113 protein-coding genes and 3 tRNA genes (1 of these 116 running past the window's edge) are annotated in these 115,343 nt (G+C 31.5%); 64 read left to right on the top strand and 52 right to left on the bottom strand.

Annotated elements, in window-relative coordinates:
* Both Q0873_RS14900 and murB read left to right on the top strand, forming a co-directional pair.
* Window positions 1-283: the 3' portion of a pyridoxal phosphate-dependent aminotransferase gene (locus Q0873_RS14900; protein WP_299108729.1), read on the top strand. 908 nt of this gene lie to the left of the window's left edge; only the last 283 of its 1,191 coding nucleotides appear in the window; its start codon lies off the left edge, out of view; the stop codon is at window positions 281-283.
* Window positions 284-1,291, top strand: a complete 1,008-nt coding sequence (gene murB / locus Q0873_RS14895; protein ID WP_299108727.1) for a UDP-N-acetylmuramate dehydrogenase — start codon at window positions 284-286, stop codon at window positions 1,289-1,291. It abuts the gene before it with no gap.
* Here murB and Q0873_RS14890 read toward each other — a convergent pair.
* Window positions 1,284-1,922, bottom strand: a complete 639-nt coding sequence (locus tag Q0873_RS14890; RefSeq protein WP_299108725.1) for a hypothetical protein — start codon at window positions 1,920-1,922, stop codon at window positions 1,284-1,286. The two genes, murB and Q0873_RS14890, sit on opposite strands and share 8 nt — an antisense overlap.
* A gap of 299 nt (window positions 1,923-2,221) precedes the next feature.
* Here Q0873_RS14890 and Q0873_RS14885 point away from each other — a divergent pair, with 299 nt between their 5' ends.
* Window positions 2,222-3,076 (top strand): hypothetical protein, encoded by an 855-nt coding sequence (locus Q0873_RS14885; protein ID WP_299108723.1) that lies wholly within the window; start codon window positions 2,222-2,224, stop codon window positions 3,074-3,076.
* Window positions 3,077-3,313: 237 nt separating this feature from the next.
* Here Q0873_RS14885 and Q0873_RS14880 read toward each other — a convergent pair whose 3' ends face one another.
* The 5 genes from Q0873_RS14880 to aqpZ all read right to left on the bottom strand — a co-directional run bounded on the left by Q0873_RS14880 (window position 3,314) and on the right by aqpZ (window position 7,413).
* Complete coding sequence (locus Q0873_RS14880; protein WP_299108717.1) at window positions 3,314-3,964, bottom strand: SCO family protein; 651 nt, start codon at window positions 3,962-3,964, stop codon at window positions 3,314-3,316.
* Window positions 3,948-4,541 (bottom strand): hypothetical protein, encoded by a 594-nt coding sequence (locus Q0873_RS14875; protein ID WP_299108713.1) that lies wholly within the window; start codon window positions 4,539-4,541, stop codon window positions 3,948-3,950. Before Q0873_RS14875 ends, Q0873_RS14880 begins: the two co-directional genes overlap by 17 nt.
* Window positions 4,541-5,302, bottom strand: a complete 762-nt coding sequence (locus Q0873_RS14870; protein WP_299108708.1) for a YHYH protein — start codon at window positions 5,300-5,302, stop codon at window positions 4,541-4,543. The genes Q0873_RS14875 and Q0873_RS14870 overlap by 1 nt, the downstream gene beginning before the upstream one ends.
* Window positions 5,303-5,307: 5 nt before the next feature.
* Complete coding sequence (locus Q0873_RS14865) at window positions 5,308-6,627, bottom strand: sulfatase-like hydrolase/transferase (protein ID WP_299108706.1); 1,320 nt, start codon at window positions 6,625-6,627, stop codon at window positions 5,308-5,310.
* Window positions 6,628-6,726: 99 nt separating this feature from the next.
* Window positions 6,727-7,413: an aquaporin Z gene (aqpZ, locus tag Q0873_RS14860; RefSeq protein WP_299108703.1), complete on the bottom strand. Its 687-nt coding sequence runs from the start codon at window positions 7,411-7,413 to the stop codon at window positions 6,727-6,729.
* A gap of 109 nt (window positions 7,414-7,522) precedes the next feature.
* Here aqpZ and Q0873_RS14855 point away from each other — a divergent pair, with 109 nt between their 5' ends.
* The 5 genes from Q0873_RS14855 to lipA are packed head-to-tail and all read left to right on the top strand — an operon-like array spanning window position 7,523 to window position 11,590.
* Window positions 7,523-7,729: a membrane or secreted protein gene (locus tag Q0873_RS14855; protein WP_299108701.1), complete on the top strand. Its 207-nt coding sequence runs from the start codon at window positions 7,523-7,525 to the stop codon at window positions 7,727-7,729.
* An 8-nt stretch (window positions 7,730-7,737) separates the two neighbouring features.
* Window positions 7,738-8,838: a glycosyltransferase gene (locus Q0873_RS14850; protein ID WP_299108700.1), complete on the top strand. Its 1,101-nt coding sequence runs from the start codon at window positions 7,738-7,740 to the stop codon at window positions 8,836-8,838.
* Entirely contained in the window at window positions 8,835-9,398 is a 564-nt protein-coding gene (locus tag Q0873_RS14845) for a sigma-70 family RNA polymerase sigma factor (protein WP_299108699.1), read from the top strand. Before Q0873_RS14850 ends, Q0873_RS14845 begins: the two co-directional genes overlap by 4 nt.
* A 59-nt stretch (window positions 9,399-9,457) precedes the next feature.
* Window positions 9,458-10,681: an Nramp family divalent metal transporter gene (locus Q0873_RS14840; protein ID WP_299108698.1), complete on the top strand. Its 1,224-nt coding sequence runs from the start codon at window positions 9,458-9,460 to the stop codon at window positions 10,679-10,681.
* A 39-nt stretch (window positions 10,682-10,720) separates the two neighbouring features.
* Window positions 10,721-11,590: a lipoyl synthase gene (gene lipA / locus Q0873_RS14835; RefSeq protein ID WP_299108696.1), complete on the top strand. Its 870-nt coding sequence runs from the start codon at window positions 10,721-10,723 to the stop codon at window positions 11,588-11,590.
* A gap of 276 nt (window positions 11,591-11,866) precedes the next feature.
* Here lipA and Q0873_RS14830 read toward each other — a convergent pair whose 3' ends face one another.
* Both Q0873_RS14830 and Q0873_RS14825 read right to left on the bottom strand, forming a co-directional pair.
* A complete protein-coding gene (locus tag Q0873_RS14830; protein ID WP_299108860.1) occupies window positions 11,867-13,225 on the bottom strand; it encodes a pyridoxal-phosphate dependent enzyme in 1,359 nt (452 codons plus the stop codon).
* A 22-nt stretch (window positions 13,226-13,247) separates the two neighbouring features.
* Entirely contained in the window at window positions 13,248-14,483 is a 1,236-nt protein-coding gene (locus tag Q0873_RS14825) for an FtsX-like permease family protein (protein WP_299108695.1), read from the bottom strand.
* Between the two features lie 59 nt (window positions 14,484-14,542).
* Between Q0873_RS14825 and Q0873_RS14820 the strand changes: the two genes are divergently transcribed.
* The 4 genes from Q0873_RS14820 to Q0873_RS14805 all read left to right on the top strand — a co-directional run bounded on the left by Q0873_RS14820 (window position 14,543) and on the right by Q0873_RS14805 (window position 17,533).
* Window positions 14,543-15,142 (top strand): GNAT family N-acetyltransferase, encoded by a 600-nt coding sequence (locus tag Q0873_RS14820; RefSeq protein ID WP_299108694.1) that lies wholly within the window; start codon window positions 14,543-14,545, stop codon window positions 15,140-15,142.
* Window positions 15,129-16,367 (top strand): DUF1343 domain-containing protein, encoded by a 1,239-nt coding sequence (locus Q0873_RS14815; protein ID WP_299108693.1) that lies wholly within the window; start codon window positions 15,129-15,131, stop codon window positions 16,365-16,367. Before Q0873_RS14820 ends, Q0873_RS14815 begins: the two co-directional genes overlap by 14 nt.
* Before the next feature lie 81 nt (window positions 16,368-16,448).
* On the top strand, window positions 16,449-17,000 hold the full coding sequence (locus Q0873_RS14810) for a TetR/AcrR family transcriptional regulator (RefSeq protein ID WP_299108692.1): 552 nt from the start codon (window positions 16,449-16,451) through the stop codon (window positions 16,998-17,000).
* A gap of 53 nt (window positions 17,001-17,053) precedes the next feature.
* Complete coding sequence (locus tag Q0873_RS14805; RefSeq protein WP_299108691.1) at window positions 17,054-17,533, top strand: SRPBCC family protein; 480 nt, start codon at window positions 17,054-17,056, stop codon at window positions 17,531-17,533.
* An 84-nt stretch (window positions 17,534-17,617) separates the two neighbouring features.
* Here Q0873_RS14805 and Q0873_RS14800 read toward each other — a convergent pair whose 3' ends face one another.
* Window positions 17,618-18,007, bottom strand: a complete 390-nt coding sequence (locus tag Q0873_RS14800; RefSeq protein ID WP_299108689.1) for a hypothetical protein — start codon at window positions 18,005-18,007, stop codon at window positions 17,618-17,620.
* 120 nt (window positions 18,008-18,127) lie between these two features.
* Between Q0873_RS14800 and Q0873_RS14795 the strand changes: the two genes are divergently transcribed.
* From Q0873_RS14795 to Q0873_RS14785, 3 genes are read left to right on the top strand one after another with little or no spacing between them, the layout of a single operon-like run.
* The gene (locus Q0873_RS14795) at window positions 18,128-18,976 is read left to right on the top strand and encodes a universal stress protein (protein ID WP_299108688.1); all 849 of its coding nucleotides are present in this window, start codon (window positions 18,128-18,130) and stop codon (window positions 18,974-18,976) included.
* Between the two features lie 5 nt (window positions 18,977-18,981).
* On the top strand, window positions 18,982-19,836 hold the full coding sequence (locus Q0873_RS14790) for a universal stress protein (protein ID WP_299108687.1): 855 nt from the start codon (window positions 18,982-18,984) through the stop codon (window positions 19,834-19,836).
* Between the two features lie 11 nt (window positions 19,837-19,847).
* The gene (locus Q0873_RS14785) at window positions 19,848-20,261 is read left to right on the top strand and encodes a hypothetical protein (RefSeq protein WP_299108685.1); all 414 of its coding nucleotides are present in this window, start codon (window positions 19,848-19,850) and stop codon (window positions 20,259-20,261) included.
* 12 nt (window positions 20,262-20,273) lie between these two features.
* On the opposite strand, the gene Q0873_RS14780 is transcribed toward Q0873_RS14785, so the two are convergent.
* From Q0873_RS14780 to Q0873_RS14760, 5 genes are all read right to left on the bottom strand, one after another.
* Window positions 20,274-20,909 carry an aquaporin gene (locus tag Q0873_RS14780; protein ID WP_299108683.1) on the bottom strand — a complete coding sequence of 212 codons (636 nt, stop codon included), beginning with the start codon at window positions 20,907-20,909 and terminating at the stop codon, window positions 20,274-20,276.
* Between the two features lie 102 nt (window positions 20,910-21,011).
* Window positions 21,012-21,410 carry a heme-binding protein gene (locus Q0873_RS14775; protein ID WP_299108682.1) on the bottom strand — a complete coding sequence of 133 codons (399 nt, stop codon included), beginning with the start codon at window positions 21,408-21,410 and terminating at the stop codon, window positions 21,012-21,014.
* Window positions 21,411-21,509: 99 nt separating this feature from the next.
* Window positions 21,510-22,343, bottom strand: a complete 834-nt coding sequence (locus tag Q0873_RS14770) for an AraC family transcriptional regulator (RefSeq protein WP_299108681.1) — start codon at window positions 22,341-22,343, stop codon at window positions 21,510-21,512.
* Window positions 22,344-22,371: 28 nt separating this feature from the next.
* Window positions 22,372-23,370 (bottom strand): cysteine synthase family protein, encoded by a 999-nt coding sequence (locus Q0873_RS14765; protein WP_299108680.1) that lies wholly within the window; start codon window positions 23,368-23,370, stop codon window positions 22,372-22,374.
* Window positions 23,371-23,488: 118 nt separating this feature from the next.
* Window positions 23,489-25,657, bottom strand: a complete 2,169-nt coding sequence (locus Q0873_RS14760; RefSeq protein ID WP_299108679.1) for a S9 family peptidase — start codon at window positions 25,655-25,657, stop codon at window positions 23,489-23,491.
* A gap of 66 nt (window positions 25,658-25,723) precedes the next feature.
* Here Q0873_RS14760 and Q0873_RS14755 point away from each other — a divergent pair, with 66 nt between their 5' ends.
* From Q0873_RS14755 to Q0873_RS14745, 3 genes are read left to right on the top strand one after another with little or no spacing between them, the layout of a single operon-like run.
* Window positions 25,724-26,047, top strand: a complete 324-nt coding sequence (locus tag Q0873_RS14755; protein ID WP_299108678.1) for a YbaB/EbfC family nucleoid-associated protein — start codon at window positions 25,724-25,726, stop codon at window positions 26,045-26,047.
* Between the two features lie 14 nt (window positions 26,048-26,061).
* Complete coding sequence (locus Q0873_RS14750; RefSeq protein WP_363322560.1) at window positions 26,062-26,358, top strand: DUF2752 domain-containing protein; 297 nt, start codon at window positions 26,062-26,064, stop codon at window positions 26,356-26,358.
* 8 nt (window positions 26,359-26,366) lie between these two features.
* Complete coding sequence (locus tag Q0873_RS14745) at window positions 26,367-26,681, top strand: CCC motif membrane protein (RefSeq protein WP_299108677.1); 315 nt, start codon at window positions 26,367-26,369, stop codon at window positions 26,679-26,681.
* A gap of 2,123 nt (window positions 26,682-28,804) precedes the next feature.
* Here the strand turns inward: Q0873_RS14745 and Q0873_RS14740 are convergent.
* Together Q0873_RS14740 and Q0873_RS14735 are read right to left on the bottom strand one after the other, a co-directional pair.
* The gene (locus tag Q0873_RS14740; RefSeq protein ID WP_299108676.1) at window positions 28,805-29,536 is read right to left on the bottom strand and encodes a hypothetical protein; all 732 of its coding nucleotides are present in this window, start codon (window positions 29,534-29,536) and stop codon (window positions 28,805-28,807) included.
* An 833-nt stretch (window positions 29,537-30,369) separates the two neighbouring features.
* A complete protein-coding gene (locus Q0873_RS14735; RefSeq protein ID WP_299108674.1) occupies window positions 30,370-31,050 on the bottom strand; it encodes an SMI1/KNR4 family protein in 681 nt (226 codons plus the stop codon).
* A 283-nt stretch (window positions 31,051-31,333) separates the two neighbouring features.
* Here Q0873_RS14735 and Q0873_RS14730 point away from each other — a divergent pair, with 283 nt between their 5' ends.
* The gene (locus tag Q0873_RS14730; protein ID WP_299108672.1) at window positions 31,334-32,305 is read left to right on the top strand and encodes an HNH endonuclease signature motif containing protein; all 972 of its coding nucleotides are present in this window, start codon (window positions 31,334-31,336) and stop codon (window positions 32,303-32,305) included.
* Here Q0873_RS14730 and Q0873_RS14725 read toward each other — a convergent pair.
* The 6 genes from Q0873_RS14725 to Q0873_RS14700 all read right to left on the bottom strand — a co-directional run bounded on the left by Q0873_RS14725 (window position 32,271) and on the right by Q0873_RS14700 (window position 43,604).
* On the bottom strand, window positions 32,271-34,100 hold the full coding sequence (locus tag Q0873_RS14725; protein WP_299108670.1) for a response regulator receiver domain: 1,830 nt from the start codon (window positions 34,098-34,100) through the stop codon (window positions 32,271-32,273). The two genes, Q0873_RS14730 and Q0873_RS14725, sit on opposite strands and share 35 nt — an antisense overlap.
* A 10-nt stretch (window positions 34,101-34,110) precedes the next feature.
* Window positions 34,111-36,981: an ATP-binding protein gene (locus Q0873_RS14720; RefSeq protein WP_299108666.1), complete on the bottom strand. Its 2,871-nt coding sequence runs from the start codon at window positions 36,979-36,981 to the stop codon at window positions 34,111-34,113.
* Window positions 36,974-38,053, bottom strand: coding sequence for a DNA cytosine methyltransferase (locus Q0873_RS14715; protein ID WP_299108665.1), 1,080 nt, complete (start codon window positions 38,051-38,053; stop codon window positions 36,974-36,976). Before Q0873_RS14715 ends, Q0873_RS14720 begins: the two co-directional genes overlap by 8 nt.
* Window positions 38,054-38,259: 206 nt before the next feature.
* Complete coding sequence (locus Q0873_RS14710; protein WP_299108664.1) at window positions 38,260-39,114, bottom strand: VOC family protein; 855 nt, start codon at window positions 39,112-39,114, stop codon at window positions 38,260-38,262.
* 45 nt (window positions 39,115-39,159) lie between these two features.
* The gene (locus Q0873_RS14705) at window positions 39,160-42,714 is read right to left on the bottom strand and encodes a M1 family aminopeptidase (RefSeq protein ID WP_299108663.1); all 3,555 of its coding nucleotides are present in this window, start codon (window positions 42,712-42,714) and stop codon (window positions 39,160-39,162) included.
* An 11-nt stretch (window positions 42,715-42,725) separates the two neighbouring features.
* Entirely contained in the window at window positions 42,726-43,604 is an 879-nt protein-coding gene (locus Q0873_RS14700) for an ABC transporter ATP-binding protein (RefSeq protein WP_299108658.1), read from the bottom strand.
* 229 nt (window positions 43,605-43,833) lie between these two features.
* Here Q0873_RS14700 and Q0873_RS14695 point away from each other — a divergent pair, with 229 nt between their 5' ends.
* From Q0873_RS14695 to Q0873_RS14620, 16 genes are all read left to right on the top strand, one after another.
* Window positions 43,834-44,955 carry a sensor histidine kinase gene (locus Q0873_RS14695; RefSeq protein WP_299108656.1) on the top strand — a complete coding sequence of 374 codons (1,122 nt, stop codon included), beginning with the start codon at window positions 43,834-43,836 and terminating at the stop codon, window positions 44,953-44,955.
* A gap of 4 nt (window positions 44,956-44,959) precedes the next feature.
* Complete coding sequence (locus tag Q0873_RS14690) at window positions 44,960-45,661, top strand: response regulator transcription factor (RefSeq protein ID WP_299108654.1); 702 nt, start codon at window positions 44,960-44,962, stop codon at window positions 45,659-45,661.
* A gap of 135 nt (window positions 45,662-45,796) precedes the next feature.
* Window positions 45,797-46,543: a hypothetical protein gene (locus Q0873_RS14685; protein ID WP_299108652.1), complete on the top strand. Its 747-nt coding sequence runs from the start codon at window positions 45,797-45,799 to the stop codon at window positions 46,541-46,543.
* 70 nt (window positions 46,544-46,613) lie between these two features.
* A complete protein-coding gene (locus Q0873_RS14680) occupies window positions 46,614-47,654 on the top strand; it encodes a histidine kinase (RefSeq protein WP_299108650.1) in 1,041 nt (346 codons plus the stop codon).
* Window positions 47,654-48,430 (top strand): LytTR family DNA-binding domain-containing protein, encoded by a 777-nt coding sequence (locus Q0873_RS14675; protein ID WP_299108648.1) that lies wholly within the window; start codon window positions 47,654-47,656, stop codon window positions 48,428-48,430. Before Q0873_RS14680 ends, Q0873_RS14675 begins: the two co-directional genes overlap by 1 nt.
* 167 nt (window positions 48,431-48,597) lie before the next feature.
* Window positions 48,598-49,020 carry a response regulator gene (locus Q0873_RS14670; protein WP_299108645.1) on the top strand — a complete coding sequence of 141 codons (423 nt, stop codon included), beginning with the start codon at window positions 48,598-48,600 and terminating at the stop codon, window positions 49,018-49,020.
* A 7-nt stretch (window positions 49,021-49,027) separates the two neighbouring features.
* Entirely contained in the window at window positions 49,028-49,567 is a 540-nt protein-coding gene (locus Q0873_RS14665) for a heme NO-binding domain-containing protein (protein ID WP_299108643.1), read from the top strand.
* Complete coding sequence (locus Q0873_RS14660) at window positions 49,564-50,757, top strand: ATP-binding protein (RefSeq protein ID WP_299108641.1); 1,194 nt, start codon at window positions 49,564-49,566, stop codon at window positions 50,755-50,757. Before Q0873_RS14665 ends, Q0873_RS14660 begins: the two co-directional genes overlap by 4 nt.
* Before the next feature lie 2 nt (window positions 50,758-50,759).
* The gene (locus Q0873_RS14655; protein ID WP_299108639.1) at window positions 50,760-51,080 is read left to right on the top strand and encodes an Hpt domain-containing protein; all 321 of its coding nucleotides are present in this window, start codon (window positions 50,760-50,762) and stop codon (window positions 51,078-51,080) included.
* 12 nt (window positions 51,081-51,092) lie between these two features.
* Window positions 51,093-51,806, top strand: coding sequence for a LytTR family DNA-binding domain-containing protein (locus Q0873_RS14650; protein ID WP_299108637.1), 714 nt, complete (start codon window positions 51,093-51,095; stop codon window positions 51,804-51,806).
* A gap of 87 nt (window positions 51,807-51,893) precedes the next feature.
* The gene (locus Q0873_RS14645; RefSeq protein ID WP_299108635.1) at window positions 51,894-53,420 is read left to right on the top strand and encodes a hypothetical protein; all 1,527 of its coding nucleotides are present in this window, start codon (window positions 51,894-51,896) and stop codon (window positions 53,418-53,420) included.
* On the top strand, window positions 53,417-54,436 hold the full coding sequence (locus Q0873_RS14640) for a hypothetical protein (RefSeq protein WP_299108633.1): 1,020 nt from the start codon (window positions 53,417-53,419) through the stop codon (window positions 54,434-54,436). The genes Q0873_RS14645 and Q0873_RS14640 overlap by 4 nt, the downstream gene beginning before the upstream one ends.
* A gap of 192 nt (window positions 54,437-54,628) precedes the next feature.
* A complete protein-coding gene (locus tag Q0873_RS14635) occupies window positions 54,629-55,996 on the top strand; it encodes a nucleotide sugar dehydrogenase (protein ID WP_299108631.1) in 1,368 nt (455 codons plus the stop codon).
* A gap of 18 nt (window positions 55,997-56,014) precedes the next feature.
* The gene (locus Q0873_RS14630; protein ID WP_299108629.1) at window positions 56,015-57,391 is read left to right on the top strand and encodes a hypothetical protein; all 1,377 of its coding nucleotides are present in this window, start codon (window positions 56,015-56,017) and stop codon (window positions 57,389-57,391) included.
* Window positions 57,388-58,707: a glycosyltransferase gene (locus tag Q0873_RS14625; RefSeq protein WP_299108627.1), complete on the top strand. Its 1,320-nt coding sequence runs from the start codon at window positions 57,388-57,390 to the stop codon at window positions 58,705-58,707. The genes Q0873_RS14630 and Q0873_RS14625 overlap by 4 nt, the downstream gene beginning before the upstream one ends.
* Before the next feature lie 180 nt (window positions 58,708-58,887).
* The gene (locus Q0873_RS14620) at window positions 58,888-60,966 is read left to right on the top strand and encodes a DUF4114 domain-containing protein (protein ID WP_299108625.1); all 2,079 of its coding nucleotides are present in this window, start codon (window positions 58,888-58,890) and stop codon (window positions 60,964-60,966) included.
* A 99-nt stretch (window positions 60,967-61,065) separates the two neighbouring features.
* Here Q0873_RS14620 and Q0873_RS14615 read toward each other — a convergent pair whose 3' ends face one another.
* Both Q0873_RS14615 and Q0873_RS14610 read right to left on the bottom strand, forming a co-directional pair.
* Window positions 61,066-61,593, bottom strand: coding sequence for a hypothetical protein (locus Q0873_RS14615; RefSeq protein WP_299108623.1), 528 nt, complete (start codon window positions 61,591-61,593; stop codon window positions 61,066-61,068).
* 93 nt (window positions 61,594-61,686) lie between these two features.
* Window positions 61,687-62,565, bottom strand: coding sequence for an AraC family transcriptional regulator (locus Q0873_RS14610; RefSeq protein WP_299108621.1), 879 nt, complete (start codon window positions 62,563-62,565; stop codon window positions 61,687-61,689).
* Between the two features lie 577 nt (window positions 62,566-63,142).
* Between Q0873_RS14610 and Q0873_RS14605 the strand changes: the two genes are divergently transcribed.
* From Q0873_RS14605 to Q0873_RS14590, 4 genes are all read left to right on the top strand, one after another.
* The gene (locus Q0873_RS14605; protein ID WP_299108619.1) at window positions 63,143-63,904 is read left to right on the top strand and encodes an abortive infection system antitoxin AbiGi family protein; all 762 of its coding nucleotides are present in this window, start codon (window positions 63,143-63,145) and stop codon (window positions 63,902-63,904) included.
* 33 nt (window positions 63,905-63,937) lie between these two features.
* A complete protein-coding gene (locus Q0873_RS14600) occupies window positions 63,938-64,408 on the top strand; it encodes a hypothetical protein (protein ID WP_299108617.1) in 471 nt (156 codons plus the stop codon).
* Window positions 64,408-64,752, top strand: coding sequence for a hypothetical protein (locus Q0873_RS14595; protein WP_299108615.1), 345 nt, complete (start codon window positions 64,408-64,410; stop codon window positions 64,750-64,752). The genes Q0873_RS14600 and Q0873_RS14595 overlap by 1 nt, the downstream gene beginning before the upstream one ends.
* A 74-nt stretch (window positions 64,753-64,826) precedes the next feature.
* Window positions 64,827-65,600 carry a hypothetical protein gene (locus tag Q0873_RS14590; protein WP_299108613.1) on the top strand — a complete coding sequence of 258 codons (774 nt, stop codon included), beginning with the start codon at window positions 64,827-64,829 and terminating at the stop codon, window positions 65,598-65,600.
* Between the two features lie 366 nt (window positions 65,601-65,966).
* Here the strand turns inward: Q0873_RS14590 and Q0873_RS14585 are convergent.
* From Q0873_RS14585 to Q0873_RS14570, 4 genes are all read right to left on the bottom strand, one after another.
* Window positions 65,967-66,040 (bottom strand) — tRNA-Arg (locus Q0873_RS14585).
* 14 nt (window positions 66,041-66,054) lie between these two features.
* Window positions 66,055-66,129 (bottom strand) — tRNA-Pro (locus Q0873_RS14580).
* A 24-nt stretch (window positions 66,130-66,153) separates the two neighbouring features.
* Window positions 66,154-66,235 (bottom strand) — tRNA-Ser (locus tag Q0873_RS14575).
* A gap of 99 nt (window positions 66,236-66,334) precedes the next feature.
* Window positions 66,335-68,398, bottom strand: a complete 2,064-nt coding sequence (locus Q0873_RS14570; protein ID WP_299108611.1) for an HDIG domain-containing metalloprotein — start codon at window positions 68,396-68,398, stop codon at window positions 66,335-66,337.
* A 108-nt stretch (window positions 68,399-68,506) separates the two neighbouring features.
* Here Q0873_RS14570 and Q0873_RS14565 point away from each other — a divergent pair, with 108 nt between their 5' ends.
* Window positions 68,507-69,682, top strand: a complete 1,176-nt coding sequence (locus Q0873_RS14565; protein WP_299108609.1) for an acetyl-CoA C-acyltransferase — start codon at window positions 68,507-68,509, stop codon at window positions 69,680-69,682.
* A gap of 76 nt (window positions 69,683-69,758) precedes the next feature.
* Window positions 69,759-70,529, top strand: a complete 771-nt coding sequence (locus Q0873_RS14560) for a C40 family peptidase (protein ID WP_299108607.1) — start codon at window positions 69,759-69,761, stop codon at window positions 70,527-70,529.
* Here Q0873_RS14560 and Q0873_RS14555 read toward each other — a convergent pair.
* Entirely contained in the window at window positions 70,526-71,308 is a 783-nt protein-coding gene (locus Q0873_RS14555) for an MBL fold metallo-hydrolase (protein ID WP_299108605.1), read from the bottom strand. The two genes, Q0873_RS14560 and Q0873_RS14555, sit on opposite strands and share 4 nt — an antisense overlap.
* 82 nt (window positions 71,309-71,390) lie before the next feature.
* On the opposite strand from Q0873_RS14555, the gene Q0873_RS14550 reads away from it, so the two are divergent.
* The 4 genes from Q0873_RS14550 (at window position 71,391) to Q0873_RS14535 (ending at window position 74,524) form a co-directional block, all read left to right on the top strand.
* Entirely contained in the window at window positions 71,391-72,836 is a 1,446-nt protein-coding gene (locus Q0873_RS14550; protein WP_299108603.1) for a TonB-dependent receptor, read from the top strand.
* 113 nt (window positions 72,837-72,949) lie between these two features.
* The gene (locus tag Q0873_RS14545) at window positions 72,950-73,498 is read left to right on the top strand and encodes an RNA polymerase sigma factor (RefSeq protein WP_299108601.1); all 549 of its coding nucleotides are present in this window, start codon (window positions 72,950-72,952) and stop codon (window positions 73,496-73,498) included.
* 32 nt (window positions 73,499-73,530) lie between these two features.
* Window positions 73,531-74,061, top strand: a complete 531-nt coding sequence (locus tag Q0873_RS14540; RefSeq protein WP_299108599.1) for a hypothetical protein — start codon at window positions 73,531-73,533, stop codon at window positions 74,059-74,061.
* Window position 74,062: 1 nt separating this feature from the next.
* Complete coding sequence (locus Q0873_RS14535; RefSeq protein ID WP_299108597.1) at window positions 74,063-74,524, top strand: sensor of ECF-type sigma factor; 462 nt, start codon at window positions 74,063-74,065, stop codon at window positions 74,522-74,524.
* Window positions 74,525-74,548: 24 nt separating this feature from the next.
* On the opposite strand, the gene Q0873_RS14530 is transcribed toward Q0873_RS14535, so the two are convergent.
* From Q0873_RS14530 to idi, 8 genes are all read right to left on the bottom strand, one after another.
* Window positions 74,549-74,746, bottom strand: a complete 198-nt coding sequence (locus Q0873_RS14530) for a hypothetical protein (protein ID WP_299108857.1) — start codon at window positions 74,744-74,746, stop codon at window positions 74,549-74,551.
* A 136-nt stretch (window positions 74,747-74,882) separates the two neighbouring features.
* The gene (locus Q0873_RS14525; RefSeq protein WP_299108595.1) at window positions 74,883-75,149 is read right to left on the bottom strand and encodes a hypothetical protein; all 267 of its coding nucleotides are present in this window, start codon (window positions 75,147-75,149) and stop codon (window positions 74,883-74,885) included.
* Between the two features lie 22 nt (window positions 75,150-75,171).
* On the bottom strand, window positions 75,172-75,798 hold the full coding sequence (locus tag Q0873_RS14520) for a chloramphenicol acetyltransferase (RefSeq protein ID WP_299108593.1): 627 nt from the start codon (window positions 75,796-75,798) through the stop codon (window positions 75,172-75,174).
* On the bottom strand, window positions 75,799-76,485 hold the full coding sequence (locus tag Q0873_RS14515) for an HAD family hydrolase (RefSeq protein WP_299108591.1): 687 nt from the start codon (window positions 76,483-76,485) through the stop codon (window positions 75,799-75,801). It abuts the gene before it with no gap.
* The gene (kdsB, locus tag Q0873_RS14510) at window positions 76,478-77,212 is read right to left on the bottom strand and encodes a 3-deoxy-manno-octulosonate cytidylyltransferase (RefSeq protein ID WP_299108589.1); all 735 of its coding nucleotides are present in this window, start codon (window positions 77,210-77,212) and stop codon (window positions 76,478-76,480) included. Before kdsB ends, Q0873_RS14515 begins: the two co-directional genes overlap by 8 nt.
* 926 nt (window positions 77,213-78,138) lie before the next feature.
* Complete coding sequence (locus tag Q0873_RS14505; protein ID WP_299108587.1) at window positions 78,139-79,113, bottom strand: type I phosphomannose isomerase catalytic subunit; 975 nt, start codon at window positions 79,111-79,113, stop codon at window positions 78,139-78,141.
* Window positions 79,114-79,118: 5 nt separating this feature from the next.
* Entirely contained in the window at window positions 79,119-79,529 is a 411-nt protein-coding gene (locus Q0873_RS14500) for a 6-carboxytetrahydropterin synthase (protein ID WP_299108585.1), read from the bottom strand.
* Between the two features lies 1 nt (window position 79,530).
* Complete coding sequence (idi, locus tag Q0873_RS14495) at window positions 79,531-80,052, bottom strand: isopentenyl-diphosphate Delta-isomerase (RefSeq protein ID WP_299108583.1); 522 nt, start codon at window positions 80,050-80,052, stop codon at window positions 79,531-79,533.
* 107 nt (window positions 80,053-80,159) lie between these two features.
* On the opposite strand from idi, the gene Q0873_RS14490 reads away from it, so the two are divergent.
* From Q0873_RS14490 to Q0873_RS14465, 6 genes are all read left to right on the top strand, one after another.
* A complete protein-coding gene (locus tag Q0873_RS14490) occupies window positions 80,160-81,749 on the top strand; it encodes a peptide chain release factor 3 (protein WP_299108581.1) in 1,590 nt (529 codons plus the stop codon).
* A complete protein-coding gene (locus Q0873_RS14485) occupies window positions 81,742-83,292 on the top strand; it encodes a hypothetical protein (RefSeq protein ID WP_299108579.1) in 1,551 nt (516 codons plus the stop codon). The genes Q0873_RS14490 and Q0873_RS14485 overlap by 8 nt, the downstream gene beginning before the upstream one ends.
* Before the next feature lie 27 nt (window positions 83,293-83,319).
* Window positions 83,320-84,249, top strand: coding sequence for a peptidylprolyl isomerase (locus Q0873_RS14480; protein WP_299108576.1), 930 nt, complete (start codon window positions 83,320-83,322; stop codon window positions 84,247-84,249).
* Window positions 84,250-84,426: 177 nt separating this feature from the next.
* Window positions 84,427-85,095, top strand: coding sequence for an energy transducer TonB (locus Q0873_RS14475; protein WP_299108574.1), 669 nt, complete (start codon window positions 84,427-84,429; stop codon window positions 85,093-85,095).
* Window positions 85,096-85,170: 75 nt separating this feature from the next.
* Entirely contained in the window at window positions 85,171-85,839 is a 669-nt protein-coding gene (locus Q0873_RS14470; protein ID WP_299108571.1) for an energy transducer TonB, read from the top strand.
* A gap of 170 nt (window positions 85,840-86,009) precedes the next feature.
* Window positions 86,010-87,149: an energy transducer TonB gene (locus tag Q0873_RS14465; protein ID WP_299108568.1), complete on the top strand. Its 1,140-nt coding sequence runs from the start codon at window positions 86,010-86,012 to the stop codon at window positions 87,147-87,149.
* 86 nt (window positions 87,150-87,235) lie between these two features.
* On the opposite strand, the gene Q0873_RS14460 is transcribed toward Q0873_RS14465, so the two are convergent.
* Window positions 87,236-88,036: a TIGR00266 family protein gene (locus tag Q0873_RS14460; protein WP_299108566.1), complete on the bottom strand. Its 801-nt coding sequence runs from the start codon at window positions 88,034-88,036 to the stop codon at window positions 87,236-87,238.
* A gap of 43 nt (window positions 88,037-88,079) precedes the next feature.
* Window positions 88,080-88,535, bottom strand: a complete 456-nt coding sequence (locus Q0873_RS14455) for a DUF4442 domain-containing protein (protein WP_299108564.1) — start codon at window positions 88,533-88,535, stop codon at window positions 88,080-88,082.
* Between the two features lie 155 nt (window positions 88,536-88,690).
* Between Q0873_RS14455 and Q0873_RS14450 the strand changes: the two genes are divergently transcribed.
* From Q0873_RS14450 to Q0873_RS14435, 4 genes are read left to right on the top strand one after another with little or no spacing between them, the layout of a single operon-like run.
* Entirely contained in the window at window positions 88,691-89,119 is a 429-nt protein-coding gene (locus tag Q0873_RS14450; protein ID WP_299108562.1) for a DUF4870 domain-containing protein, read from the top strand.
* Window positions 89,120-89,137: 18 nt separating this feature from the next.
* Window positions 89,138-89,482: a PadR family transcriptional regulator gene (locus Q0873_RS14445; protein ID WP_299108560.1), complete on the top strand. Its 345-nt coding sequence runs from the start codon at window positions 89,138-89,140 to the stop codon at window positions 89,480-89,482.
* Complete coding sequence (locus Q0873_RS14440) at window positions 89,475-91,469, top strand: PspC domain-containing protein (protein WP_299108558.1); 1,995 nt, start codon at window positions 89,475-89,477, stop codon at window positions 91,467-91,469. Before Q0873_RS14445 ends, Q0873_RS14440 begins: the two co-directional genes overlap by 8 nt.
* Window positions 91,470-91,486: 17 nt before the next feature.
* Entirely contained in the window at window positions 91,487-91,993 is a 507-nt protein-coding gene (locus tag Q0873_RS14435) for a nuclear transport factor 2 family protein (protein WP_299108556.1), read from the top strand.
* Window positions 91,994-92,129: 136 nt separating this feature from the next.
* Here Q0873_RS14435 and Q0873_RS14430 read toward each other — a convergent pair whose 3' ends face one another.
* The gene (locus Q0873_RS14430; protein WP_299108553.1) at window positions 92,130-93,302 is read right to left on the bottom strand and encodes a THUMP domain-containing protein; all 1,173 of its coding nucleotides are present in this window, start codon (window positions 93,300-93,302) and stop codon (window positions 92,130-92,132) included.
* Between the two features lie 104 nt (window positions 93,303-93,406).
* Between Q0873_RS14430 and Q0873_RS14425 the strand changes: the two genes are divergently transcribed.
* The 7 genes from Q0873_RS14425 (at window position 93,407) to Q0873_RS14395 (ending at window position 99,910) form a co-directional block, all read left to right on the top strand.
* The gene (locus tag Q0873_RS14425; protein ID WP_299108551.1) at window positions 93,407-94,132 is read left to right on the top strand and encodes a class I SAM-dependent methyltransferase; all 726 of its coding nucleotides are present in this window, start codon (window positions 93,407-93,409) and stop codon (window positions 94,130-94,132) included.
* A complete protein-coding gene (locus Q0873_RS14420) occupies window positions 94,129-94,815 on the top strand; it encodes a ZIP family metal transporter (RefSeq protein ID WP_299108549.1) in 687 nt (228 codons plus the stop codon). Before Q0873_RS14425 ends, Q0873_RS14420 begins: the two co-directional genes overlap by 4 nt.
* A 94-nt stretch (window positions 94,816-94,909) precedes the next feature.
* The gene (locus Q0873_RS14415) at window positions 94,910-96,091 is read left to right on the top strand and encodes a hypothetical protein (protein WP_299108547.1); all 1,182 of its coding nucleotides are present in this window, start codon (window positions 94,910-94,912) and stop codon (window positions 96,089-96,091) included.
* A gap of 22 nt (window positions 96,092-96,113) precedes the next feature.
* Window positions 96,114-96,743 carry a hypothetical protein gene (locus Q0873_RS14410; RefSeq protein WP_299108544.1) on the top strand — a complete coding sequence of 210 codons (630 nt, stop codon included), beginning with the start codon at window positions 96,114-96,116 and terminating at the stop codon, window positions 96,741-96,743.
* Between the two features lie 128 nt (window positions 96,744-96,871).
* Window positions 96,872-98,614: a sensor histidine kinase gene (locus tag Q0873_RS14405; RefSeq protein WP_299108541.1), complete on the top strand. Its 1,743-nt coding sequence runs from the start codon at window positions 96,872-96,874 to the stop codon at window positions 98,612-98,614.
* Window positions 98,615-98,675: 61 nt separating this feature from the next.
* A complete protein-coding gene (locus Q0873_RS14400; protein ID WP_299108538.1) occupies window positions 98,676-99,266 on the top strand; it encodes a hypothetical protein in 591 nt (196 codons plus the stop codon).
* Between the two features lie 2 nt (window positions 99,267-99,268).
* Window positions 99,269-99,910, top strand: coding sequence for a response regulator transcription factor (locus tag Q0873_RS14395; RefSeq protein WP_299108535.1), 642 nt, complete (start codon window positions 99,269-99,271; stop codon window positions 99,908-99,910).
* Window position 99,911: 1 nt separating this feature from the next.
* Here Q0873_RS14395 and Q0873_RS14390 read toward each other — a convergent pair whose 3' ends face one another.
* Genes Q0873_RS14390 through Q0873_RS14380 form a run of 3 tightly spaced genes read right to left on the bottom strand, consistent with a single transcriptional unit; the run spans window position 99,912 to window position 102,454 of the window.
* Window positions 99,912-100,280: a cupin domain-containing protein gene (locus tag Q0873_RS14390; RefSeq protein ID WP_299108532.1), complete on the bottom strand. Its 369-nt coding sequence runs from the start codon at window positions 100,278-100,280 to the stop codon at window positions 99,912-99,914.
* 48 nt (window positions 100,281-100,328) lie between these two features.
* Window positions 100,329-100,889 (bottom strand): hypothetical protein, encoded by a 561-nt coding sequence (locus Q0873_RS14385; protein ID WP_299108529.1) that lies wholly within the window; start codon window positions 100,887-100,889, stop codon window positions 100,329-100,331.
* Window positions 100,890-100,930: 41 nt separating this feature from the next.
* Entirely contained in the window at window positions 100,931-102,454 is a 1,524-nt protein-coding gene (locus tag Q0873_RS14380; RefSeq protein ID WP_299108527.1) for a helicase HerA-like domain-containing protein, read from the bottom strand.
* 128 nt (window positions 102,455-102,582) lie between these two features.
* On the opposite strand from Q0873_RS14380, the gene Q0873_RS14375 reads away from it, so the two are divergent.
* Window positions 102,583-103,059: a RidA family protein gene (locus Q0873_RS14375; protein ID WP_299108525.1), complete on the top strand. Its 477-nt coding sequence runs from the start codon at window positions 102,583-102,585 to the stop codon at window positions 103,057-103,059.
* On the top strand, window positions 103,031-103,660 hold the full coding sequence (locus tag Q0873_RS14370) for a 7-carboxy-7-deazaguanine synthase QueE (RefSeq protein WP_299108523.1): 630 nt from the start codon (window positions 103,031-103,033) through the stop codon (window positions 103,658-103,660). The genes Q0873_RS14375 and Q0873_RS14370 overlap by 29 nt, the downstream gene beginning before the upstream one ends.
* A gap of 52 nt (window positions 103,661-103,712) precedes the next feature.
* Here the strand turns inward: Q0873_RS14370 and Q0873_RS14365 are convergent, their stop codons facing one another.
* The 9 genes from Q0873_RS14365 to Q0873_RS14325 all read right to left on the bottom strand — a co-directional run.
* Window positions 103,713-104,099 (bottom strand): DUF4345 domain-containing protein, encoded by a 387-nt coding sequence (locus tag Q0873_RS14365; protein WP_299108520.1) that lies wholly within the window; start codon window positions 104,097-104,099, stop codon window positions 103,713-103,715.
* A gap of 44 nt (window positions 104,100-104,143) precedes the next feature.
* Window positions 104,144-104,869 carry a YafY family protein gene (locus Q0873_RS14360; protein ID WP_299108518.1) on the bottom strand — a complete coding sequence of 242 codons (726 nt, stop codon included), beginning with the start codon at window positions 104,867-104,869 and terminating at the stop codon, window positions 104,144-104,146.
* Between the two features lie 98 nt (window positions 104,870-104,967).
* Window positions 104,968-105,921: an acetyl-CoA carboxylase carboxyltransferase subunit alpha gene (locus Q0873_RS14355; RefSeq protein WP_299108517.1), complete on the bottom strand. Its 954-nt coding sequence runs from the start codon at window positions 105,919-105,921 to the stop codon at window positions 104,968-104,970.
* Between the two features lie 89 nt (window positions 105,922-106,010).
* Window positions 106,011-106,910, bottom strand: a complete 900-nt coding sequence (locus tag Q0873_RS14350) for an EamA family transporter (RefSeq protein ID WP_299108516.1) — start codon at window positions 106,908-106,910, stop codon at window positions 106,011-106,013.
* Window positions 106,897-107,982, bottom strand: coding sequence for an LptF/LptG family permease (locus Q0873_RS14345; protein WP_299108513.1), 1,086 nt, complete (start codon window positions 107,980-107,982; stop codon window positions 106,897-106,899). Before Q0873_RS14345 ends, Q0873_RS14350 begins: the two co-directional genes overlap by 14 nt.
* Window positions 107,983-107,992: 10 nt before the next feature.
* Entirely contained in the window at window positions 107,993-109,123 is a 1,131-nt protein-coding gene (gene tgt, locus Q0873_RS14340; protein WP_299108511.1) for a tRNA guanosine(34) transglycosylase Tgt, read from the bottom strand.
* 54 nt (window positions 109,124-109,177) lie between these two features.
* Window positions 109,178-110,017, bottom strand: coding sequence for a 23S rRNA pseudouridine(2604) synthase RluF (gene rluF, locus Q0873_RS14335; RefSeq protein WP_299108509.1), 840 nt, complete (start codon window positions 110,015-110,017; stop codon window positions 109,178-109,180).
* A 67-nt stretch (window positions 110,018-110,084) separates the two neighbouring features.
* The gene (locus Q0873_RS14330) at window positions 110,085-111,038 is read right to left on the bottom strand and encodes a type IX secretion system membrane protein PorP/SprF (protein WP_299108507.1); all 954 of its coding nucleotides are present in this window, start codon (window positions 111,036-111,038) and stop codon (window positions 110,085-110,087) included.
* Window positions 111,039-111,049: 11 nt separating this feature from the next.
* A partial coding sequence (locus Q0873_RS14325; RefSeq protein ID WP_299108505.1) for a T9SS type B sorting domain-containing protein occupies window positions 111,050-115,343 on the bottom strand: 4,294 nt, incomplete at its 5' end.

Genomic DNA, 115,343 nt, shown 5'->3' with positions numbered 1-115,343 from the left:
TTCTGAGTTACAGAAAATTGATGGTGTTAAAGTAGCAAATCCAAAAGGTGCTTTTTATTGTATCGCAGAGTTACCAGTAGATAATTCGGAAGATTTTGCTCAATGGATTTTAGAAAAATTCAACCATAATAATGAAACGGTAATGGTTGCTCCTGCTGGAGGATTCTACTCTACTCAAGGAGAAGGTAAAAATCAAGTTCGTATTGCGTACGTTTTAAATAAAGCAGATTTAAAACGTTGTGTTGAAATTTTAAAAGTAGCTTTACAACAATACAATAGTTAATTGAATATTCAAGAAAACATATCTTTAAAAGAATACAATACGTTTGGCATCAATGTAATTGCTAAACGTTTTGTTTCTATTGATTCTTTATACAGCTTACAACAACTTTTAAAAGAAGAACAAGACCTTTTTTTAATAAGTGGTGGTAGTAACATGCTACTTACTGCTGATATTGATAAACTAGTAGTACACCTTAATTTAAAAGGTATTTCTATTGATAGGGAAAACCATAACGATATTTACCTAACCGTAAATGCTGGTGAAAATTGGCATGAATTTGTACTTTGGTGTATTTCTCAAGGTTATGGTGGTATAGAAAACCTTTCTTTAATTCCAGGTAACGTAGGTACTTGTCCTATTCAAAATATTGGAGCTTATGGTGTAGAAGTTAAAGATGTAATTACCAAAGTAGAAGCTGTTGAAAAAGCGACGGGTAAATTAGTTGAATTTTCTAATGAAGCTTGTGAGTTTGGTTATCGAAATTCAATTTTCAAAAACGCTGTAAAGGGAAAATATATTATAACTTCTGTTAGTTTTCAATTAACAAAAGTTGAACATCATTTAAACACTTCTTACGGAGCTATTAATACTGAATTAGCGCAAAAAGGAATAGACAAACCAACCATAAAAGATATTTCTGACGCTGTAATTTCTATTAGACAATCTAAATTACCAGATCCAAAAGAGATCGGTAATAGCGGTAGTTTTTTTAAGAACCCTGTTATTTCTAAAAAACACTTCGAAAAACTTCAAAAAGAACATCCTAGCATTCCTAGTTATCCAGTTTCTGAAACCGAAATCAAAGTACCTGCTGGTTGGCTAATTGAACAAAGCGGATTTAAAGGCAAACGTTTTGGAGCCTATGGAGTACATGAAAAACAAGCACTTGTTTTAGTGAATTATGGAGAAGCAAGTGGTAAAGATATTTATGAACTTGCTCAAACAATTCAAAAGGCGATAAAAAACAACTTTGCTATTGATTTAGAAATTGAAGTGAACATTATTTAAACGTCAATGTACTTTTCTTTGTAGTAGTAAATGTTTCTATAAGTTTATCCTTATAATAGATTGAGAAAGTTCCTATCTTTTTAACTTTTGTATAAAAATATAGCTTTACCTTCTTAGTTCTCAACAACATTTTATTTGGCACTACCCTACCAAATAAATACTTATAAGATTTAGATTTATTGGTGACCATCGCTAATGCATTTGCTTCTAACCTATATTTGTCATAATCCTTAATTCCTTCTTGTGAATAGAGTGAAAAAGTGTCTATCAAATCAGGATATTCCGTTGTTTTTAACTTCTCTACATAATACGAGCCACCAAATGTAGCACTTATCATAACCCAAGATACCGGATGTCTAGATTTATTGGTATGATCTACTATAGAAAAATAATTAAAATCTAAAACTTTTTCTTTTTCTAAACCTTGTATTTTTAAATCTACTTCCATTCTATACAAAACTTCTGATTCTTTTTTACTAGGCCCAAATTTATCTTTATGGCCTCCAAAAGCAATCTTTCCGTTAAATACTCTTGTCAATTTAAACGAATACCCTTCATTATCTTTTGTTTGACTAAAAGACAATTGTACCACACCCATTAAAAAACTTAAAAATAGAAATTTGTAATTCATAGCTTCAATAAAACAACAAGTATAGCAGTTTTTTCAAGAACTCTTTAAATAATCCTTCTTTTTTTAAAAATTTCAATTTGTCTTATTAAATGTCCGATATCTACTACAATAATTCAGTAATTAACCTTTATTTTACCTTCTTATTAATAAAACGAAGTTTTCAGTATAACTACATCTTATTGTCTTAAAATTTTAACAAATACTTAATAATTGTTTAATTTTAATATATTTTTCTTAAAAATTTAATATTTCTTTAACATTACAGTGTTATTAAATATAATAATAAACTAAATTTTATTATGAAAAATCCAAAAACAATTTTATTACTTTTTGCCCTTTCTTTTTCATTAATATTTCAAAATTGTACTTCTGATGAAAATCAAGTATCCAATTTAGATTTCCCCGAAACCTCTCCATCGAATTTAAACATGGATGATGCTGACCATGCAACCGTTCAAGGTTTTGGTCCTAACTCTTATTGGGCTAATTATCTTATCAATCAATCAGTAACCAATTTTTTAAAAGGACAACACGATAGTGCTGCAGATTTATTTGGTATGGGAAATGTACCATTATACTATGCTGCAGGTCCTCAAACATTTAATGCACTTTCGTTTAGTGCAGGATATGTAGTTTGGGGAGAAGAGCTTTTACAAAGTGCAAATAACTATGGAAATGCAGCAATTGCTTATGTTGCCGCTCATGAAATTGCACATCAAGTGCAATTTAGAACAAGTGGTATTCCAAGTAGAAGCCATGTAAGTGCAACAGAATTAGAAGCTGACGGCTTTGGAGGTTATTATATCAGAAAAAGATATACTAGTAACTGGACTACAGCTGCCCAAGGATATACTTTTTCACAAACTTTGGCTGGTCCTGTAAACTCTAGTCATGGTTCATCTGCTCAAAGAAGGTCTGCTTATAGATTAGGGTATCTTATCGCTGAAAACGGTAACTATTCAAATAGGAATTTCGATAGCACATTCTTCTACTATTACGATCAATACGTTTTAGGAGGACTTCTTAAATCCGAAGTTAAAAAACCTAAATATGTATCTGCAAAGGTTCATGAATATATTTCTTCTTTTAGTGAAGAACTTCAAAAAATCGCTTCAGGTGAAATATCTGAAGAAGAATTTATCAATTTAAAATAACAATTAACTTAATTATAAATTATATTTAATAACGAAAAACTGTTTCTTTAAAAGGAAACAGTTTTGTTTTTTATATTTTATTCAACTCTTGTAATATTTTCCATTTTTAAGATACTTATAAATAAATAACCATTTAAAACTATTTAATTATGAATACATTTTGGATCAATTTCAAGAAGTTTTATCAATGTGAAGTCAGAATATTTAATAAAATATTAGGCATTAAAAATTAAGAAACTAGCCTTCTTTTTTTAAAATTTCAATATGTCTTATTAAGCGTTCGGTATCGAGCGCTATAGTTCCGTTATACACTCCTCTTATTCTTCCCTTTTTATCTACAAGAACAAAGTTTTCTGTATGTACGAAAGCTTCTTCATCTTGAGTTTTAACAAAGTCTTCATCAGCAAAATATGACTTTCGGGCTAAATCATAAATTTGCTTTTTATCACCTGTTACCAAATTCCATTTTTTAGAATCTATATCATTCTCTATAGCATATTGCTTTAAAACAGGAACAGAATCTTTTGTTGGCATTACTGTATGAGAAAGTAACAACACATCCTTATCATCTTTAAACTTCTCTTGAATTTTACTCATGTTCTTTTCAAGAATTGGACATATCCCTGGACAGCTTACAAAGAAAAAATCTGCCACATAAATTTTACCTGCAAATGTTTCTTTTGTTATTTTTTTCCCCTCTTGATTTGTTAATGAAAAATCTGGTATTTGATGAATACGATTATAATTTGCATCTTCTTGATGAATCCACTCTGGAGTAAACTCTGCCGAATTGAAAAATGGCAAGGTCAACTCTTTATCAACTGTTTTTTTTGTCTTGCAAGAAACAAGTACTGCTATTATGATAAGTAGTTTACTGAATAACTTCATTTTCTGTATTGATTGTATAACACTTCTTTAATCCTATTAAGCCAAATCGTTCTCCGTTTTTGGTTACATAATTTGCTCTAATTTTACCATTAGACTGCCACATTTTTTGACTTCCTTCTTCCCTTCCTTTGACATAATTAAATGCTCTTAATAACTGCCCATTTTCATACCATTCTTTTATCTCCCCATTATACTCCCCTACTTCATTAAAATAGTACACAAAACTTAACTGTCCGTTTTTATACCATCCTTTATGTTCCCCATACTTAAATCCATTTTTATAAAAACGTTCAAAAAACACATCTCCATTTTCATACCAGCCATTGTAAAAACCATTTCTTTTTCCTTTAAAATAGACTGACTTTGCTTTTAGCTCTCCTGTTTTATAAAATGATTTTACAATTCCTGAATAGGGTTCTTCCTTATAAAATAGTACTCCATTATCTAAGTTAAACTGACTATCTGATCTATTTCTTTCCTGTACATTCGTATCTACAGTATTTCTAGTTTCTTTTTGATTACAAGAAACTAGAAACACCAAGATGTATAGCAAATATTTGATTTTTAATTTTAACATTATCCACCTACTGAACCAGGAGTTCCAAAAAATCCGTTACCATTTAAATATGGATCTTCGTTGGTAATATGATAATGATAGATTCCTTCAGGAAAATCTGCCGTTGGACCAACATGTCCATGGTACTCATCTAAATCATCATTTGTAATTGTACTCCCATTTTCAAGAGGTCCGTATACTGGAAAACCATCAGAAAGTAACCCTAAAAAAGCATCCTCTCCAAAAGTATCTGTTAAAAACTTTGGTTTTATATGATAATGATATCTTGTATTTGCTGGATGTCCTAAATATTGATCAAATGAGTTTATCTCATTTGTTAAAGGAGCTCCTCCTGCTGCATACTGATTAAAAAACACCACTCCATTCCTTGCAATTCCAATTGGTCCCATTGGTGTTAAAGATTTTGTATCTGCTTCTGATGGATTCAAAGGGATTCTAAAGGTCATATTTTGTTCTCCAATTGATCCTGGATTTTGATTCCAATTAGGATTGGTTCCATTATAAGCTTCATACATTGCATGTCCAACTCCCCAGTAAGGACTTTTATGATTGGGTAAGTTAGTTGTTTGAATTGTTAAGGTATTTCCAGACACAGAATATGTAATTGCGTCAATATTATCTAGTTTCGAAAGAATTGGTGTAATGTCATACACTTTTTCATCAACAGTTCCTTCATCCGTTCCTTCCGAATCACTTGATCCACATGAATATGTTATGGCCATCAATGCCAATAATAAAGTTGTTATTTTAAAGTTCTTCATAATAGTTACTGCTTTAAATTATTAAGGGTTTCTTTAAGGCTATTTAATTGTTCTTGTTCTTCTGCAGATAATGTTCCGCTTAACAGGTTTGTGTTTTCGAAAAAATCATTTGTTAAATCGTAAAAAGCTTCGCTTCCGTCTGTAAACATTATATACTTATAATTTGCATTTCTAATGGTATATTCATCATCACCAATAGATTGTCCGTGTTCTGTATAAGCAAAATCTCTACTTAAAGAATTACTTGGAGAAGTCAACAATTCTTTAAAACTTCTACTGTCATTAATTTCATTTACTCCTGCTCCAGCAATCTCTGATATTGTTGCAAACAAATCAACAGTATTTAACAATTGATCTTCTGTTTGATTGAACCTTTCTACATTTTTTCCTGAAACAACCATAGGTACATTTACTCCTCCTTGATATAAACTTCCTTTAGCTCTTCTTGTTCTATAATCTTGAATTACCTGTCCAGGTGTTCCATTGTCTCCTATAAATATAATAATTGTATTGTCTTTTTCTTCTTGTGTCATTGAAGCAAGCAATCGACCAATTTCCGAATCCATAGCTTCAATCATGGCTAAATAATACGGTAATGGATTTGCACTAATACTAGCGTCATCTGAAGGTAAATTTCCTTGAGAATGTAAATTCGTTGGAGGCAAGTGAAATGGTGTATGCGGAGCATTATAAGCCAACCATAAGAACCAAGGCTGATCTTGACCTTGTATCCAGTCAATTGCTAAATCAGTAAATTTTGTAGTTGTGTATTCATTCGATCCTGAAGTACTTTGGTTTTGGGTAAAATTCCATTCCCAATAACTTCTTACTCCACCACTTAACAAACCTGCATAATAATCAACTCCCATTTGTGTTGGGTGTGATGGACTTGTTGATAGGTGCCATTTTCCAATAACGGCATTGCTATATCCTGTATTTTTATCTTCTAAAAATTGTTGTAAAGAAGTTTCTGTTGTAGGTAAAGGATCATCTACTTTCATAACTCCGGTTCTAAATCCATACTTACCTGTTAAAATACTTGATCTGGTTGGTGTACAAGTTGGATACGACCATAAATTCGTAAAACGAACTCCAGAGTTAATCATGTTTTGAAGATTCGGCATATTAGGTTTTACAGAGCCTACATTGAAGCCCGGGGTAGCATCTAAGCCCATATCATCTGCGATGATTAATAATACATTGGGTTTGGTACTTTGTCCTGGTGTTGAAGTGTCTTCTTCTGTTAACCCAGCGCTATCACTCCCACATGAAGCAAACAACAGAACTACTAACGAAAGAATAAGAGGTTTAAATGTTAGTTTCATATAAATAGTTTTTTCTTTGACCCGAGTTTTTACAAAAGGTTTAAAATAAAAAAGACATTTCTTAAAAGAAATGCCTTTTTACAGAATTAAAACTGCTATTTATTTTTTATCAAAAAAGGTTTTATGTAATAAACCTGCAACTATTGCTCCTGCTATTGGAGCAATCCAAAACAACCATGATTGTGTTAAGTATTCTCCTCCTGCAAACAATGCCTGACTCATAGATCTTGCAGGGTTTACCGAAGTATTTGTAACTGGTATACTTATTAGATGTATCAAAGTTAATCCTAATCCAATAGCTATTGGCGCAAACCCTTTTGGTGCTCTTTCATTGGTACTTCCTAAAATAATAATTAAGAAAAATAATGTTAGCAAAAACTCAACAATAAAAGCTGCCATTAAACCGTATCCTCCAGGAGATAGCTCTCCATATCCATTCGCTGCAAACCCTCCAATAGATTCAAATCCAACTTTATCTGTTACAATAATAAACAACATAGCTGCCGCTAATATTGCTCCCATTAATTGTGAAATAATGTAGGGAACCAACTCTTTAGCTGAGAATTTACCCCCTGCCCATAATCCTAAAGACACTGCAGGATTAAAATGTCCACCTGAAATATGTCCTACCGCATATGCCATTGTCAAAACGGTTAAACCAAATGCTAATGCTACTCCTGTGAATCCAATACCCAATTCAGGAAAAGCTGCTGCAAAAATCGCGCTTCCACATCCTCCAAAAACAAGCCAAAATGTTCCAAATAATTCCGCTACATATTTTTTCATAATATAAATTTTAAATTAGTTAACAATAATTAAGACACCTTGTTTTTTAAAATGTCACATTCTTCCTTTTTCAAATAATAGCGTATCTTTGCAACTCAATATTACTTTTATGAAATTACTTTTTGTTACAATCGGGTTATTAGCTATTGCTTTTGCTGGAATAGCGATTAAAATTTGGGCTAAAAAAGATGGAGAATTTGCAGGTACTTGTGCAAGTCAAAACCCGATGTTAAACAAAGAAGGAGAAGCATGTGGTTTTTGTGGAAAAACCCCAGATCAATTCGATACTTGTTCTGATTCACAGCATGCTAGTTAATTAATTCTATGACATTAACAACTGTACTTTTCTACATTTTAGTAGCTGTATTTGCTGTACAGATTATTTATCATTTGTATTTCCTTGCTTTTTGTTTTAGTAAAGAAAAAGTATCAAACGCACCTGCAAACAAGCCAATTTCTATTATTGTTTATACGAAGAACAATGATGCAGAGTTAAAGAAGAACCTTATAAAAATACTGAATCAGAACTATCCTAATTTTGAAGTAGTAGTGGTTAACAATGCTTCTTTTGACGATACTACTTTTACTTTAGAAGATTTACAAAAAGAATACACCTACCTAAAGGTTGTAAATGTTGAAAATACGGAGGCCTTTTGGGGAAACAAAAAATATGCTCTAACCTTAGGTGTTAAAGCAGCAACTCATGAACATTTGGTATTTACAGAAGTTAATTCTAGACCTATTTCTGACAATTGGCTTGCCACAATGGCTTCTAAATTTAGTGATACTAAAGACATTGTTATTGGCTACACGAAGTTTCATACGTCTAAATTATCTTTTTTAGGTTTATTAGTACGTTTTGAACACCTACTTAAACATGTGGTTTCTCTTTCTTTTGCTAAATATGGAAGTCCATATTATACTAGTGAGCAAAACTTTGCCTATAAAAAAAGTAGCTTTTTTGCTGTAAAAGGATATATAAATCACTTGAAAATAAATGCTAAGCATAGCGACTTGTTTGTGAAAGAAGCAGGTACTAAGAAAAATACAGTTATTACTACTATTCCTAACAGTTTTGTTTCGTCTGAACTTCCTTCTTCTTTTTTAAGTTGGTTTAAAACCTTAGAGTTAGAAACTTTTAATAGTAAATATTATAAATTCAAACATCGATTTTTATTAAATATTCTATTCTTTTCTAAAATCGTTTTTTATGGAGTTTCAACTACACTCCTTTTTCTTAACTGGCAATTTTCATTACCTTTTATTCTTGTATACTTATTATTTAGATTTATTGTGGTTGGTAAGTCATCAATAAAACTAAAAGAGAAAAACCTAATATACTTTTTACCTCTTTTAGAAGCTTTCTTATTGTTATTACAAATTAGTATATTTATAAAAAATAGAATTTCGAAACCTTCGCTTTGAAAATAGACCAAGAAAAATTACGCACTCAAATCAAACTTGCCAAACAAGGCAATCAAATTGCTTTTAATTTTTTATTAGATTCATTTTGGGGAAGCGTGTATGCTTTTTTGCTTCAAAAGACACAAAATGAAAATGATGCTGAGGATATTACTATTCAAACTTTTTCCAAGGCTTTTGATAAGATTAAAACCTTTAATGAAGAATATCAGTTTAAAACTTGGTTACTTACCATAGCGAAAAATATTCATATTGATTTTTTACGTAAAAAGAAATCTTCTATTACAATTGAGACTTCAAAAGATCAAGAGAAAGAAGCTTATAAGGTAATTGATGACGCTCCATCTCCAGAAGATAAAATTATTACCGAACAAAACTTAGCAAAGCTTCTTCGTGATATCAAACAATTAAAACCAAAGTATCAAGAAGTAATAAATTTGAGGTTTTTTCAGGAATTAAGTTATAAGGAAATTGCTGAGAAAATTGACGAACCTATTAATAATGTTAAGGTTAAATTACTGAGAGCTAAAAAATTATTAGCAGAGATTATTAAAAAATCATAAATTGCGGAATTGATTCGCAAAAGGAATCTTGTTTATAAATTTCTCTTATATCCCCTTTCATGAAGAAAAGCTTATTAACATTATTAGGTCCTGGATTGTTGTTTGCTGGTGCAGCAATTGGAGTTTCTCATTTAGTCCAGTCTACACGAGCTGGTGCCGATTATGGTTTTGGTCTTCTTTGGGCTTTATTAATCGTACATATTTTTAAATATCCCTTTTTTCAATACGGTCCTCGCTACGCAGCTGCTACAGGTGAAACTTTACTAGATGGATATAAAAAATTAGGCAAGCACTTTTTAACCATATACTACTTGCTCAATTTTGCCACTATGTTTACCATACAAGCTGCGGTTACTATTGTTACTGCGAGCTTAGCTTCTTATTTATTTAATATTACAAATGACTTAGTACAGTGGTCATTAATAATTACGGTAATTAGCATTCTTATTTTAGGAATTGGAAAATACAAACTGTTAGATAATGTAATGAAGTATATTATCATTGCATTAACCATTAGTACCTTAGTTGCTGTTAATATCGCCCTTTTTACAACTGACAAAGGTTTTAGCTATCAACAAATTTTACCTTCTGGTACTGCGCAAATTACGTTTCTAATTGCGTTTTTAGGTTGGATGCCTGCTCCTTTAGATATTTCTATATGGCATTCATTATGGTCGGTAGAAAAGAACAAAGCTACTTTAGAAAATATTAAACCGAAACAAGCTGTTTTTGATTTTAATGTAGGGTATTTAGGGACACTTTTTTTAGGGGTTTGTTTTGTTATGTTAGGAGCTTTAGTAATGTATCAATCTGGAGAGTCCTTTTCTAATAAAGGATCTATTTTCGCTTCTCAACTTATTAAACTATACACTAAAAACTTAGGAGATTTTTCGCACATTGTTATTGGAATAGCTGCCTTTACTACTATGTTTAGTACTACTTTAACTACTCTAGATGCTTCTCCAAGAGCTATGACCAAAGCCTCTGAATTATTATTTAAACGAGGTAAATTTAAATTAGGATATTGGTTTTGGATTTTATTTTTAGCTATAGGAACTTATGTCATTTTAAAATACTTCTTAGCTGATATGGGATTCTTAGTAAGAGTTGCTACTATATTATCTTTTTTAACAGCTCCTTTTTATGCCATTTTAAACTATATGCTAATTTCAGGAAAGCATACTCCCGAGAAATACAGACCTTCTATGCCACTTAAGGTTTTAAGTATTACCGGAATTATTTTTCTAATTGGTTTTAGTATTTGGTTTTTAATCAATTTGTAAATCTTTTCTTCGTAAATTTGCAGTTCAATTTTGAAACAAATGACTAAACAACCTGTTACATTACCTGAAAGAACTAAAAAACCTAAATGGCTTAGGGTGAAGTTACCTGTAGGTAAAAAATATACTGAACTTAGAGGTTTAGTAGATAAATACAAATTAAATACTATTTGTACTAGTGGTAGTTGTCCGAATATGGGAGAATGCTGGGGAGAAGGAACAGCTACTTTTATGATTTTAGGAAACATTTGTACACGTTCTTGTGGTTTCTGTGGAGTAAAAACAGGAAGACCTGAAACAGTAGAATGGGATGAGCCTGAAAAAGTGGCACGTTCTATTAAGTTAATGAATATTAAACATGCTGTTTTAACTTCTGTAGATAGAGACGATTTAAAAGATGGTGGATCTATTATATGGGCAGAAACGGTAAACGCAGTTAGAAGAGCAAACCCTAATACTACTTTAGAAACATTAATTCCAGATTTTCAAGGAAACGAAAAATTAATAGATCGAATTATAGAGGTAGCTCCTGAAGTTGTTTCTCACAATATGGAAACGGTTCGTCGTTTAACTCGTGAAGTTCGTATACAAGCAAAGTACGATAGAAGTTTAGGTGTTTTAAAATACTTAAAAGATAATGGTATGAGAACCAAATCAGGAATTATGCTTGGTTTAGGTGAAACAGAAGATGAAGTTATACAAACGATGAAAGACTTACGAAATGTAGGTTTGGATGTTATTACTATTGGTCAATATCTTCAACCAACTAAAAAACATTTACCGGTAAAAGAGTTTATCACGCCAGAACAGTTCAAAAAATATGAAACTTTAGGACTTGAAATGGGCTTTATGTATGTTGAAAGTGGGGCATTAGTTCGTTCTTCATACAAAGCACATAAGCACGCTAGTTAAAAATTTAACTTTTTTATTAATTTTTTCTTAATAAAAGGCAGTTTTGTTATATTTTCTTTAACCTAACTCCTTTATACTGTTAAAAAATTGTAAATTCTTAAACACTAGTATACAATATATTAGGTTAATTCGTAATTTTGGCACAGAATTTGAAATTAACAATACCGTAAACAAGTATTGTTTTCATTGTGTAAATTATTTGAATTAGTTGATTAACAAAAGCCCACTCAATTTGAGTGGGCTTTTGACTTTTATATATGTATGTGCGATTTCTAATTAAATAGCACTAATGATATCATATTTTGTAACGATATGGTGCTTTCCATTTTCTAAATCAACCAATACTGCTTGATTATCTTTAGTTATTAATTTAGAAACTTCCTCTATAGAAGCTGTTTTACTCACCATAGGATATGCAGCCCCCATAACATCTTTAATTGGTTTATCTGCAATATTTTTATCCTCTAAAAAGCTTCTTAATAAAGCTGCTTCATCAACAGAACCTACAAACCCATTAATATCTTTTACTGGAATTTGAGAAATTTTAAACGCTCTCATACGCTCAATTGCATGTGATACTAATTCTTCTGTTTGAACTGATACTAATGGCTTATCTATATGGTCTTTGATTAAATCTTCTGCAGTCGTAACCTCTTCTTCTAAGAAACCTCTATCACGCATCCAATCATCATTAAACATCTTTCCAACATATCTACTTCCATGATCATGGAAAAGAACTACAACAACATCATCTTTCTTAAATTCGTTCTTTAATTGTAACAAACCTTTAATTGCAGATCCGGCAGAGTTTCCTACAAAAATTCCCTCTTCCTTTGCAATTTTACGAGTATATACTGCAGCATCCTTATCCGTTACTTTTGTAAACCCATCAATTAAAGAAAAGTCTACATTCTTAGGTAAGATATCTTCTCCAATACCTTCTGTTATATATGGATAGATTTCGTTCTCGTCGAAAATTCCTGTTTCATGGTATTTTTTAAAGACAGAACCATAGGTATCTACTCCCCAAATTTTAATATTTGGATTCTTTTCTTTTAAATATTTAGCAGTACCAGAGATCGTTCCTCCTGTACCTACTCCAACTACAAAATGTGTAATCTTACCTTCAGTTTGCTCCCAAATTTCTGGTCCTGTTTGCTCATAATGTGCAACTGCATTCGACGGATTATCATATTGGTTTACATACCAAGAGTTTGGTGTTTCTTCTCCTAAACGTTTAGATACAGAATAATAAGAACGTGGATCATCTGGTTCTACATTCGTAGGACAAACAACTACCTCTGCTCCTACTGCACGAAGGATATCCATTTTCTCTTTAGACTGCTTATCAGAAATAACAAAAATACACTTGTATCCTTTTACAATCGCTGCTAACGCTAATCCCATTCCTGTATTTCCAGAAGTACCTTCAATAATAGTTCCTCCTGGCTTTAAACGACCATCTGCTTCTGCATCTTCTATCATTTTTAAGGCCATTCTGTCTTTTACAGAGTTTCCTGGGTTAAACGTTTCTACTTTTGCTAATACTAAAGCATCAACTTCTTTAGTAACCGAATTTAATTGAACTAAAGGTGTATTACCAATAGTTTCTAATATATTTTTTGCGTATTTCATCATCTTATTTTGAGCTGCAAATTTAAGCAAATCTGATAGACTTGGAAGGGTGAATTTTAGTTATGATATAGGAAGGGATTATCAGCATTAAAAAACACAAAACTAAGGTCCCTAAATTTAGGAATAGAATCATCCAAATATTAAGTTCTACAGGTACCGTAGACACATAATAAGTCTCAGGATTTAATTGTATTATTTTAAAATATTTTTGAATCAACACAATACTTATTCCTATTAGATTCCCCCATAAAAGTCCTTTTAATATTAAGTAAGAAGCATTGAATAAAAATATCTTTCTTATCCCCCAATTATTACTTCCTAATGCTTTTAATATACCCACCATTTGCACTCTTTCTAGAATAAGTACTAACAAGGCGGTAATCATATTTATTCCAGCTATTAAAATCATTATTGCTATAATAAACCAAACATTGTTATTAATAAGTTCAAACCATTCAAAAATTAACGGATAATTATCAACAATAGTAATACTATTTAAAGTCGCTCCTATACTACTATAAATTTCATTTCCTTTATCTTTTAGTTGATCAAAATCATCTATCAGCACTTCAAACCCGCCTATTTGATCTTCGCTCCAACGTTTTATTCTTTGAACTTCTCTAATATCTCCAATGAGTATCGATTTATCAAACTGTTCAAAACCGGTATCATAGATACCTACAATTACAGGTTTACGTGTTTTGAATTTAGTTTTACTATTTTCGGCATAAAATAATGCCTGAATGGTATCATTGAGGTTTAAATGTAGACGATTGGCAATGGTCTTAGAAATAAGTATTTCTCTATTTCTTTTTTCTTCAAAGTTTGGAAGTCTTCCTTCCTTTAAATATTCATTAAAAAAAGAAAAATCATAATCTGTAGAAACCCCTTTTAAAACAATTCCTTCAAAATCTGTCTGTGTTCTTATAATTCCAGCTACATTGGCAAAAACCTGTACACTTTTTATGCCTTCAATGTTTTTAAACTCTGGATAAAATTCTTGTGTTTTACTTATGGGAACTGTTGATAAATCAGAATTGTTATTGTCATAATTCAATATTTGAATATGACCTTTAAACCCCGACATTTTATCTCTAATCTTTTTCTGAAACCCTGTACCAATAGACACCGCTACTAACATAATGGCAATACCCAATGTTATAGCCGTAATAGCAATTTTTATTATTGGTGATGATATACTATTTTTATATTCTTTGCCAGCAATAATACGCTTGGCGATAAATAACTCGTAATTCAAAAGTTATAGTTTTATACAGTATCAAAAGTATTAATTCTATCTTAAACATATGCTAATAAATGATTAAAGCTTCAATTAAAGAGAAAGAACTCGTTGTTGATATCTTATACAATGCTTTTGTTGACATTAATTTTCCGAATTCGATTAATTTTGTTGTAAAACAAGACATCCATAGAAATAAACGTTTACGGTTTCTAATGGAATATTTATTCCTAAAAACTATTAATTCAGGAGAAATCTATATTTCCAACAATAAAAAGGCTTGTATCCTTTTACATTATCCTCATAAGGAAAAAGTAACTTTTAAAAGTATTCTTAGAGATTTTAAACTTGCTTATAAAACAATTGGCCTAATTCGTGTATATAAAGTTTTGAAAAGAGAGCATCAATTGAAAAAACACCATCTCAAACAAGATCATATACATCCCTTAATTATGGGGGTACAGAAAGATTATCAAGGAAAAGGAGCTGGGGTTCGGTTAATTTATGAGGTTTTCAATAAGCATAGCACTAATAAATTACCTTGTATTTTAGAAACCACTACAAAATCGAATTTAAAGCTTTATAAGAAATTTGGTTTTTATATTTTTAGCGAGACAATAGATTTAGGGTATCCATTATATTTTTTAAGAAAAGATTTTACCAATGAAATTATTTAAAATAGCATTCTTACTTTTTTGTTTTCAACTAACTGCATGTGCACAATCACAAAAATCAACCATTAAAAAAGTTGAAAAGCAACCAACTACATTTAAAGTTGGAGCAGATAGAACCAATTTATATTTAAATAAACTTAAAGGTAAAAACATTGCTATCGTTGCCAATCAAACTTCTATTATTCATGTATTACAACGTGCAGAAGTGAGTCCGAATGTAATGGGATCTAAACTAGTAGCACATCATTTGGTAGATTATTTACATAACTATGGAAATATAAACGTACAAAAAGTATTTGCTCCTGAACATGGTTTTCGTGGAAAAGCAGATGCCGGTGAAGTTGTGGTAGATGGAATTGACACCAAAACCAAACTTCCTATTGTTTCTTTATATGGAAAAAATAAGAAACCTTCTCAAGCACAATTAGAAGGAATTGATGTGGTAGTTTTTGATATTCAAGATGTAGGAGCTCGTTTTTACACCTATATTTCTACCTTACATTATGTGATGGAAGCTTGTGCAGAAGCGAATATTCCGGTAATTGTTTTAGATCGCCCAAATCCGAATGGACATTATATTGACGGACCCGTTTTAGAAACTGAACATACTAGCTTTGTTGGAATGCACCCAGTTCCTGTGGTCTATGGAATGACCATTGGTGAATACGGACAAATGATTAATGGAGAACAATGGTTAAAAGATAAAGCACAATGTGATTTAACCATAGTTCCTATTGAGGGCTACACACATGAGTATCAATATAGCTTGCCTATAAAACCTTCCCCTAACCTACCAAACGATGCTTCTATCAACTTGTATCCAAGTCTTTGCTTTTTTGAGGGGACTAATGTTTCCGCAGGAAGAGGAACAAATACACAATTTCAAATTTACGGATCACCTTTCTTAAAAGATTTTGATTATAGCTTTACACCTCAACCAAATGAAGGTGCTAAATACCCGAAGCATAAGAATGAAGTTTGCTATGGAGAAAATTTAACAGAAACAGATGAATTAGCCCATTTGAATTTAGGTTGGTTATTGAAGGCTTATCAGCAAACATCAGCAAAAGAAAAATTCTTTAATGCTTTTTTCACCAAACTGGCTGGAACCAAAAAACTACAGCAACAAATAGAGCAAGGATTGAGCGAAAAAGAAATCAAAAACTCTTGGAAGTCAGACTTAGAAGCGTTTAAAAAAACACGCGCAAAATATTTGATTTATAAGTAGACTTTACTTCGTTTTCTATTCTAAATAAAAAATCACCCTTTCTTTTCGGAATAATCATTCCAAAACTTCTATATTTGCCTCATGAACAAAAAAGAATCCATACTTACTGCTGCTTTAGAACTACTTATTTCAAAAGGAGTTCATAATACACCTATGTCTGCTATAGCAAAGGCTGCAGGTACTGGTATGGGTACCATTTATAATTACTTCCCTAATAAAGATGTGCTGATTAATGAAATTTATATCCGCATCAAAGAAAAGGAAGAATCGTTATTTTTAGAAGTAGATACCAATGGACCAATTAAAACACAGTTTGAAAACTACATTACTGTATTGATCAACTTTTTTATTGAGCGCCCTTCTTACTTTATGTTTTTAGAACAATTACAGGCCTCTCCTATCATTACAGAGGAAAATAAACAAAAAGGAGGAACATCAGTAGCAATGGTAGCTACCTTATTAAAAAGTGGGCAACAAAGTCGTATTATTAAAAACATTCCAATAGACGAACTACTTATGTTTATTGGTGGTACGGTTTCTTCGTATTTAAGATGGTATCATCTTAAATCAACAAATAAACGAACGTCTTTTACAAACCAAATTCAAATGGTTTGGGACGCTATTAAAGAGTAATTTTTTTTAACCATAAATTGGAATGAACATTCACTCCATAAAAATATATACATATGATTGATTTAAAATTTAAGCGAGAAATTAACAAACCTATTGACGAAGTATGGAGCTTTGTAATTGATGATTTTTACTCAGGTCATAAATGGGCTTATGGAACAACGCATTGTAGAAAAAGAACTCTAACCGAGGATTTTGATCGAGTGTGTCAAACAGAAAGCGGAAGATTAATGGATAAAATTACCAAAATTGATAATGACAACTATATACTTGAATTTTCAGTAAAAGGTCTACCCTTTTTTGTAAAGTCAGTAACTAGTACTTGGCAATTAAAGAAGGTTTCAGAAACCAAAACACTAATAAGTTTGGGACCTTGTATACATGTAATGCCCGTTATAGGAACGCTTTTACAAATTCCTATGAAAGCTCAACTAAAGAAAATATATCCAGGAATACTTGATGACCTTGTTACTTTTGTAGAAACAGGCAAGCCTTCCGCAAGGAAACAAAAAGAACTTGATGCTTTACTGCAATAGTTCTTCAAATAATACCATCTTTTAGCTATCAGAGAATGACTTTACTTATCAACCTTATTCTCTGATAGTCTCAAGCAATCAATACTATTTCTTCAACTCCCGTTCTAACTTTACCAAAAAGATTAATTCAGATTTATTTTTATTGTTCACTTCTGAAGTAACAACACAAGCTGTTTCCCAAAGTATACTTTTAATTTCGTCAGAAAACAGACTTTCATTGTTGTTCTTAAACTCAATAAAATTCTCAAAACACAATTCTGTAGAGCTCTCTTCCTTTTTAAATTGAAGGTACATCCTAATAATATGTTCAATTTCTGAATCGGTAAAGATTTTTGGAGCTTTCCATATTGTATCAAACAACTCCAACAGCTTTCGCTCTTCTTCTTCCCTAACAGTGCCGTCAACGGCTATTACTACATATACAAATTGAGCAATACTACTTAAAAAGTTTAAAGAATGATTTTGAGTTGCCATAACGAATAGTTTTAACCTCCACTAACAAATTTACAACAAACTCTTCTTCTGTAACATGACAAAAATCATGAAAATAAACAAGTTATCTATCTAACTTTAAACTAGTTAAAATCAATAATTATGAAGACGGTTTTATTACCTACCGATTTTTCAGAAAACTCTTGGAATGCAATTCAGTATGCATTGAACCTATTTAAGAATCAAGAATGTACTTTTTATATCTTAAATACTTATATGCCTAGTATATACCATATGAATTATATGCCTTCAAGTGTTCCGTATACAGGTGTAACAGATGCATTAAAAGAGTCTTCGCTTAAAAACTTAGCATACATAGCACGTAAAATATCTCAAGATTTTTCAAATGAGAAACATCATATAGAAACTATTAGTTCCTTAAACATGTTAATTTCTGAAATAAGAAACATCGTTTCAGAAAAGCCCATTGATTTAATTGTCATGGGTACTCAAGGTGCTACAGGAGCTATTGAGACCATGCTAGGAACCAATACCATGAGGGTGATTAATGATATTGAATGTCCTACAATAGCCGTTCCTGAAAACTTTAAATTTTCCAAATTTCAAAAAATACTGTTTCCTACAGATTATCAATTATTTTACTTACCCTACCATATAGATCCAATAATCAATTTGGTTAAGTTATACAATGCTGAAATAAATGTATTACATGTTTTAGCAAAGAACTTTAAAGAATTGACAGATGCTGAAGATAAAAACAGACTTCGATTAAAGTCATTTATAAAAGATATAGACAGTACTTTTTTATATACCCCTAATGAAGAAATTCCAAAAGCTGTTGATACTTTCTTAAGCAAAAACCCAACCGATTTAATTGCAATGATGAATAACAAAAATTCGTTTTTCGATAATGTGTTTTTCAAACCTATCATTAACAAAATTGGCTTTCATTTAAAATTACCCTTCCTAGTAATTCCAAGTAAAAAATAAAAGTCATGAAAAAAAAGATATTATTATTAACCGATTTTTCTAAAACCTCGCTCAATGCCATCATGTATGCTTTAGAGCTTTATAAGACCGACCGATGCGATTTTTTCGTACTCAATGTTTTTAAAACAACTTATAATATCATTGAGGATATTATTCCCCCTAAATCTGGGGAAAAGGGGTATGATATCCCTTATCAAAAGTCTACTGATGGTTTAGAGCGTATTGCTAAAATTATTCAATTTAAAGAAGATGAAAACCCTTACCATAGTTTTCAATACATCACTTTAAATAAGCCGCTCTTAAAAGGAGTTTTAGAAATTGTTGAAGAGAAGGATATTGAATTGGTTATCATGGGAACCAAAGGGGTTACCGACAGTCAAACTTCTGTTTTTGGAAGCTGTGCTGTTGAAATTATGGAAAAGGTTCGTAATTGTCCTGTATTAGTAGTTCCCAATGAAGCCAAACAAGAACTTCCTAAGGAAATTGTATTTCCAACCGATTACAAAACACAATACAAACGAAAAGAGCTTACATATTTAATTGACATTGTACGAAAGTGTAATGCTTCTTTAAAAATTTTACATGCTACCGAGGAAGAAAAACTAGAGCCCAACCAGGAAGAGCACAAAAAGATGCTACGAGAGTATTTTGACAGTATTCATCATACGTTTCACACACTCTCTTCTGCTACTATAGCTACGGCATTAAAATGTTTTGTAGAAAGTAGAGACAGTGATATGATTGCTTTTATAAATAGAAAGCATGCTTTTTTTGGAAGTGTTTTTTCACAACCATTGGTAAAAAAGATAGGGTACAAACTTAAAGTACCTGTGTTAGTATTACATGATTTAAAAAATTAAAACTTACAAAGATGAAAAATATAGGCATTTGGTTAGACAAGGAAAAGGCATTCATTGTAACCTTAGAAAACAACAACGAACATATGGAAAAAGTACTTTCTAATATTGAAAACTTTCATGTACGTGGTGGTTCTGGAACTCGCTTTAAAGGCGGACCTCAAGATGTAGTACAAGACAGTAAATATTTAGAAAGAGAAAAAAATCAAACTAAAAACTTCTTTAAAGATTTAGCCCTTAAAGTAAAAGATGCCAATGCATTGGCCATTTTTGGTCCTGCTGAAACTTTTGAAAAGTTTAAAAAAGAACTAGAAGTTTCATATAAAGACATAGACGCCAAAGTAAAAGGAGTTCGAAATGTAGACAGTATGACCAACAATCAAGTAAAAGCTTTGGTTAGAGATTTTTTTAAAAATGAATTCAACTAATCTAAGTAAGATTTAAGTTTTTAAAAAGTTCCATAAAACAATAGCCAAAGAGCTTCCCGTTATGGGAGCTAGTATATATAGCCACAATCCACTTAAATCTCCACTAATTAATGCAGGGGCTATGCTTCGTGCTGGATTAAAAGAACCACCCGATATAGGCCCTGCAATCAAAATAATTCCTACTACCAACATTCCTATAATTGCACCAGCCAAATGAGCTTGTTCTTTATTATTTGAAAAACTTAAAATAGTTAACATTAAAAAGAAAGTTAATATCATCTCCAATACCATTGAAGGAACAATTCCACCATTAGGCAAGGTTTCTCCCAATGTGTTTGATCCAGGAAACATTATAGATAACAACCCACTTGCCAAAATAGCTCCTCCTATTTGAGCCAAAACATATCTGAAGGCTTCTTTTCTAGGCATTAAATTACCTACAAACAAACCAATAGTTACCGCTGGATTTATATGTGCTCCTGAACTAGAACCAAAAGCATATATCATTGCTGCAACCATAATTCCAAATACTGCAGATATTCCTAATAAACCAAGACTTCCGTTTGATAATGAATTAACCACAACCGCTCCTGTTCCACAAAAAACTAGCGCAAAAGTTCCTATAAATTCCGATATATATTTTTTCATTAATTAGTTTTAATAAAAAAGGTAGTCTTTCAACTACCTTTTATAAATTATAGATCAATTGCATTCTCCCCCCCAGAAGAATAACTTCTATAAAGTTTATTCTTAAATTGCGTTTGCTCCAGCTTCAGCTACTGTATGGTCATTTTCTACCGTACTTCCACTTACTCCTACTGCTCCAATAACATTTCCTTCTGCATCTTTTACAGGTACTCCTCCAGGAAAGGTAATTAATCCGTTATTAGAATGTTCAATGTTGTATAAAGAACCTCCTGGCTGTGATAATTCACCAATTACTCCTGTATTCATATCAAAATAACGTGCAGTTTTTGCCTTCTTGATTGAAATATCTAACGACCCTAACCATGCTCCGTCCATACGTGCAAATGCAACTAAGTTTGCTCCTGCATCAACTACGGCAATGTTCATTTTTGTATCAATTGCAACCGATTTTTCTTTAGCTGCTATAATAATCTTCTCTGCTTGTTCTAATGTAATATTCATAATTCTTTTATTTTATTTCTAATTATGATGCAAATGTACAGTAGTAATCAAGCTGATTGATTACCAGAAAAGTTCAATTAGTTATGAAAAAAGGTCAAATTAAATTTCTGAAGGACTTACCTTAAATTTCTTTTTAAAAGCAGCGCTAAAATTAGATAGATTGTTATATCCTAATTCTAAATAAATATCAGAAGGTTTGGTGTGTTGATCTTCTAATAATTCTTTGGCTTTCGATAAACGTTGGTCTCTAAACCATTTACCAGGTGAAGTTTGATATTCTTTTATAAAGTTTCTTTTAAAAGTAGATAAACTCATATTACACAAAAAAGCAATCTCTTCTAAAGCTAAAGATGATAATACATTACTTTCTACTACTTTTTTAAAAGGAGAAGATTCTTTTTCTATTAGAGAGTATAAGTAGTTTTCAAATTGTTGTCCGTATTTGTTGGTTAAATACAATAACAACTCATCAAATTTTACAGACAATAAATTCTCCATAAATACTTTCGGAGCTTCTTTAATGGTATTTAATGAATTCAAATAAGAATCTATATAAGCATCGTTTTCAATCACAAAACAAGAACTTGTAGTAACAACATTGTTTTGATCTTTATGCTTCTTCAAAAAGGTTTTTAAGCGTTCTTCTGAAAAGAATAACAACTTACAGTAGTACGTTTCTTCAGTATCTAACAATTCGCTCCACAAACAATTTCCTTTGGCAATTAAAATAGATTGTGAATTATCTACTACATAAGATCCTTCTGCAAAATGAACTTGTTTAGTACCCTTTTGTAAAAAGCTAAACATGTGCATGTTTAAATTAACCTTGGTTTTAATGGCTTCTTCTTCCATTTTAAGGTCATACACAAAAAGCTCTGGATAAACAGATTCGTTTACATATGCATTTGGAATGTTATCTATAACAGGCTTCAATAGAATAGATTGAATAGGTTTCTTGTGGTTAATTTAAGAATCCTTGTTCCTTCATCCAAGCGTCTGAGTAAATTTTATCTGTATAACGAATTCCGTGGTCTGGTAACACCACAACTACAAAGCTATCTTCAGTAAAAGTACCTTTGTTTGCATATTGTTTTACCGCTTGAATGACAGCTCCAGAAGTATATCCACAAAATAACCCTTCATCTTTAATTAATTGACGGGCAGTTAAAGCGGCTTCTTTATCAGAAACCTTCTCGTATACATCTACCACATCAAAATCAGTTGCTGTAGGAATTAAGTTCTTCCCTAAACCTTCAATTTTATAAGGAGCAATTTCTTCTGTATCTAATTCTCCCGTTTCATGGAATTTTTTAATTACGGAACCAATAGCATCCACTCCTAAAACTTTAATATTCGGATTTTGTTCTTTTAAGTATCTACCCGTTCCCGAAATGGTTCCTCCTGTTCCACTAGCTATAACTACATGTGAAACTTTTCCTTGCGTTTGTTCCCAAATTTCTGGTCCGGTTGTATGGTAATGCGCTTCAATATTTAATTCGTTAAAATATTGATTGATATAGATAGATTTTGGTGTTTCTTTATGAATACGTTTTGCTGTTTCATAATATGAACGTGGATCATCTGCCGGCACGTTTGCCGGACATATATGTACCTCAGCCCCCATGGTTTTTAGTACTTCTATTTTGTGTTGTGAAGATTTATCACTTACGGCCAAAATACATTTATAGCCTTTTACCATGGCAATCATTGCCAAGCTAAACCCTGTATTTCCAGAAGTGGTTTCAACAATGGTATCTCCAGGTTTTAACAACCCTTTTTTCTCTGCATTTTCAACAATATGCAATGCAATTCTATCTTTAGCAGAGTGTCCTGGATTAAACGCCTCTATTTTAGCGTAGAAGTTACCCGGTAAATCGCTCGTGATTCGCTGTAACTTTACAATTGGTGTTTGCCCTACGAGTTCTAAAATTGAATTGTTTATTCCTTTGTTTCTATCCATTGTTTTCTATAAAAAAAGCGTCATTACGAGTTAAATGACGAAGTAATCAATTAAAATTGAGAATGCTTCGTTGCTCTCGCAATGACGCTTTTACACTCAATCGAGCGCAAAAATATAATTATTTTTCTAACTTATCCTCTAACATTAACAAGAACGTGTATTCTTCTGCAGTTTCTTTTAATGCATCGAAACGTCCAGAAGCACCTCCGTGACCTGCTTCCATGTTTGTATGTAAGAATAATAACTTATCATCTGTCTTTAATTCACGTAGTTTAGCAACCCATTTTGCAGGCTCCCAATATTGAACTTGACTATCGTGTAAACCTGTTGTTACTAACATGTTCGGATAGTTTTTAGCTTCTACCTGATCGTATGGAGAGTATGTTTTAATATAATCATAATACTCTTTATCATTTGGGTTCCCCCATTCGTCATATTCACCAGTAGTTAAAGGAATACTATCATCTAACATGGTAGAAATTACATCAACAAAAGGTACTGCTGCAATGATTCCGTTGTATAACTCTGGATTCATGTTTACAATTGCTCCCATTAATAATCCACCAGCAGATCCTCCCATAGCATATAAATGCTCTGGAGATGTGTATCCATTATCAATTAAATACTTAGAACAGTCGATAAAATCAGTAAATGTATTTTTCTTGTTTAACATTTTTCCGTCTTCATACCACTCACGTCCTAAATACTGACTTCCTCTAATATGTGCTAATGCGAAAATAAATCCACGATCTAATAAACTTAAACGTGTAGTTGAGAATCCATCGCTAATAGTATATCCGTAAGAACCATACGCATATTGTAATACTGGTGTGTTCTTATCAATCTTAGTATCCTTATGGTGTACAATAGATAAAGCTACTTTCTTACCATCACGTGCTGGTACCCAAATACGCTTGCTTACATAGTTTGCTTTGTCAAACTTCCCTCCTAATACCTCTTGTTCTTTTTTGATTTCTTTTGATTTGTCTTTCATATTGAAATCAATCACAGAACTTGGCGTTGTCATTGAGTTGTAGGTATAACGAATGATGTCTGTATCAAATTCTGGATTTGAATATACTCCAGCTGAATACGTTTCTTCATCAAATGGTAAATAGTAGTCATCAGCTCCATCCCAACGTTTGATACGAATCTTGTTTAATCCTTCGTTTCTTTCTTCTAAAACTAAATAGTCTTTAAAGATTGAAAAGTCTTCAAACAATGTATCTTCTCTATGAGGAATTACATCTACCCAGTTTTCTTTGCTAGTCTTATCCTCTGGAGTCTTCATTAACTTAAAGTTCGTAGCTCCATCTTTGTTGGTTTTGATATAGAAATGATCTCCATAGTGTGCAATATCATACTCTAAGTTACGCTCACGTGGTTGAATAATTCTAAACTCTCCATCAGGATTGTTAGCATCTAACACTTGGTATTCAGAAGATACGGTGTTATATGAACCAATTACAATGTATTTTTTCGATTTTGTTTTGGTAACAAACGTTCCGAAAGTATCATCTTTTTCTTCAAAAACTAATACATCTTCTGAAGCATCAGTTCCTAAAGTATGCTTGTAAATTTGAGAACTACGTAATGTTACCGGATCTTTCTTTGTATAGTATAATGTTTTGTTGTCATTAGCCCATACAGAACCTCCTGTAGTATTGTCGATCTTGTCTGAAAGAATCTCACCAGTTTCTAAATTCTTAACTTGAATGGTGTATTGACGACGACTAACGGTATCTGTTGCAAAAGCCACTAATTTGTTATCAGGAGTTACATTTAAACCTCCTAACTGAAAATAATCGTGTCCTTTAGCATTGTCATTTACATTAAAAATGATTTCTTCTTTAGCCTCTAAGTTTTCCTTTTTACGGCTATAGATAGGGTATTGTTGTCCTTTTTCGTAACGAGTAATATAGAAATACCCATTTCTTTTATAAGGAACAGACTCATCGTCTTCTTTAATACGTCCTTTCATTTCTTGAAATAACGACTCTTGGAAATCTTTTGTTTTTCCAGTTATTTCATCATAATATGCATTTTCAGCATTTAAATAGTCGTACACTTTTTGCGTTTGCTCGTCTTTCTGTTCAGCATTTTTTTGCTCATCAGATAAACGCATCCAGAAATAATTATCTGTTCTAACGTCTCCGTGTTTCTCTAATTTTGTCGGTTGTTTTTCTGCAACAGGGGCTTTTATCATCGTGTCTTTCATCTTTTTGTCTTTACAAGCGGATGCAAAAATAAGACTAAAAACTGAAGCAGATAGCAGTATTTTTTTCATTTTTATGTTTAGTTAATATTTAAAGGTGAAAATACTAAATTTGCTGTTAATAAAATCTTAAGATTTATGTTTGGAGACATTTCTGGAATGATGGGTAAATTACAAGAAGCCCAACAAAAAGTAGAAGAAACTAAAAAGCGTTTAGATACGGTATTGATAGATGAGGCTTCTTCTGATGGTAATATTAAAGTTACCGTAACGGCAAATAGAGAAATCAAAGCTATTTCTGTAAATGAAAATTTATTAGCAGATGCTGAAGAGTTAGAAGATTATTTAGTCTTAACTTTAAACAAAGCTTTAAAAAGAGCAGGTGAAATTAACGAACAAGAATTGGCTATTGCAGCAAAAGCTGGAATGCCAAACATTCCTGGAATGGACATGTTCAAATAAACCTTATCTATCTGATGTTATTTTTACAACTTGAAGATTATATGCTGCCTTGTCTAAACAAAAAAATGTTTGGAGTAGATTGCTTGGGCTGTGGTATGCAACGTGCTTTTAATTTGCTTATACATGGCGAATTTGTAGCTGCATTTAAGATGTATCCGGCTATATATACTTTGATTGTTTTATTTGGATATATTCTTTTAAATATAAAATTCAAGTTTCCGAATGCACAGAAAATTATTAGTATATTGGCTGTACTAAACATACTTATAATTATTATAAGTTATATTTTAAAAATGAATCAATTAATTTAAACACAACTATGAAAAAAAGGCTAAATCCAACTATTGTTTACGTTTTATCAATTGTTAGTTTTTTATGCTGTTGTTTTGCAGGATTAGGAATTTTCCTTGCTTTACCAGCGTTTTTAATGGCTAATAATGGTATAAAAGGTGCTGAAGCAAATCCTGAAGATTACGAAGGTGACTTACAGGCAATGAAAACTGCAAAAATAGTAGCTACGATTGCTTTGGCAATTAACGCACTATACTTGTTATACAACATCTATTACTTTGCTACTACTGACTGGGATGTTATTATGGAGCAATACAATAAAGCAATGGAACAATACCAATAAGAATTTTAAAATGACCCAATCGGGTCATTTTTTTTGTCTTAATACCAAGCAACACTTGTCATTACGAAAGAAGCGTAGCAGAATGAAGTAATCTGTCAAACTATAACGTACATATTAAACAGATTGCTTCGTTTCACTCGCAATGACGTTAGAGAATGTCCTTCAGAAAGTAATCCGAAAATTACACCACAAGAAACGACACAAATGAAAAGCTGTTTGACTCCGATAATATCGGAGGAGTTCTTTTCATTTCGTTTCGAGGATGATAATTTTCGAGTGAAACTTTCGACAGACTAGATTTTTTGGTTCTTTTTCATCAATGGAAAAAGAACAAGACATAAACAAATAATCAACTGTCACTTCGAGTGGAATTCTTGAAACGAAGTGAAGAGAATTTTGTATCGAGAAGGATTTACTACCAACCAATATTCTCGATACTATTTTATTTCGTTACACTACATAAAATCACTCGAACTGACATTTGAAAACATAAGAATCGTCATTACGAACGAAGCATATGCGTAGTAAAGTAATCTGTCAAAACATAACGTACACATTAAACAGATTGCTTCGTCGTACCTCCTCGCAATGAGGTCCTAAGAAAGTAATCCGAAAATTACACCGCAAGAAACGGTACAAATGAAAAGCTGTTTGACTCCGATAGCATCGGAGGAGTTCTTTTCATTTCGTTTCGAGGATTATAATTTTCGAGTGAAACTTTCGATAGACTAGATTTTTTGGTTCTTTTTCATCAATGGAAAAAGAACATGATAAAAACATAACGCACTGTCACTTCGAGTGAAATTCTCGAAACAAAGTGAAGAGAATTTTGTATCGAGAAGGATTTACTACTAATCAATGTTCTCGATACTATTTTATTTCGTTACACTTCATAAAATCACTCGAACTGACATTTGAAAACATAACAACCGTCATTACGAATGAAGTATATGCGGAATGAAGTAATCTGTCAAAAACATAACGTACAAACTCAACATCTTTCTTACTCTTTCATTTTGTCTTGATACAAAACGAAACAAAAAATCAAGACTGATTTTTCTTTGTTTGAATTCTACGTTTTATTCCATATTCGAATCCAGACCGTAAACTCTTTGGATTCTCTCATATTTCATAACCTTGAATTCTACTCAAATAAAAATAGGTCGGTTATTACGAACGTAATAAACAGATTGCTTCGTCGTACCTCCTCGCAATGACGTTAGAGAATGTCCTTAGAAAGTAATCCGAAAATTACACCACAAGAAACGGTACAAATGAAAAGCTGTGTGACTCCGATAGCATCGGAGGAGTTCTTTTCATTTCGTTTCGAGGATGATAATTTTCGAGTGCAGCTTTCGACAGACTAGATTTTTTGGTTCTTTTTCATCAATGGAAAAAGAACATAACATAAACAAATAATCTACTGTCACTTCGAGTGAAATTATCGAAACGAAGTGAAGAGAATTTTGTATCGAGAAGCGTTACTACCAACCAATGTTCTCGATACTATTTTGATCCGATTCTCTACTCAAAATCACTCGAACTGACATTTGAGAACATAACAACCGTCATTACGAATGAAGCGTATGCGGAATGAAGTAATCTGTCAAAAACATAACGTACACATTAAACAGATTGCTTCGTCGTACCTCCTCGCAATGACGTTAGAGAATGTCCTTCAGAAAGTAATCCGAAAATTACACCGTAAGAAACGACACAAATGAAAAGCTGTTTGACTCAGATAGCATCGAAGGAGTTCTTTTCATTTCGTTTCGAGGATGATAATTTTCAAGTGAAACTTTCGACAGACTAGATTTTTTGATTCTTTTTCATCAATGGAAAAAGAACATAACATAAACAAATAATCTACTGTCACTTCGAGTGAAATTATCGAAACGAAGTGAAGAGAATTTTGTATCGAGAAGCGTTACTACCAACCAATGTTCTCGATACTATTTTGATCCGATTCTCTACTCAAAATCACTCGAACTGACATTTAAAAACATAACAACCGTTATTACTAAAGAAGCGTATGCGGAATGAAGTAATCTGTCAAAAACATAACGTACACATTAAACAGATTGCTTCGTCGTACCTCCTCGCAATGACGTTAGAGAATGTCATTAATTTCTTAAAAGGTAAACACAAAATCTTTTTCCTGATAGGCGATCAACTAAGTAAATAAACTGGCTTTGTTCTTCATCTATCATTTTAAGAACGATCAATTCTTCTTTATACAATGCTATTTGAACCTCTGGAAGCCTCGCTTTCTGCTCTTTTTTCCGAAACATAAAACGATCTATGGAAACCTGATACTTCTTATTATCAACTTCGAATAGAATCTCTTTTTCTTTTAACTTGTATTGTAAAGCATTTCCAGAAGTTTTAACAATCTCATTGGCTTCTTTAGGTGTTGGATAAAACCCTGTGTACACCCCTTTTTGATACCCAAATAGAGTTGTACATAATTTAACCATAAAATTGTTTGGTGCATGGGTAAAAAACTCATTTCCTATAAAAATACAGCCAGATGTGGAACGATAGACACGATATTCTTTGTCTAAATTAGAAAAACCAAATCCTGGATATCCCACACCTTTTAAACGAGCATTCCCATCCAGATAATTGCCAATTCCTCCCACCAAACTGAATAACGGAAGTAATGACCAAGACGAAAACAGCAATAATTTCCATGTTAAGTCTGATTTTCTAATAAGTAAAACTATCAAAAAAAGCACCCAGAACGCAAATGGTAATAACCAAATCAATGGAAATACGAAAAATATCCATGAGCTTATTACCGCTACCCAAAACAATGGTTTTATATAGTTTTTTTTCTTTTCTTTATTTTCCATAACAATAAGCATTCTTCTTTTGCAAGCTAGCTATTTTCCATGAGTTATATCTAATAATACAATCATAAAATTCTTCTTGCTCCTACGCTAACAGATTGCTTCGTTTCACTCGCAATGACGGTAAGAAACGTCCTTAGAAAGTAATCCGAAAACTACACCGCAAGAAACGGTACAAATGAAAAGCTGTTTGACTCCGATAGCATCGGAGGAGTTTTTTTCATTTCGTTTCGAGGATGATAATTTTCGAGTGCAGCTTTCGACAGACTAGATTTTTTGGTTCTTTTTCATCAATGGAAAAAGAACAAGACATAAGCAAATAACCTACTGTCACTTCGAGTGGAATTCTCGAAACAAAGTGAAGAGAGTTTTGTATCGAGAAGGATTTACTACTAACCAATGTTCTCGATACTATTTTGATTCGATTCTCTACTCAAAATCACTCGAACTGACATTTGAGAACATAAGAACCGTCATTACGAATGAAGCGTATGCGGAATGAAGTAATCTGTCAAAAACATAACGTACAAACTCAATAACTTTCTTACCATTTCATTTTGTCTTGATACAAAACGAAACAAAAAATCAAGACTGATTTTTCTTTGTTTGAATTCTACGTTTTATTCCATATTCGAATCCAGACCGTAAACTCTTTGGATTCTCTCAAATTTCATAACCTTGAATTCTACTAAAAGCAAAATAGGTCGGTTATTGCTCAAAAAACGTCATTACGAAAGAAGCGTAGCGGAATGAAGTAATCTGTCAAACTATAACGTACATATTAAACAGATTGCTTCGTCCTACCTCCTCGCAATGACAGTTATTAATGACGAAAATTAAATTCCCTTTTTGGCATTGTATTTATCAGCAATATCTGTCCAATCACATCTTCGATGATGTTCAAAATTGATTTCTACTTTGCTATAATCGCTTTGATCATTTGTTCTCCATTCCTCCCACTCTTCTTCGTCCCATTCGGTTCTTTCATCATCGATATAAAATTGATCGTTTTTATATTCGTCAATAAGTAAATCGACAAAATCGTCAAAGCTATCGGCGATTACCGAAACGGGTTCGGATTCTCCGCAGGGTAAGTAAATAACTTGTCCGTAGATACCTTTTTCTGCTGGATCATAATCTATACATAAAAACTGTCCAGATCCATCGGTGGCAAAGGGAAGTCTTTTGACATTATACAAAGTATTTTTTACCAAATCTTTTTGATACAAACTATCGGGTACAGCATTATTTTCTTGCTCTTTAAAAAACTTATATTCTCCAATAATTCGATCACAACTATATAAGAAGTAACTAAAAAACGCATGCGGACTCTCTCCCCATTTCTCATCTCCATTGGTAAGTCTTAGCAAGTCTTTTAAAGATTCTGGAACTTCTAGTTTGGTTGTTTCTGTTATGGCTTTTATTTGTTCCTCACTGGCTCCTGGTGGTAAGGTTGCACGTATTTCTGGAAATTTGGTGGCTATGGTTGCTAGCAATTCGTCTATTTTATTTTTCATAGGTTTTGATATGGTTATTTTGCCAGCAAGCTACCAATTTTATACGTTTTATATAAAAATACAGCCGTAAAATTCTCCTTGCTCTCCTACTCAACCTCTAACAACTAGCGATAGCTACAAACTAACAAAAATCTAAAAACGAACATTTTTCTAAATTTAGTTTTGGTGATGGTTTTTGATTTAGCAATACTACGGGAAACCGTAGTTTATTTATAGTTAAAAATGTAGTTTTGAATTGACCAAGTCGATACATATATTTGTTTAATATACTACTACCCATTAAATGAAAAACTGCTGGACCTTTAAGACTATCTCTGATAGTGAACGAACTTATAAAAGTCATGACGGATATAATAATATTTTAACCTCTAAATATGTTTACGATAGTAATGTCGCCAACTCTAAGCAGGTAGCGAAAGGAGACTATGTTATTTTAGTGAATAAAAAACACATACTAGGTTTTGCTAAAATTTCTACTATTATCCGAACTCCTGGAAAGAAAAAAATATCAAGATGTCCAGAATGTGAAACTACAAACTATGAGGCTCGAAAAACTAAATTTCCTAAATATCGATGTAATAAAGGACATGAGTTTGAAACACCTATTTCTAATGAAGTTGATATTACAAAGTTTGAAGCAAGTTATGATGGCTCTTTTATAGCTAACGAAAAAGAAACTCCTATTTCCATTCTAAAAAACTATTATCTTAACAACTATAATCGAAATATGTCCATACAACGTATCGATTATAATTTCTTTTATAAATTTGATGCAAACATATTACACAAACTTGAAACAACAATTGTAGATGAAGAACCAAAAAAATATCTTTTAGATCATGAAGATCATCGAGAACTGGTAAATAGAGATATAAAAGCCAGAAAAGGGCAATCAGAATTTAGAAAAAAAATGCTTAGAAAATTTCAAAATACCTGCTGTATTACAGGTTGTACCATTATTGACATTTTAGAAGCCGCCCATATAAAACCCTACAGAGGTGAAAAAGATAACCACTCCGATAATGGTTTGTTATTACGAACAGATATACATACTTTATTTGATTTAAATCTTATCGGCATTAACCCTGATGACCTCAAAATTAAATTACATCCCTCAATAATGAGGGACGGTTATGAAGTTTTAAACGATAAAAAAGTGAGTTTTAGAAATGCTAGTAATACTAGTTTAGAGGCTCTTGAATATAATTGGATTTTATTTGTTAGGAAATTAAATGAGGTAAATCTATCCCTATAGATGTTCCATAACTAAAAGCTTTATTAGAGATTCTTTGTGCAAAATTCTCTTGTAGAGTTGTAATATATTTTAATTCTATTTTTTTATTAGTATAAGAAGCCTCAATACTTTTTATATTGTTTATCTCTATATACATAGTAAAAGGTTTACATGCTCCCCAATAAACAGAATGTATTATAGACTCATTTTTTATAAAAGAATAATAGTCTGTTTCAATTTTTTTTAATGCTGAAGTTAGATTCTCTGAAACATTTTCACTCTTAATAAAATAAAAATTATTATCAATTTTACTAGAATCTACACATACACAATGAGGAGTAAGTGAAAGAAAATAACCCTCTTCTATTACTTCATTAGGAATAGAACTACTATATAATTTAAATTCAAAAACATCTCCAAACCGAATATTTTCGTCTTTTATCTCCCTATCAAGAACATCAACAGTTGAAAGTTTTACGGCTAAATTAACTAAAGGATTAATAATTTGATATCCATCTATTTCATTTAATTCGTTTTCATCTCTATAATTCCCAATTACATCAAAAATCTTAGGCTTTAAGTTAATATTATATTCGTTCAATTCATTTAACCAAGATTTTAATAGGAAATCATAAAATTGATTTAAATAATTCGCTGATCTCGATTTATACCAGTCCATATGATAAAAGAAAGCCCTTTCATCAATTTGACTAATACCATTACCTATTTTAGAAAAATCTTCTCTAAGTCTATCTCTCATTTCTAAACTTAACAGAGTAATAAAATTATGAGGTGAACTTGAAATCATTTTGCTAAAACTTTCAAAAACATTTTCTGGGCTAACTCCTCTCATTCCGGTTTGGTCTGGTTTTGAAAATATTGTTACAATACAGTTGTTTATCTTAAAACCTATATCATCAACATCAATTCGCTGCAATTTATATGGGGTTGTATTCTTGGAATCTAATAGTAAATAAGTTAATAATAATAGTGCTTCTTTCCCTTTTATTCCAAAACTGGAGTTAAGTACTGTATTCAACTTTTTTTCAGTACTCTTTTTCTTGTTTGAATCTGTTATACTTAATTCCTCTTCAATAGCTTTTAATAAGTCTTGTTTTATGGTATCAAATCTAGCTGGATTATTTATTAGGTCAGATAATATTTTCAAAACTCTTTCATGTTCCCAAAATAATTCTATTTGATCTTCATCTATACCATGATCAGTTAGAGAGTTTATTTTTTCTGAGAAAGTCTTAAAAAACTCTTTTCTTTTAAGATCCTGTTCATCTATATCCCAGTTATTGAAATTAGATATGAGCTCTTCAGATATTTCATAAAATTCTTCTTCGGGCTTTTGGGTATATATTATTACAAATGGGATTTTCCCAATATCTATTATTTCTTTTAAAATTAATAAGGTACTCCCATAATTCCCCTTTCCTTCTAATTCCCAATCCAAAATTACAAGATCCTTATTGTTTAACATATAGCTAGAATTCCAACTCTCCTCAATACTTTTAAAGTGATAAATATCTAAGTCACAATCACCTTCTTCCCTAAAAGACTTATATAAACTTCTTGGTATTTCGTTAGATAATGTCTCTCCTTTATGTTCAATAGACTTATTAAATGACTCAATCTCTTCTTGTAACATGTAGGGTTCAATAAATCTATCATCGATACATATAGCTGATCTTATTGATGTTTTTATTATTTCTTTTGCTATTTCATCAAACTCTTTTTTATTAATATTTTCATTGACTTGTGACTCTATGTTTTTTATTTCATGATTCTGAGGGACTTTTGTTGTACTCATATTTTTTCTTTTATTTTTTCTTGGTAATGACAAAACACGCTCCTTGAAGCAGGTTATAATTCGAATCATTGGTTGCATATATTTCATAGCCTATAGCGTTTAAGTTATTTTTAGCCAGATATAAGCCAATACCTCTTCCATCTCTTTTTCTAGTATAAAATAATGTAAATATGTCTTCTAACTGAGTATCATCAATTCTTTCACCTGAATTCATGATTCTTATTTCATCATTTATTAATTCAATTCTTATTTTTCTTTCAGCAGAAGGTATTAACCAATAATTTGCATTATTAATAATATTTAAAAATACAGGTTTAACTATAGAATCATAAGAGAAAAACTCGTATTCTCTAAAAGCATCGTTTACTGTAAATTCGATTCTATATCTTGAAAATTCATTTTCAAAAAACTTCTTTATATACTTTTCTAATTCGTGACCAGTTATTACTTCCCTTGTCCTTCTACTAGTCCTGTATAATGGCTTCAGTAATTTGTAATTTCCTTCTAAGTGTTGAAACGCATTTTTAAGTTGCTTAAAGCTATATTCTATTTCTTTATTCTTTCTAGCAAACATATCTATTTCATGAACCGCATCATTCATTTGAGAATACATTACGTTAAATTGGTGGTCTATTATTTCTATAGCCATACCTAATTGTGCTAGCTCCTCATAATCACTAAGTCTCTTTTCTAAATTTTCATTTTGTTCTTGATACCAACCTCTTAAAAAATCATCATCTACATCTATCTGTACATTCTTAATATGTGTAATAAAGCCTTCAAAAGAATTTTCAATGACTTTCTTTTGCTCTTCAATTAAATTAATTAAGCCATTTATCTTGATAGAAATATTTTCTTTAGTATCATCTTCAGATATTTTATAAGGCTCTGATTGGGTAATAAAAGAATCTTTTTGAACTTCCCTTTCTTGACCTAGTAAGTCATAAATTCTTTTAAATGAATCTTTAGATATTTCCTGAAAACTTTTAAACTGTCTATCTATATACCTTATATGACCTCTAAACTTTTCATTAAACTCTAATTTTAAATTTTCTAGATTGATCCTTTCTCTAGTTTTATCAACTAAAAGAATAATATCATTTACTTTATCATTAATAGAGTAATATTTTTTTTGATAATCAGTATATTGTTGTTCTTGTCTTTTTGTTATTTTAACACCCTTTGGTTTTTGAATTTTTAAAGCTCTTAAATCACTTTTCTTGGAATCAAAACGTTCCAATAGTTTGTTATAATTGTTATAATTTATTTCAATTTCATCTACTTCTGATTGAATTTCCTTTTCTATTTCAAAAATTTCTTTAGTTAACCCATCTATTAAATTTTGAAACTCTTTTAAGTTTTCTACAAAGGCTTTCTTCGTTTTGGCATTTTTCCTTTTTGCTGCTGCTAACTGCTTTTCAAACTTACTTCTAATTTCATCAATTTGTAGATCTCTTAATGTTCTTTCGTCTTCATTATTTGAAGAACGTAAATAACGTTTAGCTATATCTATAAAAAAATCAATAAGATCCTGTCTAAATTCTCGATAAGCTTTGTTTTGAATAAATCCTTCTCTACCAGCTTTGTCTTTTAAACTTTTATTATACTCTCTTGATAAATCTATATACCCTATAAAACGTCTATGACTGAAGAAATATTCACCTGCTCTCATAGATCTTCTCTTTTCAAACTCCAAAAAATCTGATTCCGTTCTACCGTAAGGTAACACTCTAAAATCATCTCGGTAAATATATAAACCTCCAAACGTTTCTAGTTTTGAGTTTAAGTTCGCATATTCTTCTTTAGTTAAAGTAGAACTTTTTAATTCTCCTTCAACTGCACCCCATTCTATGCTAAAAGGCCCATAAGGCGTTAACCCAGGAGGTCGATTAGGTTTAAAAGTGTATTTTTCTCTACGATCAAATATTTTAATTTCTCCAGAGAAAAGTCCATGTTCATCAAACTCTCCTTTTAACCAGTGATCAGCACCTAACATTTCATCTTTAGTAAAGAAATCATCAATTAAATCATATTTCCCCGCAGCATCATAGATTAAAAACTTTGTGTTAAAATCTTTATTTGGAGTTTTCAAATCATTATGGAGTCCACTTAAAGAAGCTCTTAAATATTTAAGAGAACTATCATTTAGCAGATTAACGCGGTCCTTATCTGATAATTCTAGAAGTTGATCATGAGGAGTAAATACTATAAAGCACGTACCATGATAATCTTTTTTACAAAAATCATCAATAACATCATTGTATATAAACTTAGGTAAGTGTATTTCTTCAAGATTCTTTAAAATAGCATCTCTCAGTTCTAATTGCTCTTTCCATTTGTCTTTATTTAAGTTTTCCTTAAACATATTTCTAGCATCATCGATACTTTTTTCAAAATCTTCTACTTTACCAAAAGAAAATAAAGGGATATTTAAATCTTCTAAAAAGAAATCATAATTATCAAGTACCCTCCAATCAATAAAAAAAGCACTAGCTTTTTTATTTTTTTTCTTAGTAATCATTAGCATTTGACTACCTAAATATGAAACGGATAGTCTTCCTATCCCCTTCTCTCCCATTGGTATACGCCTCTGTAATCCAAATTCAGGAGTAATTTTTTCATTTCTTGCTTTGGAATCTGTACCTAATACAAACCACTTGTTTAATATGTCCTCTTCAGACATCCCAAAACCGTCATCCGAAAGTAAAAAGATTGGGGAAATATTATCTTTATAAGTATCTAAGAATAATTTACATTCTAAATTTTTAGCATAGGCATCATACCCATTTTTCCATAGTTCGGTAATGGCCGTTGGTAAATCTGCAATTTGTCCTTTTCCTAATAATTCTACAGCTCTGGCTTTCGCTCTAAAGTTAGCCATTTATATGATTTTTTATAATAGCTTTCCCAATACACTTAGCATATTCTGGGGGTACAGCATTACCTATAATTCTGGCTGTATCTGCTATTGAGGTTGTTTTAAATTTATAAGTTTTCGGAAAAGATTGTAATACAGCTCCTTCTCTTAAAGAAATGGCTCTATTTTCCTCTGGGTGTGCGAATCTTCCGTTAGAAATACTGAAAAATTTGGTTGTTATCGTAGGAGATGGTCGGTCCCACCACATTCTACCATATATGTCTTTAAATCCATTTGTTTTACCAAAATGACAAGGTGGTGCTAACCTTTTATCATTAACATAAGCTAGTCTTGTACCTCCATCTTTTGGTGTTACTTCTAATCTCTCGAGGTTAATTTCTTTAAGACCAGCAACGGTATGCATAAAATTCGAAGAATCTTTATGCCCTTGTTCTATTTTTGGAAAACCGTTATGCTCTCCTAAGACATCTCGTACTGTTTTTTTCTTACCCTTTTTTGAAATAGGCTCTAACTCCGCGTTTGAGATCCGATTAGCGATCAACGTAAATCTTTTTCTATGTTGCGGAACTCCATACTCACTTACTTCATGAACATTTATATGAACTTTATAATTTTGTTCTTTTGATTCTAAATATTCTATAAAATCGTCTAATCCACTTTCCTTTTTCTTTCTATAAACTCCTGGTACATTTTCTACCACGACATAACCAGGATTAAAATACTCTACAAACCTTCTAAACTCAATTAATAAGTTTTTAGACTTTTTAGATTTTTCTTTATCGGTATTAATAATACTCCAATACTGACATGGACTACATCCTATCAATATTAGATCATCATCATTTCTCTCTAAATTTAGCTCTTGCTCAAGATCTTCTGCATTTAAATCAAAGACATCCCTAGGTAAGAACTTACTCCCCTTTATATTGGCCTCGTAAGTTTCCTTGCACTTGGTTTCGTAATCTATACCCGCTAAAACTTTTATACCTGCTTTTTGCATACCATAACTCATTCCGCCTCCACCGCAAAAAAAATCTACTGCTTTAAGTTTAGGTAATTGTCTCTCTTCCTCCATAAAAATATTGTCAACTAACAAATTTATTATTTTATCTCGATAAAACCAATAGTTGATTTTAAGGTAAACTTTTGAAAAATTTAACAGGTAACTAAAATTTTATCCAAACATAAAAATAATTAATTTTTATTTAATACGGTAACCCGTAATCGGTACTAAAATACTTTTATTTATTCTTTAATGTTTAAAAAAATAAAAAGTCATTTTTAGACAAGATATTTTTCCTTAGTAACTAATATGATATGATCATCAAGTGTTTTAAAACTAATGCCATTCTTTTCTTCTTGATATGAGATATTTTGAGACGACAAACGTTCTTTTAACATGGCTAGGTCTCCAGAAAAGTTTATGCTTTGTAATCCTGTTTCCTGCGTAGCTTCTAGATTAAAATTGTCATCCTGTTCACTACCCCAGAAATGTTGGATTTCAATAAACAAATGACGCTGTTGGTACATCCATTCTCTGTTTTCAATAGCATCAATATTTGGATTCGGAGCTTCTAAATCTTTAGCTCCTAAAAAGTATAAGGTAAATCCATTGCCTCTATTCACATACATACGTACAAAGAGTTTCATGTCTAAAACCTCTTCATAAAACTTAAGAATCTTTACAGGATCTTTGGTACGAATGGTAATCAGTCCTAATGCAGTTTGTTCCTTTGTGGCTAAAGTTCCATTCTGTTCAAAGGTCTTTTGAATGTACTCTATCTTATGCTGTTCAGTATCGGCAGTATGAGCTAAATAGCCGATGTCTCCAAACTGAAAAGGTACTCCTATACTAAAATTATGTGCAAGCACATTTTGATAGGCTTCTTGAATATCATCTACAAACAGACTGTATTTCCAATAATTATCGGTCATTTTTTCCTGATAAAGGGCTTTATCAGCTACTGGATTGTATTGCAATCTCAAATAAAAATCAGGGTTTTGAAATCCGAGCTCATAATAAATAAGTCCGTTTACGGTTACTTCACGGATGAGTGAAAATCCTAATACCTCGGTATAAAATGCTATTGTTTTTTGAGGATCAAATATTTGTAATGTGAAACTTTGTAATTTCATGTTGTATGGGTCTAAACAGCTTTATTCAAATATATACATTCTCTACTACTCCACCTCTTTTATATTATCTGTTCTATCTTTTTCTGGTCTACTTCCATAGGGATCAATAGCAATGAATTTTGGCTTTTTAATTGTCTTGATGATAATCTCTGTTTCGTTGGCTTTGATATGATGATTTTGTAAATACAATACCTCTTCTGCATTAGCCGATTGCATATGTACATCAAACAAACCAATGCTAATAGGTTCATTTATTGCAATCTCTTCTTCGGTACTATCCGCTAAGGTTTTAAAACGTTTGGCTTGAATCTTTAGGGTAGTTTCATAAGAAGCATCCGCTAGTTTTTCTGTTTTAGAAGAAGTAATCTTTAAATCATAACGAATGATTTTTTGAAACCAATTGTCTATTAAACGGTGATACTCTTTCGGAGTGATTTGATAGAACTCGTTTAACAAATCTGTAGATAATACTTGAGGTTCGTCTAACTCTTTGAATCTATCCACCACATTTTTAATGGCTTGATTCATTTTCTCTTCTCCAACCAAATCTTTTAAAGCCAATAAAGAAATCAGCGATTTACCATATAACAAATGCGATTGTCCTTGTTCTATATACAACGGATTCTCAGCTTGAGTTGCATAGGATCTTCCTGAGAAATAACGCTGATTGGCGGTTTTACTCAATTGCCACAAAGCTTTTTTACCATACATTTTCTCCAACACTACGGCTTCGGTATACTTGGCTAATCCTTCGGTGATCAATCCTCCTCCATCTACATTTTTAGGCGTTAGTGTATGTCCCCAATATTGATGTGCTACTTCATGAATGGTTCGTTTGGCTACCAAGTTAAAATCAGGATTCTCACTTACATCTATCAAATGCAAATTATCCGCTACCATGGCAATGGTTCCTGGTAAGGCAATACCTCCGAATCTCCAATGTCCTGGTACCTCAGCAATACGAACATGGTTGTACGGAAACTCTCCAAAGTATTGCTGACAATAGTCTATGGTTTGTCGTGTGCTTTCAGAAATCAGTTCTATATTATACTCATGGTTTTTATGATAGTATTGTTCAATATCAATTCCGTTGTACTCTTCTTGAGTAGTTGTATAAGCTGCTGAAAAATACGCCAAAAAAGGAATAGCATTCCTCGCTATTTTGTACTGGTAATAGTTGCGTTCTCCTTCTTTGCATTGCTTTACCAAGTCTCCCGGAGCAATCGCGGTTTGTTCTTTGGACGTTGAAATTACCGTTTCAATAGGTATTTTTATATAACCTTCATCTTCGCTATGAAAATGATTATCGCTCTCTAATTCCGTTGCTCTTTTTGGTAAATTTCTTTGAGAACGTTCATAAGCATTTTGAACCTCATAAGAAGTACTATAGCCTAAAATCGGATCGAAATTATTTCGCATTAAAAAGGTTCCGTTTTTTACGAAATTGTTGTTTTGTACAAATCCTTTTTTAGTGTATTGAATCTCATAACTATAGTTGATACGTTCTTTGGGTTGAATTGGTGTTTCAAATTCAAAAAGTTTTACTTCATGTATGGTATCGTCCTTTTTCAGCATTCCTTTTTCTAACTGCATCTTTGAGGTAGGAATCACTTCCGTAATCAATAAATTTTCAACGGCTATTGCTCCTCTATTTTCTAATACATAATTTACTTTTACTGTATACGCTTCTTCTTCTGGAAACAAATAAATTTCTGTTTTCATATCCACCGGAATCAATTGTCTTGGTGTATCGTATTGTTTATACATACGCTCATAAGCTTCTCGTTTGTCTAAGGCTACTTCTCTGGTTTCAAAATCGCCAATTACCTGTGAATTATAATACACTGCCGAAGCACTTGATAAAAAGAGAATTCCTAAAAAACTTAAAGCTATCAGTTGCCACTTCTTCCATGGCTTCTGTAAATTGATCCAGTGATTTTTAAAGGAAAAAGCATTATTTCGTTGCCATAGTTTATAGGCTACCAAGGTGAGAATTACCGCCAAGCTTAACCAAGTAATAGCATAATAATGAAACTCTTTTGCAACATCGCTAAATCCGTTCATCAAAGTGTGTTCTACGCGCGGTAGCGCACCAATTCTAAACAAAGGGTTTTCGATTCCTAAAATAGAGGTATTAAAAAGTAAAACAAACACCCCAACGGCAGTCATTCCGAAGTATTTGTTCGGAAAAACACTTTGCATAAATACACTCAATAAAATATAAAAAAGGATACCGATTCCACTAAAATAAAATAGAGATGCATAGGTGGTGAAATCTAAAAACTCATAACCTAGCTGTATTTGAAATCCTATAGCTATTAAAATACTGATACTTATTAATAAGCATGGTAATAAGATCAATGCTACCGTCTTTGCTAAGAAAAATACAGAGGTTGGTGCAGGTGTACCATACAATATCCCGTCGAATTTTGTTTCTTTTTCTCTCCAAATAAGTTCTCCCCCATAAAACACTACGGCTAGAATGCTTATATATGGTAATGGATCTTTGATAAGCCATACTAACAAACTTGTAGTTGGATACAGACTTTCATTATAAGTTCCTCCTTGATTGATACGCGAATAAATTTCAGTAAACACAATCACAATCCACATACCTATAATGGCCAAAAAGGGAAGACTCTTGCGTACCGCATTCAATTCCATTTTTAATTGCGAAACAAAACTCTTCCAACTATGTTTAAAAGCATATTGTGGTGTTTTTATGATACGATATGGTACTAAGGCTGTTTCCTTTTCTGTATTGATAGTTCTGTTCTTCTTTTTTCTTTCTGAAATTTTATAGGAAAAGAAAGTATACGAAACGAATAAAAGAATGCTGGTAAAACCTAGCCAAAAAAGTCGGTTAGCTAAGAAGTATCCTGAAAGCGTTAACTGTTGGGTATTCTTCTCAGCAGGTGTCCAAAATTGCGTTTGTTCTAGAAAGGCTGATAATCCGAACGGATCTCCTATTGCTGCCATTTGCATGGTTTCTGCGGAAGCATTCACTCCTCCTGCCAATAAAGGCGAGTTAAAAAATAGAGCCGTTAAAAAATAGAGTCCATAAATACCTATAGCACTTACATAGGTTGCAATATTGTTTTGGGTTAACAGAGCCACCGAGCTTACAATAGCGGTTACGATAAAAATATTCGGTACAGCAAATAACAGCCATGTGTTTAGATAAGAAAATGCATTGAAATCTAACAATCTACGAGCATCTAAAGCTGGATTTTGAGTTCCTAAATACCAGCCTATAAAACAGGCGCTAAACGTGAGTAATGAAAATAGATACACGCCTAAAAATCGACTGACAAAAAATTGTGTTTTCCCTAAAGAGCTGGTAAATACCAATGCATCTGTTTTATGATGTTTGTCTCTTAAGAATCCGCTAATGGCAAAAAACATCACGATAAAGACACTTCCCAAACTTAGTAAGCCTACGTCATAGTTGATTTCATAATTGGAATTAAAAGCTACTTTATTAGAAAATCTTTGAGATCCTAGTGTATATCCTAAAAATGCAAACAGGATACTAAAAGCAATGAGTGCTCTTTGTTTTAATTGATATTGTATTTCAAATTTTAATAAGTGGTATAGCATAGCGAAGAGTTTTAAGAGGAAACTTGTTGTAATTTTTTAAAGTATACACTTTCTAAGTCTGGTGTATACGGTTTGAATTCACCATTTAAAGGTGTTTCTGAATACACTTGAATTTGTGTTTTTCCTGAGACCAATCGAGTACTAAGCACCTGAAATGATTCTTGGTATACTGCTAATTCTTCTTTAGCAATGGTTTTAATCCATGTTTTACCTTCCAAACCATAGGTAAGTTCCATTGGGTTTCCTTGCGTAACAATTTTTCCTTGCTGAAGTATGGCCATGTTTTGACATAAATCGCGTACATCTTCTACAATATGAGTAGATAGAATGACAATTACGTTCTCTCCTATTTCACTCAACAGATTTAAAAATCGATTGCGTTCTTCAGGATCTAATCCGGCAGTAGGTTCATCAACAATAATCAACTGTGGATTCCCTAACAAAGCTTGTGCAATTCCAAAACGTTGTCGCATTCCTCCTGAAAAGGTATGCACCGATTTTTTCCTATGTTGATACAGGTTGGTTTGCTGTAACAAAGCAATAACCTGCTCTTTTCTTTCTGAAGTATTCGTAATTCCTTTTAAAACTGCCAAATGATTCAATAAATCTTGGGCGCTTATTTTGGGATACACTCCAAATTCTTGTGGTAAATAGCCTAATTGACTTCGTAAAAACTGCGGATTTTGAACAATGTCTACATCATTAAAAAATATGCTTCCTGAAGTAGGTTCTTGTAAAGTAGCAATGGTTCGCATTAAAGATGATTTCCCTGCTCCATTAGGTCCTAGTAATCCGAATAATCCGTTGGTAATTGTTAAAGCTACTTGGTTCAACGCCTTTACCCCATTGGGATATTCTTTACTGATATCTTGAATTTTTAAAGTATTCATGTGCTGTGTTTTCTAATTTTTCAACGAACTTAGAACCTATTTAAAAGAGCTGCGAATTTATTTGACCAACTGGAACATTCTTCATTTCAATACGGCATTTAAAACCATAAATCTTATTCGGCATAAAAAAGCAATTGTTTGTACAGAAAAACATCCTATTCATCAAAATTGTTACACTACCTTTACACTTCTCTTTATTTTTGAACTTCTATTTAAGTACATTTAAAACGTGCCACAATTCAACAAAATATTAAAAGCATTCAGTATAGGACTCGTTATTGTAGTTCCTTTGATATATATATTAGAGCGTATCGGGTTTATTATTCTACCTGAAGATCGTCCTATAGAAACTGCCATTTTTGGGTTTGTTTGGTGGATCATTATTTCTGTAATGATTTATAATATTTCCTTTTTCAAGAAACATAAAATTATACTTTTAAAGCTTTTGACTTTATTGATAAGCTTTATTGTTTTATTGATTATAGATGAAAAAATCAATTATCCAGACAACCCGATAAGCTTACTTATTCTCTTATTCTTTTGGGTAGGATTGGCTCATATTTTATTTCCAAAGTTTGTTGAAAAACATGGTAAGATCATTATTGGCTATTATGTATTTATACTAACCATCTTTAGTTATTTTAGATTCTTTCAGCATGAAACGGAATTGTATTCCACATTAAAACACGACTTGTTTATTCCTTTGTTAATACTTCCTTTACCTGTTCTTATTGGTTTATGGGTATATGAACAATACAAATGGATTAAAAGCTTGCAAAACGAAAAATCGAAAGCTGAGTTGGCTTTGCTAAAAGCACAGGTAAATCCGCATTTCTTTTTCAATACACTTAATAATTTATATTCACTAACGGTTCAAAATTCTGATCAAGCTCCAGAAGTTATTTTAAAACTTTCAGACATGATGCGGTACACTATTTATGAAGGAAAGAAAGAATTGGTTTCTTTAAAAGAGGAAGTAGCTTATTTGCAAAACTATATTGATTTGCATAAAATAAGACATCATAAAAACGTGGTTATTAATTTTACACATACCATAGAAAACGATGTAAAAGTGGCTCCTTTGTTGTTTATTATTCTCTTGGAAAATGCCTTTAAGCATGGGGTAGAAACCCTAACAGAAGATGCTTATATCCAGATTAATCTTCAAAATAAAGACCAAGAAGTATTATTTAGTATTGAAAATAATTTTGATGACACTGACCATAATACTGTCAAAGGTATTGGTTTAGAAAACTTACAGCATCGATTGGATTTGTTATATCCCAACAAGCACCAGTTAACCATTCATAAAACAAATGCTACTTTTAAGGCAATATTACAATTAAATTAACACTATGCGATATATTATTATTGATGACGAGCCATTGGCACACCAACTTATTGAGGGGTTTTGTAGTATGCTGCCTCATTTATCGCTTCAAAAAAACTGCTATAATGCTATTGAAGCCATGCAGTTTTTAAATAGTAATACGGTTGATTTTATGTTTTTAGACTTGAACATGCCTAAATTAAAAGGCTTTGATTTTTTAAGAACATTACAGAATCCGCCTAAAGTAATTGTTACCACCGCTTATAAAGAGCATGCCTTAGAGGGGTTTGAATTGAACGTAGTTGATTATTTATTAAAGCCTTTTAGTTTTGAACGTATGCTTACGGCTATTAATAAAGTCCTTTCTACTACTTCGGAAAGTGCTACTCCAGTTGCAGCTACAAATACAACACAAACTTCGAGTAATTTCTTTGTAAAAGGAGATAAAAAATACCATCAAGTAGCTACAGAGAATATTGTTTGTGTTGAAGCCTATGGTAATTATTGTAAGCTGCATTTAAAAGATGATACTGTAATTATTAGTCATGAAAAAATATCTCATTTCGAGTCTTTCCTGGCACCACATAACTTTATACGTGTTCATAAATCTTACATCATAAGTATTCCTAAAATTACGGTGATTGAAGGAAACCGAATTTTTATTGGAGATAAAACCATTCCTATTGGTCAAACCTACAAACAAGAGGTTGTAAAGTTTATCAAATAATACTTCGTTTTTTACTTATTGGAAAATATCCTTGGTTTATCTGAAAATATCCTTGGTTCAAAAGTTACCCATTTCTGAGGCTCTTCTTCCATCCTACTTTTGATACCAGAAACAACAAATAAACAAGTATATATCATGAAAAATCAACACAGAGAACTGGTATTTTTAAGAATCTTTGCAGTAACTATAGGATTGGGAATTCTAGCTTTTTTATCCTATTCTTTTAAAAGTGGGAATCCTTTTAATCAAAAATTTGGAACTATTGATGTAGAGCGTATCAATGTGGTTGAAAAAGACGGAACTGTAAAATTAGTAATTACAAACGCAGCTCATTTTCCTACCAAAGGAGATGCTATTAACGGAAGAATATATCACAAACGTAAAAAACGAGCAGGAATGCTATTCTTTACTGAAGACGGAAAAGAATGTGGTGGATTTATCTACGACGGTGAAAAAACAGAAGACGGACACGCAGCGGGCTTATCGTTAACCTATGATCAATATGATGGAGATCAAGTAATGCAATTATTATCTACTGATGTGAAAAAAAATGGGGTAAGAAAAAAGCACAACTATCTACTATTCAATGATCGAAATGATGATGAAAACAAAGAAAAAATGATGCAAATTGCTGAAGAACTTAAAGCGATTAAAGATCCTAAAAAACGTTCATTAAAACGTAGAGAGTATGTAAAGAAAGGATACTTTAATGGCACGAAAAGAGTTGCTTTAGGTCAAATACCAGGAAAACAAAACGGACTATTTTTGTTTGACGACAAAGGAAAACCTAGAGCTAAATTTTGCATTGATCGTAACAATGAAGTGAAACTAATAGCATACGATGACCAAGGGAACGTTATTGATTCTTGGCCTAGCAAATAATCATAATTTACAAATGCAAGATGCCTAAAATCATCTTGCATTTGCTTATTTTTACTCGCCTATGAAAACTATGATAGCTTACATAAAAAAACACCGACACTTCTTTTTATTTTTATTTGCTTTTTGTTGGCTTTTAAGTCTTAAAAACAAAATAGCCATCGCATTAGGATCTTGGGAAGATTTTTATTTTCACCTAGACGCTCCCTTTTGGATGTTCTTTGGAAGTGTAATTATTTTTTTCTTTATCGACTTTATCAAAAGAAAAGTAGAGAAGAAAAATCCACATCAAACACCTCGTCTTAAAAATTACATAGGTTATTTCGGGTTAGGTTTTGTTGCCTATATGCTATATCAAAACATCTCTGGAATATTGATATCCTATGCTTTTAACAACTTAGAAAGAAATTATGGTTCTTCTTATCTTATTGCGAGTAACAATGTGGGGAGAGCACTTGACTTTTTAATGTTTGGCGGACTTTCTTTGGCATACTTGTATTTTCAGGATACTAAAAACTATAAAAAGCAAATCAGCCAATTTCAAATTAGTAATGTCAAGAGTAAAATTCAACAGCTACAGAATCAGTTAAATCCTCATTTTTTATTTAACAATCTAAATATCTTAGACCAATTAATCTTTGAAGATTCAGTAAAAGCATCTACTTTTTTAAGTCGATTTTCTGAAGTATATCGTTTTTCATTAGCGAATTCTTCCAAAGAATTAATTCCTTTACAAGAAGAGTTATCTTTTACAGAGAATTATTTTAAGTTAATGGAAGAAAAATACCAAGACTATTACCAATTAATTATTGATGATACAGTTAAAAACAAACATATCATTGTTCCTCCTTTTTGTTTACAAGTACTCGTGGAAAATGCTATTATGCATAACTTAGGCACTCAAAGTAATCCTGTTACCATTAGGGTTTCATTTGATAATGGTATCACTATCAGCAATAATAAAATTGCTCTGAACAGAAAGAAAAAAGGGAATGGCGTTGCCTTAAAAAATTTAAACGAACAATTTTTATTGATGAGTCAACAAGGGATACAAATTCTTGAAACCTCAGAAACCTTTACCGTACATCTACCCTTAATTAAAACCGTTGCCTAATGCTTAGAATTGTTATTATTGAAGATGAAGCTCCAGCTAGAAAAAAGTTAATTAGTTATTTAAATAACTTAAATACCCCCTACACTCTTCTTGCTGAAATTGAAACAGTAGATGAAACTTTAGCCTTTTTAAAATCGAATACTGAGATTGATCTTATTTTTTCTGATATAGAATTAAGGGATGGAAACGTATTTGATGTATATAGTAGTTTAACCATTACCACACCCATTATATTCACAACTGCCTATAATAACTTTTGGATGAATGCCTTCGAAACTAATGGAATTGAATACCTGTTAAAACCCTATTCATTTGATCGTTTTGAAAAAGCATGGAATAAGTTTAATAATTTAAAAGGCACTATTTCGCAAAATCAATTGGCTATCTTTAAACAGTTAGATAATTATTTTCAGCAAAAAATAGTTCATACTGATACTTATAAAGAGTTTATTTCAGTAAAATCAACAAATGGAATTTACTTTTTAAAAACAGCCGATATTAAATATATCAAAGCAGATCAAGGTGTATTATTTGCCTTTGACTGTAAGAATAAAAAACACTTACTCAACCAAAATTCACTGATTTCAATTCAAGAAATACTCAACCCAACGTTGTTTTTTAAAATTAACCGAGGAGAATTGGTAAATAAGCAGTATGTCGAGCGTATTAATCGCTATACCAAAAATACAGTAGCAATTCAGTTAAAAGAACAGGAAACTGTTTTAAAAACAAGTCAAACTACGACGGCTGCTTTTAATAACTGGATGGGAGTTTAAAAAATATTCAAATACATAAATGGTCATTTTAACAAGATTCTTTTAGTTTTAATCATAATCTCAAATTTATGTTTTCCATTCACCGAAGAAAATCGACCATTCGTCGACAGTAAATACCATTTTAACTAACAAAAAAAAATATTTCCTAAAATAATGTGAATTTTAAAATGGATATATTTATTTTTAAGATGGAAAACCTACACATATTATTTATTGACGACGATGAAATAGAGAGATTAAAATTTAATCGCATTTGTAAACAAAGTGAGTACAAAACAACTATAACGCAAGCAGAAAACGGTGAGGAAGCTTTACAAAGAATAGAAGAAAAGCTACCTCAACTTATCATTTTAGATTTAAATATGCCTAAAATGAATGGAATTGAATTCTTGAGTATTTTACGTGAAAACGAACGTTTAAAATACATACCTATAGTTGTCTTATCGAGTTCTGATAATCAAGACGATGTAAAAAAATGTTTTGAGATTGGCATATCTGGATACTTGATAAAACCCCTTAGATACGATGATTACAAACAAACTATAACCAAATTATTAGCGTATTGGAACGTGAATAATTTATTAATATAAATAGTGTATGAAAGGTATTGTATTTACCGAGTTTTTAGAGTTGGTAGAGAACAAATTTGGTATCGAAACTGTTGATCAAATCATTAATGAATCTGAATTAGAATCAAATGGTGTTTATACAGCGGTAGGTACCTATAAATTTACCGAAATGGTATCTCTTTTAACCAACCTTAGTAATCTAACTAACATTTCTCCCAACGATTTATTAAAAGTATACGCATTACATTTTTTTGATGTATTGGTTCAAAACTATGGAAGTATTTTAAACATGTACAAAACTCCGTTGGAATTATTAGAATCAATAGATGCACATATTCACGTAGCCGTAAGAAAGCTATATCCAGATGCCGAACTTCCCTATTTTGAAGTTGCTAAAACATCTGAGAATACCCTAACCATGACATACCATTCTTCTCGTGCTATGTATGCCTTTGCACATGGACTTATGGAAAAAACATTTGAACACTACAACCAAAAAGCTACCATAACTTATGAATTATTAAAAGACGATGGAACCATTGTTAAGTTTGAAATCATAAAAGAATGAGTCAACAAAAAATTGACATTTTAGAAAAAGCCCTCAAACGAGAGCGTTTGGCTCGAAAAGCTGCGGAAAAGATTTTAGAAGAAAAATCATTAGAGCTTTATCAAACCAACCAAAATCTTTCGAAGGTATTAAACGCGAAAGAAATTCAATTAGAAAGCTTGTTTAAAACTATTGTAGATCCTTATATCTTGATGGATTTATACGGAAATGTTTTAAAAATGAACAATGCTTCTGTAGAGTTTTTTGGTTACAATATTGATGACGAATCCTTTAATGTATTATCTACATTACACAAAGAAGATTATGAATATGCTATGAATTCTTTTAGACAATTGTTAAAAGAAGGGAATTTTAAAAATTTCAAAGCGCGAGTTTATAACAAAAAAAGAGCATTAAAGTGGATAGAAATTAATTCAAGTATTGTATATGATGATGATGGCAACCCCACCTTTGCTCAAGGAATTATTCGTGATATTTCTGAAGAATTAGAAGTCCAAAAAGAACGAGAAGAACTACTTAAGAACTTAACCATAAGTAATAAAGAATTAAAAGATTTTGCCCATGTAGTATCACATGATTTAAAATCTCCTTTACGAAGCATGAATGCCTTGGTTACATGGTTACAAGAAGACTGTGAGCCCTTTGCAAATGAAGATATCAAACAAAACTTTGATCATCTATTTCGTAAAATTGATAAAATGGACCATTTAATTAGCGGGATATTAAAATATGCAAGTGTAGATAAAGTTGAAGCAAAAAAACAAAAAACAGACTTAGGTATTATTGTTCAGGAAATTATTGATACCATTCATATTCCTGAGCAAATTAAAATTGAAGTAACTGAAAACCTACCTACTATTAAAGGAGATAAGTTTCGATTACATCAATTGTTTCAGAATCTAATTAGTAATGCTGTAAAGTATTGTAAACCGGAAAGTGGTTTGATTCAAATAGATTGTGAAGAAATGAATAAAAAATGGAAATTTAGTATTCAAGACAATGGAATAGGAATTGAAAAAAAATATCACAGAAAGATCTTTGATATTTTTCAAACGCTAGATGATGGTCAAAACTCTACCGGAGTAGGTTTATCTATTGTAAAAAAGATTTTAGCAATTTATGATGGGAAAATCTGGTTAGAATCTGAGTTTGGAAAAGGAACAACATTTCATTTTACATTACCTAAATAATCATGACACAACCTAATTTAACATACATACAAGAATTATCAGATGGAGATAAAGCCTTTGAACAACAACTCATAGGAGTTATTCAAAAAGAGTTCCCCGAGGAGAAAAAAATGTACTTCCAGTTACTAAAAGAAAAAAAATATGCAGATTTAGCGCAACTTGTGCATAAAGTAAAGCATAAATTTACTATTTTAGGTCTAGAAGAAGAAACGAAACTAGCTTCTGATTTTGAAGAAGATATCAAAAACGAAAATTTTGAACTTCAAAAAAAGTTTGAAGCTGTTTTAAATGTAATTAGTGACTTTTTAACAACAATTTATTAACCCCCAGGAACTATGAAAAAAAAATGCTTAATCATCGATGATGATCAGACTGCAAGATTAATTATCAAAAAATTATGTGGTGAATTTAATGAGCTGGAAGTTATTGAAGAATTCTCTAACGCGATTGATGCTATTAAATTTTTAAATACGGAAAGTGCTATTGATGTAATCTTTTTAGACATACACATGCCTACTTTTTCAGGATTTGACTTTATTAAAACCTTAAAGCATCCGCCTCAAATTGTATTAACAACATCTGACAAAAATTTTGCTTTAGATGCTTTTGAGTATGATTGTGTGGTTGATTATTTAGTAAAGCCAATTACGAAAGAAAGGTTTGAAAAAGCACTTCATAAATTAGATAAAGTACAAATAAACGGTACAAAAGAAATAAGTTCTAACACTGAAAATACTACCAACGATTTATATGTTAATATAGATAGAAGGTTGGTTAAAATAAATATCCCAGATATTTATGTAATTGAAGCAAAAGGGGATTATGTTAGAATTAAAACAGAGACGCAAAACCATATTGTACATTCTACCTTAAAAAAAGTTGAAGAAAAACTACCAAAAACAACGTTCTTAAAAGTACACCGTTCTTATATCATTAATACTCAAAAAATTGTTGATATAGAAGATAATAGCGTACTTATCAAGCAAGATATCATTCCTGTTAGTAGAGCTAATAAGAGTGAATTGATAAAACGTTTGAATTTACTTTAACGATTTTAGAAAACCATTCGTCTTAAGCAACAATAGCATTGAACGATAATATAAGTCTACAGCCCTTTTTCAGGGTACTTTAGACTTGTGAAGTTATCTTTAATACATATTGTTTGCTTTCTTTTTTTTGTTAGATATACACATGCACAGATATCTAACAAGCTTCTTCGTTATGCAGATGATTTACATTTAAAAACTTCAAAAGAACAACAGTTTCCGAACACTACTAATCTGGTTCTTTTTCCTTTTGAGTTTTCTACTCCTAGTAAAAACGCTCCGAATCAGCATGAAATTAAATTAAAAGAATATGAAGCTATACAGTTTAAACAAGACATTGGTTTGGTTTTTAAAGCAACTGCAAATTATAACTTCAGAGATGCCTTTGACGAAGAACAAAATGCTTTTAATAAATTTAGATTTAGAACAGAATTAGAATGGAACATTCTTAAAAATGGTTTTATTCATAACCGAACAAGATCTCAACAAAAAAATAATGAAATTGAACATTTAAAACTTCAGGATAATCGTTTAAAAAAACAAATCTGGAGACGTCAATTTAGAATAGATTACAGCTATATTTCTAATAAAGAAACCATCTCTTTATTTTCTACATTTTTAAAATTTGAAAACGAGTATTTCGATTTTTTAAACAAACTATATGCACAAAGTCTTATTAAAAGAGAACGCATTATCGAAGTAGGGAATCAAATTCACATTTTAAAGAATCAACTAGCGCTAATAACAAAGAAGAACAAACTACTAAAAGACAGTATTTCTAGTAATGCCAATATCATTCAAGAGTTACCTGTTTTTAGTATACAACTAGATAGTATTTCAATTAATTCAGCGGTTTACAATAACCAATATTTAAAAGAAAACATTCAGCTAAACCACAAAGCGGTGAATGATTTAAGTTTATCGGTTTATATAAATCAGAATTTTAATCATTCCGTAACTCGAAATCAATATTTTCCTGCAGTAGGAATTCGCTTTAAAGCTCCTATCCGTTTTAACAAAAGAAAAGACATTGTTAAGACAAAATTACAACTCTTAGCTGCTCAAGAAAGAGATAAAAATGTTGGACAATATAATAGGCTTATCACTCATATGAATTCTTATAATGAAATTCTTAAAGATTTTCAGAACCAGTACAAAAACTGGAAAGTAGTTGAAGAGCGCATACGTGTATTTGATCTATTAAAGGAAGAATACAACAGTTATAAAACTGGACTTTTAATATTAGAGTTAACCGAAGAAAAATTCAAAATTCTTGAAAACTGTATGCAATTGAAAAGGCAATTATATACAGCTATATCGCAACTTTTCGAATTGTACCCAAAAGAGAATTTACACGAAATTTTAGTGCCATATACCTTTGAAGAGAACGAAAACAAAGAACCTTTGCTACTCACTCAAAACGATTTATATAGCATAGATTTTCAATATGAATTTATAAAGACTCAAAAAAAATTCAGTATCACTGTTTTAAATAATGATATAAAAATTCAGCAATTCTTAAGAAAAAAGAAAGCAGCGTTTAAAATTGTAAAGCATCCTTCTGCCAAAACAATTGTACAGGTAATTCAAAATGAACTTAAACAATTAGCCTTATGAAAAAATTCACATACAAAAAGGGCAAAGCAATTATTAGAACCCTAAAAGAACCTAAACTTAAAAAGAAAAAACTCAATTTTGATAGAATTATTTATTTCATCATCATTATTGGACTGTTCTTTTGGCTCGTAAGTTTTGCTTATAAAAAAACTAAATGGACCTATGGGAATGGACAAATGCTAATGGAGAAAGTAGATGTAAATTTTACCAATGACATTCGTGTAAAAGAAATATTTATAAATGAAGGACAAACCGTTGAAATTGGTGATTCTTTATTTAACTATTTTCAAAATGATTTTGATAGCGATGCTTCAATTGTACTCAAAAATTTCGATAAAAGAGAAAAGAACTATGATAACTTACAAGAAATTTTAAGAGAACGCTATTTAAAAAACATACAGTTAAAACATTTAAAAGACCAGTATAACATCCTTCTAGAACGCGAAAAACAAGTAACAAAACTGGTGTTACTGGATGTATATACAAAAACAAAACTAGATGAAATTGTAATGCAAAAACTACAATTACAATCGAAAATTAAATTGTTACAAAGTGAAATTTACCTATTATCACTTCAAAAAAAGAATACCATTAATAACAAAGGGATTTCATATGGAGGAAATAACAATTATCAAAACACCTACATCTCCCCTATTAAAGGTGTTATTGGTCAGATTTCCAAAAATAGCGAAGAGTCTTGTTATAAAACTGAAAATGTAATGACCATTCACAATGTTGAAACGGTATTTATCAAAGCCTATTTCAATCTTAAAGATATTGCCAAGGTAAAAGAAGGAAGTATTGTCTTAGTAGAATTTCCAGATAAAAGTTTATCGAAAGGTATTATTAATAAACTTTATATTTCAACTTATAAAGCACCTACAGAGTTTCAAAAGAAATACGAACCTACCGAACGAAATATTCTTGCGGAAATCATTCCTATGAATAAAGAAGAAATCCCGGAATGGGGTAAATATTATAAACTAAACCTCAAAGTTAAAGTTCCGAAGTATTAAACCAATTTCATTTATAATAATTAGCCTTAAGCAGTGTTCTTAAGGCTTTTTTATTGTCAAAACCCGTTTATCTAATATAAACTACCATTCATCTTTATTGACTCGTTACACAACTAATAAAAGGGAAAATTAAAGGTATTGCTTCTTAAATTAGAGGTATAATAAAAAGTATAACCTCTAAATCATTGTGTTATGAGTACCGTTAGAAAGTTTAAAAAAGACAATTTAAAAACAAATCAGTTTCCAAAATTAGCATATAAAAAGAATCAGTTATTTAATAAGTTATTAAACAAAAAAGAGAACGTTGCCGTTGTAGGTTTAGGTTATGTGGGCTTACCACTAGCCGTTCACATGGCCTCTAAATTTAAAGTAGTTGGTTTTGACGTCAATGCAGAAAAAGTAATGCAACTGATGCAGCATAAAGATCCTTGTAATGAACTTAGTAGTGCTGAGTTTGAAAACAAAGACATTGCATTTACAGTGGATGAAAATATCTTAAAAGATGCTAAGTTTTACATTGTAGCTGTTCCTACTCCAATTAATGAGCTTAAAAAACCAAATTTAACTCCGTTAAAATCAGCAACAGCCACTATTGCAAAACATCTAAAAAAAGGAGATTGTGTAGTGTTTGAATCTACGGTATTTCCAGGATGCACAGAAGAAGTTTGTGTACCAATTTTAGAACGTATTTCTAGATTAAAATTCAATGAAGATTTCACCGTAGGATATTCTCCAGAAAGAATTAACCCAGGAGACACACAACATACCTTTACAAAGATTAAGAAAATTGTTTCAGGAAGTACTGAAGAAACACTAGACTTAATTGCTAAAGTATACGAAACTGTTGTAGAAGCAGGTGTTCATAAAGCTCCAACAATTAAAGTAGCTGAATCTGCTAAAGTTGTAGAGAATATTCAAAGAGATGTAAACATCGGATTGATGAACGAGCTATCTCAAATATTTGGTGTACTAGACATCAATACAAAAGATGTATTAGCTGCTGCTGGAACCAAATGGAACTTCCACAACTATTATCCTGGTTTAGTTGGAGGGCATTGTATAGGTGTGGATCCTTATTACCTAATAGAAAAAGCCAAAGAAAACAAGTATGTTCCTAAACTACTTGAGCAAGTGCGAGAAGTTAATGAAGGAATGACACATCATATTGCATTACAGTTGGAAAGACGTTTATACGCAAAACGCTTTTTAAAGAAAGGAGTTTCGGTATTAGTAAAAGGAATCACCTTTAAAGAAAATGTAAATGATATAAGAAATTCTAAGACTGCCGAGCTATGCTTAGAATTAGAGAAAAGAGGATACAACGTAATTGTTCAAGATTATATGGCCAATCCTAAAGAGGTAAAAAGACGTTACGGATTGGAAGTGGTTGATACTACATCGCAAGAATTTGACGCTATCATTTTAGCTGTAGATCATGCCGACTATGAACATTTAGCGTACTATGATTACCTAAAAAACGGAACCACAGATACGCTTATTTTCGATATCAAAGGAGACAAAAAAGATCGTTTTCCTAAAGACATATATATGTCATTATAATTAAAAACATCAAACGCAATGTTGAATTTAGTAAAATATAATAATAACTCCAGAAAGATTCATATCGAGGGATATTCGTTGCTCATCGTGGCTCATGCCAATGAGTTAAAAAATGAGCAACTTGAATATCTTGATGGATTTATTATTGACACAGCATCTGTATCTTTTACTAAAGACATCATATATCAAATTAGAACCAATAACAATTTAGATATTGCCTTATTACCTATATTCATAAGCGCTGTTCATAAATTTCCTAAAAACGTAGAAATCCATACAGACGGACCTGTTGCCATAGATTTAATTGGGTCTTATGTACAACGAATTGCTTCAATCAAAAAGAAGATCAATCAATTACAAATTCCACAAAAAACCACGCATGAAGAGTTTCTAAATTACAAAGTGTTAGCCTATAGTTATACCAGAAATTTGGTGATTACCCCTATTACCTCAAGACAAAGTATCATAGGGTATGAATTTCCATTTATCTCGTTATTGTTTAAACAACACGAAATATTGTCTTTGTTAAAGACCTTTGATAAATTGACACAAGAAAAGTTACTTTCTTTTACCCTAGAGGATCTTATCCATGTTTGTAAAAGCTGTACTAGCAATTACATCAACTTTAGAGAGTGCTGTCCAAAATGTGATTCTATAGACATCAAAGCGCATGATATGGTGCATCATTTTGTATGTGCTCATGTAGCACCAGAAAAAGATTTTAAAGTAGACGATGGTTTAGAATGTCCTAAGTGTGACAAACAATTAAGGCATATCGGAATTGACTATGACAAACCTTCAACGATTTACTCATGTAATACTTGTAATCATGAGTTTCAAAATAGTAGTATGAAAGGACTTTGTATAGACTGTTCTACTGAACATGAATTAGATGAATTATTAGAAAAAACAATTGGGAGTTATGCACTTACCCAAAAAGGAGAAAATGAAGTGTTAAAACAATCGAAAACCATTGAAAAAAGCACCTCAGAAACCATAGGAAACTTAAGCATTCCTTTGTTTAAAATACTCTTAAAGCAAGAAATTCAACGAATCAAAACAACCAACGGTTCTAGTTTCTTTGTAACTATAAATGTTCAAAACAAACGATTGCAACTGTTAAACCAAGACGTTAAAAATGAACTAACAAAAGAGATTCATAACATTATCAAATCTTATTTAAAAGATGCTGATATGTTAGCCTCTAAGAGCTATGACATTCATTATTTGTTACTTCCAGAGACTAAAGAAGACCAATTGAAAAGGTTAGAAAACATTCAATACAACCTCAACAAGTTACTGAGTGATAATATGCAACAAACTACGAATGAAATAGCAATTCAATATCAAAAAATCACAACCGAAAAAGCACTCCATGAATACCTAATTTTATGATCCTAAGCATTCACAATATACTACCTGAATATGTTAACTACTGGTTTGTTGTAGGTTTCAACAAATTCTTAAGAGTATTCTGGTATTTTGTGATTTTTGAATTCACTCGCTATATTATTATTGACTATGTTATTGCTATAATCTTCTCCTTCACTCAAAAAAGAAGAAATCAAAAATTTCAGGAAGCAAAACGTAAGCTATTTACTGAAAACCCTTTTGTTTCGGTGATTATTCCAGGAAAGAATGAAGGAAAACACTTATACAAACTCACCAAGTCTTTAGCTGAACAAACCTTTAAAAATTTTGAATTAATCATTGTCGATGATGGTTCTGATGATGATACTCCAATTATAGGAAAGAACCTAGAAAAATTGGGACTTATTGATATGTTTATTAGAAACGAAATGCGTGGAGGAAAAGCTTCTGCTGCCAATCTAGCATTACGTTATAGTAAAGGGAAATATATTGTTCATTTAGATGCCGATTGCTCTTTTGATTCAGATGCTATAGAACAAGTTTTGATACCCTTTTATTTAGATGACAAGATTGGTGCTGTTGGAGGAAATGTAAAAGTTCGTAATTATCGAGAAAGCTTGTGTGCTAAGTTTCAAGCTATAGAATATTTAAAGACGGTTTCAGTAGGTAGAATTGTTACTTCGTACCTAGGAATTTATAAAATTATTTCAGGAGCATTTGGTGCCTTTAGAAAAGATGTTATTGATAGTATTGGTGGTTGGGATATTGGCCCTGGTTTAGACGGAGATATCACTGTGAAAATTAGAAAATCGGGATACAAAATTTACTTCCAACCAAAAGCTATATGCTTAACAAATGCACCTTCTAAATTTAAAGTGTTAACCAAACAGCGCTTGCGTTGGGATAAGTCTATTATTCGCTTCCGAGTTCGAAAACATAAAGATGTTTACTTTCCAAATGCCAATTTCAATTGGCTTAACTTTTTCTCTTTAACAGAAAATGTATTTTACAATGTAGTATTAGATATTTTATGGTGGATTTATATTATTGACATTATTGTAAACTATACAAGTCAATTAAAATTTGTAATCCCCATGAACTTCACCTTGTACTTTGTTATGTCTTATGTACAAATGTTTAGTATGTATATTTTTTCTGAAAGACGAAAAGAAGAGTTGTATTTATGGCCATACGTTTCTTTAATGACACTATATACAGGAACCTACCTAAGAATCATTAGAACAGTAGCATATTACAAAGAGTTTTTCTTTAAGCGTTCTTTTGATGATCCATGGAATCCGTATAAATCTTCTATTCAAGCAAAAAGAGCTGGTTTGTAAAAAGTAACATTTGAACGATAACGAGCTGCATTTCACCGAATTTCAATCAAAAACTCTTGACTTCATTCCTAACTTCACTAAAAAATTAGTCCTCTAATAGATATCATATACCGTTATCTAAGGTTTCACAAAACTGTGAATTGCATACAAAAGATATAATCAACCCTAAAACCAAACCTTATGAAAGCGCCTAAAATAATTCAAACCATAAAGAAAATTAGTATGATAGTACAAGCCTTAATCTTCTTAGTAACGATACTTTTAGTATCTAAGATCAAACAAATCAATTTCTTTAACAATTTCAAGAACTTAAAATTTATCCCTCTTCTTCTCGTAGGTATCTTTTATAACTGTAGCTCAACCACAGAAGCAGAATTATCTAATGTTTCAAACAATACTGCAGCAGTAGAAGAATTACCTTTTAAAGTTAACAACAACAGTAGTCAACTTTCTCAAAGAATAACTTACATTAATAGAACTGCTACAATTACTCCCATAGTTTCTGGTTTAAATGCAAGAGGAAGTTCAACCGTAAATGGAACCCAAGAAATGTATTATTGGGAACATGTTGCAGAAGTTGATCCATTAGTTGTAAATGGACAAACATTGAGTGCTACCCATATTACTCTGGATGATAACAAAGCTTATGTGAGTTATCATAAACAAGGAAATGTACATTTAGGTGCTGTAGAAATTATTGATTTAAACAATGCTAATTTTCCTGAAATCATTACGCAAGCTACCTTTTTAAATTCTGATATCAATGCTGTTACTTCAGGTTATATAAACGGATCGTCTAACTTAAAAGTATGGTTGGCTATGTCCGATTCAAAAAACGGAGCTCAATTATTCGAATTGGAAGCAAATGGAGGTTTATTTTCAGAAAACTACAGACGTAAAAACTTATCGAATGTATTAGAAGGATCTGGTGTTTCAGCTTCTGCAAATGGAATTGCCATAACTGATGATTACTTATATATCACTTCAGGAAAAACACATGGAGGTACTGTAATGATTAACAAAAACACTTTTGAAGCTGTGGATTCTGAAAGTTATAGTGATGCTAAATATGTAGCTGTAAGTGGAACTAGTCTTGGATCTAAAGTAGTAAGTTTAGTAACTGGAGATAATGCAAGTATCAAAGTAGATGATGTAAAAAACAGTCTAGAATCAACCAGTTACGATATCGGTTCTATCTTCCATCAAAATGTTTTAGAAACGTATAGAGGTAAATCTACCATGGAGTTCTCTCCAGTAGATCAAGACAAGGTATACATTGCTAAAGGTAAAGACGGACTTGCATTGGTTGATGTTACGAATGGAGAAATCTCAAACGAATCAAAAGGATTAATGCTAGTTGTTGGAAATACGAACGGAGTGAGTTCTGATATAGATTATGTATATGCAGCCAATGGTTCTGACGGAATCTCAATTTCTCCGCACCCTACCAATGGCGGTGGAGATATCGAACCTATCTTCTATTGGGATATGGCCGAAGAAGGAGCCTCTGCCAATTATATTATTGCCGATGGTGAATGGGTATTTGTAGCCAAAGGTGGTGGTGGATTTAAAATTCTAAGAAAACGTACAAAAGATGAATACAAAACAATTACTACCTATAATAACAGTGGTAAGCCAGACGGAATGGAAGATGACAAAGTTATTTGTAGTACTCTATTACCAAATATTTACAATAACGTATTACCAGAACGTCAAAATGCAATGACCGCACATCCAGAATATTTTACCAACCCCGTAAAGACTTTGGTTATTGAAGAAGAAACAGAATTAAACTTAACCTTTATTGATGAAGGTGCTGGTTACAAAAATGTATTAGGATATTATACCTATCAATTAGGAAACAAACCAACTAGCGCAGATCAAGTAGATAAGATTGTAATTTTCCCAAATGCATCAGCAGAAAGATCTGGTGGACAGCTTGTAAGAGGTAACACCATGCGTTTATTAGGAACTTTTGAAGAAGGTACAGTTGTTAGTTTCTTCTTGATTGCAAACGGATGGAGAAATGGAAGTATTACTGACGGATACTACACACAGCATTCAGATATTGATTATAATTTAAGCGGACGTCAACAAAGTATTTTATTCTACGATTCAACTTGTAGTTCTATTGTGATTGCTTTTGAAGATATTAATGTTCCAAATGGAGATAATGATTTTAACGATGCTATTTTTGAGATTACACCATCTAATCCAAATGCTATAGACACTTCTGCTCTAAATCAAATAGGAAATTAATTAAAAACTTGGGTATAGAAAACGAAAAGGCCTTACTAGAGATAGTAAGGCTTTTTACTTTTGTTATTGGAAAATAATATTGATACAGCCATCAAACAACTACCATATTGTAACATTATCTAAATACCTAATCAACCTTCCTTCTTCTAACTCTTTATGGAAGTCACAACTTGTTAACCTGAGCATAACGGTATTGTCTTTTAAAGTATGGGTATTATGAATATCTCCGGGCAGGTATACACTACACTCCCCTGCTTTTAAAATTGTAGCTTCTTTTTGTACAACATCCATGGTTCCATCAGGGAAAAATACACGATTAAACAATCCCATTTTTGATTCTCCTTGAAGTACTGCATAAATTACCCAACCACTTCCGTGATCATGCGGAGGACTCATATCTCCTAGTTTTTCTAAATGTCCCATTAGCACAAAACCATGTTGTTTACTTCTATAAATCTCCTTAGCTGGAAGTTGTTCTTTTATTAAATCTATCATCCAACTTTCTGCACTACTATCTTTAATCAAATCTTCTACTAATTCTTTACTTTTCTTAACCAAGTTTGAGTTTAATGGTCCCCATATTTTTGAGATTTCTTCTACAAAATGGTCCAATCTTGCCTGCTTCATAATTTGCTCTTTTAGTTATAAACTTACTCATACGCAAAACTAAGATGGCTAAAAGCTCTTTTTTGTGTACAAAAGTTGGCTTTTTATGGATATTTATCCTTTTGTAGCAGCATTGTTACGAAACACTTCTGCTGTAAATGAAGTATGTCTTTTAAAGAAACGCATAAAATAAGAAGTATCGGCAAAACCTAACTCATGAGCAATTTCTGTTACTGTATTTTTTGTAAATAGCAACAACCTTTTTGCTTCGATCAAAACACGTTCATGAATTAAATTTATAACTGTTTTATTCAATGCCTTTTTGCATAAACTATTCAAGTGTTTGGAAGAAACATGCATTAAATCTGCATAATCTTCTAACTTCTTATGTGTTTTATAATGTGTATCAATTAATGTTTCGAGCTTTCTTATCTGATAAGTTAGATATACTGGATTGTTAGAAGTTTTAGGTTCTTGATAGACTCGTGCAACCCGTATTAGTAAAACTTCAAACAATGCTCTTAATAAATTGTCTTTTGCTTTAGATTTGTGCTCTTCGAAAAGTTCTTCCCAAGCTGTTACTATTTTTTTGTCATTTTCTTTTAACCGAACTACTGGTGTATTATTTATAGAGTGGAAAAAAGGGTAGTCTAATAATTTTTGAAAATTATCATTCAAATGATAAAACGCCGAATCAAAAGAAATAACATAGCCTTCTATATTACTACTAGCTTTTAATGAATGTACTTGCCCTGGAGAAACAAAGAATATACTATTTGGTTTAATATCATACGTTTTGAAATCTATTGAATGCTCTCCTACCCCATTTTTGACAAACATTATATGATAAAAATTATGTCTATGTGGTGCTACAATCATTTGATTCCCTACAATACTACCTGTTAATCTTTCTATTTCAAATTTTGAAACTTCTTTATTAATAATATGATCAATGGTTCTAATTGGAACATCCTTAAACTCCTTTTTACGCATAACCTATTCTTAATTTGAAATAAAACCAAAACAATTCTGTGCTCATAAAATACACTTTTAGTCTCACAAAATTACAAATACCACACTGTTATTTATATGGATAAAAGGAAGTTTATTAGGTACTAAATTCCCCAATAGAATATAGTTTTTGAAAGAAAAACAAGCATGACTAGCTCTTCCCAAATGAATCTTATATTTAACTTATTTACTATATAGTTACACAAAATAGTTAGGCAATTATAAAACACAAAAAAGCCTTACTAAAACTAGTAAGGCTTATTGTGATCGCGACAGGATTCGAACCTGTGACCGTCTGCTTAGAAGGAATATTACTTATAACACATAAAAAACTGTATTACAAAAACTTACACCTAGTAAATAAAATTAAAATTCGTAAAAAAATTGTAAAATTTATATAAAAGAGAGCATTCTCGTTATGGAAAAACAAGGTTAATCCTTACTTAAATTATGGTTTTCCGCACTTGTTCTTTTTCTTTTTTCTTTAATTTGGAAGCTTATTTTTAGTATATAACTACACAAATAAATACTTTATAGACAATTTTATTTTTAATTGCAAATGAGCCTTTATCCTGACATATTATTTCATTTTACAAAGAAACAGTACTTATACAAAATTCTAAAACAAACTTTCAGAATTTCATACGCAAGAGAAAAAATAATTGGACCAAATGAATATAGAGAATTTGCAGTTCCAATGGTTTCTTTTTGCGACTTAAAACTATCTGAATTAAAGAATCATATGGAAAAATATGGCAACTATGGAATAGGGTTAACTAAAGAGTGGGCAAATAAAAATGGACTGAGCCCAGTAATGTACATAAATAGAAATGCTCAAATTACAGATGATTTATTGGGTGGTCTTAGCGGAGTTTATGCTCACATGAGTAAAATCAATGACTTAACGGAATTAAAAAAATTAAATACTAGTTATGTGAACATTATGAACACATATCGATATATTAAAAACTATGAAGGCGAATTAAAACGAAATGGAAAAATTGAAAATGAGAATTTTCGATTTGCTGATGAAAGAGAATGGAGATATGTTCCAAAATTAAGAACGGAAGGAGTAAATCCTTTTGTAGCGATTTCTAATATTAAAACAAGAAAAGAGAAAGAGTTTTATAATAAAAAAGTAAGCCATATTAATTTATCATTTGAACCAGATGACATTAAATATTTAATTGTTGAAAACGATGATGAAATTGGTGAATTAATTGAACATTTGGAAAGCGTTAAAGATCGTTTCGATAGAGAAACTCAGAACCGTTTAGCTAGTAGAATTTTAACTTCTGAAAGAATTAACAAAGACATTTAATTACTTCTACATTCTGAATTAAATTGATAAAAAATGGAACAAATTAGAGATTATAACTTAGAAACTTTTAAAGCTTTTCTATTAGATAATTTAAAAAATATTTACGACTTAGAACTGTTAGTTTTAAAGGGGCACATCATCACTGAGTTTACCATCAATTGCTATCTTGAGAATTTATCCAACATATCAGAGGCAAACTTTTTCAAAGGGGGATATAATCATAGTTTAAAAATTGGAATGATAGAACATTTTGGAAAATTTGGCGATAGAAATTCAGGAATGGTAAAATCTCTTAGACTATTAAATAAAATAAGAAACGGTATAGCTCATACTTTAATTATTAATGAACAATTAATACAGGAATACATAAACTCAGTCACACAATTAGCTGGTAAAAGTTTTATAAATTCTAGACATGATTTAAGATTACGGTTTTCAATGGCAACAGGTTATTTATGCGGAGAAATTTTCGCAGATTATTATGATAACAAAAAAAAATATTAATGGAATTAAAAAAATTTATAAAACAAACTTTAATTGAAATAACAAATGGTGTAAAAGAAGCTCAAGAAGAAATAAAAGACTCTGGTGCTTATATAAACCCTGAAGGGTTTCATAGTGGAGAAAATTTACAATCTGGTTATCGTGGAGAATACAGACATATACAAAAAATAAAAATGAGTGTTGGAGTAAATGTTGTAGAAAATTCTGAAATTAAAGGTGGGGCTGGAATAATTTCTGTTTTTTCATTAGGCTTAAATGGAAAAGTTTCAGATGTAAATACTGTTACTAATAAAATTGAATTTGAAATACCAATTTCTTTACCTGTAATGGACATAAAAAAATAAAGCTTCATATTTTCATCTTGCTTCTTTTAATTTCTTTTCAATCAAATCAATAAACATGTAGAACTTTAACATTTATGGAAAACAAATTAGACAATAATAAAAAAAATGATAGATTTAAAACACTATCAGCTATAAGAGATTACACTCCCCTATTATATATTTTGTTAGTATGTACTTCATACGTCTTTTTAAATTCTTATTATATTCAATTTGATATTAAAGAATATTTATCATTTCAAGAAATTATTTACATTTTTCTTCCAATTTCAAATTTTATTATTCTATTCATAGTTTTTCAATTTTTGCATTACTCCTACAGAGAAATCTTACATCTTAAGGAAAGAGCTCTGTTTGTAAACCCAAAAAGTAAATCAGTTTTAAAAACCATCCCTAATTGGATAAAATACATAATATTCTACTTCTTATTGTTTGTATTTTTTCAAATGCTTTTTAACTATTCAAAGTTTATCAATGAATATTATTATACACAATTTATTGTTTTCATAATAGCAATCTCAATCATTATAGTTATTCTGATCTTGAAACTACATGAAATTCTGACTAACCAGAATGAAAAAGCTTTAAAACCTTTTTTCATTACTCTTATATCTGCTATGTTTACTGCATATGTTTTTATACAAAGGTTTGAAGCCAGATTAATACTTGGAGGAGTTCCTAAATATAGTTTACAATTAATTAGAGCTACTGATACTATTAAAACTAATGATAGTCTAGTTTATTTTGGTGAAACTAAAAATTATTACTTTTTAAGAAATTTAAAAAATAATGAGAACCTTATTATTCCTAATAGTAATATTAAATCTATAATAAAAAGAAAAATAAAGTAATTTGATTACAAAATTCCTGGATTAAAAATGGGATTGTTAAAGTCTTACTGATTCACTTACACAGACCTTAGACAACCTGCCTAAAAAGCATATTACACACAAGCACTTAAATCCCTATCTACCAACCTCTTAATCATCAAAACAACAAATTATCAGAAAAAATTCGTAAAAAATTTGTATAACTTCTTTTATCACAAATCACAAAAAAATATAAACACCTACTTATCAAGACTTTAACAATTAGGATGTAAATCTAAAATTTTAACCAATAAAAAGATCTAAAAATCTATAAATCTAATTTTGAAAAACGGTTTAACTAACTGATAAACAACAAAAAAGCCTTACTAGAAATAGTAAGGCTTATTGTGATCGCGACAGGATTCGAACCTGTGACCGTCTGCTTAGAAGGCAGATGCTCTATCCAGCTGAGCTACGCGACCAGTAACTTTTTTTGTCGGGGTGGCAGGATTCGAACCTGCGACCTCTTGGTCCCAAACCAAGCGCGATAACCGGGCTACGCTACACCCCGATAAGGTTATCTACAATTTTTTTGCGGAGAGACCGGGATTCGAACCCGGGCATCCCTAAGGATGACAGCTTAGCAGGCTGCTGCATTACCACTCTGCCACCTCTCCTTAACTCTTAAACTCGTTCGTTTTATTGAGTTAAAAATTGCGAGTGCAAATATATAACGGATTAAACATTCACACAAGTTTTTTTGAAGAAAAAAATCACTAATCTGGATACTCAACACGTAAGTGATAGATATTCATCAACTTATTCTTAATAATTTTTTTTATTTTTTCTATCTCTCTAAATGTAATATCCGAATTTATGAACTGATTTTCGCTTTTTTGCTTCTCAACAATTCGATCTATCAATTCATCGATACTTTGTGCCGTTGGTGTTTTTAAACTCTTAGAAGCCGCTTCTGCTGCATCACACATCATTAAAATTGCTGTTTCCTTAGAAAACGGAATTGGTCCTTGGTATTGAAACTTTTTAATATCCACTTCTCCATCTACACTATTATCTAATTCTTGCTTGTAAAAATAGTATGTTACACTTGTTCCATGGTGTGTTCTAATAAAGTCTATAATTCTATCTGGCAGTTTGTTTTTCTTAGCAATTTCTATCCCTTTAATTACATGATCTAAAATAATACGGGCACTATCTCTTGGAGATAGATCGTTATGCGGATTTACTCCCGTTGATTGATTTTCTATAAAATACATCGGATTGGCCATTTTACCAATATCATGATATAAGGCTCCTGTTCTAACCAACATAGAATTTGCCCCAATCTCATTCGCCGCAGCTTCTGCTAGATTGGCAACCTGCATAGAATGCTGAAAAGTACCTGGTGCTTTTTCATTTAACTCTCTTAACAATTTAGAGTTCGTATTAGACAATTCTAACAAGGTTACATCTGAAACAAGTCCGAATACTTTTTCATAAAAATAAATAAAGAATACCGACAAAAAAGAAAGCAATCCATTCGCTGCAAACAATCCAAAGTACTCCCAATTAATCTTATCTGCATTTCCTTCTTTCAAGATTGAAAATGCGAAATATGTGATCATATAAATCAAAGTAATTTGCCCTATCGATATGAATAAATTAGCCCTCTTATACAATTCAGATACTGTAAGTATAGTTACTATTCCTGCAATAATATGCAGGTAAATAAATTCGAAACTGTTTGGAACTATAAATCCTAATAACAATACTGTTAATACATGTGTAAATAACCCTAAACGAGCATCAAAGAAAGCTTTTAAAACAATAGGCAGTATACTTAACGGAACTACATATAAAAAATCTGCATTGTACTTAACTACCAATGTTTGTACAAAAATCATTAGTAACACATTAATAAAAATGAAGGTTACTTTGTTATTGTCTTTAAATATTTCAAATCGATATCTATGTAAAAATAACAATAGCATTAATAGGGCTAAAGATACAAGCACCGTATACCCAAAAACAATCCAGTTTTTATTAGACTTTGTCCAAATTTGTGATTTAGAAGCGTTTTTAAAAGACTCTAATACATTAAACTTCCTTCCTTCTACAATATCTCCCTTTAAAATAATCAATTCTCCTTTGGATACTTTCCCTTTAGCTAAAGACACATTCTGGAGCGCTTCCTCTAATTCTTTCTGAGTAAATTTTGTATCGTAAAAAACATTGGGTTCTAACAATTCCGATAAACTATTTAACACAATAGATTTCGGGTATGAAGCCAAATCTTTGGTTTCTTTTTGAAGAATTGGAAGTATCTTATTAGAAGTAACAAATTTCGAAAACACAACATCTTCTATGGCATTATCATTTTTAATTAGTGTTACCAATTCCTGATTACTTTTAACCTTGTTAATACCTTCATTAGAAACAAACCCAACTCTATATACTTTATCAATGATACGATTTCCTAATCTTTGCATTGTTGTAATCGTTCCACTAGACAAGGTATCTGAAGGAAAAATCAAACTCATTTGACTATCAAAGGACTCTTTTACTCCTGCTTTAACATCGTTGTTATAGTTAAAGTACACTCTAGAACTACTTTCTATTTGTTTTTTCTCTTTTTCTAGTTCTTCTGTAGTTTTTTGAATTGCAAAATCAAATGGCGCAATTAAGGTCACATATTGCCATGGTTTCCCTTGTACATAATCATACTTAAACTTACCCCCTTTCGGAAACAAATACACAATTGCAAATGCTGTAATTAAAAATAATATAGCCTTGTATATAATGGCATTGTTTCTATATAATGTGTTTATTAATTTATTCATTGAATTAATTTAACTTCTGTAAATATAACCTTAATTAATAATTTTACTACTTGCTATAAAATGGTTATTTTCGCAAGACAAATTTAAACAACAAATATACCCAACAATATGAAAGAAGTAGTAATTGCATCGGTTGCAAGAACCCCTATAGGAAGCTTTTTAGGTACCTTATCAACTACTCCTGCTCCAAGATTAGGTGCAGTAGCGATTAAAGGCGCTTTAGAAAAAATTAATTTAAAACCAGAAATGGTGGAAGAGGTTTTTATGGGAAATGTAGTTTCTGCTGGTTTAGGGCAAGCTCCTGCACGTCAAGCAGCTATTTTTGCTGGAATTCCTAATCACGTACCTTGTACTACAGTAAATAAGGTATGTTCTTCGGGAATGAAATCAATTATGTTGGCTGCTCAAACAATTGCTTTAGGTGATGCTGAAATTGTTGTTGCAGGTGGTATGGAAAACATGAGTATGATTCCTCATTACCAACACGCTCGTAGTGCTACTAAATTTGGTCCAGTAAAAATGGAAGACGGTATGCAAAGAGATGGTTTAGTTGATGTATATGAGCAGGTAGCAATGGGAGTTTGTGCTGATGAATGTGCTACAGAATATGAGTTCTCTAGAGAAGATCAAGATAATTTTGCAATTGAGTCTTACAATCGTTCTGCAAAAGCTTGGAGCGAGGGTAAATTTGCTGATGAAGTAGTTCCTGTTGAAATTCCACAACGTCGTGGAGAACCAGTTATCTTTTCAGAAGATGAGGAATATAAAAATGTGAAAATGGAGAAAATTCCTGCTTTACGTCCTGCTTTCACAAAAGAAGGAACGGTTACTGCTGCTAATGCATCTACAATCAATGATGGTGGGGCTGCTTTAGTATTAATGTCTGCAGAGAAAGCAAAAGAATTAGGAATTACTCCTTTAGCTAAAATTAGAAGTTATGCAGATGCTGCTCATGAACCAAAGTGGTTTACTACTGCTCCTGCAAAAGCATTACCGAAAGCCTTAGCAAAAGCTGGCGTTTCTATTGACGATGTTGATTATTTTGAATTAAATGAAGCGTTCTCTGTGGTAGGATTAGCAAACATGAAAATTTTAGGTTTATCTGCTGATAAAGTAAATGTAAATGGTGGTGCTGTTTCTTTAGGACATCCATTAGGAGTTTCTGGAGCTAGAATTATCATTGCTTTAACTTCTATCTTAAAACAAAACAACGCTAAGATTGGTGCTGCTGGTATTTGTAATGGTGGTGGTGGTGCTAGCGCAATGGTTATTGAAAGAATTTAATTTTTAACATATTTTTCATCCCTGTTTGTTGTTATTAATAACAAGCAGGGATTTTCATTCTAAACACATATTTTTAATGCTTTTCGGAATTTGTAACTTAAGTATTGTACCTATGAGGCTAACGCCTTCAGATACTGCTGAAATGGTAAATCAACTTGTATTTGGTGAGCATTTTGAAGTGTTAGAAAAAGATAAAAAATGGAGTAAAGTGAAGCTCTCTTTTGATAATTACGAAGGTTATATTGATAACAAACAATATGAAGAAATTTCAGAAGAGACATATAACAACTTAACTTCTGAAGCTAGAAGTTATGCAGGAGAATTGATTGATTTTGTTACAGACAACAATAACAATTTAACAACCATCCCTCTAGGCGCTAGACTTCCATTTTTTGAGAATCAACAATTTAGTATCAACAATACCCAATACGCTTATCAGGGTAAAATAGCCAACAAACAACTTCCGAAAGCTTCTATTGTCGAAACTGCCTTTTTGTTTTTAAACACTCCTTATTTATGGGGTGGAAAAACACCTTTTGGAATTGACTGTTCTGGTTTTACACAAACCGTATATAAATTATGTGGTTATAACTTACTACGTGATGCTAAAGAACAAGCTACTCAAGGTGAGGTATTAAGTTTTATAGAAGAAAGTGAACCTGGTGATTTAGCTTTCTTTGACAATGAAGAAGGGGTAATTACTCATGTTGGAATTATCATGACCGACTACAATATAATTCACGCTCATGGAAAAGTAAGAATTGACAAACTAGACCACAGCGGCATTTATAATATTGACACACATCAACACACCCATAAACTAAGAGTTATTAAACGATTGGTTTAATTTTCTACCACCAAACCATCATACGCTAAAAATACATTTTTAGGTAGTTCTTTCTCTACCTCAGCATGAAAGCCTAGTAATTCACTAATATGGGTTAAATATGCTTTTTTAGGTTGTAACTCTGCTATAAAAGCCAATGCTTCTTCAAGATTAAAATGGGTTGCGTGTGGTTCTTTTCTTAATCCGGTAACAATAAGAACATCTAAATTTTGAAGTTTTCTCTTTTCTTCTTCTTTGATCGTTTTGATATCGGTTAAATACGCTACATCATTGAAACGATATCCTAAAATAGGTAAGTTTCCATGCATTACCTCTACTGGGGTTACTTCTACTCCATCTAAACGTAAAGAATGTTCATGGGATATTACATTCGTTTCCACCTTGGGTGCAGAAGGATATCTATTTTCAACAGCAAAAATATACTCATAACGTCTTTGTAATTTCCCCAATACCCTTTCACTTACATAAATTGGTACTGCTCCCATTTGAAAACCATAAGGTCTTATTTCATCCAAACCGGCTATATGATCGGCATGTTCATGTGTAAATAATATTCCTTTGATTGATTCAACATTCTCACGAATCATTTGCTGTCTAAAATCAGGTCCGCAGTCGATTATATAATTACAATCATCCCAAGAAACCATTATGGAAGATCGTAACCTTTTATCTCTTGAATCGTTCGAAAAAGCAACTGGGTGCTTACTTGTTATCATAGGAACACCTGTAGAAGTACCCGTTCCTAAAAAAGTAACTTTAATTTGTTTTTTTTTATCCATGTAGGCTACAAAAATACAATAAAAATTGTCTGATAGTAGCTAATTTCAGTACCTTTGCTCAACGTAACAATAAAACATAAAAATGGCAATTACGTTAAAAGGAGATCAAAAGATAAGTACGGTACTTCCTACTAAAAGTAAAGCTTTAAAAATCAATTTGAACGCCCATATTTATGGTACTTTCGCCGAAATTGGTGCAGGACAAGAAACAGTACGTAACTTCTTTAGAGCTGGAGGTGCGTCAGGTACTATTGCAAAAGCAATGAGTGCATATGATAAAGATTTCTCAGACGCAATTTATGGAATTGAAGATGATGGACGCTATGTTACTGAAGCAAGATTAAAAAAGATGCTAAAACACGAGATGGACTTAATCGAAGAACGTCTTGATCGTCAAAAGCACCCAGATAAATTATTTTTCAGCTATGCCAATACCGTTGCTACCATAAACTTCACAAAAAAGTTTAAAGGTCATGGTTGGGTTGGTATTCGTTTTCAATTAGATCCTTTAGAAGACTACAACGAAATTGTGTTACACCTTCGTTTTAAAGAAACAGACGCTAGGTTACAACAAGAAACATTAGGAATATTAGGAGTAAACTTAGTATACGGTGCGTTCTATATGAACGACAACCCAAAAGAACTAGTTAAATCCTTTTACGACAATATAGATCATGACAAATTAGAAATTGATATGATCAATTTCTCTGGTCCAAGGTTTATGTATGTAGACAACCGTTTAATGAGCTTACAATTAGTTAAAAACGGCATGACAAATGCAGTAATGTTTGGACCTGACGGAAACAATTTATTACCTGCACAAGTTTTATATAAAAAGAACATTCTTGCATTACGTGGAAGTTTTAGACCTGTAACTAAGGTAAACATGGACATGTTTGAAAGGTCTAAAGATTTATTTTTTGCTGAAAACAAGGTTTCTCCAGAAAAAACACAAGTTATTTTTGAAATTACACTGAGTAACTTAAGAGCTGAAGGGGAAATTAACGAACGTGATTTCTTAGATAGAGCTGAATTACTTTGTTCACTAGGACAAAATGTAATGATTACTAACTTCCAAGAATATTTTAAACTGGTTGAATACTTTAGTGAGTTTACCAAAGAACGTATGGGACTTGCTATGGGAGTTTATAACTTGATTCAAATATTTGACGAAAAATATTACAGACATTTAAGTGGAGGTATTTTAGAAGCCTTTGGTAAGTTATTCTTTAAAGATTTAAAGGTATATATGTACCCATACAAAGATGAAGAGTCTGGAGAGTTTATTACTAGCGAAAACCTTAAGGTACACCCTAGAATGAAAGAATTGTATAAATTCTTTAAAACTAATGGTAGATTGGTTGATATTAAAGATGTGAATACAGACATTCTACATATTTTCTCTAGAACTGTGTTAAAAATGATTAAAGATGGAGAACCAGGTTGGGAAGACATGCTTCCTGAAGGAGTTTCTGAAATGATTAAAAACAATCGATTATTCGGTTTTTCAAGAAGAAAAGTTCAATAATCACAGATTCATAAATTTTTAAGACAGTCTTTTTGACTGTCTTTTTTTTTATAAAATTGATAAATTGATTAAACCTTTTTATTTTTATAGAGTCAAACATTTAAATAATCACTTTGACCGAAGAAATTACATTAATAAATCAACTACAAGACAATAAAACCAAAGAGGAAGCTTTTCGTTGGTTAATTTCCCAATACAAAGAACGTTTGTATTGGCATATAAGAAAAATTGTAATTTCTCATGACGATACCGATGATGTACTTCAAAATACGTTTATAAAGGTTTACAGAAGTATTGATAAGTTCAAAGGGGAAAGTAAATTGTTTTCTTGGTTATACAGAATTGCTACAAATGAAGCCATAACTTTTATTAACAAAAGAGCTAAAGAAAAAAATATTGAACTTTCAGACATGCAATTTCAATTAGCTTCTAATTTAGATAGTGATACTTGGTTTGACGGTGATCAAATTCAAATTATATTACAAAAAGCAATTGCCACACTTCCTCAAAAACAACAGCTAGTTTTTAATATGAAGTATTTTGACGATATGAAATATCAAGAAATATCAGACATCCTAGAAACCTCTGTTGGAGCCTTAAAAGCATCGTATCATCATGCTGTTAAGAAGATTGAAGAATATATAAAATTTAATCAACATTAAACCTTTTGTTAAAAGTAGAGTCAAAAGTATAAATGAAAGATAAAAAACAACATATCAACAAAGAATTCTCTTTAAAAGACATTAAAGGTAATGGGTTCAAAAAACCCACCAACTACCTAACCTCTTTTGAAGATGAACTATTTGCCAAAATTTCTGAAGACACTTTACCTAATAAAAGTGGTTTTGAAGTTCCTAAAGGATATTTTGATTCTTTAGAAGATAATCTTGTTGCTCAAGTATCTAATGATAAACGAACAACGAAAGTAATTCGTTTGTCTCATACCATTAGAAAGATAATACCATATGCAGCGGCAGCTTCTGTTTTACTTTTTATTGGTCTTAATTATTTTTCAACAGGTACAGATACCGTTACAATTGATGATCTATCAGAAACAGAAATTGAAAATTGGCTTTATGCCGCAAACGACTCAAATGAGATTACTGACATTTTGCAAGTAACAGACTTTGAAGACACAAGTATAACAGACAATATGAATGATATAGAAATTGAAGATTATTTAGATAATATTGATACTTCTACTTTACTAAACGAAATTAATTAACATGAAAAAAGTTACCTTACTACTTACTCTTTTACTTTTCTCAAGCTTTGGACTATCTGCTCAGATGAAATATAGAAAAGGGAAACAAGAAAAAATAAAAGCCGCAAAAGTTGCCTTTATTACAGATAAATTAGATTTAACCGAAAAAGAAGCACAACAATTTTGGCCTTTATATAATTCTTTTCAAAAGAAAATCAATTCTTTAAGGTTTGAAGAACGTCAAAAAATAAAAAAACAAATCGGTGGGCTAGAAAATTTAGATGCGCTTTCAGAAAGTGAAGCTAAGCAAATTGTAAAACGAATCGGTGATATTAAATCTGATATTTATAAAACAGAGAAAGAATTCCAACAAAAACTAAAAGGAATTTTAAGTTATAAGAAAGTTCTTAAACTAGAAATAGCTGAAAGAGAATTTCACAGAACTCTTATTCGAAAATTAAAACATCGAAGAATAAAGAAATAAAAAAGAGCGCAATTGCGCTCTTTTTTATTTCTTTATTAATGCCATACATGCATACAGTTCTGGTTTGTTAGCAGTAAACTGCTTTAACCATATTGTTAGTTCATCTACTTCGTAAGGTAGTAATCTGTTCAATGCCTTTTCAAGCTCTTTACAAAATAAATCTGCGTTGAAGCTTACTTTTTTTAGTACTGTTTTAGTGTACTCGAACATTGCTCTAGCCATAATCATTTAAGGGGATTAAAGGTTATATATTTGAAACGTAAGGTACAAAAAAATATTCTCTGCCAAATGTTAAAATATCAACAAAAAAAAACCAGTTTTGTTAAAAACTGGTTTTTTAAATAATTTAAACACTTGATTATAAAGCGCTTATTTTATCTAAAATAGCTTTTGCTCTTTCCTCTAATTCACCATTGATAGCTTTAAAGTGAGCCTTTTTGTTCTCTACATCTTTAGCATTAACCTTAGCGATTAACTCGTCAAATGTATCAAACAATTCATTGATAATCTCTTCAGACTTTGAAGCATCAGCTTCTGGATTCAATTGAGCATTTAGTTGACAAATATCATATAAGTCTCCTAATGTATAATTAATATCTTTCTTTAAATTCTTTATGCTTGCCATAATTCTAAAATTTGCTGCAAATTTAATTTATTTTATCTAATTGATTTTGAAATTCTTCAAAAAATAAACCTACATGATATCCATCAACCAATGCATGGTTTACATTAATTGCTACAGGCATCATTAATCTACCTTTCTTTTCTTCTATTTTTCCGAAGGCTAATTGCGGAACACTGTCGTCTTTATTTCCAGAAAAAGGTTCTTTATGTCCAGAAAAATGTACCCATGGTATCGCAGAACAGTGAATACACCCTAATGAATATTTAGGCGGGAATAAATCTCTTGTTTCTTGTATTCGTTTCTTTTCTTTTTGGAAATTGTTATTAAAATCAGCAAAGCTTTCATTGAATTCAATAAATGAAAACCCAAAGGTATGATCTTCTCTAGCGATAGTAGCAGATGCTTGAATTGTTTCATAAATAGCAATTTGATCTCCCTCAATTCGATACTTCAAATTTTCAACACTATTTATTGCTATTAAACATGCATGCAAGTAGCGCACAAAAAAAGATTCCTTTTTCTCTTTTGCATCTTTAAAAGTATTGGTTACATCGACATTTGCTACCAATGCGAACGTTGAATCATCTAAAGTTCTAAAATGATGAAACAACTCTTTTCTATTCCAAGAATCTATATCTAAATATTTCATTTATAAATATGAAAGGATTTCTTTGATATTTCCTGCTGTTCTATAATCTTCTGATTTTTGCTCTTCTGTAACCTCTTCATGTGCCCAAGTAGTATGAAATGGAACATGTATTGCAGAAGCTCCAATTTCTACTAAAGGCAATACATCAGACTTTAAAGAGTTTCCAATCATTAACAATTCTGAAGGATGAATATCTAAATGCTTTACTAACTTATTATAATCTGGTACTTTTTTCTCACTCATTACTTCTGTATGGTGGAAATACTTTAAAATACCCGATTTCTCTAACTTACGTTCTTGATCCAACAAATCTCCTTTAGTTGCTACAATCAATTTATACTTTCCATGCAAAGCTTGTAGTACCTCCTCTACTCCATCTAGTAACACAATGGGTTTTTCTAACATTTCTTTACCAATGTTTAAAATACGATCAATTGTTTGCTGATTGATTTTATAATTGGAAAGTTCTAAAGCGCACTCAACCATAGACAGCACAAACCCTTTTACTCCATATCCATAAATAGATAAGTTGGTGATTTCTTTTTTAAATAACTCCTGGTGGATTTTATTCTCAGTTTCGTAATCTGACAATAACTTTGCAAACTCATTTTCTGCGTCTCTAAAATACGTTTCATTTACCCACAAGGTATCGTCTGCATCAAAGGCTATAACTTTAATATTATCCATTGTTTAAGTATTGAATTGCTTTTTCTAAATCTTCGGGGGTATCTATACCAATAGCTTCTACATTTGTTTCTACCATTTTTATTTTCTTACCTACTTCTAAATAGCGAATACATTCTATTTTCTCTGCCGATTCTAACGGAGTCATAGGCAAGTTGTAAAAATCTAACAATGCTTGTTTTCTAAAAGCATACACGCCTTTATGTTTATAATATTTAACCTCAACATCTTTATCTCTATGATAAGGTATCGGATTACGTGAAAAATACAAGGCCAAATTGTTTTCATCGGTAATAACCTTAACATTGTTAGGGTTTTCAATATCTTCCTTATTTGTAATATGTACTTTTAAAGAAGCTAGGTCAATCTCTGACTTAATATCTTCTTTAAATATTTGAATTAGTTTTCGAAGCGACACTTCATCTATGAAAGGTTCATCTCCTTGTACATTCACCACAATATCAACCTCTAAATTTTCTACAGCTTCAGCAATCCTATCAGAACCTGTTTCATGTTCCTTTTTACTTTTAATTACCTTACCTCCTACTTCTTCAATAGCATCATAAATAACATCTGAATCTGTTACTACATACACTTCATCAAATAACTTTGTTCTTAAAGCTGCTTCATAAGTTCTAACAATAACGGGCTTTCCACCTAGTTCCTTCATCAATTTACCTGGAAAACGCGATGCACTATAACGTGCAGGAATCATGGCTATGATTTTCATAAATACAGTTCTATTTTCTATTCAAAGATACAATTTTAAACGTCAGTTTTTCTTTCGTTTAATTTTTAACTTTAACATATTTTTTCTGATTTTAACTAGCTATAATTGAGAAAGTTTTATACATTTGACCATATGAACAATGTATTTACACATATCTCTAAGACAATTAACCGTATTATTTCTAATACGATTGCATCTTGCTATGTAATGTTTAGAGGCTATACGCGTATGCAAAAACAGTATGTCTATATAGAAAAAAGTACCTGTTCTAAATTTAGAAATTAGTAAATTAATTATAACTATAATAACAGAAAGGTGCTTTTTAACAAAAGCACCTTTTTTTATGTATTAACTTAAATTTTAATCATTATGAAAATGTATTCAACAACAATGTATCGACAAGGCAAATGTATTATTAACCATGTAAAGAATTTTTCATTAGAAGATCCCGAACTATTACTCATATTAAACACTTAAAATCATGAACACACACATACACACTAGCAACAACACACAACAATTTATTGTTAACAAAAAACAAGTTAGCAAGAACAAAATCTTAAAAACATCGGTTCTTTATAATAAAATTGAATCGAATGTGAATTCTTCTCTTAATTTCTATCAAAATTCATCGGACTTAAATTTTAAAAGTATTGAATTTGATATCCTGAAAAATGCGTATTTAAATGATAAACTTATCATTAAAAACAATGTAAAAAAGCTAAGTAATACCGAGTTAATTTTAAATATAACGGTCGCAAAAAAAGAGGAAAAGAAACAAAATATTATATGCGTGGCCACCTTTGGCTACAGCGTACAAAAAGCTTCTTAATCAATCTGTTAATTGATTTTTCAATTATATATGATTTTAAGTTGATTTGGTTTGTTAACGAACAGACTTGAGGCGATTTGTTTTAAGTCTGTTCTTATTTTATATATACTTCTAGCAATTTAGAATTTAAGGTTGAAGATAAAGAAACCTCTTTTACACATGCAGGTAACATAATAGTTTCCCCTACCTTAACATTCTCTGTTTGATTTTTGTAATTAAAATCTACTTCTCCATTAACACACATATAAATCACAAAACTGTCTTTATCTTTATGATTTACATCTAATTTTCCTTCAAAAGAAATTAAATTAGTTGTAAAATGTGGACAACTAACCATCTCAGAAGTTCCACCTTCTTTAACTTTATATAATGTCTTATAATCTTTTAAAGCCTTGTAATCAATAGCCTCTTTGGTTAACTCTGTATGTAATTCTCTATAATTACCATCAATATCTTGTCGATCCCAATCATATACACGATATGTATTGTCTGATGTTTGTTGAATTTCTGCCAATACAACTCCTGCTCCCACTGCATGTATTCTTCCTGTTGGAATAAAATATACATCCCCAGAAAGTACATTATCTATATTTAATAAATCAAGTAATGTTTTGTTCTTTACATGTTGTAAATATTCCTTTTCATTGGAGTCTTCTTTAAAACCAACCATGATTTTCGAATCCTTATCAGCTTGCATTATGTACCACATTTCTGTTTTACCAAACGAATCATGTCGCTTTTTAGCTAATTCATCATCAGGATGTAACTGAATACTCAGTTTTTCTTTGGCATCAATAAATTTAATTAACAAGGGAAATTGATTTCCAAATTTCTGATATACTTTATTTCCTAAAAAGTCTGTAGTATATAATTTCGTTAAGTCTTTTAAACTCTTTCCTTTTAAGCTTCCCTTACTTACGACTGTTTCATCACCATTTACATCTGAAATCTCCCAGCTTTCACCAATATTTTCTTTTGATGAGCTTTTTCCAAATAGTTGTATCAGTTTTTGTCCACCCCAAATTTTCTCTTTTAAAATGGGTTCAAATCGTAGTAGTAGGTCTATCATAAAAATTATCCGCTGTAGGTTACGTAGTTTCTAGGTGTTTCATATAAGGTTATTTCTAAGTCGTATTTTTTTTCAATCTTTACACGTAACTTATCATAAATAACTACAGCTATATTCTCCACTGAAGGATTTAAGTTCTTAAACTCTTCAACTTCAATATTTAAGTTTTTGTGATCAAAAGAATCTTCAACATGAATCTTAATTAGATCTTTTAGCTTTCCTAAATCATATACATATCCTGTTTCTGGGTCAATCTCTCCAGTTAGCGAAACTATTAATTCATAGTTATGCCCATGATAATGAGGATTACTACACTTACCAAAAACTTCAACATTTTTTTCATCACTCCATTTCGGATTAAACAGCCTATGTGCTGCATTAAAATGAGCTTTTCTATGTATTGTTATTCTTGGCATACTATACAAACTTTGCAATTTTACTATAAGACTCTTTAAAGATAATCTTAAACCATTCTGTATAAATTTCTGGCTTATTTTCAATATCTTTTTTCACCTCTTCTAAAGGCATCCATTTATAAGCTTCTACTTCTTCTGGATTGATATTTGGTTCTCCTTCAAACTTCCCTACCATGACATGATCCAACTCATGTTCGGTTAAACCATTATCAAATGGAGCTTTATAAATAAACCAAAAAACTTTTTCTAAATCACACGTAAATCCCATTTCTTCATCTAGTCTTCTAACTCCTGCTTCTAAAGAAGTTTCTCCATCACGTTGATGAGAGCAACAAGTATTCGTCCATAGTAACGGAGAATGATATTTATGTGCTGCTCTTTGTTGCAACATTAATTCTCCTTTTGAATTGAATACAAAAACCGAAAATGCTCTATGCAATAATGCTTTTTCATGAGCTTCAATTTTCTCCATTAATCCAATCGGATTATCCTTTTCATCAACTAAAATTACGTGTTCTTTCATCTAAAAAATTTACTAGAAGCAAACTTACAAAAATGATACCAGTTCAACAATTAAACCTTTGAACAGTTCCACTTTAAAACGTATCTTTGCAGCCTTAAAATTTATAGATGAGTTTTTTAGAAGAAATACAAAAGAGACGTACATTCGGAATTATATCGCATCCCGATGCGGGTAAAACTACTTTGACTGAAAAATTATTATTATTTGGTGGAGCTATTCAAGAAGCGGGTGCCGTAAAAAATAATAAAATTAAAAAAGGAGCTACTTCCGATTTTATGGAGATAGAACGTCAACGTGGTATCTCGGTTGCTACTTCTGTATTAGCTTTCATCTATAAAGACAAAAAGATTAATATTTTAGATACTCCTGGACATAAGGATTTTGCTGAAGATACTTTTAGAACATTAACTGCTGTTGATAGTGTTATTGTAGTTATTGATGTAGCTAAAGGTGTGGAGCCTCAAACAGAAAAATTAGTAGCCGTTTGTAGAATGCGTAAAATTCCAATGATTGTTTTCATTAACAAACTAGACCGTGAAGGTAAAGACGCATTTGATTTATTAGATGAAGTAGAGCAAAAATTAGGTTTAAAAGTGACTCCTATGAGTTTCCCTATTGGTATGGGATACGATTTTAAAGGGATTTACAACATTTGGGGAAAAAAATTAAACATATTCTCTGGAGATAATAAAACAACCATTTCAGAAGGAGTTGAATTTGATGATGTAAATAATCCAGAATTAGATACGATGATTGGAGAAGATGCAGCTGAAACACTTCGTGAAGAATTAGAATTGGTGTATGAAGTATACCCTGAGTTTAATCAAGAAGAATACATTCAAGGAGATTTACAACCTGTTTTCTTCGGATCTGCCTTAAATAATTTTGGAGTAAAAGAATTATTAGACTGTTTTATTGATATTGCTCCAAATCCACAACCAAAACAAGCAGAAGAACGTGTTGTAGATTCTAAGGAACAAAAATTAACTGGATTTGTATTTAAAATCCATGCGAATATGGACCCTAAACACCGTGACCGTTTGGCTTTCGTTAAAATTGTTTCTGGTACATTTAAAAGAAACACTCCTTATTTACATGTTCGAAATGGTAAAAAAGTAAAGTTCTCTAGTCCAAATGCTTTCTTTGCTGAGAAGAAAGAAATTGTAGAAGAGTCTTTCCCAGGAGATATTGTAGGATTGCATGATACAGGTAACTTTAAAATTGGAGATACTTTAACTGAAGGAGAAAAGCTAAACTTTAAAGGAATTCCTAGTTTCTCTCCTGAGCACTTCCGTTATGTAAATAATGCAGATCCTATGAAAGCCAAGCAATTATATAAAGGTTTAGATCAGTTGATGGACGAAGGAGTTGCTCAGTTATTTACTATGGAAATGAATGGACGTAGAATTATTGGAACCGTAGGAGCTCTTCAATATGAAGTAATTCAATATCGTTTAGAACATGAATACGGAGCGAAATGCTCTTATGAAAACATCAATGTACACAAAGCTTGTTGGGTACAACCAGAAGATGAAAAAAACGAAGAATTCAAAGAATTTAAACGTGTTAAGCAACGCTATTTGGCGAAAGATAAAGAAGGTCAATTGGTGTTTTTAGCCGATTCTGCTTTTACCATTCAAATGACACAAAGCAAATATCCATCTGTAAAATTACATTTCACCAGTGAATTTGAATAAAACCCACATCGCTATACTTTTCTTGATTTTTACTTCTTGTTTTGTAAGAGGTCAAGAAAACCTATCTAATTTAAAAGGAAAGGAATTACATAATAAAGTTCGTTTGAATTTTATTCCTGTAGAAATGCCTTCAGAAAAATTCCCTGAATTAAAACCTACCATGGGTATGATGGGATTGCATTATCAAATTCCTTTTAATGATTGGTTATATGGTGGTGTTGGTATGTATGCTGCTTTAACTGGTGACCAAGGTGGTTTATTTACCTTAGGTGTTGAACTAGGAGTAAATAAACAAGTATATAAAAACTTATATTTTGATGCTAACTTTCACTTCGGAGGTGGAGGTGGATATCGCAGATACATCAATGATGGTGGCTTTATAAATCCAAATATTGGTTTACAATTCAAGAAAAATAACTACTCCTTTGGTGTTCAATACAGTCATGTCGACTTTTATTCTGGAGAAATTAAAAGTAACTCGGTTTCTTTCTTTATAGAAATACCAAGTATTTTACGTTTTTCAGATTATAAGAATGCTCAAAAAGAATTTACTGCGGCCAATCTTTCTTCAGAGAACTTTTGGAAAAGACCGGCAGTTAAAAACGTACAGCAAGTGCGCTTTGATTTCTTTAAGCCTTTTGGTAAATCAAGAAAAGACAATGGAGATGAATTCGGAGAAACTTTATATGTATTAGGGTTTGAATATCAAAAGTACCTACAAGAAAATGTGTTTTTATTTGTTCATACAGATGCTATTTATAAAGGACTTCGTGCTGGATTTATGGACTTATTTTTTGGTGCAGGATATCACCCTTATCAATCTAAACATTTGAACATCTTTGGAAAATTAGGTATTGGTGCTGCAGGTGGTCGTATTGCTCCTGAAGGAGGACTTACCATCTACCCATCTGCAGGTGTTGATTTAAAAGTATCAGATAAGTTTGCTATTAGCGGACATGGTGGATACTATAAAGCATTAGATGGTGATTTTGAAGCTTATACCTATGGTTTTGGTATTAAATACTTCGGATTAAATGGAGGTACCGAATCCACTACTAATACAAACAATTATAAAACGCAGGGAATATCTGTTGGTATTGAAAACCAAACCTATTTTGATGTTGCAAAAACTGACGACCCTAGTAACATATTATCTGTAGATTTACAATTGCTAGCGCTTCAGTTTAATTATGATATCTCTAATCATTTTTATTTAATAGGGGAAGCTGGTTTTGCTTATGATGGTAGATCAGGTGGATATGCACATGGACTTGCAGGTATTGGATATAAAACACCTTCTGTATTAAACAACAAACTAAATGCATTTATCGATTTAGTTGGAGGGGCTGCTGGTGGTGCAGGTGTAGATACAGATGAAGGTATTGTAGTTAGACCTACTTTAGGTTTAAACTATAACTTAGCAAATAATTTTTCATTATCTGTTTCAGGAGGTAAATTCATAGCTCCTTTTGGTAATGTAAATTCAACAAATGTAAATATTGGTTTAAACTTCAATTTTGCAAGTTTAGCTAGTAAAAAATAAAGTGTAAATAGATTTAAATTAAAAAAAATGAACAACGGAATTTATGCAAAGTTCACTACTCCTAAAGGAGATATTTTAGTAAACTTAGAACATGAAAAAACTCCTGGAACAGTAGGTAACTTTGTTGCCTTAGCTGAAGGGAATTTAGAAAACGACGCCCGTCCACAAGGAGAACCATATTATAACGGATTAAAATTTCACCGTGTAATTGCTGATTTTATGATTCAAGGAGGATGCCCTCAAGGAACAGGAACAGGTAACCCTGGTTATAAATTTGACGATGAAATTCATCCTGAATTAAAACATGATGCTCCAGGTAAATTATCTATGGCAAATGCAGGTCCTGGAACCAACGGTTCACAATTCTTTATTACACATGTTGCTACACCATGGTTAGATGGTAAGCACACTGTTTTTGGAAGCGTAATTGAAGGGCAAGATGTTGTTGATGCTATTGAGCAAGAAGATGAAATGAATGTAGAAATTATTCGTGTAGGTGATGAAGCTGAAAAGTGGAATGCTGTAGAAGCTTTTAGATCTTTTGAAGGAGCTCGCGAGCAAAGAGAAGCTGAAGAGAAGGCACGTCAAAAAGAATTATTAGATCAGGTTGCTGCTGGGTATGATGAAACTCCAAGTGGTTTACGTTATAAAGTAATTCAAAAAGGTGAAGGTAAGAAAGCAACTAAAGGAGCTATGGTATCTGTACATTATAAAGGACAGTTATTAGATGGTACTGTTTTCGATTCTTCTTACAAGCGTAAAGATCCTATTGAATTTGCTATTGGTGTTGGTCAAGTAATTCCAGGTTGGGATGAAGGAATTCAATTATTACAAGTTGGAGACAAAGCTCGTTTAGTAATCCCTTCGAACTTAGCATATGGAGAAAGAGGAGCTGGTGGCGTGATTCCTCCAAACGCAACATTAATCTTTGATGTAGAATTAATGAATGTAAAATAATTTTACACCATATATATTATATAGGAAGCCCATTTACTAAAATGGGCTTTTTGTTTACCTATAATTAACGTTCTTAACATTAAGAATATTTAAAATTAAATATCATATTAAATTCCCTTAAAACATAAAAGCAGTTTCTTTTTGATCTTTGTTATGCACCTATAAAAAACTATAACAATGAAAAAACTACTACCTTTAATCTGCTTAACAGTCTTAACTATTTTTAATTCCTTCGCTCAAGCTAAAGTCTGTGAAACATCCAACAATCAACTTACCGATATCAATGATATTGGAATTAGTAAATGTGAAATAGAAAAGAGTACAGAACAAACAGCTACAAGGGCTATAAAAATCAACAAACAAAAAACAAAAACTAGATTTAGGAAAGTAAACGCTAAAAAAAATAATCTAAATCAACTGGTTGGAAATAGTAATATTCAATTAAGTCTAAATAACCAATCGCCAAACATTCAACTCCCAACACATAAAAAAGCAATTCTATTTGATTTAGTAGAAGAAGTTCCGTTATTCAGCGGATGTAAAAAAACATCTCGAAAAGAAAGTAGTAAATGTTTTAAAACAAAACTAAACAAACACATCGCAAAATACTTTCATCCAGAAGAAATTATAGAAGATTCTATAAATGAAAAAATTCTAATTCAATTTACGATTGGAATTGACGGGAAAATTTCAAACATAAAAATTAACAGTAAATCAAACAACAAGATGATTACCAAGGAATTAACTAAAATCATCAAAAAATCTCCAGATTTTACCCCTGGAAAAGAACAAGGTTTTCCTGTAAATGTTATCTACTCATTTCCAATAAACTTAACATTAATTTAAAGTATAAAATTCTAAATTTTATTAGCTTCGTTCGTTGGAAAAAAATAAAAATTAAATCAACTAAACCCCTTCGATATGAAATCCCTCTACTCTACTGCGATTGCGGTAATGCTATCAGTTGCTTGCTACTCTCAAACCGAACAATGTACAACCCCAGATGCATCTGTATTAGACCCAAATAGTATTACTAAATGTAGTATTGATGATGTAAAAAAAACTCTTGAAGATATTAATGATAAAGAGGTTAGCGTTAAGTACAGAAAAAAAAGAACTAAAGTTAACTCTAACTCTATGAACAGCGCTAATGACGCTAAAGTACAAGCTAACACACAATTGATTAGTAAAATAGAACTTAAAAAAGATGTGTTATCAAGTGTTCATAAAATTCCTTTTCATTTAGTAGAAGAAATTCCTCTTTTTAAGAGTTGCGAAAATGTTCCTTTGGTTAAACAATCAAAGTGTTTTGAAAAACAAATGTCTAAACACGTAATAAACAACTTCAATTACCCACAAGAAGCATTGTCAAAAAAAATAGAAGGACGTATCTTAGTTCAGTTTACAATTGATGAAACTGGAAATGTTATTGACATCAGAAAAAAAGGTCCTGAAGGTACCGATATTTTAAAAGACGAAGCTGTTCGACTTATTTCAAAACTTCCACAATTTGTAGCTGGAAAGCACAATGGAAATAAGGTAAAAGTTAAATATGGATTACCAATTACTTTTAAATTACCTAAAAGTTAGAGAAAAAAAAATTAGCATAAATTTTTCTTTTTTTATTAAGCACTTGATTTAAAATATCTTAACAAAATTATAAATTCAAGTAAAAATTTGTGCGTTTTTATTTTTTACCATATATTTACAACCTATTCTATTTAAAACATTTAATATTAACCCCTTAAATAGGCACAATTATGGTTAAAAACCCCTTAGTAATTGCAGCTATGTTCTTCACAATGATAGCAGCTGCTCAGCAGGAGCATTGTACTACTCCAGATGAATCAATTGCCGATCCTAATAGTATAACGAAATGTGCAGTAGACGAAACTGACGGTTCTAAAAAAACGTTATCTATTGAAGTTTCTACTCGTAAAAGAGTTGTAAGAAAAAATAAAGAAGCGGTTAGTTCAATCGGAATGAACAGTAATAATAAAATCGCCGATATAAAGAAAAACACACTACTTGTAGGTAAGTTAGAGTTAGAAGATAATTCTGCTACAATTGAAAAAGTACCATTTAACATTGTTGAGGAAATTCCTTTATTTCCAAAATGTAATAATGTTCCTTTAATCAAACAAGCAAAGTGTTTTACTGATCAAATGTCTAAGCACGTTATTAGTAACTTTAAGTACCCAGAGTCTGCCATCAATCAAGGTATTGGAGGAAGAGTTCTTGTACAATTTACAATTAGTGCTACTGGACAAGTTCAAGATATACTTTTAAGAGGACCTCAAAATGGAGAAGTCTTAGAAAAAGAAGCAAAAAGAATTATCAATAGACTTCCTACGTTTACACCTGGAAAGCATAATGGTAAAGCTGTAAAGGTTAAGTATGGAGTTCCAATTACATTCCAATTACCTGAAGGAGTTACTAGAACTAACACAGGAAAGAGAGCTAGAACAACCAAAGTTGCAAAAGCTCCAGTTAGAAAAGCTACTAAAACGACTGTTGCGAAAGCAAAAGCTATAACAGATTATGTAAAGTTTTCTCAAGTACACAGCATTCCACAGTTCAAAGCTTGTTCTAAAGCATCAGACATGCAAAAGTTAAACTGTTTCAACGAGAGAATGATTAGTCATATCCAAAGAAACTTTAACTATCCTGAAGCTGCAGCTCAACAAAACATTCAAGGTAAAGTTTGGGTTAGATTTATCATTGACAAGAATGGTAATGTAGTAAACATTAAATCTAAGGGACCTCAAAATGGAACCCTATTAGAAAAAGAAGCTGAAAGAATGGTATCTAGATTACCCAAATTCAGCCCAGGACAGCACGATGGTAAAGTTGCAAATGTAGAGTACTACATTCCTATCAACTTCCAGTTAAAAGAATAGACAGGTTTTTAATCAACTATATTTATATAAAAAAGCGAGTTCAAATTGAACTCGCTTTTTATTTTATTATTCTAATTTCTTATAGTTTAAAATCTATTATCTCCATCTAATATATCTCCAATTCCTCCCAAAATACTCCCTTCTCCTCTATCTCCTTTTCCCGTTTGAGGAGCCATAGCCAATACTCTTCCAGCTAATCTACTAAACGGTAAAGATTGAATAAAAACAGTTCCAGGTCCTTCTAATCTTGCAAAAAACAAACCTTCACCTCCAAAAATTGTATTTTTAATTCCTTTTACAAATTCTATGTCATAATCTACGTCTTTTGTAAAACCAACAATACACCCAGTATCTACTTTTAACACCTCACCTGCTTGCAATACTTTTTTAGACATGGTTCCTCCGGCATGAATAAAGCCCATACCATCACCTTCCATTTTTTGCATGATAAAGCCCTCTCCTCCAAACAAACCTCTTCCTAACCTTCTTGAAAACTCAATACCTATAGACACTCCTTTTGCTGCGCATAAAAAAGCATCTTTCTGGCAAATAAACTTTCCTCCAAATTCACTTAAATCAATTGGTACAATTTTACCTGGATACGGTGATGCAAAAGAAACTTGCTTCTTACCCTGTCCCACATTTGTAAAAACAGTCATGAATAAATTCTCCCCTGTTAATAAACGTTTTCCAGCAGAAAAAATCTTCCCTAGAATTCCTTTTTCTTGATTAGATCCATCTCCAAAAATTGTATTCATTTCAACATTTGAATCCATCATCATAAAACTCCCAGATTCTGCTACCACCCCTTCTTGTGGATCCAACTCTATTTCTACATATTGCATTTCTTCGCCAAAAATGCGGTAATCTATTTCGTGTGCATTCATAAATAATAAGTTTTATAGATTAGACTAAGATAATTTCATTTTGTTACGACTTCACCTTCAAACTCCATTCAAACTCAAACTTTGAAACAGATATTCCTTCTTCATTAATTCCTTCAGAAGTAACCAAAACTGTTTGTCCTTCTCCTGTTTCAACCGATCTTTGAATTGCCTCTTTAATAGCAATTCCGTCATTACATTTAAACTGAATTTTACCAGTAGCTTTTTTTGTAAAAGTTGCATTCATATTAGTTACTAACATAGATACCTTTTTACCAGAAAGATCTATTGCTTGCATAACTAAAATTCCTGTAGAAAGTTCTGCTGCCATCCCTTGAACGGCCCAAAACATCGATCTAAATGGATTTTGATTGATCCATTTATGCTTAACCATGACTAAAGAATCTTCTTCAGAAATAGACTTAACTCTTATTCCACAGAAAAATGCAGATGGTAACTTGAACAAAGTAAAAAAATTAATTTTGCTAGGTGTAAATTTCATTTTATCAGTATTTACAGGCAATGTACGGCTTTTTATTGAATATTTATCAAAGCATTCAAATGTTAAAAAATGTTAAATTTTAGTACTATGTATTGCATAATACCTTTTAAAAGATATATATTTGCAATGTAAAGTATTATACAATCCATATTATTATGCAACACAATAACGAAAACACAAATGCTTTTTTAATACATATATCTGCTTTTGCAGGCTATTTATTTCCTTTTGGTAGTATTATTACACCATTAGTATTATGGCAAACATTAAAAACCAGAAGCTTGTTTTTAGATGAACATGGTAAAGAAGCCGTGAACTTTAATATTAGCTTTGGACTATACATTTTCATCCTAAGTGCTTCTTTCTTCTCTTTTATTTTCGGAAATGTTTTTGACATTTTTAACGGAGTAGATATTGACTTTGGAGGAAATCATGGCTATGGAGGTTTATTTGGTTTTATCGGCGTAGCTTCTTTAGCAACCGTAATAACCTTAATAAAAATAGCCTTAATCATAATAGCAGCCATGAAAGCAAACAAAGGAGAAGATTACAAGTATCCTTTTACAATTAAATTTATTAAGTAACAACATAAACCACTCTCGATGAAGATAGAAAATACAAAAGCGCAAATGCGTAAGGGAGTTTTAGAGTATTGCATCTTATCAATATTACAAAATGGAGATGCCTACACTTCTGAGATTCTCTCTAACCTAAAAAGCGCAGAAATGATTGTGGTTGAAGGTACCATATATCCGTTATTAACTCGATTAAAAAACGCAGGATTATTAACCTATAGATGGGAAGAATCAACCTCAGGGCCGCCTCGTAAATACTACGTATTGACTGAAAATGGTCAATTATTTTTAAAAGAATTAGACAAAACCTGGAATAATTTAGTATCAGCAGTAAACCAAGTAACAAGTACAAAATCAACTAAAAATGAATAAGACAATAAATATAAATTTAGGCGGATTCTTCTTCCACATAGATGAACTGGCTTATCAAAAATTAAAACGCTACTTAGATGCTATTTCGCGTTCCCTTAGTGATGACCCACAAGGTAAAGAAGAAATTATCGCAGATATAGAAACTAGAATTAGTGAACTTTTATCTGAAAGAATTACAGATGCTCGTCAGGTTATAAATGAAGGTGATATTGATGAAGTTATTGCCATTATGGGACAACCAGAAGACTATACTGAAGCTGAAGAATATGCTGAATCTGGTTCTTACTATCAAAGAAGAAACCAATCTTCTAAAAAGTTATTTAGAGATGGAGAAGACAAATTCCTAGCCGGGGTAGCTTCAGGTTTAGGACACTATTTTAATATAGATGTAATTTGGATTCGTTTAGGTTTCTTACTTCTTACTTTAGCTGGATTTGGTTTTGGTGTTATTGGATACATTATTCTTTGGGTATTATTACCTGAAGCCAAAACAACTTCAGAGAAACTTCAAATGGAAGGTGAAGCTGTAAATATTGACAACATAGAAAAAAAAATTAGAAACGAATTTGAAAACATCTCTTCAAAGGTAAAGGAAGGCGCCCATGAATTAACCGATAAAATCTCAAACGCCGATTACAAAAAACTAGGTAACCAAACTAAATCAGGTGCTCAAGATTTTGTAGATACTTTAGGAAAAATTTTGCTAACCATCTTTAAAGTGTTTGGTAAATTCATGGGCGTACTTTTAATCTTTACAGCAGGTGTTACTATAATTTCTTTACTGTTTGGATTGTTCTTTGCAGGGAGTTTTGAAATATTGAATTTTGATGGTGATTTAGTTCACTACCCACCTTTCTTCTATGATGCTACTTTACCTAAATGGTTGTTAACTACCTTTATCTTTATGGCAATTGGTATTCCATTTGTTGCATTGTTTATTTTAGGTTTAAGAATCTTATCTCCTAATTTAAAAAAGATAGGTACACCAACCACGTTAACCTTATTAGGAATATGGTTTGTAGCTGTATTAGGATTAGGTTTCTCCGCTGTAGAATATGGTACTTCACGTGCCTATGATGGTAGCAATGTTAGCAAACATAGTTTGACATTCAATCAGGAAGAGCCTCTTAAAATTCGTGTAGTTAACGATGATAACATTTACTACATGCATAGTTTAAGAAGAAGAGGAAATAGTATTGATGTAAATGTTAACGATAAAGATACTAAGTACTCTAACAATGTTAAAATTGATGTAGCAAAAAGCGAAACTGGTAATGCTTATATTGAAATCAAAAAGACTTCAGAAGGAAGAAGACGTAGTAAAGCTGGAGAGAATGCTAAAAAAATAGTGTATAACTTCAAATCTGCCAACAACACCATTGTTTTTGATGCTTTCTATTTAAGTGAAATTCAAAACCTTTGGAAAGAAGAAGAAGTTAAGGCAACTATTTATATTCCAGAAGGAACCACCATTTATTTTGAAGGTTCTTCTAGAAACTTCTTATATGGCGTAGATAATACAGAGAATATTTACGATAGAGATATGGCAAATCATCATTTTAAAATGACTTCTAAAGGTTTGGAGTGTAATGATTGTGAAACTGATAAAGATGAAGATCGCAACAACTCAAATGATGATAATAATGCTGACGATGATAATGATAATGATAATGATAATGAAGTTAGTTTTATGTTCGATAGTACCATCAATGATATCAAAGCAGAATTTATCATTGATAGTAATACGACCAAAAGAGAACTTGAAAAATTAATCGACTGGTTTAAGTATCGAAAAAATATCGATATTGATATTAGCAATGCTTTATATGATGCAGAGAATAAAATAAAAAGACTACGATTAGAGATTGATTGTAATGATGGCTATAAAGGAGTTGTTAACATCTCTAACAATGTAATAAATGATCTTTCTAAAGGTTTTAGAAGATTATATAATGAAGAAGGAAATCTTGCCTTTAAAACTTGGTAATCATAATCTGAAAAACTATGAACACACTATTTGATTTCTTTTTTAAAGGCAACTTTTTCTTTAAAATCATAAGCCTATTATACGCACTTCTTGTCTCTTGGGTAATGAACGGCCAAACAAGTGAAATTCCAAGTTACAAGCCTATTGATCATACATTATATGAAGAAATTGTAAAAATGGATAGCATTTATTTTCAAGCATATAATACATGTGATATGAAAACACAAGCTTCTCTATATCATGATAACTTAGAGTTTTACCACGACAAAGGAGGAATTGTAACCTCTAAAGAGGAGCTTTTGGAATCCCTTGAAAAAAACATTTGTGGTAAAGTAACACGTACATTAATTAAAGGAAGTATTGAGGTATATCCTATTCCAAATTACGGTGCTGTTCAAATTGGTTATCATAAGTTTTTTAATAATAGAGAACCTAATCAAAAATCAATTCCAAGTAAATTCATTGTTATTTGGAAAAAAGAAGAAAAACTGTGGAAAATAACAAGAGTTATAAGTCTACACTAAAATATAGTTTCTACTAAACACATTAGTTCATTAGTTAGCTAACTCTAATGACACTAATACTTGGTTTTATTAGTTTAGAAGGCCAAAGCATATTGCTTTGGCCTTCCTCTTATTTAATAAATAATAATTTTAAATTTTATTCTTCTATAGTAGGTTGCTTTTTTAACTTTTTACTTCCTTCGTACAATTCATATTTCACAAAACGACAATCTAAATCGGCATTTTTAAGTGGAATTCTTCTTGAGGTTCGTAAACCTACGTGTTTTAACGCCTGAATATCTGAAGTAATTAACCAAGCTGTTGAATTAGAATAATTATGCTTTAAGGTATCCCCTATTTTCCTATAAAATTCTTCTACATCAATATTTAAACGCTCTCCATAAGGCGGATTAAATAAAATGGTAGTTTTTCCAAATACTTCTTTTTTAGAGTTAAAAAAGTTTACATGATGTACTCCGATAAACTCTTCTAAGTTCGCATTGATAATATTTTGTTGTGCTTTTCTCACTGCTGAAGGCGCTTTATCGAATCCCATTATTTTAAAATGTGAACTTTTTATTTTCTTCAACAATGAATCTTGAATGGTAAAGTATAAGTCTTCATCATAATCATTCCAGTTTTCAAACGCAAAATGTTTACGGTTGATATTCGCCGGAATCTTATTAGCTATCATAGCTGCTTCTATTAAAATAGTTCCAGAACCACACATTGGATCGATAAAATTCTCTTCTCCTTTATAACCAGACAATAAAACTAATCCTGCAGCCAATACTTCATTAATTGGTGCAATATTGGTCGCACTACGATACCCTCTTTTATGTAAAGACTCTCCAGAAGAGTCTAAAGAAATGGTTAACCATTCTTTATGAATGTGAATATGAATTTTAACATCTGGATACTTTAAATCTACATCAGGTCTTTTACCATACTTATGACGGAAATAATCTGCAATCGCATCTTTAGATTTTAAACTTATATAATGCGAATTTGTAGTGAAATTTCTAGAATTTACAACAGCTCCAATAGCAAAAGTTCCATCAGCATCTAAAAAGCGTTCCCATTTTACTCGTTGAATTGCTTCATATAAATCCTCTTCATCAAAAATCTTACTACGTTTAATTGGTTTTAAAATACGAATCGCTGTTCGTAAAGCAATATTAGCCTTATACATGAAGCCTTTATCTCCTCTAAAAGAAACATTTCGAATTCCTTCTTTTACCTCACGTGCACCTAACTGTCTTAATTCATCAGCTAATACACCTTCTAAACCAGCCATTGTTATAGCTGTCATTTTAAAATCTTGCTCCATAAAAACCTATAAAATTGAATTGCAAAAGTACCATTTTAAATAATTGTAAACACAGAGTATATTCAAAATGTAAGATTTACGTATTTTTGCAGACCTTATAGCATATGAAAACAACAGATTGGTTTAGCGAATGGTTTAATACACCATATTATCATATTTTATACAAGCATAGAAACGACGCTGATGCTCAGTTTTTTATGCGTAACATTACTGAGTTCTTAGCACTTCCTCAAGCAAGTCATATTGCTGATTTACCTTGTGGTAAAGGAAGGCATTCTGTGTACTTAAACTCTTTAGGATATCAAGTTACAGGTGGTGATTTGAGTGACAATAGTATTGAGCATGCAAAACAATTTGAAAACGACACCTTAAAGTTTGAGGTTTGGGACATGCGTACTCCACTTGAAAACAAGTATGATGCAGTTTTTAATCTGTTTACAAGTTTTGGTTATTTTGAAGATGATAATGAAGATATTACTATCTTAAAAAGTATAAAAAACGGATTAAAAGAAAAAGGTGTTTTCGTTTTAGACTTTTTAAATGTTGAAAAAGTAAAAGAAAATTTAGTTACAGAAGAAACAAAATCTATTGATGGTATTGATTTTCATATCACTCGTGAGATTAAAAATGGTTTTATCTTAAAACATATTAGTTTTACGGCTGAAGGGAATGATTACTCTTTTACTGAACAAGTTAAATTTTTGACCTTAGAAAAAATGAGGAACTATTTTAACTCCGTAGGGCTACATATCAAAAATGTTTTTGGAGACTACAACCTGAATGATTTTAATGCTTCATCTTCTGATCGTTTAATTATTGTTGCTGAATGAGTTCATTGATTCTAATAATATCTGTATTAATAGGGGCTTTAATTGTATTGTATTTAAAGCCAAACACAAAGTTTGTTCGTTTACTACTAGCTTTTAGTGGTGCTTACCTATTATCTGTTACCATACTTCACTTGATACCAGAAGTGTATGTAGAAACTTCGAATTCAAAAAAAATCGGTATTCTTATAATTCTGGGAATTCTTATACAGTCTATTTTAGAATCATTTTCAAAAGGAGCAGAACATGGACATGTACATATTCATTCTGAAAAAAACCAATTTCCTTGGTTACTTTTTGTTAGTTTAAGTATTCACGCTTTTACGGAAGGTTTACCTATTCATGATCATGGTGATCACCAACACAATCTTTTATGGGCTATTTTCATACATAAAATTCCCATTGCTATTGTACTTACAACATTTTTAATTAAAGCCAAGTATGATAAAAAAACGGTAGCGTTGTTTTTAGTTTTTTTCGCTTTAATGAGTCCTTTAGGAATGTATGTTTCAGAAAAGGTTACTTTTTTACATAGGTATCACGCTGAAATTATTGCCGTAACTATTGGTATTTTTCTTCACATCTCTACTATCATTTTATTTGAAAGTTCAGAAAATCACAAATTCAACTTTCAAAAGTTTACTGCTATTTTGTTAGGTATCTTACTGACTGTTTTTACTTTATAATTTCTTTACCTATATTTAGGTAGTGCAAAATACCTAGTTGTAGGTATACATGTCACGTCTTTTTTGCACTTTATTTGTAGTAAAATTATTTGAAATGACTAAAAAAACTACAATACAGCTATTGCTATTTCTATTGTTTTTAAAGACTCTGAATGGTTTTAGTTTTCAATCTAAACCAATAGTTAATAAAGATAGTACTATCCTTGTTGATGGAACTTCTTATTATATGAAAATCAAAGATATTGATCGATTTAATAAAGAAATTGCCAATAAGGACTATAAATCAATCTCACGGAAATATTCATTAGAAGATTTAAAAGCTCTTTACTATTTTAGAGATAAAGATTCTATACCCAATAATTTCAAGAATAATGACTTCTTCTTAGATTTCTATAAAAAATATAGCAAAGATGAATTACAATATTTTACCATTAAAGCTCTCGTTGATTCCGATCATAGAATAGATTATGACCATGTAGTCAATAGAAATCAAAGAAGAAATTTTAATGGAGTTGGTTTTATAATTCACAAAAATTTTTTTGATAAAAAAGATGACAATTTTTATTACTTCAAACATGAAACCACCTCATTACGCAACTTGGGAATATGTCCTGGCCAAGCTTTTGCAAATCAGACAAGACCTAAAGGAATATTGGCTACTGTATTTGCTATAAACAATAAAACAGTACTCACTGTAAAGCACATATTTTCAAACAGTAACATACGTCCAAGTGACTATTATATCGTCTTTGGCTTTATGTATAAAAACAACAAGTTACCTTCTAGGTTTAGTGCGTCTAACGTTTTTAAAATAAGTTCTATAGAAAATTTAACAACAACAAAAACAGAAAAACGGTCAAATGATTACACAATTATTAGAACAGCTAGAAGAATTCCTTCGAAATATAGGTTAGAACCTTTATTTAAAGAACTAAACGTTGGAGCAAAACTATATACAATTGGGCATTGCTCGTTTTTACCGCTAAAACTTAATGGGTCTGCCTCTATCAAAGGAAAAGAGGATGGGATATATCTAACAAACTTAGATGGATTGCCAGGAAGTTCTGGAAGTCCTGTTTTTTTTAAAGACAAAGTTGTAGGAATATACTTAGGAGGTAATAATGGTCCTGATAATAATGGTTATATAACCACCTGTATTTCTATAAATAGTGCTAACGATTGCCTACAATGTAAACTTCCTATCTCTTGTAATTTTAATTTTAACAGTTGTCATGAAAATATACTACCATTATATCATTTAAAAGATAAAATTTAATACTAATCAAATAAAAACTATTATGAAAACCTACAAAACAATTTTAATCGTATTTCTTAATTTTTTATTGTTAACTTCTTGTTTGAATAAGGAAGCTTCTAAACAAGCTAATAAAGAAGTACTTCAACAAAATGACAAGAATAACAATAACTGTCGAGAACCCTTTAATCGATCTGAACCAGACGAAAATTTGATGTTAAACATTAATTTAAAAGATCGTCTTAATTTTCAACCTTTCCACTTAGATTTAATTAATTCATTTGCCATTTTAGGTAAGTTTGAAGCGAAAAGTAATGATTCTGTTAATATAGATTTTCGTCTTAAGGAGAGATATGGATGTGATCAGCTAAAGATAACCAATATAGAACTTACAAAATTCAACTTAGGAGAAAACCCTTGTAACCTTCAAAATGGCACTAAAAAATATCATATCACTATATTTATTGAAAAATTAGATGACAATGAATCAAAACAAGACTATACAGGTTTTAATAGTGATTTTGTTTTTTCTAATAACGATATAATAGATATACATATAAAATCATCTATTCAAGGACTAGGATCTATATCAATTCCTACTTCATGCTCAGATGCTTCTTCCCCAGATTTAGGAAATGGTGCATGCAGAGGGGGAATTAAAACAAATATTTAATATTAAAAATCAGAAAAATAAAAAAAATAACTCTTTATATAACTCTTACGGTTTTAGTGTACGCTCAGGTGTACACTCAAACCTTTAAACAAGGTATCAAACAACTTAAAAAGTATAATTTAACCTATTTGGATACCAGTTCGTTCAATAACATTTCTGAAAGTGAAAAAAAGTTTTTTCTTTTCCAGTCAAAACTTATAAAAACAGGAAAAATCGATAGTTTATTAATAGTCAATAAAAAAAAGAATAAAAGAAATTTAATAATTCAACTGATATTAGAAGGAGATTTTCAATTGTTTAAGAATCATAATGATTCCTTAGCTTTTAACTTATACAACCAAGGGTTAAACAATGCTTTAGCTATTAAGGATACCGTATTTATCAATGAAAGTATAAAAAAAATTGTGGCCCAGTTGTATAAAAATAGGAAGTCAAAAAATACTTTACTAAGTTATTTAGACATTTTAAAAAACTATCTATATGACTTGAATGAAAAAACTTATTATAACTATTATTATTATACTATTCAAGCAAATATAACTAGAAAAGAAAATGTAACTATTCTTAAGCAAAAACTTCAAGAAGCTGATAGTCTAGACAATGATTATTTAAAAGCTAAATTTCATCAAATGATAGCATTGCAATATCAATATTTTTTAACCAAATTAGATAGTTCCTTATATCATAATCAAAAAGCCCTAACATTCATTAATAAAAAAGATTATAACTACTTTAGAAATGAACTGTTTGGAATAAATATGAATATTGCTATATTATATCAACTACAAAAAAACTATATAAAATCTAACGACTATTTAACCCGTGCAAGTAACGTTAAAATCCCTCGTTATAGATACTTAGAAAAAATTAAATTGAACAATCTTTTTTCCAAAAACTATTCTCATTTAAATAACTATAAATCGGCTTACTATTATCAAAACCTTTCTAAAAAATACGCAGATTCATTAAATGAATATAATAAAGCTATTGCTTTCAATGATATAAATACAAAATATCAAACCGAAAAAAAAGAAAAAGAAAACATTGAATTAAAAGCAAAAAGAAAACAAGACAAATTAATTCTTTTAATAGGGGCTATTTTTGTCCTATTTGGTGGTATTGTTACGTATCTCAACCTTAAAAACTCCAAAAGAAAGCGTTTGTTAGCAGAGCAACAAAAAGAGCTAGAGAAACAGAAAAACCTTACTTTATTAAAGGAGCAAGAGATAAATACGATCAATGCTATGATTGATGGACAAGAAAAAGAACGTGTTCGTATTGCAGAAGATCTTCATGACAATATTGGTTCTGTTTTAGCTACTTTAAAGCTTCACTTTGAAAACCTAAAATTAAACAGAGAAAAAGAGCACTTTAATCAGGAAGAATTATACTCTAAAACTGAAAAACTCATTGATGAAACCTACTTAAAAGTACGTAGTATAGCACATGCAAAAAATGCTGGAGTAATTGCTAACAAAGGTCTTTTGATAGCGATAAAATTAATGGCTGAAAAAATATCCGATGCTAATAGAATAACTATTGAAGTATTAGATTTTGGCTTAGATAAGCGTTTGGAAAATAGCCTAGAAATAGCTGTTTTTAGAATAGTACAAGAACTTACTACCAATATTATTAAACATGCCGATGCAACGCACGCAACTATCAATATTTCTCAATTTGATAATAATCTAAATATTATTATTGAAGACAACGGCCGAGGTTTTAATATGAATACTATCGAACTTAAAAACGGAATGGGCCTCAACTCTATTCAAACCAGAATAGAACACTTAAAAGGTACCTTCGAAGTAGACTCTACTATAGGAAAAGGAACGTCTATAATTATAGATATCCCTATAATAAATACCTAAACCTAAGTATAATAAACAAGGTATTAGTTTAGTATCTTTGGTAAACATCAAACTTACTAAAATGAACTTTTTTGTTAACTTTTTAATATCCATTGACCAACTTGGTAACGTAATTGCTGGCGGTAATCCGGATAATACGATTTCCTCCCGAGTTGGATATTATACCGAACGATATTATCCTCCTGAAAAAGTTCCTTTAAAATGGAAAATTCTCAGGAATATTATAAATTTCACCTTCTACCCTATTGATGGTGAAGATCATTGTAAAGAAGCTTATTTCAATGATGCAGGGGAAGAATTCGATAAGGGAACCAGTGATATTGCTATTGCTGTTTTAGCCATATTAATAGTTGGAAGTTGTTTCTTTATTGCTATTCTTTTTTATCTCTTATATGCTTTTGGGATTGTTTCACCTAAAAAGATCAATAGATCAAAAAACATTAAAGAACGTTTACGTATTGCAGAAGCCAAATTAAAAGGAGTTCATACAGAGCTAAATGAACATCGAATACAAGTTGATAAAGAGTTAGATGAAATCATAGATGAAACACAAAATACAATTGAAGAAATAGCGCAAAAAATTGAAGGAATCTTAAGATTAAAACAACGATTAGTTCACTATAAAAAACAGAAACAAAATACTACCCGATAAATATGATAACTATAGCTATGGCAGAAGACCATCAAATGCTAATTGATGGTGTAAAGTCTTTTTTTGAATACGATGATGATATAAACATTATTGGCACAGTAAATAACGGTGAAGATCTTGTGAAACTAGTTAGTTTAAAACAACCCAAACTTGTTATTACAGATATTCGTATGCCTAGAATGGATGGTATAGAAGCTACCAAACGTATAAAAATACAGTTTCCTCATATCAAAGTATTGGCTTTAACCATGTTTGATCAACCTGAAGCAATTAAACAAATGTTAGATGTAGGAGCTTCTGGCTATCTCTTAAAAAATTCGGGTATTAAAATGCTATCTAAAGCAATTGTTACTGTAGCCAATGGTGAAACTTTCTTTGATCCGAATGTAGCTTTTAACTTTATGAATGATTACATTCAAGAAAATGTAACTATTGGAAAATCGGAAAAGGTAACTCTTTCTAATAGAGAAAAGGAAATTCTACAACTAATTGCTAATGGAAAAACCTCTAAAGAGATTGCCCAGGAACTTTTTATTGCCAAAACTACTGTAGACACTCATAGAAAAAACATGATTCGTAAACTTAATTTAAATGGAGGTAATGAATTGATTAAGTACGCTATTGATAAAAAGTATCAGTTTTAGTTTAGACTTCTTCTCTATTCACTAAATCGATAGAAAATGCCGGTAAACAAATCGCTATATATTCACATGCTTGATCAAAAGGGTTGGAATATTGAACACGGACATTTTTTTCAATTTTTATAGATTGTCCAGCTTCTAAAACAATTATCTCTCCATCAATGTTGAATTGCTTTTTTCCTTTAATGATATAAGTGTACTCTTCAAATTCAGGAGTTTGAAAAGGTTCACTCCAACCAGCTGGAGCTACCATGTGAGCAATACTTATTTGACCTTCTTTATTCGTTGCATTTCCAAAATGCTCTTCTATTAACTTACCGTCGGTAGTTGGAACAACAAACGGTGATTTTTGGATTGTATATTTTTTACTCATATTTCCTTAAATAAAAAATCCGAAATTTTCATTTCGGATTCTTATATATTAGTTAAACCAAATGGTAAATGATTTCATTTTAGCTAAATCAGGTATTTGTTCAATACTTACTTTTTGAGTACTAAACTCTTTTAATCCAAGTTCTTCTTTATCTATAGCAATGGTTGCGTTTAACTCATCTATAAATAAAGTAGCAGATGTAAATGATGTTTCTACCTTATCAATTTTGTTATTATTATTAATTTCTTGGAAGTTAGAGTTAATATTCAATCCTGTTTTTGTTTTATACCTATTGTCAAAAATCTCAATACTTCTAATGGTAGATACAGAATCTAATTGCTCTTTAGGAACGATGGTTAGCAAGTGCTTCCCTCCTTTTTCAAATACATGGTATTTATCATCTTCCTGAAAGTAATTGTCTCCTTTAGCACCTTCACTCAACACCTTTACGATAGAATCATTTTCAAAAATTTTATCTAACTGCTGAATAGTTGTTTTGGTAGTCAATTCTCCTACTTTTCCCTTAGCTACATCATATTTGCTATTGCTACATTGATAAAAAGTAATCATTCCTACTGCTACTACTAAAACTTTTACTATGTTTTTCATTAATTATAGTTTTTATATATAACGTTGATATTTGTTTCCTATTATTTCAATACTTTCTTTAATATTCCAAAAGCAGCTCTTATAAAAGTAGCACTTGTTAATACCTTTACAACAGGATTCATACGAGTACTTCTACTTCTAGTTGAACTAGATCTTCTACTTGTTTTTTCTTTTTCCTTTCGAGCTTCTTCTTCTGTTTTTTCTTTGTTGATTTTATCAATTTTATCATTCAAAATTTCATAAGCACTTTCTCTATCTACTTCTTTATTGTACTTAGTAATCAAACTAGAATTATCAAGAACTTCTTTTATTTCTTTATCCGTTAATACATCCATTCTACTCATTGGAGCTCTTAACATAGTTCTTGCTAACGGAGTTGGAATTCCTTTTTCATTTAATACGGAAACTAATGCTTCCCCTATTCCTAACTGAGTTAACACCTCTTTAGTATCGTAATACTCTGAATCTGGGTAATTCTCTGCAGCTAACTTAATAGCCTTTCTATCTTTTGCAGTAAATGCTCTTAAGGCATGTTGCACTTTTAATCCTAATTGTGCCAAAACATCTTCAGGAACATCTTTAGGGTTTTGCGTTACAAAATATAACCCAATTCCCTTTGAACGAATTAGCTTTACAATACTCTCTATTTGACTTAATAAAGCTTTCGATGCTTCATCAAATACCAAGTGCGCCTCATCTATAAAAATAATTAGTTCTGGTCTCCCACTATCTCCTTGCTCAGGAAATGTTTCATATACCTCTGCTAATAATTGTAACATAAATGTCGAAAATAGCTTAGGCTTATCTTGAATATCTGTTAAACGTAATACAGAGATGACACCTCTTCCATTTTCATCAATACGCGTTAGATCATCAACGTCAAATGATTTTTCTCCAAAAAATAAATCTCCTCCTTGTTGTTCTATTTCAACAATCTTACGAAGTATTGCACCAGTACTTGCTGTTGAAATACGTCCATACTCAGCTTGAATCTCATCTTTACCTTCATTGGTTATGAATTGAAGAATCTTTTTGAAATCTTTTAAATCTAATAATGGTAACTGATTATCGTCACAATACTTAAAAATAATTGCCACAATACCAGATTGCGTTTCTGTTAAATCTAAAATTCGTGACAATAACACAGGACCAAATTCAGAAACAGTAGCTCTCAAACGTACTCCTTCTTGTTCTGAAATTGATAAAATTTCTATTGGAAACTTTTTAGCATCAAATGGAATTCCGATCTTCTCGTGACGTTCATCAATTTTCGGATGTCCAGGACTTGGCTGTGCCAATCCGCTTAAATCTCCCTTAATATCCATTAGCAATACAGGTACTCCTTTTTCCGATAAGTTTTCTGCTATAACTTGAAGTGTTTTGGTTTTTCCTGTTCCTGTTGCTCCGGCTATTAAACCATGTCTATTTAAAGTCTTTAAAGGCACATTAACCAATGCATTTGTTACGGTCTCCTCACCTAACATTCCAGCTCCCAAGGTGATAAAATCTCCCTTACAAGCATATCCTTCTGTTATATGATTAAAAAAAGCTTCTGTATTGCTCATTCTTGATGAAATTTTTGATAAAAATACTATTAATATTAGCATTTCAAAAACTCGCTACATTTTATTTAGTAATTTTACTCGTAAGCATCTTACTTAAATATTGACAAATCATTCAAAACCTACTTTTTATGAAAACTAAACTTTTTATTGCACTTGTTTTAACTTTTTGTTTCTTGTCATGTACCACAAACGAAAAACCTTCTTTAATTTTTCATAAGTCAAAGTTAGAACGTAAAAAAAATGCTCCTTTTTCTGATGCTGTTGAAGTTGGAAACACTTTGTATTTAGCTGGCCAAGTTGGGATTAACCCAAATACTAAAAAACTCGCTGGAGATAACATTGAAGCACAAACAGAACAAGCCTTGCAAAACATAAAGGAAGTGTTGGGACATCATGGATCTGACTTAGAACACGTTGTGAAATGCACTATTATTTTAGCCGATCTAAACGATTTTAAGGCATTTAATGCAATTTTTCGTAAATATTTTCCTGAAAATAAGCCTGCAAGAACTACCTTTGCAGCCGATTTATTAGTAGGTGCTAAAATCGAAATAGATGTAATAGCCGTAAAAGTAGATGGATTTAAAGACGCAAGAGTTAATTAATAAAGGAGAAATGCTTCCATTAATGGAAGAGTTTTATACCATTCAAGGTGAGGGTGCTCATACAGGTACTGCTGCCTATTTTATTAGAATTGGTGGTTGTGATGTTGGATGCCATTGGTGTGATGTAAAAGAAAGTTGGGATGCTAATTTACACCCTCCGACACATACCGATATAATTGTTGAAAATGCAAAAAAGTATGCAGAAACAGTAGTTATTACTGGTGGAGAACCATTAATGTGGGATTTGGACTATATCACAAATCAACTACAAAAGAATCAGATTAAAACACATATTGAAACTTCAGGGGCTTATAGTTTCTCTGGAAAATGGGATTGGTTTTGTTTATCTCCAAAGAAAACAAAGTTACCTTTAGAAAGAGCTTATAAAGAAGCTGATGAATTGAAAATGATTATTCATAACAAAAATGATTTTCAATTTGCTGAAGAACAAGCTGCCAAAGTAGGTGAAAAGTGTAATCTTTTCTTACAACCTGAATGGAGTAAAAAAGAAAAAATGACACCTATGATTATTGATTATGTAATGAAACACCCTAAGTGGCGTATCTCTTTACAAACTCATAAATACTTAAACATACCATAACAAATAAAAAAGCAATCTAATTAGATTGCTTTTTTATTTCAGTTTAAATCTATTATTGCAGTATGCTTAGCATTCCAAATAAATTAGCTCCACCTAAAATTATTTCAAACACAATTCCTTGTATAATTTGTTTGTTTGGTTTTCCATCTGAAAGTAAACTAATAATCCTTCCAATAGCAAAACCGATGAAGATTAAAGTACCTACCATGAATGAGGTATATGTTAATTCAGAAACTATAATACCTAGAAGAATAACTATTCCAGCACAGAGCATTACCGCACTCACTCCTCTAACTTCATTTAATAAATCAACATCTTTATTTAATTTTATTCCTGAGCTCTTTAAATAAGTTTTTATTGGATTGGTTAACCTCATTAACCCAACAAAAAGTAGCATTAAGCCTGATAGTAATAAAATAATAGTCTTTACAATTTCCATTTTATATTGCTTTTAATTAATTATGCTGCAATATTAAAATGCTACTATGACAGCGGTATGTCAGGGGTATTTTGATCTTTTATGTATTTCTCAAAATATTTTTGAATTGTCATTTTATGTGGAGTAAATTTAGCTCCTTCCACAATAAACTTTTCTATAAAGTCTATTCTAAAGTTTCTAAAATCATTTCTTAATCTACAAAAGGCTACTAACAAAAAGTTTCCATTAGTACTATATACTGCAAAAGGCTCTATTTCTCTTTCCGTTGTTTTTCCTTGTGAAGATTTGTATACAATATTAGCTACTTGAAAGTGTATAATTGCAGACTGAATCTTCATTAAATTGTCACTTGTTTTTGTATAATTATTGTTTCCTCCGAAATATACTCTTTCTGCGAGCAATTCTGCATTTCCTTTTTGAGAATACCGTAAAATTGATTTGACCTTTTCAATAACGTTAGAAAAACTATCAATGAGCGATTTGTCTTTATTCTTTATTACTATTTGTTCAACGGTAATTAGTGCATTCGCTTCTTCTTCGGTAAATAAAACTGGAGGAAGATGATAGCCTTCCATAATAGAATATCCTTTTCCTTCTTCTGTTATAATTGGAATTCCCGATTGTTCAAGTGAACGGATATCTCTGTAAATGGTTCTCACACTTACTCCATGTTTTTCAGCCAAATAAGAAGCCGTTACAATTCTTTTAGATTGTAATTGAGTTATAATAGCCGTTAATCTAGAAAGCCTTGGTTTTTCTTTATCTTCCATAAATGAAAAAAGATGAAGGTTAAAGTATTATAAATGTACGCATAAAAAAACTCGTTACATTACTGTAGCGAGTTTCCATATTGTTTTTAAATGAAAGTTTATTCTTTATAAACTCCCATATTGGCATATTTATCCATACGTTGTTCTACCAAATCAGCTTCTGATAAATCTTTTAATTCACCATATGCTTTAAGAATTTGATCTTTAACAGCTAAAAAGGCTCCTTCTCTATCTGAATGCGCTCCTCCTAATGGCTCTTCGATAATTTCATCTACTAACGCTAATTTTTTCATATCATCAGCTGTTAATTTCAAAGCCTCTGCTGCTTGTTCTTTATATTCCCAGCTACGCCATAAAATAGAAGAACATGATTCTGGAGAAATTACTGTATACCATGTGTTTTCCATCATGTATACTCTATCTCCTACTCCAATACCTAAAGCTCCTCCTGAAGCTCCTTCTCCTATTACAATAGTAATAATTGGAGTTTTTAAACGCGTCATTTCAAAGATATTTCTAGCAATTGCTTCTCCTTGTCCGCGCTCTTCAGCTTCTAAACCTGGATATGCTCCTGGAGTATCTAATAAAGTTACTACTGGAATTCCAAATTTTTCAGCCATACGCATTAAACGTAAAGCTTTACGGTATCCTTCTGGATTTGCCATACCAAAATTACGATACTGACGTGTTTTTGTATTGTATCCTTTTTGTTGACCTATGAACATAAAAGATTGATCTCCTATTTTCCCTAAACCACCAATCATAGCTTTATCATCCTTTACACTACGATCTCCGTGTAACTCCATAAAAGTATCTCCACAAAGTGCTTTAATATAGTCTAATGTATATGGACGATTTGGATGACGCGATAATTGAACGCGTTGCCATGGTGTTAAGTTTTTATAGATATCTTTCTTAGCTTTTGCTAATTTATCTTCTATTTTCTTACATGTTTCAGTAACATCAACATCACTCTCTTCTCCTATTTCAAAACATTTTGCCAATTGATCTTTTAATTCTTTTATTGGCATTTCAAAATCTAAATATTCCATTGTGTTTTGTTTGATTTCTTAAAATAGTTAGTCGTTTGTAAAGGCAAACATACTAAAAAAATTATACAGTTTAACGTTTAGTTTACACTCTATTTGCCTTTTATTTTCTTTTTAATTGTACTTGTATTCTTTAATATTCCATTCAGTAGAACTACAAATAAAACTATTAAAGCTCCGTAATAAAACTCTACATTCATTTGCTCTTTCTCGCCAAAAATAAAGAGTGCTAATACAATTGCATAAACCGGTTCTAAATTTATGGTAAGCATCACCGTATATGGAGTTAAGTACTTCATTACATGAACCGAAGCTATAAATGCATAGGCAGTACATATACTACTAAGTATAAATAAATAGAGCCAATCATTCGTTGGTAATTGGAAGAATTCAATTGAGAATCCACCTATGATTATTAGGTAAATTGTTACTCCAACAACCCCAAATAATAATTGGTAAAAAGAGATAACATCGGCTTCATATTTTTTTATGTAGAGTCCGTTTAAAACGGCAAATAATGCCGATAGAAACGCAGATATTAAAGCATATATAATTCCTAAAGTATATTGGCTTTCGAAATTAAAGATGATATACAGCCCACCTATGACTAACAGCCCTAATACTATTTCTATAAGTTTTATCTTTCTTTTAAAATAAAATGGTTCTATCAACGATGCAAAAAAAGCTCCTGTACTCATTGTTACTAATGCTACTGAAACATTAGATACCTTTATAGCCTTGAAAAAAGTTACCCAATGTAATGCTATTATTACTCCTGTAATTGCAAATCTGAGTAATCCTTTTTTATCTACTTTGAATGACTTCTTTCGGATAAAAAAATACAATGCTATAAATACAACAGCAAGTAACATCCTATACCATACCAATGGTATTGCATCTATTGAAATTAATGCGCCTAGTATTGCGGTAAACCCCCAAATAAAAACAATTAGATGTAAGTGAAGATAATTTTTTAATTTATTTCCTTGCATTGAAATATAAATAAATAGCATAGGTACCAAATACCATATTAGGAACCCAAACGTTTAACAATGAATTAGCTCCTGCTACCGCTCCTAAAACTTCTGCCACTTTTAAGAAGAAAACGTAAATAAACATTATTGTTATACCTAAAGCTAAGTTGACTCCCATTCCTCCTCTTCTCTTTTTATGAGCTAACACTACCGCTATCAATGTTAAAATATAACATGCTACAGGTAAACTTGTTCTTTTGTACAATTCTACCCAAAAAGCATTTAAGTTCTTTACTCCTCTCTTTTGAGATATTTCAATAAATCTCTTTAGTTCTGGAGATTCCATTTCTTGAGGCACAATTGATTTATAGTTAAAATCTTTTGGTGTAAATGCAAAAGCGGTATCTAAACTATTCCCACTAAAAATACTGTCTCTTTTTTTGAAAATTTTTCTTTCTTTCCATGAGTACAAAACAAAAGAACTATCTTTTTCTTTCCATTTTATATTATCAGCTGTTAACTTATATTTTAGTTTAATTCCTTCATAAGTTTCAGTAGAAAAGTTATACCCAGCATTTCTTTCTAAATCAAAATTTTGAATAAACACATACGTACTATCATTTATTTGTAAACTAAAGTTCTTAACTGTTTTATCTGAATACTTCTTTTTCTTTAAGTATTTTTTCTCAAACCCCTTCCTAACTTTACTACTAGATGGTACCACATAATGATTCATCATAAAAGCCACACTTGCTACTATGGATGCTCCAATTAAATAAGGGTATAAAAAACGTGTAAAAGAAATTTGAGAACTATTTATAGCTACAATCTCAGAGTTATTGGCTAGTTTAGAGGTAAATAGTATTACTGCAATAAATAATGCTAATGGCATAAAGGTATTAGCATAATAAATAATAAAATTTATGTAGTAATCATTGACAACCTCAAATAACGTTAACGTTTCTTGTCTTAAAAATTTATCTATTTTTTCTGCAATATCAATCGCTACCGCAATAGGTATTAATATTAACAATGTGAAAAGAAAAGTTGTTAAATAACGTTTTAATATGTACCAATCTAGTTTTTTCAAAAGGCTTTAACTATAAACGTTTGTTCATTTGTTTTACCATTCTATCTTTCCATTCCGTAAAATCTCCAGCTAAGATATGCTTACGAGCTTCACGAACTAACCATAAATAGAATCCTAAATTATGAATTGAGGCTATTTGTTTACCTAACATTTCTCTTGCTGAAAATAAATGACGTAAATAAGCTTTAGAATACATGGTATCAACATAAGTTATTCCCATTTCATCTATTGGAGAAAAATCATTCTCCCACTTCTTATTTTTAATATTTATACTACCATGAGCGGTAAACAACATTCCGTTACGTGCATTTCTAGTAGGCATTACACAATCAAACATATCAACACCTAAAGCTATATTCTCTAAAATATTAATTGGTGTTCCTACTCCCATTAAATAACGTGGTTTATCTTCAGGTAAAATACTACAAACCACATCTGTCATTGCATACATCTCTTCTGCTGGTTCACCCACTGATAGTCCTCCAATTGCATTTCCTTCTGCTCCAACCGAAGCAATAAATTCAGCCGATTGCTTTCTTAAGTCCGTATACGTACTTCCCTGAACAATAGGGAACAAAGTTTGGTTATAGCCATATTTTGCTGGTACTTTTTCTAAATGGTTTATACAACGTTTTAACCAACGATGTGTCATATGCATAGATCGTTTTGCATAACCATAGTCACAAGGGTAAGGTGTACACTCATCAAACGCCATAATAATATCTGCTCCAATAGAACGCTGAATTTCCATTACGTTTTCTGGTGTAAAAAAGTGTGTAGAACCATCAATATGACTCTTAAACTTCACTCCTTCTTCATTGATCTTTCTTCTCCCAGATAAAGAATACACTTGATATCCACCACTATCTGTTAAGATACTTCTATCCCAATTCATGAATTTATGCAATCCACCTGCCTGCTCTAAGATATCAGTTTTCGGACGAAGGTATAAATGGTAGGTATTTCCTAAAATTATATCCGGATTAATTTCATCTTTTAATTCTGATTGATGTACTCCTTTTACTGTAGCAACCGTACCTACGGGCATAAAAATTGGAGTTTCTATAGTTCCGTGATCAGTTGTTACAACACCAGCACGGGCTTTACTTTTAGGGTCAGTAGTTTTTAATTCAAATTGCATAGTTGGCAAAGATACGTATTTGGTTAAATTGAATAACTTAAAAGCTTCTTAAATCTATTTTTTCCTTTTTCTTCCGAATCTTGATTGAAAACTAGACTTATTGCTGGTCTTTGAATTAGTATTCTTAGGGTTTCTTTTAGGTTTCTGGTCTATTTTAGAAGCTTCTTCTGTCTTGGAAGAAGAGGAAACTAATTGATTAATTATATCCATTTCATGCGATGTTAATTCTCGCCATTCTCCTACTTTTAAGTTGCCCAAATTCACGTTCATTATTCGAGTTCTCTTAAGCTTCTTAACTTCATACCCCAAATATTCACACATTCTTCTAATTTGTCTGTTTAATCCTTGTACTAAAATTATCTTGAATGTTTTTTCATTGATACGTTCAACTTTACATTTTTTTGTAACCGTCCCTAAAATTGGTATTCCATTACTCATTCTTTGCAAAAATCGATCGTCAAAAGATTTATCTACTGTGACGATATATTCCTTTTCGTGGTTATTTCCTGCTCGTAGAATTTTGTTTACAATATCTCCGTCATTTGTTAGGAAAATAAGTCCTTCTGAAGGTTTATCTAACCTACCAATAGGAAATAGTCTTTGGGGATGTCCAATAAACCTAACAATATTCTTTTTTTCCTTACTATCTGTAGTACAAACAATACCAACTGGTTTATTTAACGCTATATATATGGTTCTTGGTTTTGTTTTTAATGGTTTTCCATCAATCTTAACAACATCTCCTTCAAATACGCGATTGCCTAGTTGTGTAGGCTTACCGTTTATTGTTACTCTTCCTTCCTTAATAAATTTTTCAGCATCTCTTCGAGAACAAATCCCTGTGCTACTGATATATTTATTAAGGTTTATTGATTTTTCGTTTGATTTTTCCATTGGTACAAAGAAAAAGAAAATCCTCAAGTTATACTTGAGGATTTTCTTTTTATCGTTATTTTAATTATTAAAATATAATCATTTTTTGCGTACAACGTGCTAAACTTGGCCTTCTTTCATAATCGAATCCTAAGGTTACCATATGTGTACCATAATTAAAATCTTGTGTCTTATTTACATTAATACTGAATCCATATGACATGTAAAGATTTCCTTTCTTCAATCCAAACAATGGAGCTATGGCATTAGGCTCAAAGAACTGATCGTTTAAGAATGTGTAACTTACTCCAGCCCAAACATATCCTTCATTTATTCCTTTTCTGACTTTCACATTCATGTCTGTTCTAGAACGTTTATCAAACTCTCTATACTCTACTAATACAGAAGGTTCTATTTCAACTCTACTACTCATTCGAGCAAAAGTATAAGAAGTAAACACACTAAAACGTCTTAAAATATCCGGTTCATTTGGTCCAAATGTTTCTTCCAACTTCTTATTTAGAATGTTAGAAGCATTTACACTTATGGCAAAACGTTCATAACGATATAGCATCCCTACATCAAAATTAGATTGGTGGATATTTCTACTTGCCTTTCCACTATTGGTATTATCTTGTGAAGTGTCTTGTCCAAATTGTAGAAAATTATAACTCAAAGCAAAAGATAAGAAACTATCGTGAAAATCACTCAAGGTTAAGTGGCTCGCTAAAGATAACTTCGCTCCAATTTGAGATGTGAATCCATTTTTATCATTAAAAATTGTGATTCCTCCTCCAAATCTATCTGCTAGTCTTGCTTCCACAGTTAAAGACTGTGTATCTGGTGCATTCTTAACACCAATCCATTGACTTACTCCATTTAGTCTAATCTTTAATCCTGATCCAATACCTGCATAGGTTGGAGATATTAAAAAAGGATTGTCTGCAAGGTGACTTACATATTGCGGTAAATTCATGTCTTGTGCTTGTAAATTTACACTGCACAAAATGATACTTAATATTGCTATTATTCTTTTTTTCATTCTATTTCTTTCTATCTGTAAAGCGTAAAGTGTCCCATTAATTTTCTTCTTTGACCTGATAACTCTTTATAATAAATTGTATACCAGTAGTCTCCAGATGGTAAAGGTTGCCCTTGGTAAGTTCCATCCCATCCTTGTTGCACTCCTCTAAACTTAGCTATCTGACGTGCATAACGATCATAAATAAACACTTCTAAATCGTGATAATCTTCAACCTCTTCTGGATACCAATAATCTCCATCTCCATCTCCGTCAGGTGAGAATAAGTTTGGAACTTCAATTGTTACATATACTCCTTCTACGGTTTGCTCTGCGGTACATCCAGTACTATTTCTAGTATCTTTTACTACGATGTTGTAATCTTTTGTTTGTAAAATTTGAATTACATACACATTACTTCCAGCAAGTCCTAAGTTTGGATATTCTGAAATATTACTTGTTTCAAAATCACTTCCATCATAACTAAATAGATAATCTCCATTACCTCCAGTTGCAGTTATGATTAAGTGGTTTTTAACAGAATCATCTACCGTAAACTGAACCGCTTGATAATCTATTACATCAATTGGGTTAGAGTTTGAATTATCTGAACAACCATTTGTTAAATGATTTACTGTTACTGTATATCCAGTTCCAGCTGGAACATCAATAAATTGACCATCTCTATTTCTCTCAATTTCAGTAGCTCCATTGAATAAAATATATTCAACTTGATTTTCATATCTCGTATCTACAGATGCTAATAAAATATTTCCTGTAGGACATGAATATTCGAAATCTACTGCTAAATCTAAATCAATAGGATCACTAAACGTATGCGTAACTGATACACTTGGACATCCTCCTCCACTATCTCTTACACTAATAAAGTATGGATTTCCTGCTTGAATACCTTCTGCCGCACTTAACGTAATTACATTTTGGTTATATGGTGTAGGTAATTCAACATTATTAATACTTACAAAGAATGGTTGTGTACCTCCTTGTACATCAATTGTAATAGATGCTGCTGGATCATTAATACACGTTTGTTCTACCGTATTAACTATTTGAATTTGCAACTCATCTGGTTCTTCAATTTCAACCTGAATTACTTCAACACATCCTTTAGTATCCTTTACAGTTATCGTATAAATTCCTGCTGCTAAATTTTCAAATACATTATTTCTAACAAACTTATCTACAGGTTCTGTACTAATGTTGTATTCATAACCTCCAGCTACATTACCTCCTGCTGGAGTGATTGTGATCGTACCATCAGCTCCTCCGAAACAACTAACGTCTGTATGTGCTTCAGCTAATGTAAGTGGATCTGGTTCTCTAATTTCATGTAAACCTGTATCTGCTGTACAAACTTCTCCTAATCTACTTGTACTTCTAACTCTAATACCATATGATCCTACTGGTAAACCACTAAACATATTCGATGTTTGCCAAGTACCTGTTACTGGTGTACTTGTTCCATCTAATAATAAGTATTCATAGTTTCCGAAACCACCTGTAGCACTCGCCGAAAGTACTCCATTAGCATCTCCGTTACACGTTACAAATCCTTCAATAACACTTAAGTTTGGTACTAATGCATCATAAGCATCTACTGTAACTGTAAATGGATCTGAAATACATAATGCCATATCACGAACATAGAACCTGTGTTGTCCTGCATCTACATTAAAGATATTTGAATTCACAAAATTAGTTCCATCAATACTATACATATATGGTCCTGATCCTCCTGCCGCTGTAACTTCAACAACTGCTTGTGGAAGGTTACATGTAATATCTGCTGTTATCTGTGCAGTTGCTGTTACTTTTGTAGGATCTACAATATCTATTGGTCGAATAACTCCTTGACACGTGAATCCGTCTTCAACAATAATTTCATAACCATTTCCTTCAGGTAAATTGTTAAATATCGGTGAAGTTTGTGCTGCTGTTCTTGTACCATCTGGATGCACTAAAATATATGTATAAGTTGGTGCTCCTCCTTGTACTTGTCCTCCAACAACATTTACTGCCTCGATTGTTGCTGTCACTTCTCCGTTACATACATTTGGAGTAATTGTAAAGTTTCCAGTAATAGCAACTGGCGCATCTAATGTAAAGTTAACTGTTTCTCTACATCCTTCAGCATCCCTTACTGTTGCCGTATAATCTCCAGCTGTTAATCCAGAAATTGTTGCATTTGAATTAAAGTTTTGAATAGTTGAACCAGTTGTATTATTTACTAATTCAAACTGATATCCACTCCATCCTCCTGCGGCAACTAATACAACTTCTCCTGAATCTGTAGGGTTACAACTTACAAATGTTAACTGTGTGTTTAATGTTAAATCTGCCGTTGGTTGTACAATAGTAAAGTTTGCTGATTGTACACTACAGAATGGTGTATTTGGCATCGTTGCTACTACATAGTAATCTCCTGCTCCTAATCCGCCAATTGTAGTTGTTACTCCTCCATTTACTGGTCCACCTGTTAATACCGCCGCTGGATTTCCTACTGCAAATACTTGATAAGTATAAACATCTCCGTATGGTGTACTTGCATCAAAACTTACATCTACACTTCCAGCTGTTGTTCCAAAACATGTACTCTGTAAATTATCTGTTACTAAAGTAAACTCTGGTGCATTTCCTACTACATAATCTTCTGTATAAACACAACCCGTTACTGGATGCGTTGCAGATATTGAATAGGTTCCTGTAATTAATCCTGTGAACGTTGCTGATCCTGTTCCTAAAGCTACTGTTTGTGAAGCTGGAATCGTAAAGCCTGTTGGTCCACTTACAATCGCATAAGTAATGTTTGCAATATCTGGTGTAGTCTTAACAGTGATATCTTCTCCTGTTCCACAATCAATTGCTTTTACTAATCCAAACGTTAAATCATCGATTCCTTCAAATGGATTGATTGTTACTGTTTCTAAATCTGTACATCCTCTATCATCATAAACTGTAATCGCTACTGATCCTCCTAACTCTTCGGTTACAGTGAAATCAAACACTGAACTATCTTGAGTCACGGTAGCTCCTCCTCCATTTGGTGTAAATACAAATACTACTCTTGTATAAGTTCCAGTTCCGCCTACTATTGCTCCATTGTTTATTGATACTGTCGCATTGTTTGTAGTGTTTCCTGTTGTACAGTTAAACTGTGTTACAGTAATTGCTCCTGAAATATCTACTGGTGTATTCTCACTAATTGTTATGTTACGAGTACTTGTACATCCATTAGTTCCTGTTCCTGTTACGATATAATCGTCGGCAGGTAAGTTACTAAATACTAATCCTGTTGGTGCTGCTGTAAACGTTCCTGCAACATTATCTATCTGATAAGTTAATGGTGAAATTCCATTGTCTGTCTCAGTTATTGTTACCTCTCCTGTTGAACTTCCATTACAAATATTATCAACAGTTGCTGTAATATCAAAGTCTGGAGTAGTTGCTGGTTGAATTACTATTTGTTTTACAACATCACAATTTGGTGTTGCTCCTGCATCTGTTACAGTTACTGTATATGTATCTGCAACTGTTGGGTTAAATGTAATTGGGTTAGCTCCTATAGCTGTTCCTCCTGGTACTAATACTCCACTAACTGCTCCTACAACTGTATAAGTATAAGTTCCTGATCCTGGCCAGTTTGTTATCTCTAAACTTACTGCCGCCGGTGCTGGTGCCGAACAAGTTAACTTCTTTGTCTCTGTTAATGAGAAATCCAACGCTGGATCTATGGTAATTGGTGCTGATGCTCCTGGCCCACATCCGTTTGAATCTACTACATTAACTGTATAATCATCTGCTGCTAAATTCGTAAACGTGTACGTAGTAGCTGTTAACGTCTGAGACGATACAACTCCTCCTCCATTGGATAAGGTATACGTATATGTTCCTGTTCCTCCACCTGCAGTTACTTCAATGCTTCCGCCTGTACTTGTATCACAACTATTATCATTATGAGTCGTTCCAAAGGTTACAACCGCTGGAGCTGGCACATTAACATCTGTAAAACTTGTACATCCTACTGGATCTTGAATACGAATTCTATAGTCTCCTGCTGCTAATCCTGTAAACACATTGTTATTGCTATAAGCTACTAATACAGTACCTGTTAAGTTTTCTAACTGATACTCATAGCTACTCCATCCGCCTACTCCTGTTGCAGTTATCGTTGCATCTGCCACTCCTGTACAACTTACTGGTGGATTTACTGCTCCTGTAACTGAAATAGCTGCCGTTGGTTGTACAATAGTAAAGTTTGCTGATTGTACACTACAGAATGGTGTATTTGGCATCGTTGCTACTACA

It is taken from the genome of uncultured Tenacibaculum sp., assembly GCF_947498805.1.
In the GTDB taxonomy this organism is placed as follows: Bacteria; Bacteroidota; Bacteroidia; order Flavobacteriales; family Flavobacteriaceae; genus Polaribacter.
Note: the sequence above shows the minus strand (reverse complement) of the source record. Positions and strands in the feature narration are given on the sequence as shown.

Coding starts and splice junctions, on each gene's coding strand:
- Q0873_RS14890 (WP_299108725.1), bottom strand. CDS start 1,922: ATGAATTACAAATTTCTATTTTTAAGTTTTTTAATGGGTGTGGTACAA.
- Q0873_RS14885 (WP_299108723.1), top strand. CDS start 2,222: ATGAAAAATCCAAAAACAATTTTATTACTTTTTGCCCTTTCTTTTTCA.
- Q0873_RS14880 (WP_299108717.1), bottom strand. CDS start 3,964: ATGAAGTTATTCAGTAAACTACTTATCATAATAGCAGTACTTGTTTCT.
- Q0873_RS14875 (WP_299108713.1), bottom strand. CDS start 4,541: ATGTTAAAATTAAAAATCAAATATTTGCTATACATCTTGGTGTTTCTA.
- Q0873_RS14870 (WP_299108708.1), bottom strand. CDS start 5,302: ATGAAGAACTTTAAAATAACAACTTTATTATTGGCATTGATGGCCATA.
- Q0873_RS14865 (WP_299108706.1), bottom strand. CDS start 6,627: ATGAAACTAACATTTAAACCTCTTATTCTTTCGTTAGTAGTTCTGTTG.
- aqpZ (WP_299108703.1), bottom strand. CDS start 7,413: ATGAAAAAATATGTAGCGGAATTATTTGGAACATTTTGGCTTGTTTTT.
- Q0873_RS14855 (WP_299108701.1), top strand. CDS start 7,523: ATGAAATTACTTTTTGTTACAATCGGGTTATTAGCTATTGCTTTTGCT.
- Q0873_RS14850 (WP_299108700.1), top strand. CDS start 7,738: ATGACATTAACAACTGTACTTTTCTACATTTTAGTAGCTGTATTTGCT.
- Q0873_RS14840 (WP_299108698.1), top strand. CDS start 9,458: ATGAAGAAAAGCTTATTAACATTATTAGGTCCTGGATTGTTGTTTGCT.
- lipA (WP_299108696.1), top strand. CDS start 10,721: ATGACTAAACAACCTGTTACATTACCTGAAAGAACTAAAAAACCTAAA.
- Q0873_RS14830 (WP_299108860.1), bottom strand. CDS start 13,225: ATGAAATACGCAAAAAATATATTAGAAACTATTGGTAATACACCTTTA.
- Q0873_RS14820 (WP_299108694.1), top strand. CDS start 14,543: ATGATTAAAGCTTCAATTAAAGAGAAAGAACTCGTTGTTGATATCTTA.
- Q0873_RS14815 (WP_299108693.1), top strand. CDS start 15,129: ATGAAATTATTTAAAATAGCATTCTTACTTTTTTGTTTTCAACTAACT.
- Q0873_RS14810 (WP_299108692.1), top strand. CDS start 16,449: ATGAACAAAAAAGAATCCATACTTACTGCTGCTTTAGAACTACTTATT.
- Q0873_RS14805 (WP_299108691.1), top strand. CDS start 17,054: ATGATTGATTTAAAATTTAAGCGAGAAATTAACAAACCTATTGACGAA.
- Q0873_RS14800 (WP_299108689.1), bottom strand. CDS start 18,007: ATGGCAACTCAAAATCATTCTTTAAACTTTTTAAGTAGTATTGCTCAA.
- Q0873_RS14795 (WP_299108688.1), top strand. CDS start 18,128: ATGAAGACGGTTTTATTACCTACCGATTTTTCAGAAAACTCTTGGAAT.
- Q0873_RS14790 (WP_299108687.1), top strand. CDS start 18,982: ATGAAAAAAAAGATATTATTATTAACCGATTTTTCTAAAACCTCGCTC.
- Q0873_RS14785 (WP_299108685.1), top strand. CDS start 19,848: ATGAAAAATATAGGCATTTGGTTAGACAAGGAAAAGGCATTCATTGTA.
- Q0873_RS14780 (WP_299108683.1), bottom strand. CDS start 20,909: ATGAAAAAATATATATCGGAATTTATAGGAACTTTTGCGCTAGTTTTT.
- Q0873_RS14775 (WP_299108682.1), bottom strand. CDS start 21,410: ATGAATATTACATTAGAACAAGCAGAGAAGATTATTATAGCAGCTAAA.
- Q0873_RS14765 (WP_299108680.1), bottom strand. CDS start 23,370: ATGGATAGAAACAAAGGAATAAACAATTCAATTTTAGAACTCGTAGGG.
- Q0873_RS14760 (WP_299108679.1), bottom strand. CDS start 25,657: ATGAAAAAAATACTGCTATCTGCTTCAGTTTTTAGTCTTATTTTTGCA.
- Q0873_RS14755 (WP_299108678.1), top strand. CDS start 25,724: ATGTTTGGAGACATTTCTGGAATGATGGGTAAATTACAAGAAGCCCAA.
- Q0873_RS14750 (WP_363322560.1), top strand. CDS start 26,062: ATGTTATTTTTACAACTTGAAGATTATATGCTGCCTTGTCTAAACAAA.
- Q0873_RS14745 (WP_299108677.1), top strand. CDS start 26,367: ATGAAAAAAAGGCTAAATCCAACTATTGTTTACGTTTTATCAATTGTT.
- Q0873_RS14740 (WP_299108676.1), bottom strand. CDS start 29,536: ATGGAAAATAAAGAAAAGAAAAAAAACTATATAAAACCATTGTTTTGG.
- Q0873_RS14735 (WP_299108674.1), bottom strand. CDS start 31,050: ATGAAAAATAAAATAGACGAATTGCTAGCAACCATAGCCACCAAATTT.
- Q0873_RS14730 (WP_299108672.1), top strand. CDS start 31,334: ATGAAAAACTGCTGGACCTTTAAGACTATCTCTGATAGTGAACGAACT.
- Q0873_RS14725 (WP_299108670.1), bottom strand. CDS start 34,100: ATGAGTACAACAAAAGTCCCTCAGAATCATGAAATAAAAAACATAGAG.
- Q0873_RS14720 (WP_299108666.1), bottom strand. CDS start 36,981: ATGGCTAACTTTAGAGCGAAAGCCAGAGCTGTAGAATTATTAGGAAAA.
- Q0873_RS14715 (WP_299108665.1), bottom strand. CDS start 38,053: ATGGAGGAAGAGAGACAATTACCTAAACTTAAAGCAGTAGATTTTTTT.
- Q0873_RS14710 (WP_299108664.1), bottom strand. CDS start 39,114: ATGAAATTACAAAGTTTCACATTACAAATATTTGATCCTCAAAAAACA.
- Q0873_RS14705 (WP_299108663.1), bottom strand. CDS start 42,714: ATGCTATACCACTTATTAAAATTTGAAATACAATATCAATTAAAACAA.
- Q0873_RS14700 (WP_299108658.1), bottom strand. CDS start 43,604: ATGAATACTTTAAAAATTCAAGATATCAGTAAAGAATATCCCAATGGG.
- Q0873_RS14690 (WP_299108654.1), top strand. CDS start 44,960: ATGCGATATATTATTATTGATGACGAGCCATTGGCACACCAACTTATT.
- Q0873_RS14685 (WP_299108652.1), top strand. CDS start 45,797: ATGAAAAATCAACACAGAGAACTGGTATTTTTAAGAATCTTTGCAGTA.
- Q0873_RS14680 (WP_299108650.1), top strand. CDS start 46,614: ATGATAGCTTACATAAAAAAACACCGACACTTCTTTTTATTTTTATTT.
- Q0873_RS14675 (WP_299108648.1), top strand. CDS start 47,654: ATGCTTAGAATTGTTATTATTGAAGATGAAGCTCCAGCTAGAAAAAAG.
- Q0873_RS14670 (WP_299108645.1), top strand. CDS start 48,598: ATGGATATATTTATTTTTAAGATGGAAAACCTACACATATTATTTATT.
- Q0873_RS14665 (WP_299108643.1), top strand. CDS start 49,028: ATGAAAGGTATTGTATTTACCGAGTTTTTAGAGTTGGTAGAGAACAAA.
- Q0873_RS14660 (WP_299108641.1), top strand. CDS start 49,564: ATGAGTCAACAAAAAATTGACATTTTAGAAAAAGCCCTCAAACGAGAG.
- Q0873_RS14655 (WP_299108639.1), top strand. CDS start 50,760: ATGACACAACCTAATTTAACATACATACAAGAATTATCAGATGGAGAT.
- Q0873_RS14650 (WP_299108637.1), top strand. CDS start 51,093: ATGAAAAAAAAATGCTTAATCATCGATGATGATCAGACTGCAAGATTA.
- Q0873_RS14640 (WP_299108633.1), top strand. CDS start 53,417: ATGAAAAAATTCACATACAAAAAGGGCAAAGCAATTATTAGAACCCTA.
- Q0873_RS14635 (WP_299108631.1), top strand. CDS start 54,629: ATGAGTACCGTTAGAAAGTTTAAAAAAGACAATTTAAAAACAAATCAG.
- Q0873_RS14630 (WP_299108629.1), top strand. CDS start 56,015: ATGTTGAATTTAGTAAAATATAATAATAACTCCAGAAAGATTCATATC.
- Q0873_RS14625 (WP_299108627.1), top strand. CDS start 57,388: ATGATCCTAAGCATTCACAATATACTACCTGAATATGTTAACTACTGG.
- Q0873_RS14620 (WP_299108625.1), top strand. CDS start 58,888: ATGAAAGCGCCTAAAATAATTCAAACCATAAAGAAAATTAGTATGATA.
- Q0873_RS14615 (WP_299108623.1), bottom strand. CDS start 61,593: ATGAAGCAGGCAAGATTGGACCATTTTGTAGAAGAAATCTCAAAAATA.
- Q0873_RS14610 (WP_299108621.1), bottom strand. CDS start 62,565: ATGCGTAAAAAGGAGTTTAAGGATGTTCCAATTAGAACCATTGATCAT.
- Q0873_RS14605 (WP_299108619.1), top strand. CDS start 63,143: ATGAGCCTTTATCCTGACATATTATTTCATTTTACAAAGAAACAGTAC.
- Q0873_RS14600 (WP_299108617.1), top strand. CDS start 63,938: ATGGAACAAATTAGAGATTATAACTTAGAAACTTTTAAAGCTTTTCTA.
- Q0873_RS14595 (WP_299108615.1), top strand. CDS start 64,408: ATGGAATTAAAAAAATTTATAAAACAAACTTTAATTGAAATAACAAAT.
- Q0873_RS14590 (WP_299108613.1), top strand. CDS start 64,827: ATGGAAAACAAATTAGACAATAATAAAAAAAATGATAGATTTAAAACA.
- Q0873_RS14570 (WP_299108611.1), bottom strand. CDS start 68,398: ATGAATAAATTAATAAACACATTATATAGAAACAATGCCATTATATAC.
- Q0873_RS14565 (WP_299108609.1), top strand. CDS start 68,507: ATGAAAGAAGTAGTAATTGCATCGGTTGCAAGAACCCCTATAGGAAGC.
- Q0873_RS14560 (WP_299108607.1), top strand. CDS start 69,759: ATGCTTTTCGGAATTTGTAACTTAAGTATTGTACCTATGAGGCTAACG.
- Q0873_RS14555 (WP_299108605.1), bottom strand. CDS start 71,308: ATGGATAAAAAAAAACAAATTAAAGTTACTTTTTTAGGAACGGGTACT.
- Q0873_RS14550 (WP_299108603.1), top strand. CDS start 71,391: ATGGCAATTACGTTAAAAGGAGATCAAAAGATAAGTACGGTACTTCCT.
- Q0873_RS14540 (WP_299108599.1), top strand. CDS start 73,531: ATGAAAGATAAAAAACAACATATCAACAAAGAATTCTCTTTAAAAGAC.
- Q0873_RS14535 (WP_299108597.1), top strand. CDS start 74,063: ATGAAAAAAGTTACCTTACTACTTACTCTTTTACTTTTCTCAAGCTTT.
- Q0873_RS14530 (WP_299108857.1), bottom strand. CDS start 74,746: ATGGCTAGAGCAATGTTCGAGTACACTAAAACAGTACTAAAAAAAGTA.
- Q0873_RS14525 (WP_299108595.1), bottom strand. CDS start 75,149: ATGGCAAGCATAAAGAATTTAAAGAAAGATATTAATTATACATTAGGA.
- Q0873_RS14520 (WP_299108593.1), bottom strand. CDS start 75,798: ATGAAATATTTAGATATAGATTCTTGGAATAGAAAAGAGTTGTTTCAT.
- Q0873_RS14515 (WP_299108591.1), bottom strand. CDS start 76,485: ATGGATAATATTAAAGTTATAGCCTTTGATGCAGACGATACCTTGTGG.
- kdsB (WP_299108589.1), bottom strand. CDS start 77,212: ATGAAAATCATAGCCATGATTCCTGCACGTTATAGTGCATCGCGTTTT.
- Q0873_RS14505 (WP_299108587.1), bottom strand. CDS start 79,113: ATGATAGACCTACTACTACGATTTGAACCCATTTTAAAAGAGAAAATT.
- Q0873_RS14500 (WP_299108585.1), bottom strand. CDS start 79,529: ATGCCAAGAATAACAATACATAGAAAAGCTCATTTTAATGCAGCACAT.
- idi (WP_299108583.1), bottom strand. CDS start 80,052: ATGAAAGAACACGTAATTTTAGTTGATGAAAAGGATAATCCGATTGGA.
- Q0873_RS14490 (WP_299108581.1), top strand. CDS start 80,160: ATGAGTTTTTTAGAAGAAATACAAAAGAGACGTACATTCGGAATTATA.
- Q0873_RS14480 (WP_299108576.1), top strand. CDS start 83,320: ATGAACAACGGAATTTATGCAAAGTTCACTACTCCTAAAGGAGATATT.
- Q0873_RS14475 (WP_299108574.1), top strand. CDS start 84,427: ATGAAAAAACTACTACCTTTAATCTGCTTAACAGTCTTAACTATTTTT.
- Q0873_RS14470 (WP_299108571.1), top strand. CDS start 85,171: ATGAAATCCCTCTACTCTACTGCGATTGCGGTAATGCTATCAGTTGCT.
- Q0873_RS14465 (WP_299108568.1), top strand. CDS start 86,010: ATGGTTAAAAACCCCTTAGTAATTGCAGCTATGTTCTTCACAATGATA.
- Q0873_RS14460 (WP_299108566.1), bottom strand. CDS start 88,036: ATGAATGCACACGAAATAGATTACCGCATTTTTGGCGAAGAAATGCAA.
- Q0873_RS14455 (WP_299108564.1), bottom strand. CDS start 88,535: ATGAAATTTACACCTAGCAAAATTAATTTTTTTACTTTGTTCAAGTTA.
- Q0873_RS14450 (WP_299108562.1), top strand. CDS start 88,691: ATGCAACACAATAACGAAAACACAAATGCTTTTTTAATACATATATCT.
- Q0873_RS14445 (WP_299108560.1), top strand. CDS start 89,138: ATGAAGATAGAAAATACAAAAGCGCAAATGCGTAAGGGAGTTTTAGAG.
- Q0873_RS14440 (WP_299108558.1), top strand. CDS start 89,475: ATGAATAAGACAATAAATATAAATTTAGGCGGATTCTTCTTCCACATA.
- Q0873_RS14435 (WP_299108556.1), top strand. CDS start 91,487: ATGAACACACTATTTGATTTCTTTTTTAAAGGCAACTTTTTCTTTAAA.
- Q0873_RS14430 (WP_299108553.1), bottom strand. CDS start 93,302: ATGGAGCAAGATTTTAAAATGACAGCTATAACAATGGCTGGTTTAGAA.
- Q0873_RS14425 (WP_299108551.1), top strand. CDS start 93,407: ATGAAAACAACAGATTGGTTTAGCGAATGGTTTAATACACCATATTAT.
- Q0873_RS14420 (WP_299108549.1), top strand. CDS start 94,129: ATGAGTTCATTGATTCTAATAATATCTGTATTAATAGGGGCTTTAATT.
- Q0873_RS14415 (WP_299108547.1), top strand. CDS start 94,910: ATGACTAAAAAAACTACAATACAGCTATTGCTATTTCTATTGTTTTTA.
- Q0873_RS14410 (WP_299108544.1), top strand. CDS start 96,114: ATGAAAACCTACAAAACAATTTTAATCGTATTTCTTAATTTTTTATTG.
- Q0873_RS14400 (WP_299108538.1), top strand. CDS start 98,676: ATGAACTTTTTTGTTAACTTTTTAATATCCATTGACCAACTTGGTAAC.
- Q0873_RS14395 (WP_299108535.1), top strand. CDS start 99,269: ATGATAACTATAGCTATGGCAGAAGACCATCAAATGCTAATTGATGGT.
- Q0873_RS14390 (WP_299108532.1), bottom strand. CDS start 100,280: ATGAGTAAAAAATATACAATCCAAAAATCACCGTTTGTTGTTCCAACT.
- Q0873_RS14385 (WP_299108529.1), bottom strand. CDS start 100,889: ATGAAAAACATAGTAAAAGTTTTAGTAGTAGCAGTAGGAATGATTACT.
- Q0873_RS14380 (WP_299108527.1), bottom strand. CDS start 102,454: ATGAGCAATACAGAAGCTTTTTTTAATCATATAACAGAAGGATATGCT.
- Q0873_RS14375 (WP_299108525.1), top strand. CDS start 102,583: ATGAAAACTAAACTTTTTATTGCACTTGTTTTAACTTTTTGTTTCTTG.
- Q0873_RS14370 (WP_299108523.1), top strand. CDS start 103,031: ATGGATTTAAAGACGCAAGAGTTAATTAATAAAGGAGAAATGCTTCCA.
- Q0873_RS14365 (WP_299108520.1), bottom strand. CDS start 104,099: ATGGAAATTGTAAAGACTATTATTTTATTACTATCAGGCTTAATGCTA.
- Q0873_RS14360 (WP_299108518.1), bottom strand. CDS start 104,869: ATGGAAGATAAAGAAAAACCAAGGCTTTCTAGATTAACGGCTATTATA.
- Q0873_RS14355 (WP_299108517.1), bottom strand. CDS start 105,921: ATGGAATATTTAGATTTTGAAATGCCAATAAAAGAATTAAAAGATCAA.
- Q0873_RS14350 (WP_299108516.1), bottom strand. CDS start 106,910: ATGCAAGGAAATAAATTAAAAAATTATCTTCACTTACATCTAATTGTT.
- tgt (WP_299108511.1), bottom strand. CDS start 109,123: ATGCAATTTGAATTAAAAACTACTGACCCTAAAAGTAAAGCCCGTGCT.
- rluF (WP_299108509.1), bottom strand. CDS start 110,017: ATGGAAAAATCAAACGAAAAATCAATAAACCTTAATAAATATATCAGT.
- Q0873_RS14330 (WP_299108507.1), bottom strand. CDS start 111,038: ATGAAAAAAAGAATAATAGCAATATTAAGTATCATTTTGTGCAGTGTA.